The sequence below is a fragment of the Methylophilus sp. 'Pure River' genome, assembly GCF_046765995.1.
In the GTDB taxonomy this organism is placed as follows: Bacteria; Pseudomonadota; Gammaproteobacteria; order Burkholderiales; family Methylophilaceae; genus Methylophilus.
This window is the reverse complement of the sequence record NZ_JBKOUE010000004.1, coordinates 1-113,315: the sequence shown is the minus strand read 5'-3', so window position 1 is coordinate 113,315 and position 113,315 is coordinate 1. Positions and strand designations below refer to the sequence as shown.

121 protein-coding genes, 1 tRNA gene and 1 pseudogene (1 of these 123 running past the window's edge) are annotated in these 113,315 nt (G+C 51.0%); 38 read left to right on the top strand and 85 right to left on the bottom strand.

Features of this window, described 5'->3' with window-relative positions; translation table 11 throughout:
- Positions 1–1,642, top strand: partial view of a sodium-translocating pyrophosphatase gene (locus tag ACIDE9_RS05940; RefSeq protein WP_411993458.1) — the 3' portion only. 389 nt of this gene lie to the left of the window's left edge; the window shows 1,642 of its 2,031 coding nt (coding positions 390–2,031); its start codon lies beyond the left edge, outside the window; its stop codon occupies positions 1,640–1,642.
- A gap of 75 nt (positions 1,643–1,717) precedes the next feature.
- Here ACIDE9_RS05940 and ppa read toward each other — a convergent pair whose 3' ends face one another.
- The 4 genes from ppa to gap (ACIDE9_RS05920) form a co-directional block, all read right to left on the bottom strand.
- Positions 1,718–2,266 (bottom strand): inorganic diphosphatase, encoded by a 549-nt coding sequence (gene ppa, locus ACIDE9_RS05935; RefSeq protein ID WP_194740449.1) that lies wholly within the window; start codon positions 2,264–2,266, stop codon positions 1,718–1,720.
- A 71-nt stretch (positions 2,267–2,337) separates the two neighbouring features.
- Positions 2,338–2,634: a YkvA family protein gene (locus ACIDE9_RS05930; RefSeq protein WP_194752862.1), complete on the bottom strand. Its 297-nt coding sequence runs from the start codon at positions 2,632–2,634 to the stop codon at positions 2,338–2,340.
- 6 nt (positions 2,635–2,640) lie between these two features.
- Positions 2,641–3,540 carry a phosphoribosylaminoimidazolesuccinocarboxamide synthase gene (locus ACIDE9_RS05925; RefSeq protein WP_194752861.1) on the bottom strand — a complete coding sequence of 300 codons (900 nt, stop codon included), beginning with the start codon at positions 3,538–3,540 and terminating at the stop codon, positions 2,641–2,643.
- A gap of 76 nt (positions 3,541–3,616) precedes the next feature.
- The gene (gene gap, locus ACIDE9_RS05920; protein WP_411993455.1) at positions 3,617–4,678 is read right to left on the bottom strand and encodes a type I glyceraldehyde-3-phosphate dehydrogenase; all 1,062 of its coding nucleotides are present in this window, start codon (positions 4,676–4,678) and stop codon (positions 3,617–3,619) included.
- Positions 4,679–4,824: 146 nt separating this feature from the next.
- On the opposite strand from gap (ACIDE9_RS05920), the gene ACIDE9_RS05915 reads away from it, so the two are divergent.
- Complete coding sequence (locus ACIDE9_RS05915) at positions 4,825–5,814, top strand: GGDEF domain-containing protein (protein WP_411993453.1); 990 nt, start codon at positions 4,825–4,827, stop codon at positions 5,812–5,814.
- A 25-nt stretch (positions 5,815–5,839) separates the two neighbouring features.
- Here ACIDE9_RS05915 and ACIDE9_RS05910 read toward each other — a convergent pair whose 3' ends face one another.
- Positions 5,840–7,033: a phosphoglycerate kinase gene (locus ACIDE9_RS05910; RefSeq protein ID WP_411993451.1), complete on the bottom strand. Its 1,194-nt coding sequence runs from the start codon at positions 7,031–7,033 to the stop codon at positions 5,840–5,842.
- A 99-nt stretch (positions 7,034–7,132) separates the two neighbouring features.
- Positions 7,133–8,134, bottom strand: a complete 1,002-nt coding sequence (gene gap / locus ACIDE9_RS05905) for a type I glyceraldehyde-3-phosphate dehydrogenase (RefSeq protein WP_194752857.1) — start codon at positions 8,132–8,134, stop codon at positions 7,133–7,135.
- Positions 8,135–8,297: 163 nt separating this feature from the next.
- On the opposite strand from gap (ACIDE9_RS05905), the gene msrA reads away from it, so the two are divergent.
- Complete coding sequence (gene msrA / locus ACIDE9_RS05900) at positions 8,298–8,813, top strand: peptide-methionine (S)-S-oxide reductase MsrA (RefSeq protein WP_411993449.1); 516 nt, start codon at positions 8,298–8,300, stop codon at positions 8,811–8,813.
- A 1-nt stretch (position 8,814) separates the two neighbouring features.
- Here the strand turns inward: msrA and ACIDE9_RS05895 are convergent, their stop codons facing one another.
- Positions 8,815–9,363: an RNA pyrophosphohydrolase gene (locus ACIDE9_RS05895; protein ID WP_194740441.1), complete on the bottom strand. Its 549-nt coding sequence runs from the start codon at positions 9,361–9,363 to the stop codon at positions 8,815–8,817.
- A gap of 150 nt (positions 9,364–9,513) precedes the next feature.
- A complete protein-coding gene (locus ACIDE9_RS05890) occupies positions 9,514–10,236 on the bottom strand; it encodes a hypothetical protein (RefSeq protein ID WP_194752855.1) in 723 nt (240 codons plus the stop codon).
- 220 nt (positions 10,237–10,456) lie between these two features.
- Between ACIDE9_RS05890 and ACIDE9_RS05885 the strand changes: the two genes are divergently transcribed.
- From ACIDE9_RS05885 to folE2, 8 genes are all read left to right on the top strand, one after another.
- A complete protein-coding gene (locus tag ACIDE9_RS05885) occupies positions 10,457–11,446 on the top strand; it encodes a beta-propeller fold lactonase family protein (RefSeq protein ID WP_411993446.1) in 990 nt (329 codons plus the stop codon).
- A gap of 159 nt (positions 11,447–11,605) precedes the next feature.
- Complete coding sequence (locus ACIDE9_RS05880; RefSeq protein WP_024929436.1) at positions 11,606–12,151, top strand: SRPBCC family protein; 546 nt, start codon at positions 11,606–11,608, stop codon at positions 12,149–12,151.
- Between the two features lie 453 nt (positions 12,152–12,604).
- Entirely contained in the window at positions 12,605–12,955 is a 351-nt protein-coding gene (locus tag ACIDE9_RS05875) for a pilin (RefSeq protein WP_411993444.1), read from the top strand.
- A gap of 356 nt (positions 12,956–13,311) precedes the next feature.
- Positions 13,312–13,965 (top strand): alpha/beta hydrolase, encoded by a 654-nt coding sequence (locus ACIDE9_RS05870; RefSeq protein ID WP_411993442.1) that lies wholly within the window; start codon positions 13,312–13,314, stop codon positions 13,963–13,965.
- Positions 13,966–14,048: 83 nt separating this feature from the next.
- Entirely contained in the window at positions 14,049–14,294 is a 246-nt protein-coding gene (gene xseB / locus ACIDE9_RS05865) for an exodeoxyribonuclease VII small subunit (protein WP_411993440.1), read from the top strand.
- A gap of 27 nt (positions 14,295–14,321) precedes the next feature.
- Positions 14,322–15,212 (top strand): polyprenyl synthetase family protein, encoded by an 891-nt coding sequence (locus tag ACIDE9_RS05860; protein WP_411993439.1) that lies wholly within the window; start codon positions 14,322–14,324, stop codon positions 15,210–15,212.
- Between the two features lie 2 nt (positions 15,213–15,214).
- Complete coding sequence (gene dxs / locus ACIDE9_RS05855) at positions 15,215–17,059, top strand: 1-deoxy-D-xylulose-5-phosphate synthase (RefSeq protein ID WP_411993437.1); 1,845 nt, start codon at positions 15,215–15,217, stop codon at positions 17,057–17,059.
- Between the two features lie 49 nt (positions 17,060–17,108).
- Positions 17,109–17,915, top strand: a complete 807-nt coding sequence (gene folE2, locus ACIDE9_RS05850) for a GTP cyclohydrolase FolE2 (protein ID WP_194752849.1) — start codon at positions 17,109–17,111, stop codon at positions 17,913–17,915.
- Positions 17,916–17,975: 60 nt separating this feature from the next.
- Here the strand turns inward: folE2 and ACIDE9_RS05845 are convergent, their stop codons facing one another.
- Together ACIDE9_RS05845 and aroC are read right to left on the bottom strand one after the other, a co-directional pair.
- Positions 17,976–19,148 carry an MFS transporter gene (locus ACIDE9_RS05845; protein ID WP_411993434.1) on the bottom strand — a complete coding sequence of 391 codons (1,173 nt, stop codon included), beginning with the start codon at positions 19,146–19,148 and terminating at the stop codon, positions 17,976–17,978.
- A gap of 57 nt (positions 19,149–19,205) precedes the next feature.
- A complete protein-coding gene (aroC, locus tag ACIDE9_RS05840) occupies positions 19,206–20,297 on the bottom strand; it encodes a chorismate synthase (RefSeq protein ID WP_411993433.1) in 1,092 nt (363 codons plus the stop codon).
- 120 nt (positions 20,298–20,417) lie between these two features.
- On the opposite strand from aroC, the gene corA reads away from it, so the two are divergent.
- Positions 20,418–21,509, top strand: a complete 1,092-nt coding sequence (corA, locus tag ACIDE9_RS05835; protein WP_411993431.1) for a magnesium/cobalt transporter CorA — start codon at positions 20,418–20,420, stop codon at positions 21,507–21,509.
- A gap of 4 nt (positions 21,510–21,513) precedes the next feature.
- On the opposite strand, the gene ACIDE9_RS05830 is transcribed toward corA, so the two are convergent.
- The 5 genes from ACIDE9_RS05830 to waaC form a co-directional block, all read right to left on the bottom strand.
- Positions 21,514–22,305, bottom strand: coding sequence for a ParA family protein (locus ACIDE9_RS05830; protein ID WP_411993429.1), 792 nt, complete (start codon positions 22,303–22,305; stop codon positions 21,514–21,516).
- 455 nt (positions 22,306–22,760) lie between these two features.
- Positions 22,761–23,888: a molecular chaperone DnaJ gene (gene dnaJ / locus ACIDE9_RS05825; RefSeq protein WP_194752844.1), complete on the bottom strand. Its 1,128-nt coding sequence runs from the start codon at positions 23,886–23,888 to the stop codon at positions 22,761–22,763.
- A 116-nt stretch (positions 23,889–24,004) separates the two neighbouring features.
- Entirely contained in the window at positions 24,005–25,927 is a 1,923-nt protein-coding gene (gene dnaK, locus ACIDE9_RS05820; RefSeq protein WP_411993426.1) for a molecular chaperone DnaK, read from the bottom strand.
- 93 nt (positions 25,928–26,020) lie between these two features.
- Positions 26,021–26,554 carry a nucleotide exchange factor GrpE gene (gene grpE / locus ACIDE9_RS05815; RefSeq protein ID WP_411993424.1) on the bottom strand — a complete coding sequence of 178 codons (534 nt, stop codon included), beginning with the start codon at positions 26,552–26,554 and terminating at the stop codon, positions 26,021–26,023.
- Positions 26,555–26,682: 128 nt separating this feature from the next.
- On the bottom strand, positions 26,683–27,675 hold the full coding sequence (gene waaC, locus ACIDE9_RS05810) for a lipopolysaccharide heptosyltransferase I (protein WP_411993423.1): 993 nt from the start codon (positions 27,673–27,675) through the stop codon (positions 26,683–26,685).
- A 3-nt stretch (positions 27,676–27,678) separates the two neighbouring features.
- On the opposite strand from waaC, the gene ACIDE9_RS05805 reads away from it, so the two are divergent.
- Entirely contained in the window at positions 27,679–28,812 is a 1,134-nt protein-coding gene (locus ACIDE9_RS05805; protein ID WP_411993422.1) for a glycosyltransferase family 4 protein, read from the top strand.
- On the opposite strand, the gene ACIDE9_RS05800 is transcribed toward ACIDE9_RS05805, so the two are convergent.
- The 6 genes from ACIDE9_RS05800 to bioB are packed head-to-tail and all read right to left on the bottom strand — an operon-like array spanning position 28,809 to position 34,384.
- On the bottom strand, positions 28,809–29,861 hold the full coding sequence (locus tag ACIDE9_RS05800) for a rhomboid family intramembrane serine protease (RefSeq protein WP_411993420.1): 1,053 nt from the start codon (positions 29,859–29,861) through the stop codon (positions 28,809–28,811). The genes ACIDE9_RS05805 and ACIDE9_RS05800 overlap by 4 nt on opposite strands.
- Positions 29,861–30,505, bottom strand: a complete 645-nt coding sequence (bioD, locus tag ACIDE9_RS05795; RefSeq protein WP_411993418.1) for a dethiobiotin synthase — start codon at positions 30,503–30,505, stop codon at positions 29,861–29,863. Before bioD ends, ACIDE9_RS05800 begins: the two co-directional genes overlap by 1 nt.
- A gap of 9 nt (positions 30,506–30,514) precedes the next feature.
- On the bottom strand, positions 30,515–31,381 hold the full coding sequence (gene bioC, locus ACIDE9_RS05790; protein ID WP_411993417.1) for a malonyl-ACP O-methyltransferase BioC: 867 nt from the start codon (positions 31,379–31,381) through the stop codon (positions 30,515–30,517).
- Complete coding sequence (gene bioH, locus ACIDE9_RS05785) at positions 31,381–32,172, bottom strand: pimeloyl-ACP methyl ester esterase BioH (protein WP_194752836.1); 792 nt, start codon at positions 32,170–32,172, stop codon at positions 31,381–31,383. Before bioH ends, bioC begins: the two co-directional genes overlap by 1 nt.
- On the bottom strand, positions 32,169–33,353 hold the full coding sequence (gene bioF, locus ACIDE9_RS05780) for an 8-amino-7-oxononanoate synthase (RefSeq protein ID WP_411993414.1): 1,185 nt from the start codon (positions 33,351–33,353) through the stop codon (positions 32,169–32,171). The genes bioH and bioF overlap by 4 nt, the downstream gene beginning before the upstream one ends.
- Entirely contained in the window at positions 33,353–34,384 is a 1,032-nt protein-coding gene (gene bioB, locus ACIDE9_RS05775; RefSeq protein WP_194740419.1) for a biotin synthase BioB, read from the bottom strand. The genes bioF and bioB overlap by 1 nt, the downstream gene beginning before the upstream one ends.
- Before the next feature lie 150 nt (positions 34,385–34,534).
- On the opposite strand from bioB, the gene ACIDE9_RS05770 reads away from it, so the two are divergent.
- Entirely contained in the window at positions 34,535–35,200 is a 666-nt protein-coding gene (locus ACIDE9_RS05770; RefSeq protein ID WP_411993412.1) for a ComF family protein, read from the top strand.
- Between the two features lie 2 nt (positions 35,201–35,202).
- On the opposite strand, the gene ACIDE9_RS05765 is transcribed toward ACIDE9_RS05770, so the two are convergent.
- The 15 genes from ACIDE9_RS05765 to ACIDE9_RS05695 form a co-directional block, all read right to left on the bottom strand.
- Complete coding sequence (locus tag ACIDE9_RS05765) at positions 35,203–36,396, bottom strand: tetratricopeptide repeat protein (RefSeq protein WP_411993410.1); 1,194 nt, start codon at positions 36,394–36,396, stop codon at positions 35,203–35,205.
- Between the two features lie 20 nt (positions 36,397–36,416).
- A complete protein-coding gene (locus ACIDE9_RS05760) occupies positions 36,417–37,307 on the bottom strand; it encodes an ExeA family protein (RefSeq protein WP_411993408.1) in 891 nt (296 codons plus the stop codon).
- 8 nt (positions 37,308–37,315) lie between these two features.
- Entirely contained in the window at positions 37,316–39,085 is a 1,770-nt protein-coding gene (gene mshL, locus ACIDE9_RS05755; RefSeq protein ID WP_411993407.1) for a pilus (MSHA type) biogenesis protein MshL, read from the bottom strand.
- A gap of 64 nt (positions 39,086–39,149) precedes the next feature.
- On the bottom strand, positions 39,150–39,533 hold the full coding sequence (locus ACIDE9_RS05750) for a hypothetical protein (protein WP_411993405.1): 384 nt from the start codon (positions 39,531–39,533) through the stop codon (positions 39,150–39,152).
- A 13-nt stretch (positions 39,534–39,546) separates the two neighbouring features.
- Positions 39,547–40,266, bottom strand: a complete 720-nt coding sequence (gene gspM / locus ACIDE9_RS05745) for a type II secretion system protein GspM (protein ID WP_411993403.1) — start codon at positions 40,264–40,266, stop codon at positions 39,547–39,549.
- A gap of 3 nt (positions 40,267–40,269) precedes the next feature.
- Entirely contained in the window at positions 40,270–41,121 is an 852-nt protein-coding gene (locus ACIDE9_RS05740; RefSeq protein WP_411993401.1) for a PilN domain-containing protein, read from the bottom strand.
- Positions 41,118–42,056, bottom strand: coding sequence for a hypothetical protein (locus ACIDE9_RS05735; protein ID WP_411993399.1), 939 nt, complete (start codon positions 42,054–42,056; stop codon positions 41,118–41,120). The genes ACIDE9_RS05740 and ACIDE9_RS05735 overlap by 4 nt, the downstream gene beginning before the upstream one ends.
- 276 nt (positions 42,057–42,332) lie before the next feature.
- Positions 42,333–45,347: a DUF6701 domain-containing protein gene (locus ACIDE9_RS05730; RefSeq protein WP_411993397.1), complete on the bottom strand. Its 3,015-nt coding sequence runs from the start codon at positions 45,345–45,347 to the stop codon at positions 42,333–42,335.
- A 12-nt stretch (positions 45,348–45,359) separates the two neighbouring features.
- A complete protein-coding gene (locus tag ACIDE9_RS05725) occupies positions 45,360–45,830 on the bottom strand; it encodes a hypothetical protein (protein WP_194752825.1) in 471 nt (156 codons plus the stop codon).
- Complete coding sequence (locus ACIDE9_RS05720) at positions 45,827–46,603, bottom strand: prepilin-type N-terminal cleavage/methylation domain-containing protein (protein ID WP_411993395.1); 777 nt, start codon at positions 46,601–46,603, stop codon at positions 45,827–45,829. Before ACIDE9_RS05720 ends, ACIDE9_RS05725 begins: the two co-directional genes overlap by 4 nt.
- The gene (locus tag ACIDE9_RS05715) at positions 46,587–47,207 is read right to left on the bottom strand and encodes a type II secretion system protein (RefSeq protein WP_411993393.1); all 621 of its coding nucleotides are present in this window, start codon (positions 47,205–47,207) and stop codon (positions 46,587–46,589) included. Before ACIDE9_RS05715 ends, ACIDE9_RS05720 begins: the two co-directional genes overlap by 17 nt.
- Before the next feature lie 33 nt (positions 47,208–47,240).
- On the bottom strand, positions 47,241–47,690 hold the full coding sequence (locus tag ACIDE9_RS05710; protein ID WP_411993391.1) for a Tfp pilus assembly protein FimT/FimU: 450 nt from the start codon (positions 47,688–47,690) through the stop codon (positions 47,241–47,243).
- Positions 47,691–47,719: 29 nt separating this feature from the next.
- Positions 47,720–48,136: a Tfp pilus assembly protein FimT/FimU gene (locus tag ACIDE9_RS05705; RefSeq protein WP_411993389.1), complete on the bottom strand. Its 417-nt coding sequence runs from the start codon at positions 48,134–48,136 to the stop codon at positions 47,720–47,722.
- A gap of 205 nt (positions 48,137–48,341) precedes the next feature.
- Positions 48,342–49,556 (bottom strand): type II secretion system F family protein, encoded by a 1,215-nt coding sequence (locus ACIDE9_RS05700; RefSeq protein ID WP_411993387.1) that lies wholly within the window; start codon positions 49,554–49,556, stop codon positions 48,342–48,344.
- Between the two features lie 20 nt (positions 49,557–49,576).
- Positions 49,577–51,229 (bottom strand): GspE/PulE family protein, encoded by a 1,653-nt coding sequence (locus ACIDE9_RS05695; RefSeq protein ID WP_411993385.1) that lies wholly within the window; start codon positions 51,227–51,229, stop codon positions 49,577–49,579.
- A gap of 142 nt (positions 51,230–51,371) precedes the next feature.
- Here ACIDE9_RS05695 and trmL point away from each other — a divergent pair, with 142 nt between their 5' ends.
- The 3 genes from trmL to ACIDE9_RS05680 all read left to right on the top strand — a co-directional run bounded on the left by trmL (position 51,372) and on the right by ACIDE9_RS05680 (position 56,888).
- Complete coding sequence (gene trmL / locus ACIDE9_RS05690; protein ID WP_411993383.1) at positions 51,372–51,836, top strand: tRNA (uridine(34)/cytosine(34)/5-carboxymethylaminomethyluridine(34)-2'-O)-methyltransferase TrmL; 465 nt, start codon at positions 51,372–51,374, stop codon at positions 51,834–51,836.
- Positions 51,837–52,801: 965 nt separating this feature from the next.
- Positions 52,802–54,982, top strand: a complete 2,181-nt coding sequence (locus ACIDE9_RS05685; RefSeq protein ID WP_411993381.1) for a UvrD-helicase domain-containing protein — start codon at positions 52,802–52,804, stop codon at positions 54,980–54,982.
- Between the two features lie 25 nt (positions 54,983–55,007).
- On the top strand, positions 55,008–56,888 hold the full coding sequence (locus ACIDE9_RS05680; protein WP_411993379.1) for a GGDEF domain-containing protein: 1,881 nt from the start codon (positions 55,008–55,010) through the stop codon (positions 56,886–56,888).
- A gap of 14 nt (positions 56,889–56,902) precedes the next feature.
- On the opposite strand, the gene ACIDE9_RS05675 is transcribed toward ACIDE9_RS05680, so the two are convergent.
- From ACIDE9_RS05675 to ACIDE9_RS05660, 4 genes are all read right to left on the bottom strand, one after another.
- Entirely contained in the window at positions 56,903–57,688 is a 786-nt protein-coding gene (locus tag ACIDE9_RS05675) for a BPSS1780 family membrane protein (protein WP_194740400.1), read from the bottom strand.
- A 32-nt stretch (positions 57,689–57,720) separates the two neighbouring features.
- Positions 57,721–58,647 (bottom strand): homoserine kinase, encoded by a 927-nt coding sequence (locus tag ACIDE9_RS05670; RefSeq protein ID WP_411993377.1) that lies wholly within the window; start codon positions 58,645–58,647, stop codon positions 57,721–57,723.
- 40 nt (positions 58,648–58,687) lie between these two features.
- The gene (locus tag ACIDE9_RS05665) at positions 58,688–59,032 is read right to left on the bottom strand and encodes a DUF2782 domain-containing protein (protein ID WP_411993375.1); all 345 of its coding nucleotides are present in this window, start codon (positions 59,030–59,032) and stop codon (positions 58,688–58,690) included.
- A gap of 123 nt (positions 59,033–59,155) precedes the next feature.
- The gene (locus tag ACIDE9_RS05660; RefSeq protein WP_194752812.1) at positions 59,156–59,881 is read right to left on the bottom strand and encodes a TIGR00730 family Rossman fold protein; all 726 of its coding nucleotides are present in this window, start codon (positions 59,879–59,881) and stop codon (positions 59,156–59,158) included.
- 95 nt (positions 59,882–59,976) lie between these two features.
- On the opposite strand from ACIDE9_RS05660, the gene polA reads away from it, so the two are divergent.
- The 3 genes from polA (at position 59,977) to ACIDE9_RS05645 (ending at position 63,372) form a co-directional block, all read left to right on the top strand.
- The gene (gene polA, locus ACIDE9_RS05655) at positions 59,977–62,742 is read left to right on the top strand and encodes a DNA polymerase I (protein WP_411993372.1); all 2,766 of its coding nucleotides are present in this window, start codon (positions 59,977–59,979) and stop codon (positions 62,740–62,742) included.
- Between the two features lie 53 nt (positions 62,743–62,795).
- Complete coding sequence (locus tag ACIDE9_RS05650; protein ID WP_411993370.1) at positions 62,796–63,014, top strand: hypothetical protein; 219 nt, start codon at positions 62,796–62,798, stop codon at positions 63,012–63,014.
- A 118-nt stretch (positions 63,015–63,132) separates the two neighbouring features.
- A complete protein-coding gene (locus ACIDE9_RS05645; protein WP_411993368.1) occupies positions 63,133–63,372 on the top strand; it encodes a GlsB/YeaQ/YmgE family stress response membrane protein in 240 nt (79 codons plus the stop codon).
- 36 nt (positions 63,373–63,408) lie between these two features.
- On the opposite strand, the gene ACIDE9_RS05640 is transcribed toward ACIDE9_RS05645, so the two are convergent.
- Positions 63,409–65,016: a diguanylate cyclase gene (locus ACIDE9_RS05640; RefSeq protein WP_411993366.1), complete on the bottom strand. Its 1,608-nt coding sequence runs from the start codon at positions 65,014–65,016 to the stop codon at positions 63,409–63,411.
- Between the two features lie 248 nt (positions 65,017–65,264).
- Here ACIDE9_RS05640 and ACIDE9_RS05635 point away from each other — a divergent pair, with 248 nt between their 5' ends.
- The gene (locus ACIDE9_RS05635) at positions 65,265–66,005 is read left to right on the top strand and encodes a competence/damage-inducible protein A (RefSeq protein WP_411993721.1); all 741 of its coding nucleotides are present in this window, start codon (positions 65,265–65,267) and stop codon (positions 66,003–66,005) included.
- A gap of 5 nt (positions 66,006–66,010) precedes the next feature.
- Positions 66,011–66,289, top strand: a complete 279-nt coding sequence (locus ACIDE9_RS05630) for a YkgJ family cysteine cluster protein (RefSeq protein WP_411993364.1) — start codon at positions 66,011–66,013, stop codon at positions 66,287–66,289.
- On the opposite strand, the gene lgt is transcribed toward ACIDE9_RS05630, so the two are convergent.
- The 5 genes from lgt to ACIDE9_RS05605 form a co-directional block, all read right to left on the bottom strand.
- A complete protein-coding gene (gene lgt, locus ACIDE9_RS05625) occupies positions 66,286–67,077 on the bottom strand; it encodes a prolipoprotein diacylglyceryl transferase (protein ID WP_411993362.1) in 792 nt (263 codons plus the stop codon). The genes ACIDE9_RS05630 and lgt overlap by 4 nt on opposite strands.
- 49 nt (positions 67,078–67,126) lie before the next feature.
- Positions 67,127–68,392 (bottom strand): MFS transporter, encoded by a 1,266-nt coding sequence (locus ACIDE9_RS05620; RefSeq protein WP_411993360.1) that lies wholly within the window; start codon positions 68,390–68,392, stop codon positions 67,127–67,129.
- 116 nt (positions 68,393–68,508) lie between these two features.
- Complete coding sequence (locus ACIDE9_RS05615; RefSeq protein ID WP_411993358.1) at positions 68,509–69,972, bottom strand: efflux transporter outer membrane subunit; 1,464 nt, start codon at positions 69,970–69,972, stop codon at positions 68,509–68,511.
- Positions 69,969–73,103 (bottom strand): efflux RND transporter permease subunit, encoded by a 3,135-nt coding sequence (locus ACIDE9_RS05610; protein ID WP_411993356.1) that lies wholly within the window; start codon positions 73,101–73,103, stop codon positions 69,969–69,971. The genes ACIDE9_RS05615 and ACIDE9_RS05610 overlap by 4 nt, the downstream gene beginning before the upstream one ends.
- 74 nt (positions 73,104–73,177) lie before the next feature.
- A complete protein-coding gene (locus tag ACIDE9_RS05605; protein ID WP_194752805.1) occupies positions 73,178–74,365 on the bottom strand; it encodes an efflux RND transporter periplasmic adaptor subunit in 1,188 nt (395 codons plus the stop codon).
- A gap of 194 nt (positions 74,366–74,559) precedes the next feature.
- Here ACIDE9_RS05605 and ACIDE9_RS05600 point away from each other — a divergent pair, with 194 nt between their 5' ends.
- From ACIDE9_RS05600 to ACIDE9_RS05565, 8 genes are all read left to right on the top strand, one after another.
- Entirely contained in the window at positions 74,560–75,186 is a 627-nt protein-coding gene (locus tag ACIDE9_RS05600; protein ID WP_194752804.1) for a TetR family transcriptional regulator, read from the top strand.
- An 86-nt stretch (positions 75,187–75,272) separates the two neighbouring features.
- On the top strand, positions 75,273–76,316 hold the full coding sequence (gene dusB / locus ACIDE9_RS05595; protein WP_194752803.1) for a tRNA dihydrouridine synthase DusB: 1,044 nt from the start codon (positions 75,273–75,275) through the stop codon (positions 76,314–76,316).
- Entirely contained in the window at positions 76,316–76,552 is a 237-nt protein-coding gene (locus ACIDE9_RS05590; RefSeq protein WP_194740384.1) for a helix-turn-helix domain-containing protein, read from the top strand. The genes dusB and ACIDE9_RS05590 overlap by 1 nt, the downstream gene beginning before the upstream one ends.
- Before the next feature lie 76 nt (positions 76,553–76,628).
- Positions 76,629–78,233 carry a bifunctional phosphoribosylaminoimidazolecarboxamide formyltransferase/IMP cyclohydrolase gene (gene purH / locus ACIDE9_RS05585; RefSeq protein ID WP_411993352.1) on the top strand — a complete coding sequence of 535 codons (1,605 nt, stop codon included), beginning with the start codon at positions 76,629–76,631 and terminating at the stop codon, positions 78,231–78,233.
- Positions 78,234–78,340: 107 nt separating this feature from the next.
- A complete protein-coding gene (gene purD, locus ACIDE9_RS05580) occupies positions 78,341–79,609 on the top strand; it encodes a phosphoribosylamine--glycine ligase (RefSeq protein WP_411993351.1) in 1,269 nt (422 codons plus the stop codon).
- Between the two features lie 3 nt (positions 79,610–79,612).
- A complete protein-coding gene (gene hemF, locus ACIDE9_RS05575; RefSeq protein WP_411993349.1) occupies positions 79,613–80,530 on the top strand; it encodes an oxygen-dependent coproporphyrinogen oxidase in 918 nt (305 codons plus the stop codon).
- 2 nt (positions 80,531–80,532) lie between these two features.
- Complete coding sequence (locus tag ACIDE9_RS05570) at positions 80,533–81,837, top strand: M18 family aminopeptidase (RefSeq protein WP_411993348.1); 1,305 nt, start codon at positions 80,533–80,535, stop codon at positions 81,835–81,837.
- A gap of 68 nt (positions 81,838–81,905) precedes the next feature.
- Entirely contained in the window at positions 81,906–83,303 is a 1,398-nt protein-coding gene (locus ACIDE9_RS05565) for an amino acid permease (protein ID WP_411993346.1), read from the top strand.
- Between the two features lie 58 nt (positions 83,304–83,361).
- On the opposite strand, the gene ACIDE9_RS05560 is transcribed toward ACIDE9_RS05565, so the two are convergent.
- From ACIDE9_RS05560 to ACIDE9_RS05540, 5 genes are all read right to left on the bottom strand, one after another.
- Complete coding sequence (locus ACIDE9_RS05560) at positions 83,362–83,685, bottom strand: c-type cytochrome (RefSeq protein WP_194741069.1); 324 nt, start codon at positions 83,683–83,685, stop codon at positions 83,362–83,364.
- Between the two features lie 204 nt (positions 83,686–83,889).
- Positions 83,890–84,825, bottom strand: a complete 936-nt coding sequence (locus tag ACIDE9_RS05555; RefSeq protein WP_194752797.1) for a D-hexose-6-phosphate mutarotase — start codon at positions 84,823–84,825, stop codon at positions 83,890–83,892.
- Positions 84,825–86,681, bottom strand: coding sequence for a dihydroxy-acid dehydratase (ilvD, locus tag ACIDE9_RS05550; RefSeq protein ID WP_411993344.1), 1,857 nt, complete (start codon positions 86,679–86,681; stop codon positions 84,825–84,827). Before ilvD ends, ACIDE9_RS05555 begins: the two co-directional genes overlap by 1 nt.
- A 107-nt stretch (positions 86,682–86,788) precedes the next feature.
- On the bottom strand, positions 86,789–86,983 hold the full coding sequence (locus tag ACIDE9_RS05545) for a YbdD/YjiX family protein (RefSeq protein ID WP_411993342.1): 195 nt from the start codon (positions 86,981–86,983) through the stop codon (positions 86,789–86,791).
- Between the two features lie 10 nt (positions 86,984–86,993).
- A complete protein-coding gene (locus tag ACIDE9_RS05540; RefSeq protein ID WP_411993340.1) occupies positions 86,994–89,045 on the bottom strand; it encodes a carbon starvation CstA family protein in 2,052 nt (683 codons plus the stop codon).
- 281 nt (positions 89,046–89,326) lie between these two features.
- Between ACIDE9_RS05540 and ACIDE9_RS05535 the strand changes: the two genes are divergently transcribed.
- Complete coding sequence (locus ACIDE9_RS05535; protein ID WP_194752792.1) at positions 89,327–89,539, top strand: ANTAR domain-containing protein; 213 nt, start codon at positions 89,327–89,329, stop codon at positions 89,537–89,539.
- Between the two features lie 112 nt (positions 89,540–89,651).
- Positions 89,652–89,727 (top strand) — tRNA-Val (locus ACIDE9_RS05530).
- Positions 89,728–89,745: 18 nt separating this feature from the next.
- Here the strand turns inward: ACIDE9_RS05530 and radC are convergent.
- Positions 89,746–90,420 (bottom strand): RadC family protein, encoded by a 675-nt coding sequence (gene radC / locus ACIDE9_RS05525; protein ID WP_411993337.1) that lies wholly within the window; start codon positions 90,418–90,420, stop codon positions 89,746–89,748.
- Between the two features lie 12 nt (positions 90,421–90,432).
- Positions 90,433–91,200, bottom strand: coding sequence for a hypothetical protein (locus tag ACIDE9_RS05520; RefSeq protein ID WP_411993335.1), 768 nt, complete (start codon positions 91,198–91,200; stop codon positions 90,433–90,435).
- Between the two features lie 100 nt (positions 91,201–91,300).
- On the opposite strand from ACIDE9_RS05520, the gene coaBC reads away from it, so the two are divergent.
- The 5 genes from coaBC to rpmG all read left to right on the top strand — a co-directional run bounded on the left by coaBC (position 91,301) and on the right by rpmG (position 95,845).
- Positions 91,301–92,491: a bifunctional phosphopantothenoylcysteine decarboxylase/phosphopantothenate--cysteine ligase CoaBC gene (coaBC, locus tag ACIDE9_RS05515; protein ID WP_411993333.1), complete on the top strand. Its 1,191-nt coding sequence runs from the start codon at positions 91,301–91,303 to the stop codon at positions 92,489–92,491.
- A 106-nt stretch (positions 92,492–92,597) separates the two neighbouring features.
- The gene (locus tag ACIDE9_RS05510; protein WP_411993331.1) at positions 92,598–94,751 is read left to right on the top strand and encodes a TonB-dependent receptor family protein; all 2,154 of its coding nucleotides are present in this window, start codon (positions 92,598–92,600) and stop codon (positions 94,749–94,751) included.
- Positions 94,752–94,872: 121 nt separating this feature from the next.
- Complete coding sequence (gene dut, locus ACIDE9_RS05505; protein WP_019881252.1) at positions 94,873–95,325, top strand: dUTP diphosphatase; 453 nt, start codon at positions 94,873–94,875, stop codon at positions 95,323–95,325.
- Between the two features lie 95 nt (positions 95,326–95,420).
- Positions 95,421–95,657 carry a 50S ribosomal protein L28 gene (gene rpmB, locus ACIDE9_RS05500; protein WP_018986249.1) on the top strand — a complete coding sequence of 79 codons (237 nt, stop codon included), beginning with the start codon at positions 95,421–95,423 and terminating at the stop codon, positions 95,655–95,657.
- Positions 95,658–95,689: 32 nt separating this feature from the next.
- Positions 95,690–95,845, top strand: a complete 156-nt coding sequence (gene rpmG / locus ACIDE9_RS05495) for a 50S ribosomal protein L33 (protein WP_013441158.1) — start codon at positions 95,690–95,692, stop codon at positions 95,843–95,845.
- 75 nt (positions 95,846–95,920) lie between these two features.
- Here rpmG and ACIDE9_RS05490 read toward each other — a convergent pair whose 3' ends face one another.
- Together ACIDE9_RS05490 and mgtE are read right to left on the bottom strand one after the other, a co-directional pair.
- Positions 95,921–97,219 carry a mechanosensitive ion channel family protein gene (locus ACIDE9_RS05490; protein WP_194752786.1) on the bottom strand — a complete coding sequence of 433 codons (1,299 nt, stop codon included), beginning with the start codon at positions 97,217–97,219 and terminating at the stop codon, positions 95,921–95,923.
- A 7-nt stretch (positions 97,220–97,226) separates the two neighbouring features.
- Positions 97,227–98,684, bottom strand: a complete 1,458-nt coding sequence (gene mgtE / locus ACIDE9_RS05485) for a magnesium transporter (protein ID WP_194752785.1) — start codon at positions 98,682–98,684, stop codon at positions 97,227–97,229.
- A gap of 77 nt (positions 98,685–98,761) precedes the next feature.
- Between mgtE and ACIDE9_RS05480 the strand changes: the two genes are divergently transcribed.
- Complete coding sequence (locus ACIDE9_RS05480) at positions 98,762–99,001, top strand: glutaredoxin family protein (protein WP_411993327.1); 240 nt, start codon at positions 98,762–98,764, stop codon at positions 98,999–99,001.
- Between the two features lie 61 nt (positions 99,002–99,062).
- Here the strand turns inward: ACIDE9_RS05480 and rplQ are convergent, their stop codons facing one another.
- From rplQ to ACIDE9_RS05330, 30 genes and pseudogenes are all read right to left on the bottom strand, one after another.
- A complete protein-coding gene (gene rplQ, locus ACIDE9_RS05475) occupies positions 99,063–99,449 on the bottom strand; it encodes a 50S ribosomal protein L17 (RefSeq protein ID WP_019881247.1) in 387 nt (128 codons plus the stop codon).
- A gap of 33 nt (positions 99,450–99,482) precedes the next feature.
- Positions 99,483–100,469 carry a DNA-directed RNA polymerase subunit alpha gene (locus tag ACIDE9_RS05470; protein ID WP_018986254.1) on the bottom strand — a complete coding sequence of 329 codons (987 nt, stop codon included), beginning with the start codon at positions 100,467–100,469 and terminating at the stop codon, positions 99,483–99,485.
- Between the two features lie 56 nt (positions 100,470–100,525).
- Positions 100,526–101,155 carry a 30S ribosomal protein S4 gene (gene rpsD, locus ACIDE9_RS05465; protein ID WP_019881243.1) on the bottom strand — a complete coding sequence of 210 codons (630 nt, stop codon included), beginning with the start codon at positions 101,153–101,155 and terminating at the stop codon, positions 100,526–100,528.
- 47 nt (positions 101,156–101,202) lie between these two features.
- Positions 101,203–101,592, bottom strand: coding sequence for a 30S ribosomal protein S11 (gene rpsK / locus ACIDE9_RS05460; RefSeq protein WP_018986256.1), 390 nt, complete (start codon positions 101,590–101,592; stop codon positions 101,203–101,205).
- Positions 101,593–101,632: 40 nt separating this feature from the next.
- Entirely contained in the window at positions 101,633–101,995 is a 363-nt protein-coding gene (gene rpsM, locus ACIDE9_RS05455; protein WP_194740364.1) for a 30S ribosomal protein S13, read from the bottom strand.
- A gap of 109 nt (positions 101,996–102,104) precedes the next feature.
- Positions 102,105–102,218, bottom strand: a complete 114-nt coding sequence (rpmJ, locus tag ACIDE9_RS05450; RefSeq protein ID WP_081620790.1) for a 50S ribosomal protein L36 — start codon at positions 102,216–102,218, stop codon at positions 102,105–102,107.
- Positions 102,219–102,242: 24 nt separating this feature from the next.
- Positions 102,243–102,461 carry a translation initiation factor IF-1 gene (infA, locus tag ACIDE9_RS05445; RefSeq protein WP_019881241.1) on the bottom strand — a complete coding sequence of 73 codons (219 nt, stop codon included), beginning with the start codon at positions 102,459–102,461 and terminating at the stop codon, positions 102,243–102,245.
- A 2-nt stretch (positions 102,462–102,463) separates the two neighbouring features.
- Positions 102,464–103,777: a preprotein translocase subunit SecY gene (gene secY, locus ACIDE9_RS05440; protein ID WP_411993322.1), complete on the bottom strand. Its 1,314-nt coding sequence runs from the start codon at positions 103,775–103,777 to the stop codon at positions 102,464–102,466.
- Between the two features lie 25 nt (positions 103,778–103,802).
- The gene (gene rplO, locus ACIDE9_RS05435; RefSeq protein WP_024929372.1) at positions 103,803–104,240 is read right to left on the bottom strand and encodes a 50S ribosomal protein L15; all 438 of its coding nucleotides are present in this window, start codon (positions 104,238–104,240) and stop codon (positions 103,803–103,805) included.
- Between the two features lie 2 nt (positions 104,241–104,242).
- On the bottom strand, positions 104,243–104,437 hold the full coding sequence (rpmD, locus tag ACIDE9_RS05430; protein WP_019881237.1) for a 50S ribosomal protein L30: 195 nt from the start codon (positions 104,435–104,437) through the stop codon (positions 104,243–104,245).
- A 2-nt stretch (positions 104,438–104,439) separates the two neighbouring features.
- Positions 104,440–104,946, bottom strand: coding sequence for a 30S ribosomal protein S5 (rpsE, locus tag ACIDE9_RS05425; protein WP_019881236.1), 507 nt, complete (start codon positions 104,944–104,946; stop codon positions 104,440–104,442).
- Positions 104,947–104,960: 14 nt separating this feature from the next.
- Positions 104,961–105,314, bottom strand: coding sequence for a 50S ribosomal protein L18 (gene rplR, locus ACIDE9_RS05420; RefSeq protein ID WP_019881235.1), 354 nt, complete (start codon positions 105,312–105,314; stop codon positions 104,961–104,963).
- A 75-nt stretch (positions 105,315–105,389) separates the two neighbouring features.
- Positions 105,390–105,923, bottom strand: a complete 534-nt coding sequence (gene rplF, locus ACIDE9_RS05415) for a 50S ribosomal protein L6 (RefSeq protein ID WP_411993319.1) — start codon at positions 105,921–105,923, stop codon at positions 105,390–105,392.
- An 11-nt stretch (positions 105,924–105,934) separates the two neighbouring features.
- Entirely contained in the window at positions 105,935–106,330 is a 396-nt protein-coding gene (rpsH, locus tag ACIDE9_RS05410; protein ID WP_019881233.1) for a 30S ribosomal protein S8, read from the bottom strand.
- A 14-nt stretch (positions 106,331–106,344) separates the two neighbouring features.
- Positions 106,345–106,650, bottom strand: a complete 306-nt coding sequence (rpsN, locus tag ACIDE9_RS05405) for a 30S ribosomal protein S14 (RefSeq protein ID WP_024929371.1) — start codon at positions 106,648–106,650, stop codon at positions 106,345–106,347.
- Positions 106,651–106,653: 3 nt separating this feature from the next.
- Entirely contained in the window at positions 106,654–107,193 is a 540-nt protein-coding gene (gene rplE, locus ACIDE9_RS05400) for a 50S ribosomal protein L5 (protein ID WP_019881231.1), read from the bottom strand.
- Positions 107,194–107,201: 8 nt separating this feature from the next.
- The gene (gene rplX / locus ACIDE9_RS05395; protein WP_019881230.1) at positions 107,202–107,519 is read right to left on the bottom strand and encodes a 50S ribosomal protein L24; all 318 of its coding nucleotides are present in this window, start codon (positions 107,517–107,519) and stop codon (positions 107,202–107,204) included.
- Between the two features lie 19 nt (positions 107,520–107,538).
- Positions 107,539–107,907 carry a 50S ribosomal protein L14 gene (rplN, locus tag ACIDE9_RS05390; protein WP_019881229.1) on the bottom strand — a complete coding sequence of 123 codons (369 nt, stop codon included), beginning with the start codon at positions 107,905–107,907 and terminating at the stop codon, positions 107,539–107,541.
- Positions 107,908–108,098: 191 nt separating this feature from the next.
- On the bottom strand, positions 108,099–108,356 hold the full coding sequence (gene rpsQ, locus ACIDE9_RS05385) for a 30S ribosomal protein S17 (protein WP_305076193.1): 258 nt from the start codon (positions 108,354–108,356) through the stop codon (positions 108,099–108,101).
- Positions 108,353–108,547, bottom strand: coding sequence for a 50S ribosomal protein L29 (gene rpmC, locus ACIDE9_RS05380; RefSeq protein ID WP_019881226.1), 195 nt, complete (start codon positions 108,545–108,547; stop codon positions 108,353–108,355). Before rpmC ends, rpsQ begins: the two co-directional genes overlap by 4 nt.
- A 12-nt stretch (positions 108,548–108,559) precedes the next feature.
- Positions 108,560–108,976, bottom strand: coding sequence for a 50S ribosomal protein L16 (gene rplP / locus ACIDE9_RS05375; RefSeq protein ID WP_018986272.1), 417 nt, complete (start codon positions 108,974–108,976; stop codon positions 108,560–108,562).
- A complete protein-coding gene (gene rpsC / locus ACIDE9_RS05370; protein WP_019881224.1) occupies positions 108,960–109,673 on the bottom strand; it encodes a 30S ribosomal protein S3 in 714 nt (237 codons plus the stop codon). The genes rplP and rpsC overlap by 17 nt, the downstream gene beginning before the upstream one ends.
- 1 nt (position 109,674) lies before the next feature.
- Positions 109,675–110,013: a 50S ribosomal protein L22 gene (rplV, locus tag ACIDE9_RS05365; RefSeq protein ID WP_018986274.1), complete on the bottom strand. Its 339-nt coding sequence runs from the start codon at positions 110,011–110,013 to the stop codon at positions 109,675–109,677.
- A gap of 10 nt (positions 110,014–110,023) precedes the next feature.
- Entirely contained in the window at positions 110,024–110,299 is a 276-nt protein-coding gene (gene rpsS, locus ACIDE9_RS05360; RefSeq protein ID WP_019881223.1) for a 30S ribosomal protein S19, read from the bottom strand.
- A gap of 5 nt (positions 110,300–110,304) precedes the next feature.
- Entirely contained in the window at positions 110,305–111,138 is an 834-nt protein-coding gene (gene rplB, locus ACIDE9_RS05355; RefSeq protein ID WP_019881222.1) for a 50S ribosomal protein L2, read from the bottom strand.
- A gap of 11 nt (positions 111,139–111,149) precedes the next feature.
- Positions 111,150–111,464, bottom strand: coding sequence for a 50S ribosomal protein L23 (gene rplW / locus ACIDE9_RS05350; protein ID WP_019881221.1), 315 nt, complete (start codon positions 111,462–111,464; stop codon positions 111,150–111,152).
- A complete protein-coding gene (rplD, locus tag ACIDE9_RS05345) occupies positions 111,461–112,087 on the bottom strand; it encodes a 50S ribosomal protein L4 (protein ID WP_194740361.1) in 627 nt (208 codons plus the stop codon). The genes rplW and rplD overlap by 4 nt, the downstream gene beginning before the upstream one ends.
- On the bottom strand, positions 112,087–112,737 hold the full coding sequence (gene rplC / locus ACIDE9_RS05340; RefSeq protein WP_019881219.1) for a 50S ribosomal protein L3: 651 nt from the start codon (positions 112,735–112,737) through the stop codon (positions 112,087–112,089). The genes rplD and rplC overlap by 1 nt, the downstream gene beginning before the upstream one ends.
- 136 nt (positions 112,738–112,873) lie before the next feature.
- Positions 112,874–113,182, bottom strand: a complete 309-nt coding sequence (gene rpsJ / locus ACIDE9_RS05335) for a 30S ribosomal protein S10 (protein WP_018986280.1) — start codon at positions 113,180–113,182, stop codon at positions 112,874–112,876.
- Between the two features lie 57 nt (positions 113,183–113,239).
- Positions 113,240–113,315: pseudogene (locus ACIDE9_RS05330) on the bottom strand (elongation factor Tu); the annotation flags it as partial.

Below are 113,315 nucleotides of genomic sequence, written 5' to 3'. Positions count from 1 at the left end.
GCTGGTGGTGGGCCTGGGCCTATTAGGCGTGGCTGGCTTTTATGCCTATCTCGGCGCCGAGCAGGCGACAGACCTGAATCCATTGATTGGCCTGGCATTCGGCTCTTCATTGATTTCCATCTTCGCCCGGCTGGGTGGCGGCATTTTCACCAAAGGCGCCGATGTTGGTGCTGACCTGGTCGGCAAAGTCGAAGCAGGCATCCCGGAAGATGACCCGCGCAATCCTGCCGTGATTGCTGATAACGTCGGTGACAATGTGGGCGACTGTGCTGGCATGGCCGCCGACCTGTTTGAAACCTATGCCGTGACATTGATCGCCACCATGGTGCTCGGCGGGCTGATGGCTGCAGAAGCAGGTGCCAATGGTGTGATTTACCCCTTATTGCTGGGCGCAGTTTCAATCGTCGCATCAATTATTGGCTGTTTCTTCGTCAAGGCCTCGCCTGGCATGAAAAACGTCATGCCAGCACTGTACAAGGGCCTGGCCGTCGCAGGCACACTCTCCCTGATTGCATTCTATTTCGTGACGCAGTATGTGTTTCCGCAAGGCTACACGCATGGTGAAATCACCGTCACCAGCCAGGCATTATTCGGCGCTTGTGCAGTGGGCCTGGTATTAACCGCAGCGCTCGTATGGATCACCGAATACTATACCGGCACTGATTACGCACCAGTGAAACACGTGGCACAAGCCTCGACCACCGGCCATGCGACCAACATTATTGCCGGTATAGGCGTGTCCATGAAGTCGACCGCGTTGCCGGTGATTTCGGTCTGTATCGCCATCTACGTCGCCTTTCACCTGGCGGGCCTCTATGGCGTGGCGATTGCCGCCATGGCCATGTTAAGCATGGCAGGTATTGTGGTTGCGCTGGATGCCTACGGCCCGATTACCGATAACGCAGGCGGTATCGCTGAGATGGCCGAGTTACCCAGTAGCGTGCGCGACGTCACCGACCCGCTGGATGCCGTGGGCAACACCACCAAAGCGGTCACCAAAGGCTACGCCATTGGCTCAGCAGGGCTGGCATCACTGGTGCTGTTTGCAGACTACACGCACAAACTGGAAGGCGCGGGCATCACCGCCAGCTTTGATTTAAGTGACCCGAAAGTGATTATCGGCCTGTTTATTGGCGGCCTGATTCCGTTCCTGTTTGCCGCCATGGCGATGGAAGCTGTTGGCCGCGCCGCGGGCAGCGTAGTGGAAGAAGTGCGCCGCCAGTTCCGCGAAATCAAAGGCATTATGGAAGGTACTGCCAAACCGGAATATGGCAAAGCAGTGGACATGCTCACCAGCGCAGCCATCAAGGAAATGATGTTGCCATCATTATTGCCGGTTGCCGTGCCAATCCTGGTCGGATTATTCTTGGGCCCGGTCGCATTGGGCGGCTTGCTCATGGGGACGATTGTCACCGGCCTGTTTGTGGCGATCTCCATGTGTACGGGCGGCGGCGCCTGGGATAATGCCAAGAAATACATTGAAGACGGCCATCACGGCGGCAAGGGCTCAGATGCACACAAAGCCGCAGTCACAGGCGACACCGTCGGCGATCCTTACAAGGATACAGCTGGCCCGGCAGTAAACCCCTTAATCAAGATCATCAACATTGTGGCGCTGCTGATCGTCCCGCTATTACATTAACAAGCCATTCACAAACAAAAAGCCGGGTAAATTACCCGGCTTTTTATGCATCATATTTAAGTGTCAAACGTCCGATTAAAACGCTGGCTTCACTTCTGCTTCGTTGTAACGCACAACGCCATCAGTGATTTCCTTATGCGCAGATTCAATGCCTTCCCAACCTTCGATTTTCACCCATTTTCCTTTATCCAGGTCTTTGTAGTGCTCAAAGAAGTGGGCAATCATGTCCAAACGCCAAGGTGACACATCGCTCAATGTTTTCTGATAAGCATACAGGCCACAGACTTTTTCGATAGGCACGGCCAGTACTTTGGCATCACCACCGGCTTCGTCGGTCATTTTCAGCATACCCAATGCGCGGCAACGTACCACGACACCCGGCAATAATGGCACTGGTGTGATTACCAACACATCCACCGGGTCTCCATCGTCGCCCAGGGTGTGTGGAATATAACCGTAGTTACATGGATATTGCATGGATGTACCCATGAAGCGATCCACAAACAGCGCGCCACTCTCTTTATCTACTTCGTATTTCACCGGGTCGCCGTTGGCCGGAATTTCGATAATAACGTTAAAGTCGTGAGGCAAATCTTTGCCGCTTGGCACCAAATTCAAAGACATCTTCTCAAACCCATTTCAACAAAAAAGCGCCATTATAGGCGAATAATATGAACATTTGCTGGCAAACAGCACTATTTTTGATCCGGCACAAGCGGCACAGAATCGCGACACGCCTGCCGCACCGCGACTGGCGTCAACTTGAGTGCCAAGTAAAGCAATAATGGAATAATGACCAACTCATCCAACTGGCCGATGACTGGAATAAAATCCGGAATCAGATCAAACGGCAAGACTAAATATCCTAGCGCCAACCATAACAAGGCCTTGGCCAGCCAAGGCGTTTGCGGGTGCGCATGCAAGGCACGATAAAAGGCCACCTCTTGCTTAAAGCGGCTGGCCAGTGTTGCCAGTTGCGCACGCAAACCCATGAAAGATTAATCCACCTGCAAAGTACGCCCGGTCAACTTGGCAAACGCCTCCATATATTTATCCGAGGTACGTTGCGCCACGTCGACTGGTAATTCAGGCCCTGGCGCGACCTTGTTCCAGCCACAGCTTTCCAGCCAGTCACGCACATATTGCTTGTCATAACTGGGCGGGTTGCTACCAATTTGGTACAGGTCTGCGGGCCAGAAACGGGAAGAGTCCGGCGTCAAAGCTTCATCCATCACATGCAACACACCATGCTCGTCGACACCGAATTCAAATTTGGTGTCAGCAATGATAATACCCTTGGTGCGCGCATATTCTGCTGCACGGGTGTACAAGGCAATCGCCGCTTTTTCAACTTGCGCGGTCAGGTCTTTACCGATCAGCGCCTCTACTTGGGCGACGCTGATGTTTTCATCATGCTCGCCAACTGCGGCCTTGCTAGAAGGCGTGAATAACGGTTTAGGTAATTGTTGCGCCAGCTGCAGACCGGCTGGCAAAGGAATGTCGCAGACCGTGCCCTTGGCTTGGTACTCTTTCCAGCCACTGCCGACCAGGTAACCGCGTACAATCGCCTCCAGCGGCAGGGCTTTGAGCTTTTTAACCACTACGGCACGGCCTTTGACCTGTTCGACTTCATCCGGCGCAACCACAGACTCAGGCGCAATGCCGGTCAAATGATTAGGCACCACGTCCTGCAACTGCTCAAACCAGAAGTTAGCCATTTGCGTCAGCATTGCACCCTTGTGCTGAATGCCGGTGGGCAAAATCACATCAAAAGCACTTAAACGATCCGTACTCACCAGCAGCATGGTGTGGGCATCGATATCGTAAATATCACGCACCTTGCCCTGGTGCAATTTTTTCAGGCTTTTGATGGAGGTTTCGAGCAAAGGCGCACGCATAATGTCTATCACACAAGTAAAAGCAGCATTATAAATGCGGACGCGATTGCTGGCGAATAAATTGATACCCAAGCACTCAAGCGGCTACGGCAACATCCTCTTCAACCTCAGGCAAATCTGTCATCGACAATTTGGCATATGCAACATAGCGCGTTAAGCGTAACAAGTTACAGGTATAGCCATATTCGTTGTCATACCAACCTATCAGTTTGACAAAGGTCGGGTCCAGCATAATGCCGGCACCGGCATCAAACACACTGGCCGCCGGAAACCCACGGAAATCGCTGGAAACCACAGCTTCTTCGGTATAGCCGAGCACGCCTTTCAGGTCGCGTTCCGCGGCGTATTTCATCACGGCACAAATATCTTCGTAAGTGGTTTTTTGCTGCAACTCTACGGTTAAATCGACCACAGACACATCCGCTGAAGGAATGCGCATGGACATGCCCGTGAGTTTTTTATTGAGCGCCGGGATCACCTTCCCCACTGCCTTGGCAGCCCCGGTACTGGAAGGAATGATGTTTTCAAACACGCCGCGCCCACCGCGCCAGTCTTTGTTGGAGGTACCATCAACCGTTTTCTGGGTAGCGGTCGCCGCATGAATGGTGGTCATCAAGCCACGCTTGACACCAAAATGGTCATGCAGCACCTTGACGATCGGCGCCAGGCCATTGGTGGTGCAAGAGGCGGCCGAGACAATATCTTCACCATGATAATGGTAGTGATTGACGCCATAGACATACATAGGCGTATCGTCTTTGCCGGGGGCAGACTGCACCACAATGCGCGCGCCACCGGCAATATGTGCGGCACAGGTTTCCTGGGTCAGGAACACGCCGGTACATTCGATCACCACGTCCACCGCTTCAGCATTCCAGTCGATATCTGCCGGTTTGGCATGCGCCGTCAAACGAATTTTTTTGCCATTGACGACCAGGAAGTCGCCCTCTAAATGTGCATCCTGTGCCAGCCTGCCGTGCACGGAGTCATATTTGAGCATATACAACATATGGTCAGGTTCCTCGATGCCGTTGATGGCAACCACCTCCATATCCTTGAACTCAGCCTGATTTAATGCGGCGCGCAGCACCATACGGCCAATGCGGCCAAAACCGTTAATCCCTACCCGAATACCCATTTTTGACTCCTTCGTCATTGGATACGGTAAAAACAAGCAATTTTGATGCTAATTTTCAACAATTAGCATTAGACAGCCGCGAAAGCCGCGAATAGAATAGAGTTGAATCTTTTGAATGTTGCAAGCAACTGGCCATCGGATATTTTGTGAACATCGCAGAACAATTACTGAGTGGTATCCTGGACACATTACCGCTGCAAATCGCAGTGATTGATGAGACCAGCAGCATTATTTACGTGAACCAGGCCTGGCGGAAATTCGGGCTACTTTACGGCCTGGCGCTGGAAACAGACTGGTTTGGCATCGCCTACCTGGATCTTTGCCGCGCCAATGAAGACACCAACCAGCCAGTGTTGCTAGATGGTATAGAACGTGTCCTGAGTGGCTCAATGCCGCACTTCACAACTGACTATTTGTGTCACACGCCAACACAGGAACCCACCTGGCTGACACTCAACTTGCAGCCCATGCAAACCACCCTGGCAGATGGCAAGTTATTTTTACTGTCACTGACCAATATCACCCACCACAAACAGACTGAAGATCGCATCTCGGCGCTCACTCTGACCGACCCGCTCACCGGGCTGGCCAATCGCCGTCGCCTGGAACAATTCATGCGCGATGAATGGTCACGTGCCATCCGCCATCAGTCCAGCCTGAGCGTGATGATGGTCGATGCCGACCATTTCAAACAGTTGAATGACAGCATGGGGCATGGTGCGGGAGACGAGTGCCTACGCCAATTGGCAGGCATATTGAAACGTTACAGCAATCGCCCGGGCGACTTGGCAGCACGTTATGGCGGAGAGGAGTTTGTCTTGGTGCTGGGGCAGACCACACAACAGGAAGCGGCTAAAATCGCCGAACGCATCCGCCAGAAAGTCATGGCGCTGGATATCCGTTTTGCTGGTCACCGACTGATGACCGTCAGCATCGGCGTTGCCTCACTAGGCCTACAACAATCGCAGTCACACAAAGAGCAGCACGCCCGCAACCAATGGTTAAACTTCAGTGAAGACGGCAACTTGCTGATTGAACAGGCGGACAAGGCCTTGTATGTAGCCAAGAAACAAGGCAGAAATCGCGTCGAAGTCTACGACAAACATCACAGGCTGACGGTGCCGCTTTCCGTGTAGCGACAACCCTCAGCCCGCGTGTATTTTAAGCTGCTCGCTCTTCCAGAATGGCCACCGCGGGTAAGGTTTTACCCTCTAAAAACTCTAAAAATGCGCCGCCTGCGGTAGAAATATAAGACACCTTGTCGTAAATATCATATTTCTGGATCGCCGCAATCGTGTCGCCACCACCCGCCAGCGTAAAGGCTTTGGTTTCGGCAATGGCCTTGGCAATGGTTTTGGTGCCATCACCAAACTGGTCAAATTCAAACACGCCAACCGGGCCGTTCCAGACCACGGTGCCAGCTTTCATGATGATCTCCACTAGCTCAGCAGCTGATTGCGTGCCGATATCAAAAATCATCTCATCTGCAGCCACATCCGTTGCCGACTTTTTCACCGCAGGTTCATTGGCATCAAATTGCTTGCCCACCACCACATCTTTGGCAATTGGCACGCAGGCGCCACGCGCAGACATTTTGTCCATCAGGCATTTCGCGGTGCCAATCAAGTCATCCTCACACAAAGACTTGCCGACTTCCTGGCCAGAAGCTTTGAGGAAGGTGTTGGCGATACCACCGCCAACCACCAACTGGTCGACCTTATCAGACAAGCTTTCCAAGACGGTCAACTTGGTTGACACTTTGGAACCACCCACAATCGCCACCAGCGGACGCGCAGGTGCCAGCAAGGCCTTGCTTAATGCATCCAGCTCTTGTGTCAGCAGAATACCTGCACAGGCGACTGGCGCAAACTTGGCAATCCCATGCGTGGAAGCTTCAGCGCGGTGTGCAGTGCCAAAGGCGTCCATTACAAATACATCGCACAAAGCGGCGTATTTCTTCGCCAGCTCATCGTTGTTTTTCTTTTCACCAACATTAAAGCGGCAGTTTTCCAGCAAAATCAGCTGACCGTCTTGCGTGGTCAAACTGTCTTCTGGCGCATTAGGCGCCAGCCAGTTCTTGACCAGGCGCACCGGCTGCCCCAGCAACTTACTCATCACGTCAGCCACTGGCTGCAACGAGTTCTCTTCACTGTACACGCCCTCTTCCGGGCGGCCCAAATGTGAAGTCACCATCACTTTGGCGCCTGCTTTTAATGCATATTCAATCGTCGGCATGCTGGCCACAATTCTGGCATCACTGGTCACCACGCCGTCTTTCACCGGCACATTGAGGTCGGCACGGATAAACACACGCTTGCCACGCAAGTCGAGGTCGGTCATTTTGATGAATTTCATGAAGGTCTCCCTTGAGCGGTCGCCGCCGCTTGAATATAAACTGGTAAGGATAAAAATCTCAGTGACAAAAGCAAACGGGGCATAAAGCCCCGTGCATGATTAAGCAATGTGTTGAACCAGGCGCAGCAGGTTACAGGTGTAGCCGTATTCGTTGTCGTACCAGCCGACGACTTTAACAAAGGTCGGGTCCAGCATAATGCCTGCATCGGCATCAAACACGCTGGCGGCTGCACTGCTGCGGAAATCGCTGGAAACCACTTTTTCATTGGTAAACTCCAGCACACCTTTTAATTCACCGTCGGCCGCTTTTTGCATAGCGGCACAAATCGCTTCATACGTAGTTTCGCTATTCAGTTCTACGGTCAGATCCACCACAGACACATCGGCCGATGGCACACGCATGGCCATACCTGTCAGCTTCTTGTTGAGGGATGGAATCACTTTACCTACCGCCTTGGCAGCACCGGTGCTGGAAGGAATAATGTTTTCAAACACACTGCGGCCACCGCGCCAGTCTTTCTTGGAAGTGCCATCTACGGTCAGCTGTGAGGCTGTTGCCGCATGAATAGTGGTCATCAAGCCACGTTTGATACCAAAGGTGTCATGCAATACTTTTGCCAGCGGCGCCAGGCCATTGGTGGTACAGGAGGCAGCAGAAATAATCGCCTGGCCTGCATATTCAGTATGATTTACACCGTACACAAACATCGGCGTATCATCTTTACCCGGTGCAGATTGCACCACTTTAACAGCTCCGCCGTTCACGTGTGACTGGCAGGTTTCCTGAGTCAAAAAAGCGCCGGTAGATTCAATCACCACCTCAGCGCCACCTTTACGCCAGTCAATATTGTTAGGATCACGTTCAGCAGTCAGGTGAATGCGCTTGCCATTGACCACCAGCGCGCCATTGTCGGCCTCAACCTTGGCATTAAAACGGCCATGCACAGAGTCATACTTGAGCAAATACATCATGTATTCAACATCATATGAACTATTAATTGCCACGACTTCGATATTGCTGAACTCTGGTTGCTCAATCGCCGCACGCAACGCCATACGGCCAATTCGCCCAAACCCGTTAATGCCTACCTTGACTGCCATATGCTCCCCAACATTGCTTAGAACTAAAACTCAGTATTTTAACCTAAACCACCTATACTGGACAGATTGTAAGTATTTGATTTGATACACGACAAAGCATAAAAATCATTCAAACACGGCTTCATGCCTACATGAAGCATCCAACTGATAGAAAGAGGACCTGATGCAAGACACCATTATTCTCGCTGGCGGCTGTTTTTGGGGCATGCAAGACCTGTTCCGACGCCTGCCCGGCGTCATTTCCACACGCGTCGGCTATACCGGCGGCGAAGTTACCCATGCCACCTACCGCAACCATGGCAACCATGCAGAGGCGATAGAGGTGGAGTTTGATGCATCACAGATCAGCCTCAGGCAATTGCTGGTGTTCTTTTTCCAGATTCACGACCCGACCACTTTGAACCGCCAGGGCAATGATTTGGGGCCATCTTACCGTTCGGCCATTTATTATGCCAATGCCGCACAAAAAGCGGAGGCAGAACAACTGATCGCCGACATGAATGCCACGCAGATCTGGCCCGGGAAGGTCGTCACAGAAGTCACACCTGCCAGCGATTTTTGGCTGGCCGAGCCTGAGCACCAGGATTATTTAGTGAAATATCCGACCGGCTATACCTGCCATGGCTTGCGGCTGGATTGGATTTTGCCACAAGACCGCGCAGCGGCCATGTGGCTATAGATTATTCAGGAGTGACGGCGGGTGGCAGCTTGCTTGCAGGCGCAGGCTTGCGCGGCTTGCCGCCAGTCCGTCGACCAGAATGATGTAGAAATGTCGCCAGCTCGTTGAGCGCCAATTGGTAAACCTCGCGCTTGAACTCAATCACATCTTCGAGTGGCACCCAGTATTCACTCCAGCGCCATGCATCAAACTCAGGATGCTCAGTCGCACGCAGCGACACATCAGAATCGCGGCCGGTCAGGCGCAACAAAAACCAGATTTGCTTTTGGCCCTTGTAACTACCGCGCCATTCACGTTTAATCCAACTGGTAGGCACTTCATAGCGCAACCAGTCGCGCGTACGGCCCAGAATCTTGACGTGCTCAGGCTTGAGGCCCACCTCTTCCATCAGCTCACGATACATAGCTTGCTCCGGCGTTTCACCATATTTGATGCCGCCTTGCGGAAACTGCCACGCATGCTCTCTGATACGCTTGCCCCAAAACACCTGGTTATGTGCATTGCAAAGCACAATCCCAACGTTCGGACGGTATCCATCACGATCTAACATAAAAAACTGCCTTCAATATTTGCTGCAATTTTTTCACACTTTGCCCTTTAATGAAAGGACAACCATCATGCGACTGCCATAAAAGTATGCGTGTTTTGCTCAAAAAAAAAGCTCACATCTGTGAGCTTTTTTACTGATGTCCTGAAAAGATCAGGATTTCATACGACGTGCAGCCAAACCACCAACGACCAACAGGCCAGCAAACATCATGGCAGACTTATCTGCTTCTGGCACTGGAATCACGGTCATGTTGACAAAAGTGTAATCAGACTGGTTATCACATTTTTTGCAATGTGAATCAGGATAGCCTTTGACTGCAGTGAACACAATGCTGTCTACAGAGCGGAAACCAAACGGATTATTCAACTGCCACGCACCTGTACCGCCATCAACAGCACCACTACCGATGGACACGACTGAGCCTTCGCCAGTCCAGGCCGCTGTGTGCACGCCAGTGGCTGTCAGGTAGTAAACACCTGTACCACCGTCAGCAAAGCTCACCAGCATTTTTGCTACTTCTTTAACATCTTTATATTCTGGGCCGTCAAACAACAACGCCAGGTTAATAGAAGAAACAATCACTTCTTTAGAAAAAGTACCGGTCAATGTTTCACCAATATCAATTTCGTCATTTGTTCTGCCACCGGCGATACCCACACCTGTGATCCCAGCCTGGGTTTTTTTCTGAAAAGTGTTACTACCAACAAAAGTAGCGGTCGTACCATCAGCAAAGCTAGTGGAATAGCTGGTTTGGCCATTCACAAAATTGCTACCAACCACGGTACCTGTGGTCAAGGCAAAGGCAGACTGCGCCGTTGCCAGCATCGAAAACGACAGCAGCAACTTAAGGCCAGCATCAAATATTTTTTTCATTGTGACTCCCTTGGTTTCAATTAAAGTTTAATAAAGTTAAATTTTCATGCAGATTTTAAGTCAAACGGCTACCCGTATAAAATAGTCCATTAGGGCCACAGGGAAATATCCCGTTTCTTTTCATACATTTACAAACAAACCGCGAAACCCCCATAATAAATTTATGGTTATATAATTAACAATGCTGTCAACCTTACACACTCACAATCGTTTGTCGGTCATGCGCCTGCTTTTCACCTCTGCCATCAAATTACGCAAACAAGCTTCGGCATCGTTTCTTTGGCTAGCATTATTGGTATGGATCCCCCAATCATATGCTGGCAGCCTGGCTTACATCACCAACCAGGGCAATGACACGGTCTCCGTTCTGGATACGCAAAAAAAACAGGTCACACACACGATTGAGGTCGGCAAAGCACCCGTAGGTGTCGCCATTGCCACCAAACAACAGCGCGTCTATATCAGCAATGCCAATAGCCAGACGGTTTCAGTCATCAACAGCGCAACCCAGCAAAAAGTGTATGACATCCCCGTACACGTGCAAGCCGTCGGCATCGCCCTCAGTCGCGACGAAAACACCTTATATGTAGCCGATTGGGGTGGCGAGCAAGTGATTGCGATAGACACCGCACACCCTGACAAACAAAAAGCCTTCAAGGCAGGCAAAACGCCCTCGGGGCTGCTGGTGAGTGCAGATGACAAAAAACTGTTTATTGCCAATCGCGATAGCAATGATGTCACCGTGGTAGACACCAAGACACTCAAAACCATCGCGCAAATTCCAGTTGGGCTACACCCCTTTGCACTGACACTCAGCCCGGACGCGCGCACCTTATTCGTCGTGAATGTTGTCAGCAACACACTCACTGTGTTAAACGTAGATACTTATCAGTCCAGCACAGTCAAAACCGGGCAACATCCTTATGGTGTGGCCATCAGCCCCGATAGCCGCTGGGCTTACGTCAGCAACAATCATGCAGAAAGCGTTTCAGTGATTGACCTGAGCAATGGCAAAACCGTGAAAACGATCGCTGTAGGCGAGTTTCCGGAAGGCATTGAGTATGACAAAACAACCAATCAAGTCGTCGTCGCCAACTGGGGCTCGGACAACGTTTCGCTGATTGATGCACACACCAACACCGTCACGCACACCATTGCCAGCCCCAAACTGTGCCGGTCATTTGGGCAATTTATACTTCAGGCTAAATAAAATTTGTTTTTTTCACAGGATGCCCCATGAATTAGTCGCAAAGAAGCCTTTTTTTAGGTAAAGTCTCGGGTTGTTTTTAAAACTCCAAGACCGCCTACTTTTATCAAGTACCGCTTATCTTTTTAGTTTTGAAAGTCTGTAAATATCAGGAGAAATGTAATGAAAAAAATTCTAGGCATTATTGCTGTTTCTTTATTGCCGTTGATCCCTCTGACTGCTGGCGCACACGGTGCGGCTGCGTTACGTTTTGAGAAAACCGTCACCATCAAGGCAGCACCGGCAAAAGTCTGGGCATTGCTCAAAGACTTTGGCAATGTACAAGCTTGGCACGCAGGCGTTGAATCGACTACTGTAGAGCAGAAAAAAGATGAAAACGGTGATGACGCAACTTACCGCACCGTTAAACTGAAAAACGGCGGCGTCATGTATGAAAAACTGCGCTCTGCCGATGACGCAGGCATGCGCTTGAAATATGAATACGTGATTGAAAAAAGCACCTTGCAAGTGTCTAACTTTTACCCAAGCATCACTGTGACCGGCAGCGGCAACGAAGCAGTGGTAACGGTTAAAGGCAGCTACACCCGTGCTGACTCCTCAAACATCCCAAAACCTGAACAAAATGACGACGCTGCCACCAAAGCAGTCAACGACTATTTTGACGCTGGTCTGGAAAGCCTGAAAAAGGTTGCCGAATCGGGAAAGTAATTAGCCAGGGTTCTGGTAAGCGCACGCAAGGCAACAGTAAACCCTGGTGGAAGTTCTGGTAAGTCTTACGTTGTAAACAACAGTTTTTTGCAAATGCAGTGCTTGGTCAAAAGCTAAACACTGACACCAAATAAAGGGATTGTGTACCACACAATCCCTTTTTTGCATCTGAAGCACTCGCTCTGCCCCTGACCAAAAACATCACTTGCATTGCCAAAGATTGGCGATCGCTGTCACTTTACGTCATCTTTCATTTTGCCAACCTAACCAAAAATTCTCGAATTCAATTCGAAGAAATAAAGCATAAAAACCCTTTAATTCATATTTTTCAACAAGTTATGGAATACAACAAAGAGCTGGCACACCTGTTGCTTTAGGGTTTAGCGAACACTGTTGGAAAAGCAGTGAATGAAACAGTAGATGTTCACTTTAAACTTGACTCAAAAGGAAAACATGATGAAAAAACACGTACAACAAGGTTTTACCCTGATTGAATTGATGATCGTTGTTGCCATTATTGGTATTTTGGCTTCTGTAGCGATTCCGGCTTATCAAGATTACACACGCGAAGCGGCAGACTCGGCATGTTTGGCCGAAGCCAGTGCATATGCAAAAAGTTCGCTGGCTGCCCTCACTGTCGGTCGCCAAGTAAACGATCACAGACCATCAGCATGCAATGCGATTACGACGCCAACAGCTGCAACCACAACATTTAACCCTGTTCCAGCTAGAAATGCTGGTACAGGCAGAGTAATTACATGTGATATGTCTCAAGGTGCAACATGCACCAGAGCTGCGTCTTAACCAATCTAAAGAAATAAACGAAAGCCCGCAAATCGGTGCTTTCGTTTATTCAGGCTCAGCAAGAATCGAGCATAAGCTCAAAATATACCTTCAAAACAGTTCGCGCTTATTCTGGCTTATTTAAGCTAGCAGTTCTTGCGCGTTAATTACTAATCGCTGAGCAAAGTTGAACTTAAACTCTCAGCGTTTGCCAGCCCCCCCCAATATCGACATCACCATCTATACTGTACTCCTGTAATGTTAGTGAGTAGAGGCTTAAGTAACGTTATAAAAACTTGCAGGTATAGCTAAGTTAATTCTTAAATATTAATTAAAATAAGCACTTTATTATTCAATTGAAAATTTAAGCCCAAGCCATGTTAAGTAACGTTGTTATTAATTCAGAAAGCCATAACAAGGCATGCATCATCTGGCTACACGGTCTAGGCGCTGATGGCCATGACTTTGAGCCTGTGGTGCAAATGCTCAACCTGCAGCATATTAAATTTATCCTGCCACATGCGCCGTATCGCCCCGTTACATTGAATAACGGTTACGAGATGCGTGCCTGGTATGACATTTTTGGGTTGCAGTCAGAAAGCACTCAAGATGAAGTTGGCATCAACAATATGCAGGTAACAATAAATGCCATGATTGAAGCAGAGATTGCACGGGGCATTCCGTCGCAACGTATTTTGTTGGCGGGCTTTTCACAGGGTGGCGCAATGGCCTTGCACACAGCAACGCGCTTTGATCAACCCTTGGCTGGCGTATTGGCGCTCTCCACTTACTTGCCTTTGACGAATCAGCTCACAGAAAAACAGCATCCTGCCAATCAGCAATTACCGATCTGGATGGCACATGGACGTCAAGACAGTGTCATTACCCTGGCGACCGCGCAATCGTCGCGACAAACACTAGAAGCAGCAGGTTACGCAGTGGAGTGGCACGAATACGATATGCCGCACAGTGTGTGTGAAGCCGAAATTGACGATATCCGCCAGTTCCTGCTGCGTGCTTTACCCGTCTGAGCCATCCTTCGCACACATGAGAATAATCCCGCAAGCAGGGGGAGTTTTGTTAAAATAGCTGGCGTTTTCACAGGCTAATTTTCATGAGTGCTTCCAAAAAGTCACCGACCACGGTGAATGACCAACAAACCTTTGCTGAGCGACTGGCAGCGCTGGAGTCCATCGTTAAAAACATGGAGTCAGGTGAACTGCCACTGGAGGCCGCATTAACGGCTTACACCGAAGGCATGCAACTGTTGCAGGTTTGCCAGGAATCACTGCAACAAGCCGAACAAACCGTGATGATCTTGAACCAGCAGCAACAGCTGACTCCTTTTGAGGCCAATTAACGCGCCTGCTTTCTTTTGTCTTTCGTCATGACTCAGCCTCCATTTGTTTTTGATCATTGGGCCAGCGCACATCAGCAACGCGTTGAAGAGGTATTGTCACGTACGCTGCCAACTGAGGGCACGTTGCCTGGCCGCCTGCATGAGGCCATGCGTTATGCAGTGCTGGGCGGCGGCAAGCGCGTGCGCGCATTGTTAAGTTATGCCGCAGCAGAACTGGCGGGTGCAAGCCCTGTCGCGGCGGATGCGTCAGCAGCGGCAGTGGAACTGATCCACGCTTTTTCACTGGTGCATGATGATATGCCGTGCATGGACGACGACGACCTGCGCCGAGGCAAACCAAGTTGCCATAAACAATATGACGATGCGACTGCCTTGCTAGTGGGCGATGCACTGCAAAGCCAGGCCTTTGAATGCCTGGCCAGCACCAGCGCACCGCAAGCGTTAAAACAAGTGCAGGTATTGGCAAAAGCGACGGGCTCACGCGGCATGTGTGGCGGCCAGAGCATAGACTTGCAAAGCACAGGCAAACTGCTGTCACGTGAGGCATTGGAAACCATGCACCAGTACAAAACAGGCGCCTTGATTGAAGCGGCAGCCTTACTGGGTGCCTATGCTGCGGATTACACGAAGCAGCCACTCATTACCACCTTAGAACAATATAGCCAGCATATGGGGCTGGCTTTCCAGGTGGTCGACGATATTTTGGACGCCACCGCAGATACACAAACCCTGGGCAAAACTGCTGGCAAAGATGCCTTGCAGGAGAAATCGACCTACGTCAGCCTGCTTGGTTTGGAAGAAGCGAAAGCACTGGTCAACAGCTTGCATGCGCAAACATTGCAGTTATTGGCGGACTTTGGCCCGCAGGCAGACCCGCTACGCGGCATTGCCAAATTTATTTGTGAGCGCCCATTTTAATCATGACTTCGCTGCTGTCCCGCATTGACTCCCCTACCGACCTCCGCACTCTGGAGCGCTCGCAGCTCAAAGTGCTGGCCGCAGAACTACGCGCATTCCTGATTCAAAGCGTATCGCAAACAGGCGGCCATCTGTCGTCTAACCTGGGGGTAGTAGAACTCACCATCGCGCTGCATTACATCTACAACACGCCGGACGACCGTTTGGTATGGGATGTCGGCCACCAAACCTACCCGCACAAAATCCTGACTGGCCGCCGCGAAGCCATGTCCGGCTTGCGCAAAGCCGGTGGCATTGCCGGCTTTCCCAAACGCGATGAGAGCGAATACGACACATTTGGCACTGGCCACTCCAGCACCTCGATTTCAGCCGCGTTAGGCATGGCGGTTGCCGCCAAAGCACAAGGCTCTGATCGCCGTAGCGTAGCCATTATTGGCGATGGCGCCATGACGGCGGGCATGGCATTTGAAGCCCTGAACAATGCGGGTGACATGGACACCAATATCCTGGTGATCCTCAATGATAACGACATGAGCATCTCCAACAATGTGGGCGCGCTCAACAATTACCTTGCCCGTTTAATGTCCGGCAAGCTTTATGACAGCGTGCGCCGCAGCGGCAAAAAAGTGCTGGATATCATGCCGCCGGTCAAAGAATTCGCACGGCGTGCCGAAGAACATGCCAAAGGCATGGTGACGCCAGGGACGCTATTTGAAGAATTCGGTTTTAACTATATTGGCCCGATTGACGGTCACGATATCGACACCCTGGTCGATACGCTGGGCAATATCCGCCAGTTGCAAGGCCCACAGTTTTTGCACGTTGTGACGCAAAAAGGCAAAGGCTACAGCCCGGCCGAAGACAACCCAAATAAATATCATGGCGTCAGCAAGTTTGACCCACAAAATGGCCATAGCCTGAGCCACAACGAGCGCCCGACTTATACGCAAATCTTTGGTGACTGGTTGGTCGATATGGCCGCCACAGATGACAAACTGGTCGGTATCACGCCCGCCATGTGCGATGGCTCCGGCCTTAACCGGTTTGCTGAGGCGTATCCGCAACGCTATTTTGACGTCGGCATTGCCGAGCAGCATGCACTCACCTTTGCTGCGGGCATGGCCTGTGATGGCCTGAAGCCTGTGGTGGCGATTTATTCGACCTTTTTGCAACGCGCGTATGACCAGTTGGTGCATGATATTGCCTTGCAAGATTTGGACGTTTTGCTGGCAATAGACCGTGCAGGCCTGGTCGGTGCCGATGGCCCAACACACGCCGGCAGCTTTGATTTAAGCTTTTTGCGCTGTATCCCTAACGTGGTGATTATGGCGCCTAGCGATGAAAACGAATGCCGCCAGATGCTAACCACCGGCTACCATTATCCTGGCACGGCTGCAGTACGTTATCCGCGTGGCAGCGGCATTGGCGCCAGTATTTCGCTAACACTAGAATCACTGCCTATCGGCAAAGCCCAGTTGGTGCGCCAGGGCAAGAAAATCGCCATCCTAGCCTTTGGCAGCATGTTGCAACCAGCGTTGCAAGCCGCAGAAACCTGTGATGCCACCGTAATCAATATGCGTTTTATCAAACCACTGGATGAAGCCATGGTGCTGGACATGGCGCGTACGCACGATTACCTGCTCACCGTGGAAGAAAATGCTGTCATGGGTGGCGCTGGTGCGGCGGTGATGGAGTGCTTGCAGGCACATCATCTGGTGAAACCCGTGCGCTGCCTGGGTTTGCCTGACCAGTTTATTGAGCACGGCAGCCACGAAACTATGCTGGCCGAATGTGGTCTAGACAAAAACGGAATCATCTCTGCTATTGAGAAATTAATTTCCGAGTAGTAAACTCAACTATTAATTAACAGGCGGGAAACCCCGCGATGGAACCCTGATGAATCAACCCGTGATCCCAACAACGATTGAAGATGTACAGAATACGCCGGACGTGCGTAGACTGGATATCAACAAAGTCGGTATCAAATCCATACGTCACCCAGTGATTGTCAAAGACAAAACGGGTGGCGAACAGCATACCGTTGCCATGTTTGATATGTATGTGCATTTGCCGCACAACTTCAAAGGCACGCACATGTCTCGTTTTGTCGAGATTTTAAACATGAACGAGCACGCGATTTCTATCGACTCATTCGAAACCATTTTGCGCCAGATGGTCGAGCGCCTGGAAGCAGAGTCCGGCTATGTGGAAATGCGCTTCCCTTACTTTATCAACAAGGCAGCGCCTGTTTCCGGCGTCAAAAGCCTGCTGGATTACGAAGTAACCTTTATTGGCGAAATCAAAAACGGCAAGTTTGAAATCACTGTGCAGGTGATGGTGCCGGTGACCAGCCTGTGCCCATGCAGCAAGAAGATTTCAGACTACGGCGCGCACAACCAGCGCTCACATGTCACTGTGACAGCCCTGCTCAATGAATTCATGTGGCTGGAAGACCTGATCACCCTGATTGAAGACCAGGCCTCTTGTCAGTTGTATGGCTTGCTCAAGCGCCCGGACGAGAAGTTTGTCACCGAGCGTGCCTATGACAATCCAAAATTTGTGGAAGACATGGTGCGCGATGTGGCGGCACAACTCAACGATGAAAAACGTATTGTGAAATATGTGGTCGAGTCAGAAAACTTTGAATCTATCCATAACCACAGCGCCTATGCATTGATTGAGCGTGATAAACGCGTCAATTAATTCAGCGATGTAATCCAAATAAAAATAGCCCGCATGCGGGCTATTTTTATTGATGCTGCATTAATGACTAAACATCCCCTGACGCGCATATGGTTGCGATAGGCGTAATCCTGCCGCCACGACAATGGCGCCCAATAACGGAAACAACGCTGCCAGCGTAAACGTTAACTGCCCGCCTAAATATTCCAACGCAAATCCCCCCAGCAAGCCGCCCAATGCGCCGCCAACGCCATACGCCACACTGTTATAAATGGCCTGCCCTTTAGCCTGGTGGCGGCCATTAAAGTATTGCGTGACCACCTCGACCGAAGCCGCATGGAAACTGCCAAAGGTAAACGCATGCATGGTTTGCGCCAGCAATAACAGCCAGAGCTGATCCGGCACCTGCCCCATCATGGTGAAACGCACCACGCCTATGAGTAAACTTGTAAGTAAAATAGTTTTGAGCTTAAAGCGTGCCATGATCCACGGCATTTTCATAAAAATGCCGATCTCACAAATCACGCCCAGCCCCCACAACCAGCCTATCATGCCCTTGCTGTAGCCATGCTCAGCCAGGTAGATAGAGTAGAAGTTATACATCAGGCCATGTGCCGTCACCATCATGGCGCAGCCTATCAGCAGCGATAGCACTGCAGGTTGCTTTAAGATTTGCCAGACCGAAAAATCATCATGTGCATGTGGTGGCACGTGCGCCTCTGGCAGCTTCCACGTCAACCCGAACAGCGTGCATTGCACCAGTAAAATAAACCAGAGCAGGCTGCCGATACCAAACCAGTCGGTTAAGTATCCCAATAACACCGAAGCCACAATAAACCCCCATGAACCCCACAAACGGATTTTGCTGTAATGGCCATTGGTGCTGGCCAGATGTGCGAGGACCAAAGACTCGGAGAGCGGCAAGGTCGAGCTGGTAAATAGGCTGAGAGCAATCATCACCACAAACATGGTGGTAAAGTCATGCGCCCAGAAGATGGCGACAAAGCCTAGCAAGCCGAGAAAAGCCGTGGTACGTATCCAGCGCACGCGTTGCCGCGTGTGGTCTGCCAGCCAGCCCCACAAATTAGGCGCAATAATACGGCTGAGCTGGAACAGCGACATGAGAATGCCGATGTCTGCCGGGGAGAAGGATTCTGATGTCAGGTACAAGCCCCAGTAAGGGACAAACGCGCCGACAAAGAAGTAATAGATAAAATAGAAGCGCGAGAGATTAAAGTGTAAAGCGTGACTCATAACATACTCGCGCGTTGGTAAATATCGCCCAAGCCTGTGCCTGAGCGTTGAAAGACATTACAGCGTCGGCACCTTGGAATGCACGTCTGCATTCTGGCCACGGTTACGCAAGGCATGATCCATCAATACCAGTGCCAGCATGGCTTCCACGATTGGCGTTGCACGGATGCCTACACATGGGTCGTGGCGACCAGTGGTTTGCATCATCACAGCCTCACCTGCCTGGTTGATAGAATGACGCTGTTGCGGGATGCTGGACGTTGGCTTGAACGCGACGTTGACGACAATGTCCTGGCCACTGGAAATACCGCCCAAAATGCCGCCGGCATGGTTGGTGGCAAAGCCTTCTGGCGTCAACTCATCACTGTGTACGCTGCCGCGCTGCGCAATCGCATCGAACCCAGCGCCGATTTCTACGCCTTTGACGGCGTTAATACCCATCATGGCATGCGCAATATCGGCATCCAGGCGGTCAAATACAGGCTCACCCAAGCCGACCGGTACTTTCTCGGCCACGACAGTAATCTGTGCACCTACCGAGTCACGCTCACTGCGGATCTGGTCCATATAAGCTTCGAGTTGAGGCAAGATGTCGACATTGGGCGAGAAGAAGGCATTACCTTCTTGCGCCAGTGCATCCCAGCTCACAAACGGAATCTTGATTTCGCCAATCTGGCTTAAATAACCGCGAATCTGCACGCCATATTGCTGCTTGAGCCATTTTTTGGCAATCGCACCCGCCGCCACGCGCACAGCGGTTTCACGCGCACTAGAGCGGCCACCACCACGATAATCACGAATGCCGTACTTTTGCGTATAGGTATAATCTGCATGGCCGGGGCGGAACGTATCCATGATTTTGCTGTAATCTTGCGAACGCTGGTCAGTGTTGCGAATCAACAAGCCAATCGGCGTGCCGGTCGTTTTACCTTCAAATACACCAGACAAAATTTCCACTTCGTCAGCTTCTGCGCGCTGTGTGACATGGCGCGACGTCCCCGGTTTGCGGCGGTCGAGATCGACTTGCAAATCAGCCGCACTTAACTCTAGGCCCGGTGGGCAACCATCGACAATGCCGCCAATGCCAGGGCCGTGTGACTCGCCAAACGAGGTCAAGGTAAACAAGGTGCCGATGGTATTGCCAGACATGCGATTTTCCCACTGAATAATTTTCTTTATTTTAGCATAGACTGGCCAGCCACCTGTTCGCAGGTTGATTTCCAGCCGGTGAACGCTTATGCTGGAACGGCATTTTTACCTGGGATGACAATGGCAAAACGTAAACATACGCACCGTAAGCACAGACTGCTGGGCGCCGACAATCCGGCACTCATCGAGAACCCTGCAGGTCCGCCCTTGCCTGCTGCCTGTATCCATAAAATTTGCTACAACGCGCAAGACATCCTCTCAGCGCAGTTGAACATGCAGGAGATCGTGAATTGGCAAGCACCCGCCGGGCATGTCGCCTGGATTAATGTGCATGGCGTCCTTGATATTCCCTTATTGCAAGCCGTTGCCCGTCGTTTCAAATTGCACCCGCTGGTACTGGATGATATTTTAAATACCGAGCAGCGGCCTAAACTCGACACCTACCCGGACTACCTGTTTCTCGAAACACGCCTGTTTTACTACGATGCAGAAAACCTCAGCGTCAGCTCAGAACAAATCAGTATGGCTTTGGGACGTGAGTGGCTGCTTACTTTCCAGGAAAGGCCTTCTGGCAGCTTTGAGCCAGTGCGCGAACGCTTACGCCAGGGCCAGGCCTTACTGCGCCAGAGCGGCCCTGACTATTTATGCTACGCCCTGCTAGATAGCCTGATGGAACGTTATTTCCAGGTGCTGGAAGCCATTAATGAAGATGCCGAACAACTTGAAAACCAATTACTGGATCGCCCCAGCCCGGAAGACTTGCAGAATATCCACCGCCTCAAACATGTGACCATACAACTGCGGCGCGCGGTGTGGCCGTTGCGTGAAGTACTCAATAGCCTGATTCGTAATGAACACGGATTCTTCAGCCCGCAAACGGTACCTTATTTGCGCGACCTTTATGACCATACCGTGCACTTTACAGAATCACTGGAAGCGATTCGCGACACCTTAAGTGGCCTGATGGATATATACATGACCAGCCTGAGCCAGCGCGTGAACCTAGAGGTGCGTGCGCTGACCGTTGTCGCCATGCTGTTTATGCCTGCGACGCTGATTGCCGGGATTTTTGGCATGAACTTTGACCAGATGCCGTGGTTAAAAGACCCTGATGGCTTTTGGTGGGCCATAGGTATGATGTTGCTGATTGCCTTGGCCATGCTACTGGTATTCTGGCGGCGGCAATGGCTGAGCAGCCGCCGGGATTCTTAGTAGCTTAAGCGGCCAGCAGCTCAGGACGCGGCAGTTGCTTGATCACATCTTGCAACTCGTAATACAAGGCCATGTAATCCTGCGCGGCCGCACTTTCAGCATCATATTCAAACACATGCTCGCCCATGCGTGCACTCTCGGCCAGGGCGGCATGTTCATAAACCTTGCTGAGTAACACCTCGCTACCAAACAGGCGACGCATTTCCTGCTCCACCTCAGTGGTCATCGCCTTGCGTTTATCGGCACGCGTCAGTAAATAGCGGCGCTGTATTTTGCGTTTTAAGACCGGCTGTAAGGCATTCAACGCCTTATCCATTTTGACGGCGGAGTTAATCGACAAGTAATCTGTTGAAACTGGAATCAGCACCAAGTCACTGGCAAACACCGCACTCAGCGAAATCACCCCGACACATGGGCAGCAATCCATGAACACTTCCAGCGCCGGTTGCGTCGCTTCAAGCACCTGCAACCCTTGCCCCAGCCTGCTTAATGTGGCCGGGCCGCGGCCAAACTGTGAATCGACCTTCATTAACTCAGAGCTCGCCGGAATCAATTGCAAGCCATTCCGCAACGGCTGACACAAAGCATCCAGCGGCGTCGCATCCTGGTAAAACTTGAACAAGTGCTGTTGCAGATCGAGACCAGTATGCTTGTACATTTCGGTGAGCCTCGCTTGCGGATCCATATCCAGCAAGGCGACCTGGCGTTTTTTACGTTGACTGGCAGCGGCAAGGTTAAGGGCAGTGGTAGTCGCCCCAACTCCCGCTTTCTGATTAAAAATGGCGATTTTCAACATGATCGAATTTGCTCAGACATGGTTTTCAAGCATCAAATGTTGCAAGCGATGCATGCCATCATAAACGATGTTGCCAGCCTAGACCACCCCGGCCAAAATCATGACTGGTGCAAAAGGTAGCGCTAGAAAAAAAGAAACCCGCTAATGCGGGTTAAAAGGGGGTTTGGATCAGGAGGAAATCAATGCTAGTCGTTGAAAATCAACTAAACCAGCCATCAAACAAAACATTTTGTGTTTCGTTTAAAGATGAGTCCAGTATAGGGAGGAGTTATTGCAGTAATTTGACCAAGCTGTAACTGAATTGTAAAAGACAAAATTCAATTGTTATTAAATTGTAACTTTAATAAAAACAACAACTTGCAGACACCGTTTAACGCAAAACGGTAAAAAAAGAAGTGGTTGATAGTTTAGCAGGGTTTGACCCGCCAGACTATCAGCCACCGTGTGACAAACGATTAACTGAAGAAATCTCGCGCTTTATCTACCCAACTTTTATTCTTGGGGCTGTGTTTGCCCGCATCAGCCTGGGTGCTGCTTTCAAACTCACGCAACAGCTCTTTCTGTTTTTCTGTCAGTCGCACCGGGGTTTCGACCACTACATGTACCATCAGGTCGCCATGCTCGCTGGAGCGCAACGGTTTGATACCTTTGCCTCGCAAGCGGAACACACTACCGGTTTGCGTTTCAGCCGGGATCTTCATCTTGGCTGCACCATCCAGCGTTGGCACTTCAATTTCCCCACCTAAGGCCGCAGTGCTAAAACTGATCGGCATTTCGCAATGCAGGTTTGCGCCTTCGCGTTGGAAAATAGGGTGTTCTTTGAGATGCACGACGACGTACAAATCACCGGTTGGCCCACCATTGACGCCGGCTTCGCCTTCGCCACTGAGGCGGATACGATCGCCTTCGTCGACGCCTGCTGGAATCTTCACATTGAGCGTTTTGTTTTGCTTAACGCGACCGCCACCGTGACAGGTTGGGCAAGGTTCTTTTACCATCTTGCCTGTGCCATGACATTTAGGGCAGGTTTGCTGCACAGAGAAAAAGCCCTGTTGCATGCGCACCTGGCCATGGCCATTACACGTGGTACAAGTAACAGGCGAGGTGCCTGGACGCGCACCCGAACCATGACAAGTTTCGCAACTGGTTTGCACCGGGATGCGAATCTTGGTCTCTGTGCCCTTGGCGGCATCTTCGAGGGAAATTTCCAGGTTGTAACGCAAGTCAGCGCCACGATATACGTTAGAACGCTGATTACGGGCACCGCCGAAAATATCACCAAAAATATCGCCGAATGCATCACTGAAATTGCCGGAGTTAAAGCCGCCAAAGCCGCCACCCCCCATGCTAGGGTCAACGCCAGCATGACCGTATTGATCATAGGCTGCACGTTTCTGGTCGTCGCTCAGAATTTCATAAGCCTCTTTGGCTTCTTTAAAGCTTTCTTCAGCTTTAGGGTTATCCGGGTTACGGTCAGGGTGAAACTTCATGGCCAGCTTCTTAAAGGCTTTTTTAATTTCCTCTTCACTGGCGTCACGGTTTACACCTAACACTTCGTAATAATCTTTTTTTGCGGCTGCCATAGTTTTTCCGTTTAATGCGCTTGCGCCATAAAGACAAACACACCCGCGATCAGCGTAGTGTGTTTGCCGGCATTATTGAAAAAAGGCGAGCATTTTCATACCCGCCACTTTCAAGCTTAGTCTTTCTTCACTTCTTCAAACTCGGCATCCACTACATCGCCTTCAACCGTTTTTTCACCTTCTGGTTGCTGCGCACTCTCGGTGTTAGCCTGCGCCTGTTGCTCGGCGTAGACTTTCTCACCCAGTTTTTGCGAAGCTTCCATCAAGGCATTGGTTTTGGCTTCGATCACGTCTTTGTCATCGCCATCCTTGGCTACCGCTTCCAGGTCTTTAATGGCGTCTTCGATCTTGGCTTTTTCGTCTGCCTCAATCTTGTCACCATGCTCAGCCAGTGATTTTTTCACGCTGTGCAGTACGCTGTCAGCCTGGTTACGAGCATCGACCAGTTCACGCAACTTCTTGTCTTCGTCCGCATATTTAGCGGCATCTTCTTCCATGCGTTGAATTTCTTCTTCAGACAAACCAGAGTTGGCCTTGATAGTGATTTTGTTCTCTTTGCCAGTGGCCTTGTCTTTAGCAGACACGTGCAAAATACCGTTGGCATCAATGTCAAACGTCACTTCAATTTGCGGCATGCCACGTGGTGACGGTGGAATGTCGCTCAGGTTAAACTGGCCCAGACTCTTGTTGCCAGACGCCATTTCACGCTCACCTTGCAGCACGTGAATGGTCACGGCGTTCTGGTTATCTTCTGCGGTTGAAAACACTTGTGATGCCTTGGTAGGAATCGTGGTGTTTTTCTTGATCAGCTTGGTCATCACGCTGCCCAAGGTCTCGATACCCAGAGACAGTGGCGTTACGTCCAGCAGCAACACGTCTTTGACGTCGCCTTTCAATACGCCACCCTGAATCGCAGCACCAACGGCCACGGCTTCGTCCGGGTTCACGTCTTTACGTGGCTCTTTGCCAAAGATCTCTTTCACTTTTTCTTGCACTTTTGGCATACGGCTTTGACCACCAACCAAAATCACGTCAGAAATCTCAGACGGAGACACGCCAGCATCTTTTAAGGCGGTTTTACAAGGCGCAATCGTGCGCTCGATCAACTCTTCAACCAGTGATTCCAGTTTGGCACGAGTGATTTTCACCACCAGGTGCTTAGGACCCGTCGCATCTGCCGTGATGTATGGCAAGTTCACTTCAGTTTGCTGTGCGCCAGACAATTCGATCTTGGCTTTTTCAGCGGCTTCTTTCAAACGCTGTTTAGCCAGCAAGTCATTACGCAGGTCCAAACCGTTTTCTTTTTTGAACTCATCAGCCAAAAAGTCGATGATGCGGTTATCGAAGTCTTCACCACCGAGGAAAGTGTCACCGTTGGTAGACAACACTTCAAACTGGTGTTCGCCATCGATTTCAGTAATTTCGATAATCGAAATATCAAACGTACCGCCACCCAAGTCGTAAACCGCAATCTTGCGGTCGCCTTCTTGTTTGTCCATACCAAATGCCAAAGCTGCTGCGGTTGGCTCGTTGATGATACGCTTCACATCCAGGCCAGCAATACGGCCTGCATCTTTAGTCGCCTGACGTTGGCTGTCGTTAAAGTAAGCCGGTACTGTAATCACAGCTTCAGTGACTTCTTCGCCCAGGTAATCTTCGGCAGTTTTCTTCATTTTGCGCAATACTTCAGCAGAAATTTGCGGTGGCGCCTGTTTGTTGCCACGTACTTCTACCCATGCGTCACCGTTGTCAGCTTTAGCGATGGTATAAGGCATCAGGTCGATGTCTTTTTGTACTTCTTTTTCGTCAAAACGGCGGCCAATCAAACGCTTCACCGCAAACAAAGTGTTTTTAGGGTTGGTCACGGCCTGGCGTTTTGCCGGTGCACCGACCAAAATTTCGCCATCTTCCTGATAAGCGATAATAGAAGGGGTGGTACGTGCGCCTTCTGCATTTTCAATCACGCGTGGTTTGCCGCCTTCCATCACAGCGACGCAGGAGTTGGTTGTCCCCAAGTCAATACCAATAATTTTTGCCATATTGTTTAATCCTTACAATTCGTTGATCTCAATACCGATGTTCTAATAATTGGGATACCTGATCAGATTTCAAGTCCCTATTCTTGCTATGGTTTATTTTGCCTGTATCACGGTCACCAATGCCGGACGCAGCACACGCTCATTCAGGCTGTAGCCTTTTTGCAACACGCTCAATACCGTGTTCGGCTCGCCTTCGGCTGGCACCATGCTGATGGCTTGGTGCTTGTTCGGGTCAAACTTTTCACCCACCGGATTAATCTCGGCAATATTGAATTTCTCAAATACGCTCAATAATTGTTTAGCGGTCAGTTCTACGCCGTTTTTATAACTGGCGACTTCTTCGCTCTCTACAGCCAAAGCGGCATCCAGGCTATCCTTCACCGCCAGCAACTCGCCACTGAATTTTTCCAGCGCAAACTTACGTGCCTTATCAATATCATCAGAAGCACGGCGGCGGATATTTTCACCTTCGGCTTTCACATAGAGCACTTGCGCCTTGGCTTCTTCCAGCGCAGCTTCCAGTTCAGCAATGCGCGCTTCGTTGGTATCTGCTGGAATAGCCTGCGCCGCATCGTTTACGGCCGGTTCGTTGGTGTTCACCTCGGAAGGTGTATTTGGTTCTTGCATGAAGCTCCCCTTCTTATTCAATACTGTTCATCCTGAGACAGTTTCACCGAAACCATTTCAATATTTCTCCAATGTTGGGGATGTCCCTACTGATTTCAAGGGTAAAGCGTGAATTTGTGTATGATTTTTTAAATGCTGACAGCCACGCGCATCGCTGACAACTGCGCGATTACCGTGGCCACCTCAGGCACCTGCGCCTTGCCGCCCAAATTAACTGCAGGCGCTACGCGCCCGCCCGCCACACCCGTCAACGCAGGCTCGGTATCGGTATACAGGGCAACAATTGGAATATCCAGTGCGGCAGCCAGGTGTGACAACCCGGTATCCACCCCCACGGCAAAACGCACTTGCGGCATCTGGCTGGCTAACTGCTGCAGGCCCAACTTGGGCAGCACCAGGGCTTGCGGCACGTGCGCCGCAATGCGTTCAGCACGCGCTTTTTCGCTATCGCTGGCCCAAGGCAACCACATATGCAAGCCTTGCCTGACATAGTGTTGTCCTAAAGCGACCCAGTATTCTTCAGGCCATAATTTGCTATCGCGGCTGGTCGCATGCAGTGCCAGAAAAGCCGCAGCCTGCGCGTGTTGCCCCACACTCGCCAGCCCATAAGCAGGCTTGTTTTGCGGCACGGCATACCCGAGTGCCATTGCCGCCAGTGTGCGCATACGCACCACCGCGTGCTGGCGATAAGGGATGGCATACTGATGCTGGTAAAAACGGCTGGCCAATGGCTCGCGAATGGAGTGCTTGTCGTAACCATGACGTGGTCCACGCGCCCACGTCGCCATGACAGCGCTTTTCAGCAAGCCTTGTAAATCCAGCACGACATCATAGGGCTGAGCGGCAACCGCCTGTTTGACCGCAGCAATTTCGCGCCAGGTCTGGCGTCGCCACCATTGTTTGCGCCAGCGGCGCACGGCCACGGTAAACACCTGCTGCACACGCGGATGCAGGCGTGGAATATCGGCAAAACTTTCTTCTACCAGCCAGTCGACATGCGCATCAGGAAAATGCTGCAGGATATCCTCAACAACTGGCAGGGCATGGATCACGTCGCCCATGGAGGTGGTTTTGACAATCAGGATGCGTTTCATGGCCGCTATTTTCGCATACAATGCCATCGCATGAAGTTTGCGTTTCTCATATTCAAATACTTTCCTTACGGCGGCGTGCAGCGCGATATGCTGCGCATTGCCAGAGACTGCGTCGCCCTCGGTCATGAGGTCACCATCTTCACCGGTGAATGGCGTGGTGACTTGCCACCAGGCATTGATGTCCACTTGTTAAAAGCCCGTGGCTGGCTGAATCATCACCGCCATCAGTCATTGATCCGGCAAATGCAGCAAGCTGTGGCGCAAGGGCATTTTGACCGCGTGGTCGGGTTTAACCGCATGCCGGGGCTGGATGTGTATTTTGCGGCAGACCCCTGCTATGCCAAACGCATGCACCATGAGCCCTGGTATAAAAAGCTGTCCGGTCGCTATCGCTTCTTTTCTGCGATGGAACAAGCTGTGTTTGGCACAGCGTCTGCCACACATATCCTGCTGCTTAACCAGCATGATCAAACCGTCTTTCACCACTGGTATGGTACCGATCACGCCCGCTTCCACCTGATGCCACCCAACATTCCGTTACAGCGGTTTGCCAGCTTGCCAGCACAGGATTATCGCGCCTATGTACGCACGACGTTTAACCTGCCAGCAGACGCCATGGTGTTACTCACGGTTGGCTCAGCCTTTGTACGTAAAGGCGTAGACCGCGCCATAGATGCATTGAGCAGCCTGCCTGAGCCCCTGAAACAGCGCTGCTGGTTACTCGCAGTGGGTGAATTTGAGTCCAGCAGCAATATGCGGGCCTATGCCGAACAACGTGGTGTGGCTGACCGTTGCATAGAAGCCGGTGGCCGTCCGGATATCCCCGCACTGATGCTAGGTTGCGACCTGCTGGTGCATGCAGCACGTTCGGAACTGGCCGGGATCGTGTTGATTGAAGCGATGACGGCAGGCCTGCCATTACTGGTGACCGAAGTCTGTGGTTATGCCAGCTATATCACGGCAGCACAGGCGGGCAAGGTATTAGCTTCACCATTCAGCCAAGACAGCATGAACCACGCCCTGCAAGAGATGCTGGAAAACCTGACGACACAGCCCTGGGCAGCCAATGCCAAAGCCTTCGTGCAACAAATGGCGGCCACACAAGTCAGCTACCCTGAAGCCAGGGTGATTGCAGCCACACCGCCTGGCGGCTCACGCGCTTAGGGCGTCGCAGGCTTACCCGGCATAAACGGCACATTGCGTAACTTGTCTGCGGCCGCTTTGCTGGCTTCACTGCGTTGCAAGGCATAGGCTTTAGCCTGCTCTAACAACGCCGCAGACGGCAAATTAGGATCTTCCGGTAACGCTGATAGCTTTTCAAAGCTTTCTTCATAAGGCGTGGCGACCTGTGCGTCAATCTGCGCCGCCATGTCATCAAAGCTGACACTGCCCTCACGGCCTTCCAGTATGATCTGCCGCCATTTCTGCTGCGCTTTCTGGTCCACCTGATTGAGCTTTTGCACCTGCTTTTGTATCGCGACTTCTTGTTGCCAGCGATATTTGGGCGTAGGCAAATGGGTCACCAAGACAAACAGCGCTACCACCCATGATACGGCCGCCAACCATTGCGTCAGTGTTAATTGTTTACTGGGAACGATGGTGACCGGTAGCAAAAGCGTTGCCATCACCATGCCAGTGACAAAGCCACCAATATGCGCCGAATTATCAATGCCAGGAATGATGTAGCCCATGGCAATGGTCAGGGCAGAAAACAGCAACGCACCCCAGAACAACCAACGGAATTCCTGTGCCTGCATTTGCTTTCTGCCAAACCAGACATACGCCAGCAGCGCGCCATAAATCCCGAAAATAGCCCCGGAAGCGCCACCCGATACAGCATCATTGCCTTGGATGACCAGCGACAGCAGGTTGCCACCGACGCCACTGACCAGGTAAATCACCACAAAACGGACGGCACCAAACATGCGCTCGACCAGCTTGCCGCCATCCCACAAGGCCAGCATATTCATGCCCAGATGCAAGGCGCCAAAGTGCAGAAACATCGCACTTGCCAGTCGCCACCACTGACCATCGGCAGTGGCCGGGGCAAAGTTGGCGCCCCAGGTTAGTTGTACCGTATTCGGTGAATGCCAAAAACCTGCCCCACCAAACAGCATAACCACGAACACCAGCACGTTTAATGTGATCAGCAAGCGCGTCATCGGCGGTACCGGCGCGCGCAACTCAATACGGGTGAGCAGTGACTGGTCCATCAGTGAAGTGACTCCTGAAACGGAACTTGCAGCATAGGGGGCTGTTGCAAGCCGGTGATCAGGCTCTGCAAGTTTTCTTGTGGCACGGACATTTGCGGGTCTATATTGTTCGCCACCCAGCCACAAAAATCGATATTCCGTTGCTTGAGCACCTGCGCCGTGAGCAACGCATGATTAATACAGCCCAGCCGCATGCCCACCACCACCAGCGCAGGCAGACTGAGTGCCTGAATTAAATCAGCAATGGTTTGGGTAGCGTTGAGTGGCACCAGCAAACCGCCAGCCCCCTCCACAATCACCACATCGGCCATGGTCGTGAGTTGCTCATAGGCCGCGCGAATCACGTTAAAGTCGATCTCCACGCCAGCCTGGGCGGCGGCGATATGCGGCGCAATGGCGGGCTCAAAACAATAGGGATTGATCAACTCAGCGGGCGCACTGACATTAGAAGCTGCAGTCAACTGCAATACGTCGTCGTTTTGCCAACGTCCATCCACCCACTCACAACCAGACGCCACCGGCTTCATGCCAATGACGGTCAAGCCTTGCGCCACCAGCTGCTGCATCAAGCGCACGGTGACCGTTGTTTTACCTACACTGGTATCGGTGCCAGTGACAAAAAAATGATGTGGCAGCGCGTGCATACGTTCCCTTTAGCTGCCTTTGCGTGGCATAAACTGGACCGGGCTGGTGCCGGGCGCAGTATAAGGCTGGCTGCCGGTCCAGGCATGTACAAACACGACTTCATAAGTGGCTGGCAGCTTGCCTTCGTGGCGGAACGCTTCATAGCCTTGTCGCAGCTGCTGTAAAAATCCTTTTCCGCTCAGACCCTTGGCACGGCCAGCGGTGGCGTTATGTGCGCCGATGGCCTTGAGGTCACGCATCAGTGATTCCACTGTGTCATACGTTAAGGTGTAATGCATCACGTCCAGCACTGGCGCACTGAAACCAGCGCGGGTGAGGGCATCACCAATATCATGCATATCAATAAATCGGCTAACATGGGTATGGTCGGCGCCAGACGCAGCGCGCAATTCTTTAAGCGTATCCGGCCCTAGCGTGGCAAACATAAGCAGGCCATTCGGGCGCAATACGCGGCGCCATTCCTGCAAGGCAGCATCCAGATCATTACACCACTGCACCGCCAGGTTAGACCATACCATATCGACACTGGCGGTCGCCAAGGGCAGTGACTCAATATCAGCACAGACAAAGCGTGGTTTCGCCCGCCAGAACTGATACCAGGGAAATAAGGCACGGCTGCGTGCCAGCATGCCTTCGGCAATATCCAGCGCAATGCCCTGGGCTTGTTTAAACTGCTTGAGCAAGGCATGCAAGCCGTGGCCGGTGCCACAGCCGGCATCCAGGATGACTTCAGGCTGGAGTTTCACCACGTCCAGGCGACTCAGCATTTCCTCGCGCACCTGGCGCTGTAAAATGGCAGCAGCATCATACTGTTTGGCGGCACGGTGAAACGACTGCCGCATACGCGACTTGTCGATCTGGTAAACATCCTGCATTAGTGACTCACTTGCTGTTCGGACGGGTCATCGGCCATAAATGCTTCGACGGATTCGCAGAACGCATCTGCATGTGACAAGAATGGCGCATGCGCCGCCCCGGCAATCACGCGCAACTGCGCGCGCTGCAAATGCATGGCCAGCCAATGTGCAGCGGCCACCGGCGCCAGCGTGTCGCGGTCACCGTGTATCAGCAAGGTCGGCTGGAATATCCGGCCCACCTCTTCACGCAAATCAGTTTGCAACAAAATATCCAGCGCCTGGTTCAAGTTGTCCTGCGTCGGTGTTGGCTTAGCTGCGAACGCCGTGCGTAACTGACGCACGGTCGCGCGGGCATCTTTGGCGTGCATGCATTGCAGGGTCAAAAAGTTCAGCAAAGTGGCATTAAAGTCTTGCTCAAACCGCTGGTTAAACTGCTCAAAGTGGCGCGCTGCAATGCCTTGCGGCCACTCTGGCTTACTGACAAAACAAGGGTTAGTCCCGACCAGAATTAACTTCTCGACACGGTCCGGCTGGTTAAGCGCAATTTGTTGCGCTACCAGGCCACCCAGTGACCAGCCCAGAATCGTAGACACGCCAGGAATCTCTTCGGCCACGGCTTCGGCCAGGCTGTGTAAATGATAGGGGTAGACGGCCCGGCTTTGGCCCATGCCCGGCAAATCGACCAGAAACAAGCGGTAGCTGGCTGACAGGCGCTTGACTACGCGTTCCCAGACGGCGCTATTCATGGCCCAGCCATGCAGCAACACCAATGGTTTACCTTGGCCCATGATTTCGATAAAACAACTCATGCCTGTGCCCCGGGCGGAATGTCGCGCTCGGCGGCATGCAAAGCGGCAATCAGTGCCCGTACATTGTCCTCACTGTGCGCAGCCGAGAGTGAAATACGCAAACGTGAGGTATTTGCTGGCACGGTGGGCGGACGAATGGCAGGCACCAGAATGCCACGTGCCTGCAGGTATTGGCTCAATGCCAGCGCCTCATGGGTATCGCCGACGACCAAGGGCTGAATCGCCGTTTCAGAAGGCAGCAGGTGCCAGCGTGAGAGTGACAGCTCACTTTTGAGCAAGGCAATCATGTCAAACAATTGTTTTCTACGCGCGTCGCCGTGTTCGATTTCCTTGACCGAAGCCAGCAAGGCGGCTGACAACGGTGGCGGTGCCGGGGTGGTATAGATATAGCTATTGGCGTATTGAATCAGGTAGTCGATGACAATTTTCTCGCCAGCGACAAATGCCCCTGCCACGCCCGCGGCCTTGCCTAGCGTCCCCATCATGATTAAACGTGGCGACTGCAAGCCCAGGTGTTTGAGCGAACCGCGGCCTTGCGGGCCTAGCACACCAAAACCGTGCGCATCATCCACATACAGATAGGCATCGTAGCGTTCACAAAGTTCAAGGTAAGCAGCCAGCGGTGCAATATCGCCGTCCATACTGAACACCGCATCAGCCGTCACCAGTTTGTGGCGCGCCGTGCTTGCTTGTAACAGCTTTTCCAGCGCAGCCACATCGTTGTGCGCAAAGCGGTGATGCGTGGCACGTGACAAAAAGGCACCATCATTAAGGCAGGCATGGTTGAGCTTATCGGAAAATACGGCATCATCACGGCCCATCAAGGCACTGACGACGCCGATATTGGCCATATACCCCGTCGAAAACAGCAAGGCAGCCGGTTGGCCGACAAACGTTGCCAATGCCTGCTCTAACTGGTCATGGTAACGGTGGTGGCCAGTGATTAAATTGGAGGCACCACTGCCCACGCCCGCCTCTGCCGCCGCGGCTTGCAGCGCAGTGACCAGTGCGGCATCGTTGGCCAGGCCCAGGTAATCATTGCTGCAAAACGACAAAAATGGCTGACCGTTGGCCGTAATATGCTCGGCCTGCGGCGAATCCAGCAAACGACGCTGGCGCATCAGGCCCAGTGTTTGCCGCTTGTCGAGGTCGGCGCGTAAGGATTCCAGCAAATCGCTCATTAGATTTTCTTCAGGCCCAGTTTGGCAAACAAGGCATTATCTGACTCGACTTCAGGATTGCCGGTCGTGAGTAATTTCTCACCGTAGAAAATACTGTTAGCGCCGGCATGGAAGCATAGCGCCTGCACGGCCTCACCCATGCTCTGACGGCCTGCAGACAAACGCACAAAGCTGGTTGGCATGGTGATACGCGCAATCGCGATGGTACGCACAAACTCCAGCGGATCCAGTGGGTCCGTACCATGCAATGGCGTGCCTTCCACTTGGGTCAGCAAGTTAATCGGTACGCTCTCTGGCGGATGCTCCATATTGGCCAGTTGCGCAACCAGGCCCGCACGTTGGGCACGGGTTTCACCCATGCCGATAATGCCGCCGCTACACACATTGATATTCATGCTGCGCACACGGTCCAGGGTATCCAGGCGATCCTGGTAAGTACGGGTAGTAATCACGTCACCGTAAAACTCTGGTGCGGTGTCCAGGTTATGGTTGTAATAATCCAGCCCGGCCTCTTTCAATTGCTCGGCCTGGCCATCTTTGAGCATACCCAGCGTGGCACAGGTTTGCAGCCCCATCGCCTTCACTTCAGAAATCATCTTTAGCACAGGTTCAAGATCGCGCTGCTTGGGACCACGCCAGGCGGCACCCATGCAGAAACGGCTGGCGCCACTGTCTTTAGCCGCTTTGGCCGCGGCCAACACGTCGTCCAGTTTCATCAACGGCTCATTTTCCACCTCGGTGTGGTAGCGCGCAGCCTGTGGGCAATAGCCACAATCCTCTGAACAGCCGCCGGTTTTAATCGACAGCAAGGTACTCACTTGCACCGCATTCGGGTCGAAGTGTTCTCTGTGCACGGTGTGTGCCCGATCTAGCAAGTCATTGAATGGCAACTCAAACAGTGCCATGATGTCTGCTACCTGCCAACGCTCCACCGTAGGGTGGCAGGCAGACGACGGTTTCAAGCCATCGAGGTTAATAACAGAGGTTTGTATTTCGCTGCTACAACCGGCAGCAGAAGTGTGTTGTTCCATAAGTACCACGCAATAAAATTGTATGAATAATCCGGGCGAATTATATGTTGTTTAAAATATAACGTGAAAAAATTTTACAATAGATTAAAATTTAATCAAACTCACTTCTATCGACAGTGTCAGCGCTGGCTAGGATCCGCCCTGCCCTGTGTGCTGTGTGATGCACCAGCCAATGCGCACAGCCCCACCTCGCTCCCGCTTTGCAGCCATTGCTTTGATTTATTACCCTGGTACCACTCGCCACATTGCCCGCAATGCGCACTGCCCAATATATCGGGGGCATTGTGTGGTGTTTGCCTGCAACATGCGCCAGCGTTCGACCATACCTTCGCGCCGTTCCGCTATGCTTACCCCTTAGACCGGCTATTACATCAATTCAAATACCATCAACAACTCCCCCTGGGGCACTTGCTAGCTAATGCCCTGCTGGCGCAATTACCGCGCTTGCCAATACCAGCACCACAAGTCGTGATCGCCATGCCCATGCATCTCAACCGCGTGAAAGAACGTGGGTTTAACCATGCGTTGGAGCTGGCAAAGCAAGTGCAGCAACAATGGAAAGTCCCGCTGGATAATGAAGGATGCATGCGCATACTGGATACCCCGACCCAGGCCGGTATGGATATGAAAACCAGAACCCGCAGCCTGCGTGACGCATTTGCCACGCGGCAATCATGGCAAGGTCAACATGTGGTGATTGTGGATGATGTGATGACGACGGGCGCCAGCATGCACGCGGTGGCCAAGGTATTAAAACAGGCGGGAGCGACGCGGGTGACCGCCGTGGTGCTGGCGCGCACCCTAAAGCATGAATAACCTTATTCGCTACGCACGACGGCCGTGCCGCCCAGTTGGCGGATACGTTGCCCGACAAACTCTGACAGCCGATCGCTTAAAGGCAAGTTATACGCCTGTTGCAGTTGTTGTAAGGCTTGCGCAGGCTGGCCTGCCGCTTGCAGGGAAATAGCATACGCCACAATCCACGGTGCATGCCCAGGCCGTAGCGTGATCGCACGCTCAAAGTGAGGCAAGGCGGCCGCGTGCTGGCCAGTTTGCTGATAGGCCATGGCCAGCATCCATTGCACTTCGGCATCTTGTATGAACAGGTTGGCGGCAGGTTTCAGTGTTTGCAATACCGCCTCTGACTGACCGCGTGCCATCTGCCACTTGGCCAGCGACTTGGACAAACCGATTTGCCCGGGGAATTGTTTAATCCCGCTTTGCAAGACCGCCACCGCTTCCTGTTCTTGCTTAGACTCGAACAAATAGGCGGCCAAGAGTTGCCGCGCATCCTCGGATTGTGGCGAAGTATTCAATACCTGGCGCAATATCCCCAGTGCCTCGTTCAGGCGCCCTTTCTGCTCCTGGTCTACCGCGCGCTGAATCTGTACATTCACTTCCTGTTCCGGGCGTATCTGCTTGTTGACGATACCTTTCGGGCCAGACTCGTCCTCGGCTCTAGCGGGCTTGAGCGCATTGGCCACGTCCAAAGGCGGCTCAATGGCAGACACCACAGGATTGGCACCTGCCTGGGCGGCAGGCTTGATCGTAAACTCGCCTTCTATTTGCGGCGCGACGCCGGTTTTAGCAGGCACCGGCTGGGCAGGCGTGACTGGTTTGGCACGCGTAGTCACAGGGCTGGCAGTTTCAGATTGCCATGCACTAAATAATGACTTGGTGAGTTGCGGTGGCGTCCAGGCAGGATGCACATCCGGCGTAGCAGCATCCCGCACAGGCACCGCAGGTGTGACAGCAGCAACAACAACCGTCGGTTGCTGGGACGAAACTGTCTGTTGGCCAGTATGAAGTCGGGCAGCCAGCATAGGCCAATTCATTGTCAACAACCAGCCAGCCAACGCCAGCAATACCAGGCCCCACACTAAGCGCTTCACCCAGCCACCAGAAGTCGCCTGATGCGACAACACAGGCTTGACCTGCCCGGCCCAGCCATCCGTGGCTGCGCCGCCCTGACGGGCCTCAACGTTTTGTAATACCTGATTAATTAAGCTCAAGGGCTTCCCCAATATTCAGACTAACGACCCAGACCTGCCAGAGCCGTATGCAGCGTCAGCCACCATTTAAAACCATGCCCCAGCCAACGGTGCTGTGCCTTGACACTGGCTTGCGTATCCATGATGGCCGCCCGCACATCCTCTGCAGACACCCCTTGCTGGCCACGACCAAACGCTGACAACAAGGACTTATGCGCCAGGATATTCAGTAAGCGTGGAATGCCATTGGCATAGCGGTAGAGCAAACGCATGCTGGCAGGCGTAAAAATCATGCCGCCCTGATAACCGGCAATATGCATGCGGTGATTCAGGTAAAAACCCAACTCGGACCATTGCAAGCCCTTGAGGTGATATTCAAAGCCTATGCGCTGGCGTAACTGACGGATAGAAGGATGATTGATACGCTCTTCGAGTTCGGGCTGGCCAAAAATCACCACCTGGATCAACTTGCGCTTTTCAGTTTCGAGATTACTCAACAAGCGCAAGGCTTCCAGCGTTTCCAATGGCATGGCCTGCACTTCATCCAGGCACACCACCACATGTCGCCCTTCGTCCGCAAAAGTGAGTAATTTGCGGTTCAGCGCGTCTATCATATCGTGGTGGGTAAAATCAGGCTTGAACGCCACACCAAACTCGTTGGCCAGCGTCATTAACAAGGCGTGCGGATCCAGGTAAGGGTTGGGAATAAAAGCCACCATGCAACTAGGCTCAAGCGCCTTGAGCAGGCGCCTGCACAGCAGCGTTTTGCCGGTGCCGACTTCGCCAGTGATTTTCACGAAGCCTTCACCAGACTGAATCGCAATCAATAGCGTATTCAGCGCCTCTTGCAGGCTACGTGTAGCGTAGTAAAAGCTGGTATCCGGGGTGATGGTAAACGGATACTCCTTCAAGCCAAAATGCTGCAGGTACATGCCCGCTCCTAAAAAGTCGTGTCACTTTTCAGTTTATCAACGCGTTCCTGACTTTCAAGCATATCTTGCGCCCAGTTTTCACCACTGCGTACCACGGTAGACTTCAGCAGAATCACCAGTTCGGTTTTGGTGCTGGCTTGATCCTTCTGGCGGAACAAGTTACCCAGGAATTTCACATCCCCCAGGCCAGGCACCTTGGTACGTGTATTGTCGACTGTCTCAGACATCAGACCACCAATGGCAATCACGCTGCCATCTTTGGTGCGCACAATACTGTCGGTCTCATTAATATTAGAGGATGCAGTTGGGATTGTATAGGTCCCACCGTTAGCACTAGACAAGGTTACCGTCCGGTTTACCTGTGTCACATCACTGATAAAGGGATGCACGTGCAGGATAATATTGTCGTCCCTATCGATTTGCGGTGTCACATCCAGTGAAATACCAGAGAAATAAGGTTGCAGCTGAATATCCGGTGTCACAATCGCACCACCCGTGGTGGTAGTCACATTGGTTTTCACGTTCGTCACGTAGAAGGCATCGTTACCCACTTTGAGCACGGCTTTCTGGTTGTTAATCGTGGCTATACGTGGGCTGGACAGCACCTCTACATTACCTTGTGTCTCCAGGAAATTCAGCAGCGCTGAAAACCCTTTGCCCTGCACGGCCAGCGCAAACATCGAGCCACCCAGCGAAGTCACAGAGTTATTACTTAATGCGCCTGGTTCTGTCGTGGTGACAACCCCATTGGTCAGGTCACCGGTTTCACTTAATGAAGCATTACCATTGATGTTACCAAAAGTCACATCACGGCCACGGGTATGTCTGGCAGCGGCCCAGTTGATGCCTTGTTGCGAGTTGCGGTTTAACTGCACTTTAATGATTTTTGCTTCCAGAATCACCTGACGATCTACCGTCACCTGCATTAGGCTCAAGAACTTCTCAACCTGTCGGATTTCTTTAGGCATGGCTTTCACCATGATCAGGCCAGATTGCGCGTTAATCACTACTTTACGGCCGTTCTCTTCACCAATCAGGCTGCTCAGGGAGCCCGCGATTTCATCCCAGAAATCATTATTGGTACGCATGCTCACATCGGAAGCATACACTTGCAGGTTAGAAGCACCTGAAGTCCCACTGCCCGCTGTGGTACCAGTACCACTACCTGTCCCTGAGCCGGTCATAGCGGCCGCCTGACCAGCCACGCCTGCCGCACCACCGGCACCAGAACCACTCGCAGTCCCTGAGGTCACGCGCGTCGCTGATGTGCCTCTACGCGCACCGGTAATGTAGTTGACCTGAAACACGCGAGTCTGCAACGTTTGAGGTTCAACAAAAATCTGCTTGCCATTCATTTTGTACTCATAGCCATACAAATCACGCAGAGCATTGAGCGCTTCAAACAGGGTGACATCACGCAGGTTGATAGAAATCTCGCCTTTGAGCTCTGGACTCAATGCAATGCTGTATGGGCTGCCGGAGACAATGCCCATGAGCACCTGCGCCGCTGGCGCCTTGTTCACCACCAGGTCAAACCTGGGTTCGACCCGCTTGGCCAGTGCTTTGGGAGGTTCAATTTTGAGCGGCTCAAACAACTCATCAGTGATCTCCTTAGGAGGAGGCGATACCTGTGCTTGCGCCTTGGCTGCAGAGGCCGCCAATTCGTTCTGAATTTTAGGATTAATCGATGGATTGGTCGGCGCAAACGGGTTGCTGGTACAACCGACCAACCCGGTACCGATGATCATTAACCCCAAGGTATTCACTAAAGTTTTCATAGCAGTCTCTCTATTGATTTTCCCTTGCTGCCTCACGAGGTGAAGTCGGCAAGTGTTTGTCACTTTATTTTTCAATCTTTGTTTTTTTAATCTTTTTGGCCGTTTTCTTCACAATGTCGGCCTGCGGTGATGTTTTTACCATGAAACTGGATAAGCCCATCCTGAGTACTTTTTTCTCACCTTGCTTGCTGATAAACACCGCTTGCTGATTCTTGATCGATGACAATTTAAAGCCTTCGTAACTCGCACCGACTTGTACCATCTGGCCATTTACCACGGCAAAACCACTCTTACCGTTTTCCTGTATCGCCGTCAGCTCCCAGGGCTTTTCTGCCTCAGTTTGCGTATTAGGCAAATATTCCATGACGGATGCCGGCGGCTTGGTTGGGTCAACCATGCCATCGGCCATTGCAGCCTGTGCCAGGCCTATCATCACAACCATTGTCATTAACAAGCGCATGCTAAATCCCCAACCATGCATTTTCACCACTCAGGGTATACACCTGGACCGTCAACTCACTGTCCGGATACTCGGCCTTGAGCTCAGCGTTTTCCCAGGCCAGTTTTTGGCCAATGGCTTTTAAAGACTGCGCATAGGCCATCAGGTCAAAATATTTGCCTTTCAAGCGCATCTTCACCGCATGCTGATACACATGTGGCACGTTCTTCCACACTTCTTCAGCATTGGCCTGAACCGTATCGCCCGCTGGCGTATCGGCTTGTGCCTGCAATTGCTTTCTCTGCTTTTCAATAAAATCAACCACAGGCAATGATTGCATCTCCAGCACTTGCACATCAGCATGCTGTTGCAGCAATTTTTTCAGCAACGCCACCATGTCTTGTGGCGGCACCATATAAGAAGACACTTTGACCAAATCATCTGACTGGCTATTAATCTTCTGATGCGCTGCATCAATCTCATGCTGCAAGCCATTGCTGGCGGGCGCTGGCGCGGCCTGCGTAGCAATCGTCGTCATCTGCTCGGTCAGGCTGGTCGTATCAGTCTGAATCTTGCTAATTTCCTGCTGCGTATTCGCCAGCTGCACGCGTTGCGGTTCCAGCAAAAATGTATCCATCAGGCCCACCACGGCAAACAAGCCGGCGCCAAAAATCATCCAGCGCTCGCGTTGCGAAAGCGCCAGCCATTTATTACTCACTGTTTGTAATTGCTCAAATCGCATCGGTTATTTCCCTGCTTTCGGCTGGGCTTGGGTGGTCTGACGCACAAAGTCATCCCAACTCATGGTGCTCTCGCGTTTTGCCTTGCTTTGCAAATCGCGCCCTTTGACCTCGAAGGCATACACCTTCAGTTTTGCCTCCTCCGTATGCGCAGCCTGGGGAGCAACTGGAGCCACCACTGGTGCTGGGCTTGCACTACTGGCCGCGTCTGGCGCACCTTTGCCCGCAGTGGTGGATTCAACTGCAGTGACAGGCGCAGGTGGCGGAATGGTAGCAGAGGTCGCAGTTGCTTGCGACTGTGGCCGCTGTAACTCCACCTGCTTGAACTGGATGCCAGAAAATTGTGTGCCCTCAAAAATACGCTGTGCAGACAGCAAATCCAGATACTGCGGAATCGCCTCAGACTGCAATGCCTGCCCGCTCAGCGAAATATGCTGGGCACCCGGCTCGATCCTGAAACCTGTCAGCCATAATCCAGGCTGTTGTTGCGCAGTAAACGCACGCATATAATCAATCAGCTGATTGGCGGCATCAGAAATCGACTGCTGGAAGATCACCAGTATCTGTGACTGCATATCAAAGCGGCCGTTAAGACTCTTCAACTCGGCCTCCAGTTTGCTGTTATCCACCGGCGTCACTTGCTGGGCAAACGCATCCACTTTTTTCTGCATAGTTTCATATTGCGCTACAGCCTGATTGCGTTGCGTTTGCAATGCGGCGTTCTCTGCTTCAAGGCCGGTAAACAGGTAAAACATCACACCAGCAGCCAACGCATAGACCAAGGCGACCACAGGCAGCGTGAACCAGTCTTTGGACTTAACCAGCCCGCCTTCAAACAGGTTAATCTGCTGACTCATGCCGCCATCTCCTGGCGCAAGGCCGCGCCCAAGGCTGGCAACAACATGGCTTGTTTCTCAAGGCTGGAGAAATCCTGATCCGCAGGCAGCTCGACAATATCTTCCAGGTTAAACACATTCACCGGCACATAGAGGCTGGAACTCAAACCGCTGACCAGGTAATCGCGATTCGCCACCGGTGCCACCACCAGGCGATTGAGGCTCAAGTAAGGAAACTGACGGTCGAAACTGTCCAGCGAACGCTGTAACTCAAGCACCAGTTTGTCAAAGTTACTTTTAAATAGCTCACCACGGTCATTGAGAAAATCACGGTCCAGCTCAATCAGGCGTGCATGATACAACTCACCTTTGGCAGTGAACGTCAGCAAGCAGCCGCGCGGCAAAATGCTGAGCATCACCAGCGCACGGTCTTCATGCTCCAGCAAATGGGCAATATTGCGCTGCACCAGCGCATGGACATCCACTGACCTCACGTTAAAACCCGCTTCGGACAATTGGTTACCCACCGCAGAGACAATCGCTTTTTTAGCACAAATGGCCAGCATGGATGGCTGGCGATTCGCATAAGCAGGATCTACTGGCACATCAATGCCATCCACCACCGCTTGCTCGACAGAATAATCCAGCAAACCTTTCAACTTCCAGCGCAAGGCAGGTTTTACCTCGGCATCTGGCATATTCGGCTTATCAATCTGCACGATGTTATATTGGTCCACATTGAGGACCAGATTGCATGGCAAGGCTTTGAGGTCATTTTTGGTCACAAAGTGACGCAATGTGGACGTCGCATGCAAGGGCACCTGCTCAACTGCGGCCAATGAAACGACCGGCTTTGCGCCTTCGGGTGACGGCGTCAAGGCGACAGTACTCACATGCATATCAGTGTAACTGACACCCACTTGCTGTTTGTTCTTTTGTCGTTTAAACCATTCCATAGCGACGCATCTGTCTTTCTAAATAATTTTTTTATTTAAAATCAAAGTATAACAAAGACAACTTCAAGCTTTATCATAAATTAGTATACACAAAAAACCAACCATCCAAGACATCATGATGTGCGCACAATGACTGATGCTTTATCAAGCGCTGGCAGCCCGCAGTATGAACGATAGATTTTCGATATTATTACCAGCAACTTTAGTGCCTGCCTTGCTGGTTTAAAGCGAGGATAAAAAGAACAAAACCACCTGATTTAGGTGGTTTTGTTATCGCTAGAAGTTTTCTCGCATATAGATAATCGGGGCCTTGTAGATGCCGAAGGTGGCTCGGCCAATAGGATCCGTGGCACCGAACCACGGAATTGAACCACCGGTCGCGGCTGATTGAGACGCGCTATTACATGTCATCTCGCCGCCGCCAGCCGCCCTCAGATTTACCTCTAAGTCCACACTCCCAGTATTGGGAGTCGTTCCAGTAACTCCAGGCGCGCTTAAACGCATATAGAGCACACCTTGGTTTATAGAAGACGCACCAGTGAGTTGAGTCTCACAGGCATTCAAATTACCTCTGTAATTGGTCATGACAATACTTGAGAGCGGGATCGTTGTACAACTGTCATTGATATTTCGTTTAAACCCAGTTCCATTCCAGTATTGTGCCTCAATGGGCACTGACAACGGCAGCAACTCTGACCCATGCGCAGAGGTCACAGCCAAGCGACCAAACCTAAATGCTGGATAAGTAGGTTTAGAAGCTGAGAGAGTGAATACATCTACTCTGGTTGCACTACTTACCGTGACCCCCCCATCAACACCGCTTGGCTGCGCAGAAATCCTAATCATCTCTGGCGGTACAGCACTCGCAGGGCGAGTGACTTTATGCCCTGCTTGCACATTTGCAATGCCAGCCCCCCAGGTGCCCGATGGGCTCACACTACTGGCAGCAATCGTCGCGCCACTCGTTATCGGTGTACCCGCATCAGTTTTCATCTGAAACGAATAATTATTCCAGTTGTTCAGGCCAAATACGGCATAGTTGCCAGTGTAATATTGAGTAGTAACGTCAGCCGCATTTTTAGCCTCCAGAACGAATGGCGTGACCAAGCCAGGATCTTGATCATAGTAAGTAAAAGTTCCGCAGCCATCTGTATAACTAGTGCCCGCAGTTACTTTAAAATGATCTGGAATAAAACGGCCGATATAATTACTTACAGTCTTATTACCGAACTTACAACCCAATTTCTTGGGTGTTCTAGTATCATCGGTATCTGCAAAAGAGTTCTCGCAATCGCCATTTGCACTATCAACGGCCGCATAAGTATCATCGTAAATACCCTCTACTTTGAACCTGAAATGACCAACCTCAGAATAAGTAAAGGTTGACCCTGAACTAACGCCCAAATTCGCGGCACCAAAGGTACCATTCACTTGCCCGACAGAGGTCACCCCTGCCACATGGGTCTCCAACTTTCCGCTATCCACTTTTGGCGTCCCAGTATAAGTTAACTCATTGGTTGAAACCGTCACACTAAAAGTATCAGTTCCAGCTCTACGAACAGGGGCAGATGTATGACTCGGTGACAGTTGTTGCGGACTCACACTAGTCACGGATAAAGATGTTGGACGTATCGCAAAGTTATCAGACGAACATCCCGTTTTAGCCAACCCTGCATCAGTAACCTTGCATCGTAAGTTAGGGTGCGGCCTTAATATATCACTGGCACTGAAAGTAACCTTTTTACGGCCGCCATCAGAAGCTGCGAAAGTCAGAGCCTTGGTTGCAACGACGGTAGCACCACATGCACCCGCATTATCACTCACCAACTGCACAGTTAAACCTGTGGTTGAGTTATATGCTGATTGATTGCCGTTTGCCAGCAACGCGACCACATCAATATCAAAATCAGCTCCGATTACCTTAGTATAAAGCGGATTGCGCAAGGAGCTATTGGTCGTGCGATTGTTATACGTCAGCGAGTTCTCTATACACTCAAACGTGTTTACGCAAGGCGTGTTGGTAAAGGTAAAACTGCAGCTCTGTGAACTGGTGGTCGTGTTCCAGCACTTCACGCCACTCAGTGGCGTTTTAGTCAGCCCACTCACACCCAAGGTATAGGTGGCTGCGGCACTGCCTTGCATCGTGACAGTTCCAATGGACTGATTCGACCCCAATGTGAACGGATCAGGTGTATCAGTCACTGTTGGTGTCGTTGGTGACACTGTCAGACTACCTTTTAATTCACCCGAACTCACCAGTTGATCGTCCGGACAAGGCACAGTGGAGGATAGGCATGCCAGCACTTTTACTTCGGTTGGGCAGAGTGTCGCAGTCCCCGCATGACGAATCTCGAAATGGTCGTAATTAGGCACAAAAGTGGAGCCAACGACAAAGTCGTAACTAAACGTGTAGATTCCAGGCGCAGTAAAATCAAACTCAATCGCAGCACCGGTATCTTGATAAGTCGTGGTGATGGAGTCACCAAGGCTACCGCTTTTACTAATTGAACACGCGGGCGGGTTTGACGTTGCAGTACTCCAGAAATCACTCCAGTAGCCAACACAATGATGGTCAAACTTACCGTTACGTTCACGGAATGATTCAACCACATCCAAATTGGCAGGAAGTGAAGTACTGGAAGGGCATGTACCATTAGTTAAAGGGTAGGTACCCACTACTAGTTTGCCATTAGTATCGGTATACCGAACGCCACACCCATTATCGTTACCCCCTAAATAGGTATCCACCGCATGATAATAGCGGATTGGATTACCGGTACTGACTGTTGCTGTTGCTGGGATGGTGACGGTCACTTCTGCAGTGATGTAGTCAAGGGGATACGTATACTTCCAGACAATACTCACCGTTGGACTACTTAAGATTGAAGAGGTGAGCGACAGACTGGAGGTCGTCGATTGTGTCACGCCTTGCGAAGTGCTCCCTGGCTGCACTGATGAGATGCTAAAACTGTTGTACATTGTTGCGGCACTATAGGCAAAATGGTTAGCGCCATATATTCGATTGTTATATCGAATATACACGCCATTATCTAATAATGAATTGTAGGGATAGGATCCACTTGGATAAGTACCTGGTTGATACAATTGCCCAGAACCAAGCCGTTTAATTTGCATTTGCGTTGAATCCGCAATAGTGACCTCTAACGCATTACTGGCGTTAGTACCTCCACCATTGTTAAGCACTCTCACAGTTGCGTGCACGCTCCCGGTAAAGGCAAATACCACAACATACAATAAATTGATTAATACATATTTAATCAATCTGTTCATAATCAATTCCTGTTAATTACACTCTTCTGCCACCGTGCCTGGAGGAGCGCCAGGATCTAGGTATAAGCATCGACTAAGTGTGACAGCGATTTGTCGCTCTATACGATCTTGTGCTCCTACCGCCCCTATCGAGGCAGTGGAGGTGATGGCATACATGCCAATATCCTGTGTATTGCCTTTGTCTTTTGGTACGGTTCGGCTGCATGTTAACAACACAGTAAAATTATTAATTGTCAAAGTTGTTGGAGAAGCAATACAGGATTTCATGGCATTTGTACCCGGCCCCAACACCTGATAAGCCGCCCACTCCACCCCTGCCCTGGCGGCCAAATAAGCATTGGCACCTTGCACGTCCTGAATGGTGCCCATTTGCGCCAGCAACGACAACCGCATGGAATACCCAACCAGTGCTGCAAGAGTCACCAGTAAAAATATTGCCACAGGCAACATAAAACCCTTTGCGCGATAAGCAATGCTTTTCATGGCGAATTCACCACATTAATCAAATTAACCAATCTGGCCACGCCGCCGTTTTTGGCGAGCGTCAATTGCGCAGTGAGCACGCTGGAATGCTGCATCACGCCTTCCGTATAGGTAAAACTACACTCAGTCACATCCTCAGCAACAACATTGGCCGTCAGTCCATTAAAGTTAGCCACACGCCCGGCGGCGATAGGGATATTTGAATACATCACCAAACGGCGATTAGGAAGATCGCAGGCATAGATAATGGCGCCATTTACCACGTAAAATCGGCTGCCCGGTGACGCAAATGGAAACAGTGCGCCCACAAACGTAACTGAGCTTGCATTGGCATTCACTGGCCGGATATTGTTGCCCTCATACACATCGGCCCCCGCAATACCCATGTTATAAATCACCAACTGGTCACCAGCATCTACATTCACCATCGGCCCTAATACACCAAGTGTCAGGCTGCCCGCATCGAAATCATCTTGCCGATAACGGCCACCCGCTTTAATCGGCACAAACTGCACATAACTACCGGAGCCACCCGGCACCCACACGCTGTTAGGCAACGCATTACGAATATCGCGCGACATGCGGCGCAATGAAATATCGGCACGGTCAGCCAGCTCGTAATAAGCTTCAGAATTCACATAGGCCAAGACAGAGTTTTTAATAAAGCTGACTGAAATCCCACCCAAAATGGCCATGACGACAATGACGATCACCAGCTCCACCAGTGTGAAGCCAGACATCTTCAGACTAGGCGGCTTAAATGCGTGGCGCATAGCGCACCTTAAAACCGGTGAGGCGGATCGTTGTGTTGGCAGGACCAGTCACTGTGACCACGATTTGCAACACAGCATCAGCCGCCATCCCGGCAAAAGCACCAGCGCCGCCAGCCTGCGCAATAGCGACCGTCGCGACATACCCATTTAACCCGTTAATTGCCGTCGCGTCGCCAATACGGCAAATACCGGCACAACCACCGCCAGGCATGGTAAAGCCGCCATAATCAGCGACATTATCAAAAGGGTTTGCTGCACCGTAGCGACTCTCACCTGCAGGGGAAGGACCACCTAAGTTAGCTTGTGAAGTGGTGCAATCAGCAGTGCCATTGGCGGTAGAGGCATTTGGATCATCCGGGTCGCAAAAGGTAAAAGGCATTTGCTGGATTTCTTGCATGAGTGATTCAGCGATCGCGATCGCCTGCTTACGTGCAAGCGGGTCGGCGGAGTGCCCACTCATGAAAGCCAGGGCACCAATCACACCAGCAATGGCAGTTGTCACAATCACAATAAACACAACCATCTCAACCAGCGAAAAACCATAATGGTTTCTGATGCTGGGCGGCATGTGTTTATTATTTTTGTGGTTACCTGTTTTAGTCATATGCATCACCCGGTCACTTACCAGATGGTTTATTTAACGGATGTAGCCCGTATTTTTCTCGATATTAATGGTCACCGTCTGGTTAGTATTTTTTCTATTAATGACACTATAACTTGCAGCCTCATCTGGCACGGCACGCCCAAGCCCATCAAACCCCAAACCTGCATTGGATGAACCAATGTCCACATTTTTAGAGCTTGTGAATACATAGGCACCAGTTTCAGGATTTACAACAGGTTGAGTACATGCCGCGTCAAAACACAGCTTAACCACATCGGGGATAGAGTTGGTATGCATCACAAACACCTGCTTGCGCTGGGCAATTGCCGTTTTTTGCGCATATCTAAGCGTAGATGAAAGTAAACCCGCGTCACCGCGGGTTTCGAAGATATCACCATTTGCGAATCTGGGGGCGGCAATCGCGACCATAATACCCAATAAAGCAATCACCACCACCAATTCAACTAGGGTAAATCCCTTCATACTTCAACCACTAAACCTGATAGAAGGCATTAAACACAACCAGTACCTGTGACAGTCGCTTTACCAGTACCCTCATTGTAAGTAACAGTACATGGTGAACCTGTCTTAGTGTAAGGAATTTCACTATTCGCAGCAGTTCCAGCACTATAGCCACCAACATCTTGCATCGCACTTGCAATGCCTGCGGTTGTTGGCCACCCATTTGCACCAACCGCAACAGGCGTATTATCCATCTGCACCTGATTGCCTGTCGAGCCACCAGCAATCCACGCAGCTCTAGCCAAGTTAGCCGCAGAGGTCATTGAAGCTGCCAAGCCATTTGCGGCAGCCTTATTAGCATTTGTTTGAACATTTACAAATCGTGGCAGCGCTGTTGCCGCCAAAATCCCCAGTACCGCGATAACTACTACCAACTCAACTAATGTAAAACCAGCCTGTTTTTTCATTACATAGACTCCTAATCAAATTTCCCTGCCGTTATTATCACAGTGGCAGTCAAAAACTGCGTTAATTAACCTTCAGCAAAAACCATGCCAGACAATTTTGGTCCACTTTTCATATTAAAAATACAAACACACAACTCAAACTGAACAACACTTTTAGATAGCTGATTGAAAAACCAAGTACGATCTCAACTATAAAATAAAGGAACTAACCACCCTTCATCATAATTGAGCTCATATCCCAAATTGGCAGGAATACGCCTAATGCCAATACCAACACTAACGCCCCCAAGAAGACAATCAAAATGGGTTCAATCTGCGCACCTAATGTTTTAACGTCATATTCCACGTCAGCTTGATACATATCAGCAACTTCTTGCATTAAATCATCCAGCGAACCGGACTCTTCACCCACGGCTATCATCTGCAACACCAGCGGATTAAATACGCCAGTTTGCGTGGCCGTTCTTAAAATGGTCTCACCGCGCTCAATGCCAGCAGACATACTAAGAATTTTGGCGCCGAGGTAATCATTCTCGACCGTCTGTGAAACCAGACGCAAAGCTGAAAGAATCGGCAAACCGCTACGTGTAGATAAAGCAAAGGTACGCGCAAACCTGGCCATGGTGCCTTTAAAAATAATTTTGCCCGCAATCGGGATGCGCATTTTGTAGCGATCCCATTGAGTACGTCCGGTGTCTGTACTTGTGTACGATTTGAACATCCAGACCGCCATCACAATCATGCCAATCAGCACAAACCAGTAATTACGCATAAAGTTTGAGAATCCAATCAGTATTTTGGTAATTAACGGTAAGTCTGTATGCAAACTAGCAAATACTTTTTCAAACTGCGGAATCACCATCACGTTAATCACAACAATAGCAATCGCCATTGCGATGAGGACAAATGTTGGATATTGCAACGCAGATTTGATTTGCCCGCGCATAAAGCGCTCAAACTCGATGTGCTCGGCCAAACGTAAAAAGATATTGTCGAGGTTACCCGTGCCTTCACCAACACGAATCATGCTGATATAAAAACTATCAAATACTTTAGGGTGTTCGCTCATAGCGACAGACAATTCTCGGCCTGAGTCCAAGCTCACGCGAAGTTGGCCGACCACTTGTGCCAGTGTGGCATTCCCCACCGAACTTTGAATACCCGCCAAGGCGCGCATAATCGGGATACCGGCCTTGAGCAAGGTATACATCTGCTTGCTGAACAGCATGACATCCAGGCTGGTGACTTTTTCTTCAAATAAATGGAAAGCGACGGCACCTGCGGCTTTTTGCTTAATTTCAATCGGAGTGATTTTGGAGAGGATGAGCGCAGCGCCCAATGCGTCGAGATCAGCCGCTTCTTGTACGCCGCTGACCATCATGCCATCGTCGGTACGTCCTTTATATTCAAACATTGGCATAGGCGTGGCTTTTTAAAGGTTTACTCTTCAAACTGATTGTCGACACGCATGATTTCATCGAGCGTGGTCTTGCCATCTATCGCCAGTTGCAATGACTGGTCGCGCAGGGTTTTTCCCTTGAGTCGCTCGCGCGCTTTTTTGATGAAGACATTGGTATCCGGCATATTCGCGGCCATCGCCAGTTCATCGGTCATTTCCAAAAATTCGTATAAACCAACGCGCCCCAAATAACCGGTGCGGTTACAGTGCTGGCAGCCTTTGCCATGACGGAAATTAGTCACCACATCAGGTTGCTGTATCACCTGGTTTAACCAGACAGACTCAGATTCGGTCGGGGTGTGCTCGACGGCACAATGCGGACAAATGAGCCGCACCAGCCGCTGCGCCAACACGCCTAACAGCGACATGGCCACCATAAAGCGCGGCACACCCATATCAATCAAGCGCACAGGGGCAGTAGAAGCATCATTGGTATGCAATGTTGATAGCACCAAGTGACCAGTCATGGAGGCACGCAAGCCGGTTTGGGCAGTTTCCTCGTCACGCATCTCACCCACCAGCACAATGTCCGGGTCCTGACGCAAAATAGCGCGCAACAACTTGGGAAAGTCCAGCTCAATCTTTTCGTTGACCTGGGTTTGAATAATGCCCGGTAAGCGATACTCCACCGGGTCTTCCACAGTGATCACTTTGGTTTCCGGCGTATTCAACTCACTCAAGGCCGAATACAAGGTGGTGGTTTTACCACTACCGGTCGGACCAGTCACCAGCACCATGCCACTTGGACGGCCAATCATTTTGCGGAAACGCGCCAGCAAGTCTGGCGGCATGCCTAATTTATCGAGTTGGAAATGTCCGGTGTTCTGGATCAGCAAACGCATCACCACCGTCTCGCCATACTGTGTTGGCATGGTGGAGATACGCATATCTACCGCACGGCCTTTGACCGTAAAACCAAAGCGGCCATCCTGCGGCAAACGTTTTTCAGAAATATCCAGGCCCGCCATGATCTTGAGACGCATCACCAGCGCAGTGGCAATCTTGATATCCGCCTGCGTCTGAAAGTGCATCACACCATCAATCCTGAATCGGATTAACAGCTTGTTGTCTTGTGGTTCAATATGTACGTCCGAGGCACGCACTTGTACCGCATCTTCAAAAATGGTCTGCAGCAACTTGACCACGGGCGCATCGTCAATGCCCAAGTCAACACCCATCAGGCTAGCAAGATCGGCATTGCTCGCGGCCAGATCCTCTTGCAACTCTAAGGCTAATGATGAGATTTGCTCAGTCTGACGGTAAGAGCGGTCAATCGTCTGCATGAGCAGACTTTCCTGCACGACGACAATATCAATCTCGCGCTTAAGTAACCGCACCAACTCGTCATACGCATACACATCCGATGGATCAACCATCGCGATCAAGAAACTGTTGGGGCGCTCTTCGAGCAGGATGGCGCGGAAACGGCGCGATTGAACTTCAGGGAGTTTTTGAATCTGTTTGACGTCCAGCTCATACTGGCCCAGGTCCAAAAATGGGATATTCAACTGAGAAGCCACCGCCTCGGCAATCTGCCGCTCATTGGCGTAGCCTTTTTCAGCAATCACGCGGCCCAGGCGTCGACCTGTCTTGCGCTGTTCTTCCAGCGCCTGATCAAGCTGAGCTTGGGTCATGAAATTCTGTCTGACCAGAATTTCACCTAATCTAATTTTCTCGGGACGAGCCATGGCGTTGTAATTATTTATCTATATAGACTTTTCTCGTCTATCATATCACCAACATTCTAACCTTACGTTTGTAAACAAGCTGCAAAAAATGTTTCATATTGTGCTTTTCGAACCCGAAATTCCACCGAATACGGGAAATATCATACGGTTATGCGCCAATGCAGGGGCAAAACTGCATTTAGTCCAACCCTTAGGCTTCGAGCTATCCGACAAACACCTCAAACGTGCCGGGCTGGATTACCACGAATACGCCGAACTCACAGTGTATGAAAACTGGGCCCAATGCCAACAAGCACTGCATGACAAACGCATGTTTGCGCTCACTACCAAAGGCAGTACACGGCATACCGACTTACAATTTAAAGATGAAGATGTGTTTGTATTTGGCCCAGAGTCCCGCGGCCTGCCAGAAGACATTCGTGCCCACTTTGCGCCAGAACACCGCGTCAGGCTACCCATGCTGCCACACAGCCGTAGCCTCAACTTATCAAACTCCGCGGCCATTCTGCTCTATGAAGCCTGGCGCCAAACAGGGTTCCCCGGCGGCGTGTAATCAAAAACGATAGGCAAAAAAAGCCCCGATTAAGGGGTAAATCGGGGCAACAGGCCTCATCGTAAAGGCTTCCGCTCAGGGAGGAAAGAAGCGGAAAGATGATTCATCATCATCGTGCTGATATGAGTCATATGCGTTTTGAAAAGTTCCGATAATTTATTACCATAAATTTAATTGAGTGCAGATCGGCATAGTTATCTGCACTCCGAGTAAGCTAAAAAATCATTCTTTAGTCATCCAGCATTTGCTCATAAACGCTGATTTTTTCGCCTGGATGGCGAGTTACTTTTTTTGCTTGCCCCAAAAAAGTAACCAAAAAGAGGGCACCCAGCCATCACGGCCTAAAGGCTCCCTTGCGTTGCTCAGCTTAGGACTTTCGTCCGATGCTTTGCTGGACTTAGCATAAGCCGGTCACGAAACTCAACCTAGCGGGCTGCACACTACGCAGCCCACCGCGGGACTCGGACAGTCGCTCCCTCTACTCTTATTTTGTCTCCGCTACTCAGCGTGATGGGATGGGATTTATCTCGCCAAACGAACGTCGCATAAATACGGACGGTTCAAAAAAACAGATTGGTTTGTTAAAAGCACTAACGGTGGCGCTCATTAGGTTTTCGGGGTCCCCATCTGCCGCGCCGAGCAACGCAGGATTGACGGGAGTCTTCGGCCATCGGCTGTTTGAGCTCCGCAACAAGCCACGAAGTGTGTGGCTTGTCAGGGCGAGTTTCGATGGACGCCCGCCAAGCCGAGTAGCGCAGGAATCAAGCGGAAGCTGGGGTGCACTTTCTTTTGGTTACTTGTTCTTTGTGCAAGCAAAGAAAAGTAACTCGCCGAGAGGGCGAAAAGAAACCTCTAAACCTAAAGAACAATCTTTTCCGACAATCCCCCCAGCCAACGCCGTAGCGACACAGTATCTGACCAAACAATCCATCAAATTCCCCTGCACATCATGCGATAATAATCACATGCAATCTGAAACCAATCTCCTCCAGGGCCTCAACGATAAACAATTGCAAGCGGTCACCCTGCCGCATGTCTCGGCACTGATTCTGGCAGGCGCTGGCAGCGGCAAAACCCGGGTGCTGACAACCCGTATCGCCTGGCTGATTCAAACTGGCCAAACCTCGCCCATGGGCCTGATGGCAGTGACGTTTACCAACAAAGCGGCCAAAGAAATGCTGACACGTTTGACCAGCATGTTGCCGATTAACACCCGCGGCATGTGGGCAGGCACTTTTCACGGTTTGTGTAACCGCATGTTGCGCGCGCATTACCGTGAAGCAAGATTACCAAGTACTTTTCAGATTCTGGATACGTCAGACCAGTTGTCTGCGATCAAGCGCGTGATGAAGGCGATGAACGTGGATGATGAGAAATATCCACCCAAGCAGGTGATGGGTTATATCAACAGCTGCAAAGAGGAAGGCTTACGCGCCGAAGCGGTAGACGCTTATGACGGCCACAGCCAGAAATTGCGTGAGATTTATGCGGCCTATGACCAGCAATGCAACCGTGACGGCGTGGCCGACTTTGCTGAGCTATTGCTGCGCTGCTACGAGTTGCTGGAGCGCGAGCCACATATCCGCGCGCATTATCAGCAGCGTTTTCAATATATTTTGGTGGACGAGTTTCAGGATACCAACCGCCTGCAATACTTATGGTTAAAGCTGCTAGGTGGCGCGCATAACAGCATTTTTGCCGTGGGCGACGACGACCAGAGTATTTATGCCTTCCGTGGCGCGCGCGTCGGTAATATGAACGACTTTCAACGCGACTTTAATGTACAAAACATCGTCAAGTTGGAAGAAAACTACCGTTCGCACAGCAACATTCTCGACGCGGCCAACGCCATCATCACCAATAACCGTAACCGCATGGGCAAGAACCTGTGGACCTCGGCGGGCAAAGGCGAGCCGATTCGTATTTATGAAGCCTATAACGATACCGACGAGGCGCAGTTTATTGTCGATGAAGTGAACATGCTGCAAAAAGAAGGCGTGCCGCTAGGCGACATGGCGCTGCTCTACCGCAGCAATGCGCAGTCACGTATTCTTGAGCACACGTTATTTTCAGCCAATATTCCCTATCGCGTATATGGCGGCCTGCGCTTTTTTGAGCGCGCCGAGATCAAGCATGCACTGGCTTATTTGCGCCTGATTGCCAATGCGAACGACGACACTGCCTTGTTGCGCATTGTGAATTTTCCGCCACGCGGCATCGGTGCGCGTGGGCTGGAACAGCTGCAAGCAGCTGCTATCCAAAACGAGTGCAGTTTATGGCAAGCCGCCACCAATAAAGTTGGCGAAGGCAAGCTGGGCAGCAAAGGGCTGGATGGCTTTGTCGCCCTGATTCGCCAAATGGTAGATCAGGGCTACGGTATCACCTTGGGTGAAATGGCAGAAATGGTCATCAACTTGAGTGGCCTGATGGCGCACTACCAGAATGACAAAGAAGGCGAAGACCGCATTGAGAACTTGCAGGAACTGGTCACCGCTGCGGTAGCGTTTAGCAACCGGGATCTGGGCAACCATCACAATATGGAGGAAGATGCCGACCTGCTGACACAGTTTTTAAACCACGCCAGCCTGGAAGCAGGCGACCACCAGGCAGATGTCGGCCACGAGGCTTTGCAACTGATGACGGTGCACGCGGCCAAGGGCCTGGAGTTTCATAGTGTGTTTATCGGTGGCGTAGAAGAAGGCTTGTTTCCGCATGAGCAGGCCGCTTATGAAAATGGCGGCCTGGAAGAAGAGCGCCGCCTGATGTACGTCGCCGTCACACGTGCACGGCAGCGCCTCTACCTCACCTATGCCCAAAGCCGCATGCTGCATGGTCAAGTGCGTTACGGCATTGCCTCGCGTTTTATTGATGAAATCCCGACCGAGCTGACCAAGCGCCTAAATAGTAAACCTGTGGCCAAGCCTTATGCCGCAGGCGGTCAATACCACGCACCAGCGGCACAAGCCAGCAGCGCGCAATCCAATTACCCGTTCAAGATTGGCCAGAGTGTGCGCCATGGTAAATTTGGTGAGGGCGTGGTCGTGAGCTACGAAGGCAACAACAGCGACCTGACCATTAAAGTAAATTTTGGCAGTGCAGGGCTAAAAACATTGATGCTGGAATACGCCAAGCTGGAAAAACTCTAATCCACACTGTCAGCCTCTGGGTCCCATGCCAACGATGATTGGCATGGGACTGTCACAAATATTTCATCCACCATTTGCACAACTTAATCAAGAAGCAGTTAAAACAGTCGATACTGCTGGCATGATATATGCCCCTCCACAGCTAGAGGTTGAAGCCATTTTGGCGCAGCGCAATTTGTTGCCGCTGTTTCAACCTATCGTCGATATCAAACAGGCGCGCGTGTTCTCGCATGAGGCGCTGATCCGTGGCCCGGTGGAATCCAGGTTGCATTCGCCAATTGCGCTGTTTAATGCCGCCAGCCTGTGTGGCCTGAATATCGAGATGGAGTACGCGGCGCGTGAAGTGATTTTTACCGAATATAGCCGCACAGACCGTTCACACCCACTGTTTGTGAATTTCAGCCCGGACTGCCTGCTATTAAACGAAGGGCACTTGTCGTTTGGCTTAACGCAGCTTGAAAAATGCGGACTGCGAGCCAGTGATATCGTGATTGAAATCACCGAAAGCTCGACCATCCGCGATTATGCCGAACTCCGCGATGCGATTCTGCGCTTTAAAGCACTGGGGTTCAAAATCGCACTGGATGACCTGGGTGAAGGGACGTCCAGCTTGCGGTTGTGGTCTGAGCTGTCGCCGGAATATGTCAAAATCGACAAACATTTTATTGCCAACATACACAACGACCCCATGAAGCTGGAGTTTGTGCGCGGCATCCAGAAAATCGCGGTTGAATCGAATACGCTGACCATTGCTGAAGGCATTGAAACCAAAGAAGAACTGGCAGTCATCAAAGACTTGAAAATAGACTTTGCCCAAGGCTATCTGTTTGGACGGCCGTTCCCCAAGTTCCAATACGCCCTCACCGAGGAAGTCCATAATCTGCTAAATAAAAACATCGTCCGCCTGTTTGCTGACCAGCAAAGTCATGCGTCTAAGCAGGCCACAGTGGTTGGTTTAACCAGCTACCAACCGGCCGCCTTCCCGGAAATGAGTAATGAAGAGGTCTACAACTGGTTTAACAGTGACATCACGCTCAACTCGATTCCGGTGATCAATCAGCAAGGCATCCCCTTGGGGCTGATCAGCCGCTACGACACCATAGACCGGTTTGCGCGCCGCTACCAGAAAGAGCTGCATGGCAAAAAGTCATGCACAACATTTATGGACACTCACTGCCTGATGGTGCAAAAAGACATGACCATTTTGGCATTGAGCGAACTGATTCTGGCAGCAGACCCCAAATACTTACTGAATGGGTTCATGATTGTCGATGGTGAGCGCTATGTTGGTATGGGCAGCGGACATGCCTTGCTACGCGAAGTCACCAATATGCAAATTCACGCCGCGCGCTACGCTAACCCGCTCACTTTGCTGCCGGGCAATGTGCCCATTAATGCCCATATTGATAAATTACTGGAACGCCGCATCCCGTTTGTGGCGTGCTATTGTGATTTGGACCACTTCAAACCATTTAACGACGCCTATGGCTATCGCCGTGGTGACGAAGTCATTCAGTTTGTCGGTCGCTTATTGAGCAGTATGGTCAACAACGAACATGATTTTGTCGGCCATATTGGTGGCGATGACTTTGTGCTGATTTTTCAAAGTGATGACTGGGAAACTATTTGCCATGACATTTTGGAGACCATTGCCAAAGTGATGCCAGACTTTTATGACTTGAAAGACGTACAACTCGGCGGCATACGTATAGAAGACCGTTTGGGTAACGAACACTTTTACCCGTTTGGCAGTTTGTCTATTGGCGCCGTGCGGGCTTGCTCGGACACTTTTGCCAGCCATCACGAAGTGGCTGGCGCCATGAGCAACGCCAAGAAACAGGCCAAAAAGACCATAGGCAACAGCCTGTTTACCGAGCGTCGCAACAAGCAATCGGCAAGCGCTTAACGTGTGAATCGGGCCTAGACTTGTGGCGCAGCCCTGAATACATCCTTGTAGCTGATGTACTGGAAAGCAAACATCAGGGCATTAATCACCAGCAAGGCGGCAAATACCAGCAGTGGCATCAGCAATTGTGCCAGCATGGGGATTAACGCGCCCAGGATCCCAATGACCAGTCCCAGCCCCAGCATCACCACCAGCATCCCCACAGTCATCACCAGCCAGGAAACGCTCATTGGCACCGTATATTGCAGCATGCCGGCAATACTGGATTTAATCGCCTTAAGCAAAGGGTAGCCATTCAAGGCAATCAGCATGGGGGAAAACCAGGTCGCAATAAACAACGGCAGTAACAGCAGCAATACCTTGACGATAAAAGACAGTGTGTTCTCCAGGAACAGTGTCATTTGCGACTCCGTCATGCCAGCTTTGGTCGGCGCATGCGAAATCAGGGATGCCAACTCGCTACTGAGTAAATAGGTCGCCAGCACGGCATACACCAGGCAGCTTGCGCCGAGCAGCACCAAGGGCTTGAAATTCTGTTGTAATTGCTGCCAGACGGCTGGCGGTGACATGCTGCCCTGCAAATCCACTTGTCGATATAACATCACAATCAAGGCCATGCACACCGGCCAGATCACCACCGACACCAGGCCCAGAAAACCGAGCATGGGCAATGAAGGCAGCACCATGAAAATCACGATATAGGCCAGCGAGCACAGCATCCAGACATGTGGCTGTGTGCGGAACAAGGCCAGACTTTCTTTCACCCAGCGTACACCGCGCTGGCTCCCTGTTTCTGTCATGAGTATCCCTTTTTTATGTTTCTACTACTTATTTAAGTCAACACTTTACGATTCAGCAATACCCGCTCGAAATGCGCAGGATCTTTGGCATGCGTCAGTTCGCCGGTCACCGGATAATAAAAATCATACAGGCGCGATAACCAGAAACGCAAGGCCGCACGGCGCAGCAAGGCAGGCCAGTGGGTTTTCTCTGCTACGGTAAACGGGCGCTCGGACTGGTAAGCATTCATAAATGCTGCCAGCTTGTCATCGACAAAATTTCCGGTGGCATCTACGCACCACTCATTGGCAGCAATCGCGACATCATAGGCAAGCACATCGTGGCAGGCGTAGTAAAAATCAATAAAGCCACCCAGCACATCGCCATCGAACAATACGTTGTCACGGAACAGGTCGCCATGAATCACGCCATGTGGCAACCGTGACAAATCCAGGCCATGCTGGAACTCTAATTCTTCTTGCAGCAGATGTTGCTGCACCGGTGCCAATTTAGGCATCACTTGTTGTGCCGTCATCACGCGCCAGCCCTGCCCGCGCTGATTGTGTGACTGCTCATGAAAATCCAACCCAGCCACATGCATGCGCGCCAACGTTCTCGCCACGGCCTCAATCTGTTTGACATTAGGTTGACTGACATCGCTGCCTTTCAGGCAACTGACCATTAAGGCGGGCTTGCCATGAATGCGGTGCAAGGCAATGTTATTCTGGTCAGTGATGGGCTTGGGACAAGGAATATCGTGCCGCGACAAATGCGTCATCAAATGCACGAAATACGGCAACTCATCAAAGTCGTTCTTCTCAAACACAGTGAGCACAAAACGCGACTGACTGGTTTCAACGAAATAATTGGTATTGGTGATGCCGGCAGCAATGCCGCGCAGGGTGTGCAATTCGCCAACATTAAAAGGCGCCAGCCACTGGCGCACTTCATCCAAACTCAGGGTGGTAAAAACAGACATAATTATTGGCTAGCCTGCCAGTCAAGACAGGCGATCAGGATTAGAATCGGAACAGAATCCATTTAGGAACAGACAGTGGACGAGTCGGGCCATCATGCACCCAGTCACCATTACGGTCTTCACGGTGAAGATAGTAGGATTTGCCACTCGGTGGCGTCACCTTGACCATATAGACCTCACCATTCAGGCTGTATTCCTCAATGTCATTTTCGCCATCTTTGCGCTTGTTCACGCTAGGCTGGTCAATCGGCTGGCCTTCAATCACCTTGGGTGGTGGTGGCACCTCTTCTAGCAACTCGGCATCTTTGGGGGCCGCAGCCCACACCGGCATCGCAATCGCAGCAATGCAGATACCTGCCAGCAATAAACGGGAAAAATCACGCATGGAAGACTCCTTAGTCATTAGCGACTATTCTAGCAAAAACCCACGCGCTGGCGGTCACTGCACACATAATAAACTTCTAAAATCGCGCCCGACACACTGCGCCGGACACGCCAAACCACACAATTACAGATAGAGCTGCATCTTGCGCTCGGCCGGGGTAAGCTCAAAGCCGGTAGTTTCATAATGCTTGAAGATCGCATCCACAATCTGTTGCGGCTCATCAATAATCTGGATCAGGTCCATATCCTCAGGCGAAGCCATGCCTTCTGCCACCAGTGTATTGCGCAACCAGTCGAGCAATCCGGCCCAGAACTGGCTACCAACCAGGATAATCGGGATTTTGCGGCTCTTGCCAGTCTGGACCAGCGTAATCGCTTCCATGACTTCGTCCAGCGTACCGAATCCGCCAGGCATCACCACAAACGCGCTGGCATATTTAACAAACATCACCTTGCGCATAAAAAAGTATTTAAAGCTGATGCCGATGTCCTGGTAAGGATTGCCATGCTGCTCAAACGGCAGTTTGATATTGAGGCCGACGCTGGCACCACGGCCAGGGAATGCGCCTTTGTTGGCCGCCTCCATAATACCGGGACCGCCACCGGAAATGACGCTGAACCCGGAATCAGACAATAAGCGCGCAATTTCTTCGGTGAGCAGGTAATAAGGATGGTCGGGCTTGGTACGCGCACTGCCAAAAATAGACACCGCCGGCATAATGGCTTTGAGATTCTCGGTGGCGCCAACAAACTCGGCCATAATCTCAAACGCTCGCCAGGATTCATGAGTGACATCATCGCCATCCAACAATTCAGGCTCTACCATGCTTGGTAGCTTTCTGCTATTCATACATCTATCTTTCAAATGACACAGCAAATTAGTGTACATGAAGTCGCTTTGAAATGCGTAAAATACGCCATTGATTTGATTCACGAGAACGCACAATGAAAACCTTGCTTCTGGTCGACGGTTCCAGTTACCTTTATCGCGCCTTTCACGCCATGCCGGATTTGCGCAATTCGGCCAATGAGCCGGTCGGCGCGATTCAGGGCGTGCTCAACATGCTGCGCCGTCTGCACAAAGACTACCCGTCCGACTACAGCGCCTGTGTGTTTGATGCCAAGGGCAAAACCTTCCGTGACGATTTGTACCCTGAATACAAGGCCAACCGCGCCAGCATGCCGGACGACCTGCGTGCGCAAATCGAGCCGCTGTATGAAACCATACGCGCCATGGGCTGGCCGCTGATTATTGAAGAAGGCGTGGAAGCCGATGATGTCATTGGCGCACTGGCCAAGCAAGCCGAAAAAGAAGGCATCAGAACTATTATCTCCACCGGTGACAAAGACATCACACAGTTGGTGAACGAGCATATCACCGTGGTGAATACCATGCGCGATGCCTTCCGCAAAACCGATGATGTGCTGGATATCACTGGCGTAGAAAACAAGTTTGGCATTCCGCCCAGCAAAATGATTGATTACCTGATCCTGGTCGGCGACACCGCAGACAACGTCCCCGGCGTAGAAAAAGTGGGGCCGAAAACTGCGGTCAAATGGCTGACCGAATACGGCACGCTGGATAACATTATTGCCAATGCTGACAATATCAAAGGCGTGGTTGGCGAAAACCTGCGCAAGGCCCTGCCCTGGCTGCCAACGGCACGCGAACTGATTACCATCCGCTGCGATATTGGCTTATGTGAAAGCTTTGACCAACTGACGACGCAAACGCCTGATAAGGAAAAACTGCTGGCCTTGTTTGACCACTTTGAGTTTCGTAGTTGGAAACGTGAATTGGACAAACTACCAGATGGTGCAACGGCGCCTGTGGTTGAAAATCCGGCCGCGCCTAGCGTCGATTCACTCAGTACGACACCCTCAACGACGTATACCGCAGACACGCGCCGCCAGTACCAGACGATTCTCAATGACGCTGACCTGGATAGCTGGATCGCCAAACTGCAACACGCCGAACTGATATGTTTTGATACCGAAACCACCTCACTCGATGCCATGCAGGCAAAAATTGTCGGCGTGTCGTTTAGTGTGACGCCGGGCGAAGCCGCTTACGTGCCGCTCACGCACGATTATTTTGATGCGCCCGAGCAACTCCCTTTGCAAGCCACATTACACAAATTGCAGCCCATCCTGGAAAATCCTGCGATTAAAAAAGTCGGCCAGAACCTCAAGTACGACATGCATGTGTTGGCCAATCATGGCATCCACTTACAAGGCGTAGCGCATGATACCTTGCTCGAATCGTATGTCTTCGAGAGCCACAAAGGCCATGGCATGGATGAGCTCAGCGAGCGCCATTTAGGCATCACGCCTATCAGCTACGAAACGGTGGCGGGCAAAGGTGCCAAGCAAGTCGGATTTAGCCAGGTGACAGTGGAGCAAGCAGCAGAATATGCCGCTGAGGATGCTGACATCACACTGCAATTACACCAAGCACTGCACCCACAGGTCACCGCGTCTGACAAACTCAACTTCATTTATGAAAAAATTGAATTACCCAGCATGCTGGTGCTGCAACGCATGGAGCGTAATGGTGTGCTCATTGACAGCCACATGCTTAACCGCCAGAGCAATGAAATCGGCCTGCGCCTGATGGAGATTGAAAAACTGGCATTCGAGCTGGCCGGGCAACCGTTCAACCTCGGCAGCCCCAAGCAATTGCAAGAGATTCTATTTGGCAAACTCGGTATCAAGCCATTGAAAAAAACGCCGTCAGGCGCGCCATCGACCGACGAAGATGTGTTGCAGGAGCTGGCGTTGGATTACCCTTTGCCGAAAGTGATTTTGGAGCACAGAAGCCTGGCCAAACTGAAGTCGACCTACACTGACAAACTGCCAAAAATGATTAATACGCAAACCGGGCGCGTGCATACCAATTACAACCAGGCCGTGGCCATCACCGGCCGCCTGGCGAGCTCTGACCCCAACCTGCAAAACATCCCGGTACGTACAGCAGAAGGCCGCCGCATCCGCGAAGCTTTTGTCGCGCCACCTGGCTCGCACATTGTCTCTGCTGACTACTCGCAAATTGAATTACGTATCATGGCGCATCTGTCGCAAGATGCTGGCATGCTGAGCGCGTTTGCCAACAATGAGGACATTCACCGCGCCACTGCTGCAGAGATTTTTGGTGTTGAACGCGCCGCGGTCGACAGCGAGCAGCGCCGCTACGCCAAGGTGATTAACTTTGGCCTGATTTACGGCATGAGCGCGTTTGGCCTGGCACAAAACCTCAATATCGAACGTAGCGCCGCTGCCAATTACATCGAGCGCTATTTTGCCCGCTACCCTGGTGTACGCCAATATATGAACGACACACGCGAACTGGCCAAACAGCAAGGCTATGTTGAAACCATTTTTGGCCGCCGCCTGTGGGTGCCCGAGATCAACAGCGCCAATGTGCAACGCCGCAACGGCGCCGAACGTGCCGCCATTAACGCCCCCATGCAAGGCACCGCCGCTGACTTGATCAAATTGGCCATGATTGCGGTCGACCAATGGCTAACTGCTGAAAAACTGCAGACCAAACTCATCATGCAGGTACACGATGAACTGGTACTGGAAGTGCCGGATGCAGAGTTAGCGCTGATCCAGGAACACCTGCCCAGGCTCATGCAAAGTGTCGCGACGCTGGATGTACCGTTGCTGGCAGAAGTGGGCAGTGGCAACAACTGGGAAAGCGCGCATTAGCGTCTGGGTATGTTAAGGTAATACATCAGTGATAACCCACAGGAGCATGTGCAATGAAGTCTTCACTCGTCATCGGTATTATTTTGATAGCACTCGGCGCAGCCGGGCTGGTGTTTAAAGGCTTTAGTTACGAGAGCAAGGAAACCGTGGCTAAAATCGGCTCGCTGGAAGCCAGTGCAGAAATCACCAAAGATGTCGAGGTTCCACAGGCACTGAGCATCATTGTGCTGGCCGCTGGTGTCGCCATGGTATTGGTCGGCCTGAAAAAATAGCATACGCCGCCCAAGATTTGCCAGTCTATTCTGACAGGGATTTCCTACACTCACTGACAGATAGCCTCACCCGTTCTGGTTAGCATACGGTTTCATCACAACAACAAGGGAGATTCACATGCTTTGGACGATTGTAGTGGGCATTATTGCAGGTTGGTTGGCCGGTTTGATTATGAAGGGTGATGGCTTCGGCCTGATCTGGGACCTGATTCTGGGTATTGCAGGCGCGGTCGTCGGTGGCTGGCTATTTGGCTTGCTGGGCCTGAGTGCCAGCGGCGGCATGGTTGGCAGCATTATCGTCGCCACGATTGGTGCGGTGTTCCTGATTTTTATTTCGCGCTTACTCAGAAAAGCCTAAACACATTACCCTAAGCACGTTACTAAGGTGTAATCACTATATGCTGGAAAAGACGACTTTTCCAGCATCGCCTTTTTTGGCCTGATACATGGCAGCATCTGCTTTTTCCAGCAAGGCTTCAATCTCTTCTTTCTTTTTCGGCCAGGCGAATGCCACGCCTATGCTGCAACCGACGGTGATTTCCTGCCCCGATTGCAAGCGGATGGTTTGCTGGATCGTTTCAATCAACTTCTCTGCGATCTTGCTGGCAAGCACTCTTGGATGATCGGTAAAGGTGAGTAGAATCACGAATTCATCGCCACCAAACCGGCACACCATATCGTCCTCACGCAACACTTTAGGGATACGCTGCGAAATGGTGATCAGCACCTCATCGCCAGCGTGATGCCCCAGCGTGTCATTCACTGCTTTGAAGCCATCCAAATCCAGAAACAGTAAAATCATGCCACGGTTGACGCTGTGCGTATGGGCACTGCTGGCGATACCGCGCATCAGGCTTAACAAACCGCGCCGATTAAACAGCCCGGTCAGCGGGTCTTCGGTGAGCAGTTTTTCCAGTGCATTTTGCTGCGTGTGAAACGCCGTCATATCCATCAAAAAGCTGATGCAAAAGTTGGACTCGCTTTCGACCACGCGCGTGAGTGCAATCCTGAGCGGGATTTCATGACCGTCAGCATGAAAGCCGCTACGCTCCGCCACAATTTTTTCAGAGGTATCCTGCTGCCTGCGTTTTCTGGCATAGGCATTGAGCTGTTTCCAGTCAGGAATCATTTTCGAGACTTGCGTGCCGACAATCAACTGTGCCTGGTAGCCAAACATGCCTTCAAAGGCGCGGTTGACCATCTTGATCAAGCCTTTGGCATCGGTAATCACAATGGCATCGATCGCATTTTGAAAGATGACCCGCATCTGGTGTTCCTTGAACTGCAAATCACGGGCAAGCTGGCGCTGCCTGGCAAGCATATTTTGCGCAATGGCGGCGCCGATCAGGATCAAGGTACCCAATGTCACCAGCGTCGACAAATACCAGCGATCCACCGTCGGCACCGGATGGGCAAACTCGGCGATCCCCACGAACACTGCGGCTGCCATACCGATATAATGCATAATCGTAATGGCAGCACCCATCACCAGCCCGCTAACCACATGGCGCCAGACACGCAATCGCTGCATGCGCTCACATTGCTGGCCAAACCATAAGGCAAGCACCGCAAGCAGTACAGCCACCACCACAGAAATCAGGACCCACCACGGTTTGAAGGTCATGACCGCAGCAGTGCGTATGGCCAGCATGCCGCTGTAATGCATGACCCCAATGCCAAGGCCAATAATCATGCCGCTCAACCATAAATGACTCGCCCCCTGGTCTGCGTGCGAGATCCAGCGCATGGCGGCCCAGGATGCGACAAAAGCCGGCCAGATCGAGAGCAACGTGATGAGCGGGTCATACTTCACGGTCACGCACAGCTCAAATGCCAGCATGCCCAGGAAGTGCATGCTCCAGACGGCCGCGCCTAATGCAATGGCGCCACTCAGTAGCGCAAATTTCTGATCTCTTCTTAACTGGAATTGTTGGGCCAGGTCAGCCAGGTACATGGCCAGGATAGAGGCCACTGCGGCAATCAAATACGACAATACAACCATCCCGCCCTCATAACGGGAGACGAGGATGGAACCTGCTGGACTCACAAGATCAAACAAAAAGTTTGTCAATTGCTGGTATCCAATCACGCATGGTGACGTTCAGGGTGTGGCGTGCGTATGCACTACTCACAACTGGCGCTGAGTGAATTTTGTTGTGCATGCATCACAGCAAAACAAATTTAAAAGCGCTCACTGGTATTATGATGACCTTGAAAAACACTTTCAAAACACATTTACGCAAATTAACCATGAACCAGTTTGGCATTTATATCATTGGCGACGAAATCCTGTCTGGCAAACGTCAGGATGCCCACCTGAGCAAAGTGATTTCGCTGCTGTCAGCCCGCGGTTTGCAACTGAGTTGGGCGCATTTTATTGGTGATATTCCCGAGCAGATTACCGGCCACCTCAAAGCCAGTATGGATCGCGGCGATGTCGTGTTTAGTTTTGGCGGCATAGGCGCCACGCCAGATGACCACACACGGCAATGTGCCGCGGCAGCAGCGGGAGTGCCGATTGAACGCCATGCCGGAGCAGTCGCGAATATTGAAGCGCGCTATGGCGAAAGCGCTTATCCCAAACGCGTATTGATGGCTGACTTTCCCCAGGGCTGTGACCTGATTCCCAACCCGGTCAACCAGGTTGCCGGGTTTAGCATGCATGAGCATTATTTTGTGCCCGGGTTTCCAGAAATGGCACACCCCATGATTGAGTGGGTACTGGATACCTACTACAGCCACCTGTTTCATACCGCAGACTATCTGGAGCAGGCCATTGTGGTCACCGAGGCAGGTGAAAGTGACCTTATTGATTTAATGAATCATATGCTGAGCCACTATCCCATGCTGAAACTGTTCAGCTTGCCACGGACCAATCAACGCAGGACGACCGAAGTGGGCATGAAAGGCCAGAGTGCGCTGGTCAAACAGGCCATGCAGGATTTAAAAGCCGGGGTATCGGCCCTCGGTTACCCTTGGGTAGATGTATAAACGCGATGGATTGCCGTCCGCAATGTGGTGCTTGTTGTATTGCACCTTCGATTACCAGCGCCATTCCGGGCATGCCGGAGGGTAAGCCCGCCGGGGTTGCTTGTATTCAATTAGACGAATTACTCAGGTGCAAACTGTTTGGCAAACCCGAGCGGCCGGACTTTTGTGGCGGCTTGCAGCCTAGCCTGGAGATGTGCGGCGACGCAAAACAACCGCGTGAATATGCCATACGCTGGCTGAGCGCACTGGAATTAGCGACCCAGCCAGATACGCCTGACCATTAGGGTTTACGGTAGGCCCAGCGCATCATGCCCAGCCCAATCAGGATCATGGGCACACACAACCACTGCCCCATACTCAAACCCAGCGACAACAGGCCTAAAAAGCTATCCGGCTCACGGGTAAACTCCACAATAAAACGGAAGCTGCCATAACACAGCAGGAACATCGCCGAGATAGCGCCTATCGGGCGCTTTTTACCAGCGAATGTCCATAACACCAGAAACAACACAATGCCTTCCAGTGCAAATTCATACAATTGCGACGGATGGCGCGCCACCTGATCGACTGCCGGGAAAATCATGCCCCAATCGGCGTTGGTCGGACGGCCCCACAACTCGGCATTGATAAAATTACCCAGGCGGCCTGCACCCAAGCCAATCGGCACCAGGGGCGCCACAAAATCCATCAGTTGCAACCAAATCACGCCACGTTTGCGCGCAAACAGCGCCATAGCCACCATCACGCCAATAAAGCCGCCATGGAACGACATGCCGCCCTGCCACAAGGCAAAAATTTCCAGCGGATGTTGCAGAAAATAAGCTGGTTGGTAAAACAGCACATAGCCCAAACGACCACCAAACACCACGCCCAGCGCAATGTAAAACAGCATATCGTCCGGGTCGCGTTCCTGCCAGGGGGAGGCCGGATCCAGTTTGCGCAAGCGCTTGACCTGGTATTGCCCCAGCCACAAGCCGCCAAAAAAGCCGACCAGGTACATCAGGCCATACCAATGGATGCCGAAACTGCCGATTTGCAATGCGATGGGGTTAAATCCCGGATGGGTAAACATGCCTAATCACCGTGAAGAAAACTGCATTATACCTGCTGCGCGAGATGCGTCAGTCATACTGCGCCGCACTGGCTGGCATTTTCCAGACGGCCAGTACACTCACCAACGCCATCAGTGACATATAGCCACCCACCCAGGCCAGTCCGCCCTGCTGTACCAGAAACTGCGCAACCGCAGGCGCAAACGATGCGCCCAATATACCGCCAAACTGGTAACTCAGCCCTGCGCCGGTATAACGCACAGCCACCGGAAACTGCGCCGGTAAAAACGCCCCCATAGGTGCAAATGTGATGCCCATCAAAAACAGCGCAAGAAATAAAAAGAGTGCGATCAGCCATAATTGACCACTACCGATGAGTGGTGCCAGCATGAATCCCAGTAACAAGGCCAGGATTTGACCGGTCATTAACACTGGCCTGCTACCGTAACGATCTGCCAGCGCTGCCGCGAACGGTGTCGCCAACGCCATGCCGATAACCGCAATACACAACATGGCCAGAAACTGTGGCTGTGCGATGTGCAGGGTTTGCGTACCATAGCTCAGGCAAAACACAGTGGCAGTATAAAACAGGTGATAGCACACGCCCATGGCGAGGGCGCCCAGTAAAATCGCGCGGCCATGCTGACACAGGACCGCTTTCAGCGGCCAGCGATGCAAATGCTGTTGCGAGCGCGCTTGCGAAAAAGCCGGTGTTTCTGCCAGCTTGAACCTGACGTACAAGCCGACCATGACCAGGGCCGCACTGATAACAAACGGCACCCGCCAACCCCACAACGCAAACTGTGCCTCGCTCAGGCCCAGGCTCAAGCCCAGGAATGTCAGTGTCGCCAGTAAAAATCCGATGGATGGCCCGAGTTGTGGAAACATGCCGTACCAGCCACGTTTGTGGGCAGGCGCATATTCGGTTGCCAGCAAGGCCGCACCGGCCCACTCGCCTCCCAGGCCGATGCCTTGGCCAAACCGTAACAGGCACAACAATAGCGGCGCCCAGCTGCCCCAACTAGCATAGCCAGGTAACAACCCAATCAGGAAGGTAGACGCGCCCATCACCAGCAATGAGGCCGCCAGCGTCGACTTGCGGCCAATGCGGTCGCCAAAATGGCCAAACAGCAATGCGCCCAAGGGCCGCGCAATAAACGCCAGGCCAAAGGTGAGCAACGCATTCAGGGATTGCATGGCCGGATCACTGGCCGGGAAAAACACCTGCCCGATCACCAGCGCAGCGGCCATGGCGTAAATGTAAAAATCGTAGAACTCGATGGCGGTGCCAATGAAGCTGGCAAAGGCGATATGTTTCAGGGAGGGTGTGGTCATGCCCGCATCTTACATGCACACCGTTTAAAAGTGCTATCTACGGTTGTTACGCCAATAAAAAAACCGGGGCAACGACTCCTCGTTACCCCGGCTAGCTCACACTCACATGCAAAGAATTACTTTTTAGCTTGTGCCTCAGCCGCAACACTTTCCGGCTTCCAGCCACCGCCGAGTGCCTTGAACAAATCAACCGATGCGGTCAATGTATTCTGGCGGCTCTGAACCACGGCCTGTGTGGCTTCATTATGGTTACGCTGCGCATCCAGCACTTCCAGGTAGCTGGTATAGCCTGCCTCGTAGCGGTTTTTCGCCACGCGCAGAATATTGCCAGTGGTTTTCTCCTTGGACACGGCCAGGGCTTCTTGCTCACGGTATTGTTGCGCGTTGACCAGCGCATCGCTGACTTCGGTAAACGCGGTTTGCAAGGTATTCTGGTAAGTTGCCAGCACTTGTTTTTGCTGCGCTGTCGCCTGATCCAGACGTGCATTCAGGCGGCCGCCGTTGAAAATCGGCATGCTGATATCCAAACCAAGTGACCAGACGCGTGCAGGCGATTTCAGCAGGTTATTCAGCGCAATACTCTCGCCACCATAAGTGGTAGAAAGCGAGATACTTGGGTAAAACGCCGCGCGTGCTACCGCAATATTGGCATTGGCTGACACCATATCCTGCTCTGCCTGGCGCACATCCGGCCGGGCTTCCATCAGGGCAGATGGCAAGCCAGTTGGCGCGACTGGTGGGGTTGGCATGGCCATCAGGTCACCGGCAGCGATTTTCAAGCCCAGGTCATTGGTCAGCAAACCGATCTGATGCTCACTCAAAGCGCGCAAGCGCTTCAATTCCAGCGTCTGCGTTTGCAGGGTAGTCACCACCAGCTCTGCCTGGTGTGCGTCCAGAATGGTAGACACGCCACCTTCCACCCGGCGTTTGGCCAGGTCCAGGCTATCCTGTGCAGTTTTCAGGTTTTGCGTATTGACCAGCAATTGCGCATCCAGGCTGCGTATCATCAGGTAATGATTGGCCACCAGGCTGGATAATGACCAGGTCACGGCCTCTTTGGCATAACGCGTTGCCAGCAGCTGCGCACGCGCAGCTTCATTGGCACGGCGCAGTTTGCCCCACAGATCCAGCTCATAACTACCGTTCAAACCCACTTTATAGGTTTTACGCGGGTTGTTACCAAACACCGGGAACACACCGGACTCGGTGACGCGGTTACGTAAACCGGAACCGGTTGCGGTCACGGTCGGCAACAGGTTGGCACCGATTTCACGCATTTGCGCATCAGCCTCTTCAATCCGTGCCACAGCCAGTTGCACGTTATTGTTTTTGGCCAGCGCAGTGTCTACCAACTGGTTTAACTGGCTGTCATTAAACAGCGTCCACCATTGCTGCAACGCCAGTTGCTGCTCTGCGCTGAGCGCGTTGGCACCCGCAGCGCCATATTCGGCTGGCAACTGTGGGGCAGGACGTGAATACAAATCACCCAGCATCTGGCAACCCGTCATGGACAAGGTCAGCAAGCCCAGCAGCAGTGACTGCTGTAATGGTTTTAATGCAAACTTCATTGTCGGTTTCATACCGATTCCTCTTCTACAATATGCCCATGGTGACGCACTTTTTTCTCATTGGTCAGCCAGGTAAAGAACAACGGGATAAAGATGGTGGCAATAAACGTTGCCAGCAACATACCGCCGAACACGCCGGTACCCATGGACTGGCGCGCTGCCGCACCGGCCCCGGTGGCAAATACCAGGGGGATGATCCCCAGTACGAACGCCATCGACGTCATCACAATCGGTCTGAAGCGCAGACGTGCTGCTTCCAGTGCGGCTTCAACCAACGGCATGCCTTCTTCCATTTTCTGTGAAGCAAATTCCACGATCAGAATCGCGTTCTTCGCCGCCAGGCCAATCAGCGTAATCAAGCCGATCTGGAAGTAAATGTCATTGTTCATGCCGCGTGTCAGCACTGCAATCAAGGCACCGGTCATGGCAAACGGAATCGCCATAATCACCGCCAGTGGCAACGCCCAGGTTTCAAACTGTGCCGCCAGGATCAGGAACACCATAATAGTGGCGAAGCCAAATGCCACCAATGCAGCGGAACCAGTACGCTTCTCCTGGTAAGCCTGGCCAGTCCAGGCAATCTGGTAACCATCAGGCATGTTTTCTTTGGCAATTTTTTCCACCAGTTTAATCGCGTCACCGGAGCTCACACCTGGCGCACCACTACCAAATACCTTGGCAGACAACAGGCCGTTATAACGCTCCAGTTGCTCGGCACCAACGATATTGCTCACTTTAGCCAGCGCAGACATCGGGATCATATTGCCATCCGGATTGTCCGCTGTTGGCTGGCTGCGCACATACACTTTACCCAAGTCTTCAGGTTTCATGCGGTACTCGGCCTCAGCCTGCAACTGCACGCGGTAGGTACGGCCGCTACGGTTAAAGTCGTTCACGTACAGTGAGCCCATGGTGCTTTGCAGCGTGGCATAAATGTCTGAAATTTTGACATTCTGTGACAGCGCTTTGGCTTCATCCACCTCGATAAACAACTGAGGCACAGTGGGACGGAAGAAGCTGTTTATCTGGGTCAGTTGCGGATTAGCACGCATTGCATCCATAAAGTTATTCATGACTTGTGCGAGTTTAGCTGCATCAGTATCGCCCTGGCTTTGTACGTACACCTCAAAACCACCGGCAGAGCCCAGGCCACGAATCGCTGGCGGGTTCACTGCAAAGCTCAAGCCGTCTGGCTGGCTCATGCCGATGCCAATCAGTTTGCCCACCATCTGGTCAGCATTGGTGGTCCGTTTATCCCAGTCCGTCATACGCACAAACATGGTCGCCGCATTGGTTTTGTTGGCGCCGGTCAGCAACTCAAAGCCGTTCACCGCAAACTCATGCGCAGTGGCTGGATCTTTCGCAATCGCTGCACGAATGTTTTCTGTGGTTTGTGAAGTTCGTTTCAAAGTGGCGCCATCCGGCATCACTACGATACTGATCACATAGCCCTGGTCTTCCGGCGGTACAAAGCCACCCGGTACGGTACGGAACAGGAAGATCATCACGATCAACATGCCGCCAAATACCACAGCACCAATGATTTTATGATGCAGCGTCAGGTTCACCGTGCCGGTATACAGCTTGGTTAAACGGTCAAAGCCCTGGTTGAATTTCCTGAAAAAGGCATTCTCATGATGGCCATTCTTCAAAATCATCGCGCACAGTGCAGGTGTCAGCGTCAGCGCCACCACCCCTGAAATCACCACAGAAATCGCCACGGTCACCGCAAACTGACGGTACAACTCACCGGCAATACCGCCCTGGAAAGCCACGGGCACGAACACCGCACACAGCACCAGCACAATCGCCACCACAGCCGCCTGCACCTGGGCGATAGACTTAATCGCCGCATGCAATGGATTGAGGTTTTCTTCCTTCATCAGGCGCTCGGTGTTTTCGAGCACCACAATCGCATCATCCACCACGATACCAATCGCCAGAATCATGGCAAACAGCGTCAACAGGTTGATGGAGAAGCCAAACAGATACAAGCCGGCAAAGGTACCGATAATCGAAATTGGCACCGCAATCATCGGGATCAGGGTCGCGCGCCAGCTTTGCAGGAACAGGAACACCACCAGCACTACCAGCACCAGCGCCTCACCAAAGGTATGGAACACTTCTTTGATGGTCGCTTTCACGAAGTCACTGGTATCGTAAGGAATGTTGTAGTCCATGCCCTCTGGGAACTTGAGTTTCAACTCGTTGACTTTGGCCTTGATGGCTTCGGCAGTTTCCAGCGCATTGGCGCCACTCTGCAAGAAGATAGGCAGCGCTACACCTGGTTGTCCATTCAGCGCAGACGCCACGTTGTAGCTCTGTGCGCCCAACTCAATACGCGCCACATCTTTCAGGCGCAGCACACCGTTAGGGCCTTGCGCACGCACAATGATGTTGCCGAACTCTTCCGGATCAATCAGGCGGCCTTTTGCGGTCACGGTAAATGACAGTTGCTGGCTGGCTGGCGCGGGTTCTGCACCAATCTTACCGGCGGCGTATTGCGCGTTTTGTGCACTGATGGCCGCAGAAATATCGCTGGTAGACACGCCCAGTTGCGCCATACGGTCAGGACGCAACCAGATACGCATGGAGTAATCCTGGCCACCAAAAATAGTGACATCACCCACACCTTTAATGCGCTTAAACTCATCCAGCACATTCAAGGTGGCGTAGTTACTCAGGAACAGACGGTCATGTTCTTTTTTGCTGGAGATCAGCATCACCACCAGCAGGATGTCGTTGGAACGTTTTTGCACCACGACGCCTGTCCGGCGTACATCTTCCGGCAAACGTGGCAAGGCAATATTCACGCGGTTGCTGACGTTAAAAGTAGCCTGGTCAACATTGGTACCAATGTCAAACGTCGCCGTAATGGTCAACGTACCACTACTGTCAGAACTGGAGTTAAAGTACAGCAGGTTTTCCACGCCGCTTAACTGCTCTTCAATCGGGGCAGCCACGGTTTTGGACAGGGTCTCAGCACTGGCACCAGGGTAACTGGCGGTGATAATCACGGTTGGCGGGGCAATTTGCGGATATTGCGCAATCGGCAGCTTGAATGCTGCCGCCAAACCGGACAACACGATGATGATAGACAGCACGCTGGCAAAAATCGGGCGTGTGATAAAAAATCGGGTCATATCGTTTTTCCTGAAATCGGCCTGAAACGACGTTCAGGCCGTGAATCACATAATGTAAACGTTAAGATTGCGAGTTAAGACTTGGCTTTTTCTGGTGCCTGGCCTTGTGGCGCTGCCGGGGCAGCATCTGGCGCATGGGGCGCAACCGGGGCACCTGGACGTACCTTAATCAGGTTGTCGGTAATCACCTGGTCACCGGCTTTCAAGCCCTCCAATACGCTCCAGCGCTCACCGAACCAGCCACCCACAGTGATCGGTCTGACGGCAGCCACGGTTTTGCCTTCTTTGTCCTTATCCGCCACAAACACAAACTTGCCTTGCTGGCCAGTTAATACCGCCGTTTGCGGAATCAGGAACACGCCATCACGCTTGCCTGTGGTCAGGCGTACACGTACGAACTGGCCTGGCAACAAAGCGCTGTCCGGATTCTGGAACTCGGCACGCAGCTGCTGTGTGCCCAATGCCGGGTCAATCTGGCTGGCAGAGAAGTTGATTTTGCCTGACAGTGGATACTCACTACCATCGGCCAGCACCAAACGCACATCTTGCACTTTGCCGGGACGTAGATGCCCGCCCAATGCCTGCAACTCAGACTCGGACAAGCTGAAACGTACCCAGATAGGCGACACCTGTACAATGGTGCTCAACAGTGTGCTATTGGCCGTGGCCAATGCACCTTCAGATAAGACAAAACGGCCGCCAATACCACCTTCAGGCGCCTTGACGTGGGTATAAGACAGGTTCAATTCAGCTTCACGCAATTGCGCCTGGTATTGCAGCAAAGTAGCGGCGGCGACTGAGTTATCAGAAGCGGCATTGTCATATTCACGCTGGCTGATGGATTTGGTTTCCAGCAAGCCTTTCAAGCGTTGCGCTTCACGTGCAGTTTGCTCAATGCGGGCTTTTTGCTGTGCAATCAGTGCTCTCGATTGCTCCACTTGCAACTGGAAAGGCACCGGGTCAATCAGGAACATATCCTGACCGGCCTTCACTGTCTCGCCTTCCTGATAGAGGCGTTTGAGCACAATCCCACCCACGCGTGGACGGACTTCAATCTGTTTGGCACCTTCTGTTTGTGCAACCACTTCTGTTTGAATCGGAACCGTCTCCGCTGCCACTGCCTGCACGGTCACCGGCATGGCTGGCATGCCGCCCGCGCCCGGGTTTTGCCCTTCAGGAGATTTTCCGCAAGCGGCTAACACTGAAGCTAAAGCAAGTAAAACCAGTGTACGACGAGGTTGGATAGTCTGTGAAATCAACATGTTATCCTCAAAAAATTTTATAAATAGACTTGATTACATACATTCTTGGATGTATATTATATACAAACACGAATGTATGTAAATGGGTTTTGCAAAAAATTTGCCGAACGACTTACCAGTGGCAGCCAAGCACAACTGGTAAAATACCCGACATTCAAGAAACTTTAATGAAACCTTAAAGAGCGATAGAGACGATGGTACGTAAAACCAAAGAAGATGCCGCAATTACCCGCCAGCGCATTATTGATGCCGCGCGAGAAATGTTCCTGCAAAAAGGCGTCAGCCGCACCAGCCTGGAGCAAATTGCCACCCACGCCAGCGTCACGCGTGGCGCCGTCTATTGGCACTTTCAAAACAAGGCTGAACTGTTTCATGCCATGCGCGAAGAGGTCTACCTGCCCCTGATTGACCGCATGGATGACACTCTGCTCGGCAACGCCGACGAGCCCGCCCCCGACCCGTTGGGCCGCATTCGCAAACATCTGGAAAGCACCATCCAGATCCTGGATGACGACCAGACCACGCGCGCCACTTACGAAGTCATGATGACTAAATGCGAATATGTCGATGAGTTTGCCGATGTATTGAAATCAATTTTAAGTAACTGTAGCGGACTCGTGCACAAAATGGAACAGGCCTATGCAAAAGCACAGGAAATTGGCCAGGTCGGCACCCAGCTCACCGCCGCCGAGTTAGCCCTGGATACCCACCTGTTTTTCTCCGGCCTGCTTCATATGTGGGTCAAAGACACCGAAGGCTCTTTGTTCCGCGACCGCGCCATGCAACTCATCGATGCACACATCAAGTTGCGTAAAAAATAAGCAAAAAAGCAGTTTACGCATTCCCTGATCGACGATTTGCAGTTAAAATAGTCAGTCTTTTCACTGACTTAATCCATCGCAAGCCCATGCAAATCGGATCCCATCAATTAAAAAACAACCTGGTTGTCGCCCCTATGGCAGGTGTGACCGACAGGCCTTTCCGTATGCTGTGCAAGAAGATGGGGGCTGGGCTGGCCGTGTCAGAAATGGTGACCTCCAACTCATTGTTGTACGGTAGCGAAAAAACCAAACGCCGCGCCAACCACGAAGGTGAAGTCAGCCCGATTTCGGTACAAATTGCCGGCGCCGAACCCGCCATGATGGCAGAAGCCGCCAGACACAATGTGGACAATGGTGCGCAAATCATTGATATCAACATGGGCTGTCCGGCCAAGAAGATCTGTAATGTGATGGCGGGCTCTGCCCTGCTGCGCGACGAACCCTTGGTGTCACAGATTCTCAAGGCGGTGGTCAATGCGGTGGATGTGCCCGTCACGCTTAAAATCCGTACTGGCTGGGACAGGCAAAACAAAAACGCTATCCAGATTGCCAAAATGGCAGAAGATATTGGCGTACAAGCGCTGACTATTCATGGCCGTACACGTAACGACCTTTACCATGGTGACGCAGAGTACGACACCATTGCCGCGGTAAAACAGGCAATCAACATCCCATTGATCGCCAACGGCGACATTACCACCCCGGAAAAAGCCAAGTTCGTGCTCGACTACACCAAAGCCGATGCGGTGATGATTGGCCGCGCCGCACAAGGCCGCCCATGGATTTTCCGTGAAACCGAGCATTTCCTGAACACTGGCGAGCATATGCTGCCTCCCACCGTGGATGAAATTCACCAGGTCATGCTGGAGCACTTGCATGATTTATACGATTTCTACGGCGACCTCACCGGCATGCGTGTGGCACGCAAGCATATCTCCTGGTACACCAAAGGCCTGTCAGGCTCGGCCGCGTTCCGCCACAACATGAATACGCTGCAAACCATAGAATTGCAATTACAGGCCATCAATGACTTTTTTGCCGAACTCCGTGCCAAAAATGACCGCCTGGTGTATGCGGATGATGCTGACTCAGATAACGAAAACAATGGCGGCGAGGAGTTGGCAGCATAATGCAAAACGATAGTAAATTAAGCCTCGCCGTGCGCGAGTCACTGGACGACTATTTCACGCATCTGGATGGGCAACCACCACATGCGATTTACGACATGGTACTCAGCTGCGTCGAAAAGCCCATGCTGGAGTACGTCCTCAACAAAGTCGGCGGCAATCAAAGCAAAGCCGCAGACATGATGGGCATTAACCGCAATACCCTGAGAAAAAAGATGGCCGCCTACGGCCTGGAATAAATTACACCGGGCCTGATGGCACTTCATCATCAGGCCTTTTTCATTTTCTTTATCACGCAACTCCACTCAATTCATTATGACGATTAAACGCGCGCTTATCAGTGTTTCCGATAAAACCGGTGTGCTCGAACTGGCACAATCCCTGCACCAGCTTGGTGTAGAAATCCTTTCTACTGGCGGTACCGCCAAACTGTTCCGCGACAACCAAATTCCAGTCAAGGAAGTCAGTGACTTTACCGGCTTCCCGGAAATGTTGGACGGCCGCGTCAAAACCCTGCACCCGAAAGTGCATGGCGGCCTACTGGGCCGCCGTGATTTGCCTGAACACGTTGCTGCCATGCAGCAATATGGCATTGAAAACATCGACCTGCTGGCGGTGAACCTGTATCCGTTTGAAGCAACCGTCGCCAAAGCCAACTGCACGCTGGAAGATGCAATTGAAAACATCGATATCGGCGGCCCGGCCATGGTGCGCTCTGCGGCTAAAAACTGGAATGATGTCGCGGTGTTGACCGACGCGGCACAATACGCCGACGTGGTGAGTGAGCTGCAAGCCAACAACGGCAGCATATCCAAGGCGACCCGTTTCAAACTGTCCGTGGCAGCGTTTAACCGCATTGCACAGTATGATGCAGCCATCAGCAACTACCTGTCTGCGATTGACTTCGCCGAAACTGAATCTGCTGGCAAGCCAGTGCTGAGCCAATTCCCAGGCCAAATGAACAGCAACTTTGTCAAAGTACAAGACCTGCGCTACGGTGAAAACAGCCACCAGCAAGCCGCTTTTTACCGCGACCTCTACCCTGCCCCCGGCAGCCTGGCTACCGCGCAACAACTGCAAGGCAAAGAACTCAGCTATAACAACATTGCTGACGCCGATGCGGCTTGGGAAGCAGTGAAATCCTTCACTGGCCCGGCCTGTGTGATCGTCAAACACGCCAACCCATGCGGCGTAGCGGTTGGCATCAATGCACTTGAGTCATACAGCAAGGCCTTTAAAACCGACCCGACCTCAGCCTTTGGCGGCATTATCGCCTTTAACAGCACGCTGGATGGTGCAGCCGCCGAAGCGGTGTCCAAGCAATTTGTAGAAGTATTGATTGCACCTGACTTTACGCCAGAAGCGCTGGCCATTTTCAGTGCCAAAGCCAATGTGCGCGTATTGAAGATTGCCTTGCCACAAGGCGGCAACACCGCCTGGGAGCAAGGCCGCAACGCGGTAGATTCCAAGCGTGTAGGTTCCGGCATTTTGCTGCAATCGGCCGACAACCATGAAATGCAACTGGCCGACCTCAAGATCGTGACCAAACTGCATCCAACACCAGCACAAATGCAAGACCTGCTGTTTGCCTGGAACGTGGCTAAATACGTGAAATCCAATGCCATCGTCTTCTGTGGCAATGGCATGACCCTGGGCGTGGGCGCTGGCCAGATGAGCCGTGTCGACAGCACCAAAATCGCCGCCATCAAGGCACAAAATGCTGGCCTGAGCCTGCAAGGCTCTGTGGTCGCTTCTGATGCATTCTTCCCGTTCCGCGACGGCGTGGATGTATTAGCAGACGCCGGTGCCAGCTGTGTTATCCATCCGGGTGGCAGCATGCGCGACGAAGAGGTGATTGCGGCGGCCGACGAACGTGGCTTGGCCATGGTGGTGACAGGCATTCGTCACTTTAGACATTAATTCTATTTGCCACAGAGGGCACCGAGACCACAGAGAATATCTTTAATTATGTTTTCCTCTGTAGCCTCGGTGCCCTCTGTGGCTCAAACTCAATTAGGTAATACAAAATGAAAATTTTAGTGATTGGTTCTGGCGGTCGTGAGCACGCACTGGCATGGAAAGTGACACAAAACAAAGAAGTCAGCCGCGTCTATGTCGCGCCTGGTAACGCTGGCACAGCCACCAACCCGGACATGGTCAACGTGCCTATCACCAAAATTGATGAACTGGTGAAATTTGCTGAAGACGAGCAAATCGCCTTGACCATCGTTGGCCCGGAAGCACCACTGTCACAAGGCGTGGTCGATGCTTTCCGCGCGGCCGATTTAAAAATCTTTGGCCCTACCAAGGCAGCGGCACAGTTGGAAAGCTCCAAAGACTTCGCCAAGGCGTTTATGGTGCGTCATAACATCCCAACGGCTAAATACCAGACCTTTAGCGATGCCACAGAAGCCCACGCCTATATTGATGCCAACGGCGCGCCGATTGTGATCAAAGCCGATGGCCTAGCTGCGGGTAAAGGCGTGGTGGTTGCCATGTCACTGGAAGAAGCGCATACCGCCGTCGACGCCATGTTGTCCGACAACAAGCTTGGCGATGCAGGCGCTCGCGTGGTGATTGAAGAGTTTTTAACCGGCGAAGAAGCCAGCTTTATGGTGATGGTCGATGGTAAAAACATCTTGCCGCTGGCCACCAGCCAGGACCACAAACGCCTGCTGGATGCCGACCAGGGCCCGAACACCGGTGGCATGGGTGCTTACTCACCTGCACCAGTGGTGACGCCAGACATCCACGCCAAAGCCATGCGCGAAATCATCGTGCCTACGGTAGAAGGCATGGCCAAAGACGGCATTCCTTATACCGGCTTTTTGTATGCCGGTTTGATGATTAGCCCAAGTGGCGAAGTCAAAACTCTGGAATTCAATTGCCGCATGGGCGACCCGGAAACCCAACCTATCATGATGCGCTTGAAATCAGACCTGGTTGAGCTGGCAGAGCACGCCGTGGATGGCACATTGGACCAGGCCAAGGCCGAATGGGACTGGCGTTTTGCGCTGGGCGTGGTCATGGCGAGTGCCAACTACCCGGAAACACCTAAATTGGGCGATGAAATTACCGGGCTGCCAAAAGACGTACAAGACGGTCATGTGTTTCATGCAGGCACCACACTCAAAGATGGCAAAGTGGTGACTAGCGGTGGCCGCGTATTATGTGTGACTGCGCTAGGCGAAACCGTTAAATCTGCGCAACAACAAGCCTACAAAGTACTCGAGCAGATCAAGTTCGACGGCGCGCAATACCGTAAAGACATTGGCTATCGCGCCATCAAGAACTAAATCATGACGACAGACCAAATCCAGCCCGCTGCCGTTTACGACTACCTGCAAGGCTTGCAAGCACGCATCGTCGAAGCCATAGAACTGGTCGACGGTAAAACCTTCTTGCAAGACAGCTGGCAACGGCCTGAGGGTGGTGGTGGCAACTCTTGCCTACTGGAAGGCGGTAATGTGTTTGAGCGCGCTGGCGTTGGTTTTTCGCACGTACTCGGCAATAAATTGCCGCCGGCAGCCAGTGTCGCCCACCCTGAAGCGGCTGGCAGGCCGTGGGAAGCCATGGGTGTCTCGCTGGTGTTTCACCCGCACAACCCTTATGTGCCCACGGTGCATATGAATGTGCGCTTTTTTGTTGCCAAAGCGCAGCAACCAGGCGAACAGGATATCTGGTGGTTTGGCGGCGGCATGGACCTCACGCCTTATTATGGGTTTGAGGATGACTGCATCCACTTTCATCGCGTGAACAAAGAGGTATTGGCACCGTTTGGCGCCGACTACTACCGCAGTTTTAAAAAGCACTGCGACGAATACTTCTTCCTCAAGCACCGTAAAGAGCCACGCGGCATTGGCGGCGTGTTTTTTGACGACTTTAGCGAATTAGGCTTTGAGAAAAGTTTTGCCTTGCAGCGTGCCGTCGGCGATGCCTTTATCAATGCTTATTTGCCGATTGTACAGCGTCGCAAAGACACCGTTTACGGCGAACGCGAGCGTGACTTCCAGGCCTACCGCCGTGGCCGTTATGTCGAATTCAACCTGATTTTTGACCGCGGTACCATTTTTGGCCTGCAATCAAATGGCCGTACCGAATCGATATTACTCTCCATGCCGCCGATTGTGAAATGGCGCTACGACTGGAAGCCGGAAACCAACAGCGCAGAAGCCAAACTCTATAGCGACTTTTTGATTGAGAAAGACTGGGTATAAACATGCAAGTTTCAATAGAAGCCAGACAACAAGCGCAAGCACTGCTGGAGTTTATTGATCGCAGCCCTAGCCCCTGGCATGCCGTAGACACGGTAGCCAATCAACTCAAAGCGCATGGCTTTACACCGCTGCAAGAGAGCGAATCCTGGCAATTTCAGGCCGGTGGAAAATATTTTGTCATACGTGATGGCGGCTCCATCATTGCCTTTACGCTCGGCCAACAAGCGATTGCAGACAGCGGCTTTCGCATCGTTGGCGCGCATACTGACTCCCCCGGCTTGCGCCTCAAACCGCAGGCAGCTTATAGCACCGAAGGCGCGGCACAATTAGGGGTAGAGGTCTATGGCGGGCCTATTTTGGCCACGTTTACCGACCGTGATTTAAGCCTGGCCGGGCGCGTCGTGATACGTACCGCTGAAGGCCTGGACACCCGATTGGTCAGGCTGGACCAACCGCTCGCACGCCTGCCTAACCTGGCGATACACATGAACCGCGAAGTCAATGAAAAAGGTCTGGCGCTTAACAAACAAACCGGCCTGCCGTTGATCTTTGGCCATGCGGCAAATACTGCCGCAGCAAAACAATTACTGACTGAAACCCTCGCGGGCAAACTGGCCATACCAGCAGAGGCCATCGCCGGGTGGGACCTCGCACTCTATGATACGCAGCGCGGCAGTTTCTGGGGCATAGAACAAGAGTTTATCGCCAATAGTCAACTGGATAACCTGGCCTCCTGCCACGCCGCACTTGAGGCGCTGATTAGCAACGAAACACCAGAGTCCACGACGATTTGCGCCCTGTTCGACCACGAAGAGGTTGGCTCAGAAAGCGCCACTGGCGCCGGTGGCAGCTTTTTGCTGGATGTGATCAACCGTATTTGTTTATCCTCAGGCCTGACGCAAGAAGACCAGCTGCGCAGTTTTGCCAATAGTTTCTTCATCAGTGCCGATATGGCGCATGCGTTTCACCCAAATCATGCTGGCAGCTACGAGCCTTGCCATCATGTACACATCAATCAAGGGCCGGTGATCAAAACCAACGCCAACCAGCGCTACAGCACCAATGCCGTCACTGCCGCGCGCTTTATCCAGCTATGTGAACAAGCACAGGTGCCGCACCAGCAATATGCACACCGCACTGACTTGGGTTGCGGCAGCACCATAGGCCCCATCATGGCCGCGCAATTAGGCATCGCCACGGTAGATGTCGGCAACCCGATGTGGGCCATGCACAGCATCCGCGAAAGCGCGGGTGTGCTTGACCATAGCTATATGATTGCCACATTGCAGCAACATTACGCCAGCTAATTTCTCTCCAGCATTGACGCTGGTACAACGATTGCTTTACCCTAGGCGGATAAGGGGAGAATCAATCAATGTTAGAGCAATTATTGCGCAAAAAACCAATTCAACCACATGCGCACACTGGCCTCAAAAAATGTTTAACCGCCTTTGACCTGGCCTTATTAGGCATAGGCGGCGCCATCGGTACTGGTATCTTTGTACTCACAGGCATCGCCGCCGCCACGCAATCTGGCCCTGCCGTCGTACTTTCATTCATTATTGCTGCCGTCGCTGCGGGATTTGCCGCGCTGTCTTATGCAGAGCTCTCGTCATCCATTGGCGGCTCCGGCAGCGCATACGGTTACAGCTACGTTGCGTTTGGTGAGTTTGCCGCCTGGATGATGGGCTGGATGCTGTTGCTGGAATACGGCGTAGGCGCCGCCGCTGTAGCCAATGGCTGGGCAGGTTACTTTGTGAATACCTTGCATAATCTTGGCTGGCATCTACCCGAACATCTGACCAAAGCACCAGTGCTTGGCGGCACCATCAACCTGCCCGCCTTCGCCATTATCTGGATACTGACATTACTACTGATGGTCGGCGTCAAGGAAAGTGCGCGCGCCAACAACATCATGGTGATCATCAAACTCTCCACCATTGCCATCTTTCTGGCCCTGTCTGTGGGCCATATCAGCACCGCCAACTGGCAACCGTTTATGCCTTTCGGCTGGTTTGAAACGCTGGATAATGGTAAGAATATTGGCGTACTGGCAGGTGCTTCACTGGTATTTTTTGCTTATTTTGGTTTTGATGCGGTCTCTACTGCGGCGGAAGAATGCCAGCAACCGCAACGCGACCTGCCCATCGGCTTGATTGCATCGCTGGCCTTTTGCACCATTATTTATATCATTGTGTCTGGCACACTGACTGGCGTAATTCCTTATACGGAGCTCAATACGTCGTCCCCGGTGGCCTATGCCCTGACCAAGCTGGGTTACACCTGGTCATCCACACTGGTCGCGACTGGCGTATTGGCCGGGCTGATTACGGTGTTACTGGTACTGCTCTATGGCCTGACGCGTATTTTATTCGCCATGAGCCGCGACGGTTTGATTTCGCCCATTTTTTCAGCAGTCAATCCTGAGCGCCAAACCCCAAGTAAAATCATCCTGATGTGCGGCATCGTCGTGTCTATCGTAGCAGGCTTTATCCCCCTGGGGGAGCTGGCCGAAACCGTCAATATTGGCACGCTGGCCAGCTTTATCATGGTGTGCTTTGGCGTTATGCGCTTACGCAAAACCCACCCTGAGCTCGCGCGGCCATTCAAGAATCCGTTTAACCCACTGATCCCGGTTGGCGGCATCGTTTCATGCGCGGCACTGATTTCGTTTTTGCCCGCAGAAACCTGGCACCGTTTTATCACCTGGGCAATCGTAGGCGTCATCTTTTACTTTGCCTACTCATTGCGACACAGCAAATTACGCGCATAAGTGACAATAAAAAAGCCGACTAACAAGTCGGCTTTTTCGAATCACAGCGAAGCTGAAATTACAGAGACAATACCCACTCAACGATGGTTTTGATGTCTTCGTCTTTCACTTGTGGGCTGTTTGCAGGCATAGGGATATTACCCCAAACACCAGCGCCACCTTTTTTCACTTTTTCAATCAATTTAGCTTCAGCAGTTTTGTCGCCTTTGTATTTAGCAGCAACATCTTTGTATGCTGGGCCCAATACTTTTGCATCAACACTGTGACATGCCAAACAACCACTCTTTTGAGCCAATGCTTTAGCCGCTGCTGCGTCTGCAGCTTGTGCTGAACCAGCCATCAACAAAGTCGCTGCTGCGATTGCGGATAATAAAACTTTCATGCGATCTCCTTGAATATCCTCTAAACAAATAGAACCCCGTAATGCAATTCTCATGCATGTGGCATATTACCTGACCAGTCAAAATCTACAATAGAAAAACCGTTAAAACCAACGGTGATTCACATAATTTCAACCGGTTTGGCGTTTTGCCAACAAGCTAAAAACGCACGTGCAACGCTACGGTTGACACGCGTCACAATAACGTTACAAGGTCTCGATCGAGTATTCCGCACTGAGGACATGCTTACGTCCCGGGTTAATCACCACCATGTTGTCCATGGCGTTGGTGGTTTCCACACAAATAGTTTTGCGCCATTCATCGCCCACGCCCATATCGCCCATGGCACCGGCTTTTTCAGCACCCGGGTTCCACACGACGGTGGTATCACTGCCAGACTTGGAGACATGGATAATACGGTTAAAGCCGCTATCATGAATGGCACAATCAGAGCTGTGATGCACATAGACACGGTCATACTCTTTACCGTCAAATGTCAGCGCGTTGTGCTCCACGTTGCGCTCGTACTTGAGTAGCTTATCCAGGTAGACCAGGTCTTGCATGCCAGTGATTTTAACGTTCGATAAATCGCTGACATTAAAGTAGGTGTGGAAGGCTTCACTGATCACAAACGGATGCTCAGCCAGGTTGGTGGTGGCCAAATCGATGCGCAAACGGCGACCAATGGTAATGGTCAGCGTCAGTTCATACGGATAAGATAGTTGGCGCTGCGCTTCTGGGGTTTGCTGCATTTCGAGAATAATGCGCGTGGCACCGGTAGGCGTCGCATCAATATCCATCACTCGCCAAGGGATGACACGCGCAAAACCGTGCGGACATAGCGTGCTGTCAGTAGGATGTGCACCAAACCATGGCCAGCAGATAGGCGTACCGCCACGGATGGAACGACCTTTGACATAACGCGCATTGCTGGAGAGCCACAATACCGGATTGGCCAGGAACTTGGGTTGCCATTGCATGACGTGCGCGCCTTGCAAGGCAATCTTGCCAGTCGCCAATGGGTTATCAATTTCCAGGTACTGCAAACCATTTTCGTCCTGCCACTGGGTGACATGCGCGTGCAATGTCATGCGCTTGGTCATTTCCATGCTTTTGGCCAGGAGACTACATTCGTCGCTCATTACTTCCCTCTCTCAATCTGCGCTACATCACGCACCGCACCTTTAGCAGCACTCGTACTCATGGCAGCGTAGGCGCGCAAGGCTGGCGAAACCACACGTTCGCGGTTCAATGGCTTCCAGGCATCCCTGCCTTTAGCATCCATCTGACCACGGCGATGTGCCATTTCCTCGTCACTAATGACCAGGTGTATCGTCCGGTTCGGGATATCAATCTCAATCGCATCGCCTTCTTGCACCAGGCCAATCGCACCACCCTCAGCCGCTTCCGGCGACGCATGGCCAATACTCAAACCCGAGGTACCGCCCGAAAAACGGCCATCCGTGAGCAAGGCACACGCTTTGCCCAAGCCTTTAGACTTCAGGTACGAAGTGGGGTACAGCATCTCTTGCATGCCAGGACCGCCGCGTGGACCTTCATAACGAATCACCACCACATCACCTGCCACAATTTCATCATTCAAAATGCTTTCTACTGCGGCATCCTGACTCTCGAACACACGGGCACGACCGTTAAACTTCAGAATGCTGTCATCCACGCCTGCCGTTTTGACAATACAGCCATCCAGTGCAATATTGCCGTAGAGCACTGCCAAACCACCATCCTGTGAGTAAGCATGTGCTTTGTTACGGATGCAACCATTTTCGCGGTCATCATCCAGCTCAGGCCATAACATACTCTGACTAAAGGCAATCGTGGTCGCAACGCCACCAGGCGCGGCACGGAAAAACTTTTTCACTTCTTCATCTTGCGTGGTGATGATGTCCCATTTTGCCAGTGCATCGCCCATACTAGGACTATGAACGGTTGGCACATCAGTATGGATGACACCGGCACGATTGAGTTCCGCCAAAATGCCCATCACACCACCGGCACGATGCACATCTTCCATATGATATTTGCTGGTTGCCGGGGCAACTTTAGACACACAAGGCACCTGGCGTGAAATACGGTCTATGTCTTTCATGGTGAAATCCACACCCGCTTCATGCGCAGCGGCCAGCAAATGCAGCACGGTATTGGTTGAACCGCCCATGGCCACATCCAGACTCATGGCATTTTCAAATGCCTGCATGGTCGCAATGCTACGCGGCAATACGCTGTAATCATCTTGCTCATAATGGCGCTTGGCCAGCTCCACAATCAGGCGGCCTGCCTGCAAAAACAACTGCTTACGCGCAGCATGCGTCGCCAGCGTAGAACCGTTACCTGGCAAGCTTAAGCCCAGCGCCTCGGTCAGGCAGTTCATGGAGTTAGCGGTAAACATACCTGAACAGGAACCACAGGTAGGACAGGCGGAGCGCTCGATCTCAGCCACTTCAGCATCGCTGACATGGCTATCAGCCGCTTCTACCATGGCATCCACCAGGTCCAGCTTGCGCACATTGCCTTGCCAGTTCACTTTACCGGCTTCCATCGGGCCGCCAGACACGAACACCACAGGAATATTCAGGCGCAAGGCGGCCATCAGCATACCCGGGGTAATTTTGTCACAGTTGGAAATACACACCAGCGCATCGGCACAGTGGGCATTGACCATGTATTCCACGCTGTCTGCAATCAGGTCACGGCTCGGCAAGCTATACAGCATGCCGCTATGGCCCATGGCAATACCGTCATCCACGGCAATGGTATTAAACTCTTTAGCAACCCCGCCCGCCTTCTCAATTTCACGGGCGACCAGTTGGCCCATATCCTTCAAATGGACATGACCCGGCACAAATTGCGTAAAGGAGTTAGCCACCGCAATAATCGGTTTGGAGAAGTCTTCATCTTTCATACCGGTGGCACGCCACAACGCGCGAGCACCAGCCATGTTACGACCTTGCGTGGTCGTGTGAGAACGGTATTTAGGCATGAGAAATACTAGGATTGTCGTTAAAATATTATTTTAACTGAATCCGCAGCCGCATGCGCGCCTGAAACAGGTTTGTTACATTCAGGCAACCTTTAAGGAGCGATTATCTAACAGCAGCGCTTCACACCCGTCCACTTTTGGTCTTGCCACTGTTTAAAAAAATCGGCGCGTGAAAGCGGCGCGTGTGCTTCTGGCTGCCCGGCGTGCACGTCTGCATAATGCGCCAGGTAACGTTCATAAGCATCATCGCCGGATAGCTGGCGCACCCGCTGCCAGGCCTGCTTTAACCAATAAGCACGCATTTGCCTCTCCTTACACCAAGCGCGAGGCAACATAAGCGGCCTCGCTCGACGGCCTGACTGGCTGCCCGGCAAAATAACGGCAGCTCATTCTGGCCACATCCAGCACCACGACCCACAGCATGGACACGAAAAATAACGTTAACCAGGCATCCAATTGCTGGTTAAAAATTAATTGTGGCGCCACGGCCGCTTTTTCTGGTGGCAATACGCCACTCGCCAATTTTTGCGACAAATCATTGGCGGCGGCAAAAAAGCCTACGCGGATGTCACTACTGAAGACTTTTTCATAGGCCGCCGTCGTGGTGATTGCCAGTAGCCAGATCAATGGCAAACCAGTGATCCATGCCTTGCTTACTTTACCTGATTTAATCAATACACCGGTCGCAACGGAGAGTGCAATCGCAGCCAGCATCTGGTTGGCAATGCCAAACAAGGGCCACAGGATATTGACGCCACCGTTCGGGTCAATCACGCCGATATAAAGGAAATAGCCCCAGCCAGCTACCACCAGTGCACTGGTAAGAATCACAGAAGGCGTGTAAGAGGTCTCACCCAGCTTGGGATGCAGGTTACCCAACATATCCTGCAGCATAAAGCGACCCACACGCGTACCAGCATCCAATGTGGTGAGGATAAAAATCGCTTCGAACATAATGGCAAAGTGATACCACAATGCCAGCAAATGCTCACCAAACACCGTCCCCAGAATACTGGCCATGCCGACGGCAAGGCTGGGTGCGCCACCCGTGCGGGCAAACAAGGTACTTTCGCCCATGGCACTGGCTAAGTGTTGCATCTGTTCCACGGTCACCTGATAACCCCAGCTACTGATGGCATTCACGGCATCCAGCGCTTCTTTACCTACTACCCCGGCCGGACTGTTAATGGCGAAATAGACGCCAGGCTCCAGCACAGTGGCGGCGATCATAGCCATGATCGCGACAAAGCTTTCCAGCAACATGGCGCCATAGCCGATCATACGGATATCACCTTCACTGGTAATCAATTTTGGCGTCGTGCCGCTGGCGATCAAGGCATGAAAACCAGAAATGGCGCCACAGGCAATGGTGATAAACACGAACGGGAAGAGTTTGCCGCCAAAAATCGGGCCGGTGCCATCAATAAAAGGCGTGATAGCAGGCATATGGATTTCCGGGCGCAACCATAAAATCGCAATCGCCAGCATCAATACCGTACCCAGTTTCATGAATGTGGACAAATAATCACGCGGTGCCAGCAACAACCAGACTGGCAAGACCGCCGCGGCAAAACCATAGACGATCACACCAAATGCCAGTGGCAAACCTTCATGATCAAACAGTGCACCAAGCACAGGGTGGTGATCTACCCAACCACCAAAGACCACTGATGCCAGCAATAAAATCACACCCAGCAATGAGGCCTCAAGCACGCGACCAGGACGCAGGTAGCGCATATACACGCCGACCAGCATGGCAATCGGAATCGTAGCCGCCACGGTGGAAGTCCCCCACGGACTATGCTTCATGGCATTCACCACGACCAGGCCAAGCACAGCGATCAGGATAATCATGATCAGGAAAGTGCCTATCATGGCCGCCGTGCCACCAATGGCGCCAATTTCGTCACGCGCCATCTGCCCCAGGCTGCGGCCATTGCGGCGGGTAGACAAAAACAATGTGACCATATCTTGCACGGCGCCGCCCAGTACCGCACCGATCAATATCCACAAAGTGCCCGGCAAATAACCAAATTGCGCCGCCAGGGTTGGCCCGACCAATGGCCCGGGCCCGGCAATCGCGGCAAAATGGTGACCAAACACCACCCAGCGATTGGTCGGCACATAATCGCGCCCATTGTTTAAGCGCTCCGCTGGTGTCGCCCGCGTGGCATCAATAGCGAGCACATTGGCGGCAATCCAGGCCGAGTAAAAGCGATAAGCGATCAAATACACACACACCGCGGCTGTAATCAGCCACAGTGCATTTAATGTCTCCCCGCGCGCCATGGCCACATGCGCCAGCGCAGCTGCCCCCAACAAGGCCAAACCGGCCCAGCCTGCACGACTCCAAAAAGCTTTCATAATGATGGAATTCTTTCCTGTTTTTTTAATGATTTGCACTGTAACAAAAAGGCTCTCCGTGCGCAAAAACAGCATTGCCTGCTAACATCTGTTGCTGTGGTGCAATGGCACTGCTGTGGTGCACAAACATCACCAAGTTCACGCGTACACCACCATCCAAATCAGGAGAATTATTGTTTAAAATCATTACATTAACAAAAACTCACCAATTGGCATGCAGATTGCTAAACCGTAATAGGACTTTTTTCCATGATTAAGCAATGAGACCCGCAGCCCCCAACATGTCAGCTTCAGCTTTCCCCAGACCGCACATCATCCTGAGTACAGAAGACCAGAAACTGGTCGACTCTGCCAAAGAGATTTTGATGCACCAGCGCGACCTGAGTGAAGAACAAGCGTATTCTTTATTGTCCGAGATGGCAGACAAGCGTAAAACAGGCATGGCCGACATTTCACTGCAATTAATCAACATCACCAAACGATTGACGGTTTAACAAAAACCATCAGAGCCCGCACGCAAACCACTTCCCGTACACAAACAATTTATTAACAGGCTCTTGCAGGAAAAAAGAGTTTCGGTATAATGCGCCCTTCGTTGCAAGGCACGGGTGCTTAGCTCAGTTGGTAGAGCGTCGCCCTTACAAGGCGAATGTCAGCGGTTCGACCCCGTTAGCACCCACCACCTCCCTGCCTGCACATCTCAAATCAATCCCCGCTCACTAAACGAAAACGTTTCCTGCTTGGCCACAATAATGTGATCCAGCACCTTGATATCCACTAGGTTTAAAGCGTCTTTCAAACTGATGGTCAATTGCTCATCGGCACGACTGGGCACCGCCACGCCTCCAGGATGGTTGTGACTCAAGATCAGGGCCGCGGCGTTTAAGGCCAGCGCGCGCTTCACAACCTCTCGCGGATAGACACTGGTTTGCATCAAACTGCCTTCAAACAAAGTTTCATAAGCAATCAGGCGATTCTGCGCATCCAGAAACATAATGCCAAACACCTCACGTTGCAGGTGCGCCAATTGCAACTGCAAATAGTCTTTGACTTGACCGGGTGAGCGAAAACTATCTTTTTGCTGCAAAGTTTCACCCAGCGCACGCTTGCTCATCTCAAGCACCGCCTGCAGCTGGCAGTATTTGCTCTCGCCCATGCCTGGCACCGCCGTCATCTGCTGAACGTCTGCCGAAAACACACCATTCAGGCTTTGAAAATGCTGTAACAGATCACGCGCCAGGTCCACAGCGGTTTTGCCTGCCATGCCAACACGCAGAAAAATGGCCAGCAACTCTGCATCAGACAGTGCCGCAGCACCCGCACGCAACAGCTTCTCGCGTGGTCGTTCCTGTTCCGGCCAATCGGTGATTGCCATCGCGCCTCCCGTTTACTTTGACCAGCCAATTTCACGCGCGGTTGGCCTACCAATCACCACGGCGTCCAGGTCTTTGGCCATGCTCGCTTTTTGTGCGGTTTGCGGCACCTTGCCTGCCATCACTTCGGCCATAGCCTGAGGATAAAGCGGTTGTGCATAAGGCTCGGCATATCCTTGCGGGAACACAGGCAGGCTTGTGCTCAAGTCATATTTATCAGAAGCGCTCAGGGTATGCAGCAATTCATGGCTGATAATGACGGCATTGGTGGCATGCTGACTGTTTTCAGCAAACAGATTCACACGGCCAATCCGGCCTTTGTGCAAAGCGGTGGAATGTAATAAACGGCGATGTTGGGATGGGTCGTGATACAACAGATACAGCTTGATATCAACAGGCACACCGACCTCCGGCTGATGACCCCAGCTAAACCACCTGAACTTGAGGCTCCACAGGATAATATCCAGTAACTGGCCATTGACCGCTGGCGGCGCAGGCGGGATATCGTGAACTTCAGGGCCCAAGTAAATTGTCACCGGGCGACGCAAAGGCAGATGGTATTTCAAGGCTTCGCGCGAGAAAAACTGCGCAATCATGTCGAAATCCTGCTCACGCAAACTGGCAATATAGGCATCCACCACAGGCGTACCATCGGCATTGATCGGGTACACCGCCACATTCAAGGGCTTGCGCCATTGCAGGGTTTGATACTCTTGCCACAGCTGCATCAATGCAGTCAGCACCACAACCACCCAGAAAAGAATCCTGACTAACTTTATCATGCGCCCCACCTCATTGATGACTCAATGTTAACATTTTTAAAGAAAATGCCACATAGCCGAGAAATGGCAATTGCAGACGCTTTACAGTTAAAATGCAGCCATGATTCCAACGCACTCACATTCTCGTCATCTACTGCTAGGCGTGACTGGCGGCATTGCCGCCTACAAGACGGCAGAACTGGTTCGCTTACTGGTCAAACAAGGCCATAGCGTACAAGTGGTGATGACAGAAGCCGCGACCCACTTCATCACCCCCACAACATTACAGGCGCTGTCCGGCAACCCGGTGTTTGTCGATAGCTGGGATCAGCGTATTCCCAACGGCATGCCACACATAGAGCTCAGCCGCAAAGCGGATGCGATTTTAGTGGCGCCTGCCAGTGCAGACTTTATCGCCAAACTGGCACATGGTTTTGCCAACGACTTGCTCTCCACATTATGCCTTGCACGTGAGTGCCCACTACTGGTCGCACCAGCAATGAACCGGCAAATGTGGGAGAACCCGGCGACACAGCGTAACATCGTGCAATTGCAACAGGACGGCATCACCACATTAGGCCCCGATAGCGGCGAGCAGGCTTGCGGTGAGGTGGGCCAAGGCCGGATGCTGGAACCAGAAGACTTGCTGGAAGCGTTAAACAGCTTTTGTACGCCCAAGCTGTTAGCAGGCAAAAAAATCATGATCACGGCGGGTGCCACACTGGAAAAACTGGACCCGGTACGCGGCCTCACCAACCTGAGCAGCGGAAAAATGGGCTATGCCCTGGCGCAGGTCGCCATGCGCATGGGCGCAGAAGTCACCCTGGTGCACGGCCACGCCAGCGCCACGCGCCCGGCAACCAGCCACGCCTACTTTGCCAGCAGCGCGCAGGACATGTACCAAACAGTGATGCAACATATTGCCAGCCAGGACATATTTATAGGTGTCGCTGCCGTTGCTGACTACAGACCGGATGTTTCTGCTGAGCAAAAGATCAAAAAAAGTGAGGAAACACTTACGGTGAACCTCATAAAGAACAAAGATATTCTGGCGGATGTCGCCTCTTTACCCAACCCACCCTATTGCGTCGGCTTCGCAGCAGAAACAGAACAAGTGCTTGATTATGCCAAGCAAAAAAGACTGGCAAAACGCATCCCCATGATCGTGGCCAATCACGCCAATAGTGCCATGGGCAGTGATCAAAATGCAGTCACCATCATAGACGCATCTGGTGAATATGCATTCGACAGCGACGATAAAATTAACATTGCATTCAAACTCTTAACGCACCTTAAAAGCCAATTTGATTAACGCCAATTAAATCGGTCACTCTCAGTATTTTCATGAAAATACTGAGCCGCCCAAGCTTACACTCAGCTTACAATCGCGCAGTCTATTTTTAGCACTGAGAATTACAATGCGCGCACCTCGTTTTACGCCCTTATACATCGCCCTTTCTGCTGCCTTTGCCAACCCGTCGCAAGCCATGGCGGATGAAGAACAAACACTCACCCTTTCGCCGGTAGTTGTCACCGCGACCCGCCAGGCACAAAACAGCTTCGACTTGCCTGTCGCCATTGATGTGGTTGAGCAAAAAAATATCAAAGACGGCCAACTGCAAATGAACTTGTCCGAAAGCCTGATTCGCGTACCTGGCATCACGGCACAAAACCGTACCCAACAAGCACAGGACCCGCAAATTTCCAGCCGCGGCTTCGGCTCACGCTCATCTTTTGGTGTGCGCGGTGTACGCGTCTATGTCGACGGCATTCCTCTCACCATGCCCGATGGCCAAGGCCAACCGGGCGTTGTCGATTTGTCATCGATTAAAAGCATAGAAGTGATGCGTGGCCCGTTCTCGTCCCTGTACGGCAACTCGTCCGGCGGTGTGATTCAAATGTTCACAAGAAATGCGCCTGCAACACCTACATTAGGGGCGACCACCATGTTTGGCAGTTACGATACTAAACGTGAAATCATGGAAGCTGCTGGTCAATATGAAGGTATGGAATACATGCTCAATATTTCGAACTTCAGCTCGGATGGATACCGCAACCATAGCACTAGCGACAAGCAAATGGCGACGGCAAAATTCAAATTTAATATTACAGAAGACACCAAACTGACCACGCTGGTTAACTGGTTCCAGCAAGACGCTCAAGATCCACTTGGATTACCTCGTGTCGCGACCGCTAATGATCCATCCGTATTCAACAATCCCAAGGCTGTGCCCAACAGTGCATTACGCGCAGACACCAGAGTGAGCCGCAGCCATACCCAAGTTGGCTTTAACTTGGAGCATGCCTTTAATGAAAACAACTCAATTAACTTTGTAAACTACGTAGGCACCAGAGAGAATCTGCAGTACCTCTCGACCAGCGCAACGACTAGTGTAGGCCGTGCTAGCCAAATTTCACGCGAATTCTGGGGCACAGACTTGCGCTGGAACAATCATGGTGAAGTGTTTGGCAAGAAATATAACTTCTACATCGGTGCGAATTACGGAAAGTCAACCGACACCCGCTTGGATATCAATACAGATGGCGGCGTCAAAAGAAGTACTTCGGTTGCAAACAACGCGAACAATGCCTTAAATAGAGATGAAGACAACATCTCAACGAACTATGATCGCTATGTTCAAGGCATGCTTTCAGCTACAGAATCCATTGATATCCACGCGGGCTTGAGACGAACAAAAGTTAATCTGGAGGTTAAAGACCGTTTTCTGACTGGGACTGGTAACAATGGTAACAATAGCGGCAATGTTTCCTACGAAAAAACCAATCCTGTTGCGGGCATTGTATGGAAAGTTACCCCTACCTTTAACTTATATGCGAACTACGGTAAAGGTTTTGAGACACCCACATTTATTGAAGCCGCCTACGACGCAACCACGAATGGCGCGCCTAATCTTAATTTAAAGTCCAGCAAAAGCCAGAACTATGAGGTGGGTGCCAAGGCGTATTTAAATGATGACACTCTGGCAACAATCAGTGTGTTTAAAATTGATACTGATGATGAAATCGTATTGCGCGAAACTAGCGCTGCCAACAGAAGCATCTACGGTAACGCCAAACAAACTAAACGCAAGGGTGTGGAGCTATCACTGAACAGCCAGTTTGATAACAATATTTCAACCTACCTGTCTTACAGCGTCCTGGATGCAGAGTTTGACTCTGACTTTAGTTACATCACCTCCTCCGGCGCAACCAGAACCGTGGAGTCCGGCAATAAAATTCCAGGCACCTATCGCAACCAACTTTATGGTGAAGTTGCTTGGAAGTATGCGCCACTTGGTTTCTATAGCGCTTTGGAAGGCCGTTATAACAGCAAAGTGTATGTTGACGACCTCAACTCTGATAGCGCATCGTCATATACGATATTCAACATGCGTGCAGGCTTTGAGCAAACACTCTCACACTGGTCATTCAGAGAGTATATCCGCATAGAAAATATGTTCGATCGTGAATACATCGGCGCAATCCGCGTCAATGACGCCAATTTGCGCTTCTTCGAACCTGCCGCTGGCCGCAACTATTTGCTTGGCCTGAGCGCGCAATACAAGTTCTAATCTTTGCATTAATAAAAAAGCCAGCCTCCGCTGGCTTTTTTATTATGGCTGCTTATCGCGCGTAGTGATTTTCGGCCATATTTCGTGTTTAATAGCGCAATATTTTTCTGGAGTATGCAGCATGTCGATTACCGTAGACCTCAAGATTCTTGACCCCCGCCTGCATCACATGATGCCTAACTATGCGACACCGGGCTCTGCTGGCCTGGATTTACGTGCCTGTATTGAGCATACACAAACCATACAGCCGGGCGAGACCATCATGATTCCAACCGGCATGGCGATTCATATCGACAATGCTTATTATGCCGCCATGATTCTGCCGCGCTCTGGCTTAGGTCATAAGCACGGCATCGTGCTTGGCAACCTGGTGGGGCTGATTGATTCGGACTATCAGGGACAATTACTCGTTTCTTGCTGGAACCGCAGCAAAGAGCCGTTTATCCTAAACCCGATGGAACGTGTCGCGCAGATGGTGATTGTGCCTGTGGTACAGGCAGATTTTCATATTGTGGATGAATTCACCAGCAGCGAACGGGGCGAAGGTGGCTTTGGCAGCACGGGCAAGCACTAATTGTTTGAAAAATTACAATAATCGCTTGATTTGTGTATCCGATTCAATCTATAATCTCGCTCTTTCTGAAAAGATAAAAGTATTTGGAGATAACCATGGCACGTGTATGTCAGGTAACCGGTAAAAAACCAATGGTGGGCAACAATGTTTCTCACGCACAAAACAAAACAAGACGTCGTTTCTTGCCTAACTTGCAAAACCGTAAGTTTTGGGTTGAGAGCGAAAACCGCTGGGTAAGCCTGCGCATCACTAACGCCGCTTTGCGTACGATCGACAAAAATGGTATCGACGCTGTGTTAGCTGATTTGCGCGCTGCTGGCGAAAAAATCTAACTCGCGACATTAGTCGATAAAAGGACAATATCATGCGTGAAAAAATCAAATTGGAATCCAGTGCTGGTACAGGTCATTTCTATACCACCACAAAAAACAAACGTACTATGCCTGAGAAAATGGAGATCAAGAAATTTGACCCAGTTGCTCGTAAGCATGTGATGTACAAAGAAACTAAATTGAAATAATTTCAGTTTCCAGCATTAATAAAAAAGCCTGCAATCGCAGGCTTTTTTATTTTGGTCGCTACACCAACCTTCTCATTACTCTGAAGCCAGATTTAAAGCTGCCTGACCGGAAATAATACGCACATCCTGCTGTGGGTATGGGATCTGAATATTATTCGCTTTAAAGCGCTGCCAAATCTCGTAATAGACCTCACTCTGCAGCTTGGCGGTCGCCTCCTCTGGATTAAGCACCCCTACCGCCAACTGTAAATCAATGCCATTCTGGCCGAATGATTTAATAATCACCTCCACAGCAGCTTCATCCCTGAGTGTACGCTCATGTGACCGACCAATCTCTTGCAATAGCTTGATGGCCAAATCCAGATCACTTTCATAAGAGATTTGGACTAAAACAGGCACCTTCGCTTTATGGGCTGCAGAAGTATGATTAATCACCACATCCGTGATCATCGTTTCGTTAGGAATGATGAATTCAGTTCCATCCAGCTTGCGTAAAACGATATAACGCGAACGCAACTCTTTGACGATGCCATAGTAACCGCGAATCGTCACAATATCGCCCATATGCAGCGACTTATCCATAAGGATAATAAAACCACTCACATAGTTGCTGGCGATCTTCTGCAAACCAAAGCCAAGCCCTACACCAAGCGCACCACCAAATACCGACAGCATGGTGACATCAATGCCGACAGCGGCCATCGACATCAGCAATGCGATGACAATGGCCACCATGCGCACCAGCTTGACCATAATGACACGCCAGTTACTATTAATATTTTCCGAGGCCATCAGCCGCAGCTCTATCATGCGACTTAACCACAAAGCGACCAACATGGTGATCACAATGGTGAGCCCGCCCTGAATCAGTAATAACAGATTCAACTTTTGCTTGCCAACGCTGAATTGCACATCTTCCAGAATCTGCAGGGCCGGATCGAGGAAGCCGCTGATATGCAACGCCACCACGACCCATACGCACCATGCGATGACGCGCTCAAACGAGTGCAACCAGGCACTGGGCGAGAATACGTAACGCAACACATAGACCAGGCTACGGATAATCACCATGGCCAGCAACATGCGCGCCGCGAGTCGCAACAAACCGACATGCATAAAGCTTTCAAGCGAATAACGTGCAACCACCAGCAACAGAAAAGCGACAAAGGGAAAAAACAGGCGCTCAATCCCTCCCAGCAGCATTTTGTAAACAGTGTTCACTTTGCCTGCTGCAATTTGCTTGCGCAGATGCAGATTCAGCAAACCACTGACACCCAGAATCAAAGCAAATACAAACAGCTGCCACAAGGCAGAGACGGTGCTCAGATCCTGAACAATTTCTTTCCAGAGAATATTAATATCGTTATCCATCATTGATTATTTACAACAAAAAGATTGTGGCCAGTCCAAGGAAAATTAAGAAGCCACCACTATCGGTCATGGCCGTAATCAGCACACTGGAGCCTACCGCCGGATCGCGGTCTAACTTATTCATCACCAATGGGATGGTCACACCAATAATCGCAGCCAATAGCAGATTCAGCGTCATCGCGGCCATCATCACCAGCCCCAATGCAGCACTATGGTATAACCAGAAAGCAATCAACCCCAGTACACTGCCCCACAGCAAGCCATTGAGCAATGCCACACCCATCTCTTTCTGCAACAGAGACTTCATGTGATAGCCAGAGATTTGGCCCAAGGCCAAGCCGCGTACAATCATGGTCGTGGTCTGATTGCCGGAGTTGCCGCCAATACCGGCCACAATCGGCATCAAGGCTGCCAGCGCCACAATCTTCTCGATACTGCCCTCGAATAAACCAATCACACGGGACGCAACCAGCGCGGTGACCAGGTTAATTGCCAGCCAGGCCCAGCGGTTTTGCACAGACTTCCAGATCGAGGCAAAGAAGTCTTCCTCTTCGCGCAGACCGGCCAGAGACAACATGTCAGCCTCGGCCTCTTCACGGATAATATCCATGACGGTATCGACCGTAATCCGCCCCACCAGCTTGCGATTATTATCGACCACCGGCGCAGTCACCAGGTCATACCGCTCAAACGCCATCGCCGCCTGGTCAGCCATATCTTCCGGATGAAACACAACAGCATCTGTCGACATAATATCGCCGACTTTAGTCTCAGGATCGTTGAGGATAATACGCTTGAGTGGCAACACACCTTGCAAAATGTCATCACGGTTAATCACGAACAACTTGTCAGTATGGTCGGGGAATTTAGGCAAACGACGCAAGTAACGCAACACCACTTCCAACGTGATATCGTCACGAATGGTCACAATATCAAAGTCCATAATCGAACCTACGGTATCGTCCGGATAAGACAATGCCGATTGCAAGCGCTCACGATGCTGCGTATCCAGGCTGTATAACAAGTCCTGCAATACATCTTTCGGCAAGTCTGGCGCCAGGTCAGCCAGCTCATCAGTGTCCAATTGCTCGGCAGCGGCCAGCAACTCGTCACTATCCATGTCCGCGATCAGGGTTTGACGAACCGCATCCGACGCTTCCAGCAGAATCTCGCCATCACGATCAGCCTTCACCAGATCCCATACCATTAAACGATCGTCTAATGGCAAGGATTCCAAGATGTAGGCCACGTCCGCCGGGTGTAACTGATCCAGCTTGTGCTGCAGAATACTCAAGTTTTGTTTGTGAACCAGGCTCTCGACCAGGTCATGCTTAGGCATATCCTGCCTATGCACGACATGCTCAACCAGCTTGTGCTTATCCAGCAAGTGGATCACCTGTTGCAAAGTCTCGCTCAGGCTTTCCTTGCCTTCGGTGACTTTCTCATCTTGTTCGTGAATTTCTGTCATGCATTATCCAATGTTGAGCAGGCGTTATTTTTGCAGGTATCATTGTACAAAGCGTTGATGACACTACCTAGAGTTTTATGCAAAACCAATTGATATTATTCGGCACCCAAGGTTGCCATCTCTGTGAGGATGCTGAGCACCTGTTACAGGCGCTGGATCTCCCTTATGAATACCTAGACATCATTGATGACGAAAAATTGCTGCAGCGCTATGAAATCAGTATTCCGGTGCTCATGCAGAAGTCAGCCAGCAACCCAAAAGAGCTGTATTGGCCATTCACCGCGGATACCATTAACCATTGGCTTAAGGACAACTAATAGCCGCTTTAGAAAATAAAAAAGCCAGCTTTCGCTGGCTTTTTTATACATGCGTCATGTCTTATTCTGCTGCTGGCGCTTCTGCTACTTCTGGGCGATCAACCAACTCTACGAACGCCATTGGAGCATTGTCACCTTGACGGAAACCACACTTCAAAATGCGCAGGTAACCGCCATTACGTGCATTGTAACGTGGACCCAGTTCACCGAACAATTTACCGACGATATCACGGTCACGCAGACGGCTGAAAGCCAGACGACGGTTTGCCAAGGTAGGTGTTTTACCCAGGGTGATCAATGGTTCTGCATATTTACGCAGTTCTTTTGCCTTAGGCAAAGTTGTTTTGATCACTTCGTGACGCAGCAAAGAGGTCACCATGTTGCGGAACATGGCTGCGCGGTGGCTGCTGGTTCTGTTCAATTTACGATTGCTATTACCGTGACGCATAGTAATTTCCTTAAGTATTTATCTGATCAGGAATTAAGCTTTTTCCAGACCAACAGGTGGCCAGTTTTCCAGCTTCATTCCCAGTGTCAGGCCTTTAGAGGCCAACACGTCTTTAATTTCGTTCAATGATTTTCTACCCAGGTTAGGCGCTTTCAGCAATTCGTTTTCTGTACGCTGAATCAGATCACCAATGTAGAAAATGTTTTCTGCTTTGAGGCAGTTGGCAGAACGTACTGTCAATTCCAGGTCATCAACCGGACGCAACAGGATAGGATCTACCTGAGGTGCAGCTTTCACTTCCACATCAGCAGAAGCACCTTCCAGATTTGCAAACACGGACAACTGACCAATCAGGATACGCGCAGCATCACGGATCGCCTGCTCAGGCTCAATAATGCCGTTAGTCTCAACATCCATAATCAGTTTGTCGAGGTCAGTACGCTGTTCAACACGTGCGCTCTCAACATGGTAGCTCACTTTGTTGATCGGGCTGAAAGAAGCATCTACCATCATAAAGCCTAATACGCGATCTTCATCGTTAGCTTTTTGACGGGCTGGAACAGGCTGATAACCACGACCCATTTCAACTTTCACTTCCAGGTTCAACTTGCCACCTTTGGTGATGTTCGCAATAATGTGGTTCGGGTTAACGATCTCAGCATCATGGCCAACTTCAAAATCGCCAGCAGTCACAATGCCTTCACCAGATTTGTTCAACACCAAAATGGTTTCGGTTTTGTTGTGCAGCTTTAAGGCAACACCTTTCAGGTTCAGCAAGATGTCAACAACGTCTTCCTGTACGCCTTCAATGGTGGAGTACTCATGTACAACACCATCAATTTTTACTTCAGTAATGGCAAAACCCGGGATGGAAGAAAGCAACACTCTTCTCAACGCATTACCCAAGGTATAGCCAAAGCCACGTTCCATTGGCTCTAAAGTCACTCGTGCACGCAGTGGAGTAATCACTTCAACGTCCACAACACGTGGCTTCAAATAATCTGTAGGGTTATTTTGCATACAACTCCTTGAAGTAATTGGGTAGTAACAAGTAATCCTTAGCCTAAGCTAAGCGATTACTTAGAATACAATTCAACGATCAATGATTCATTGATGGTAGCAGGCAACTCATCACGCTGAGGTTTAGCCTTGAACTTACCAGACAATGCTTTGACGTCGACTTCCAACCACTCAGGGAAACCACGTTGTTCAGCCGCTTCAACCGCAGCTTTAATACGCAATTGTGTTTTAGATTTATCAGCAACAGTCACCACGTCACCAGCCTTCACTTGGTATGAAGGGATATTTACGCGCTTGCCGTTTACCAAAATGCTGTTATGACGCACGACTTGACGCGCTTCAGAACGTGAACCAGCCAGACCCATGCGGTATGCTACGTTGTCCAGACGGGACTCCAGCAATTGCAACAGGTTCTCACCAGTAATGCCTTTTTGACGATCAGCCTCAGCGTAATAAGTACGGAACTGACCTTCCAAAACGCCGTAAATACGACGTACTTTTTGCTTCTCGCGCAATTGCACGCCGTAGTCAGACAGACGTGAGTTGCGGCGCTGACCATGCTGACCTGGTGCGAAGTTGCGCTTTTCAATTGCGCATTTGTCTGTAAAGCATTTTTCTGCTTTCAGAAACAGTTTTTCACCTTCACGACGGCATTGACGGCATTTAGGGTCTAAATTTCTAGCCAAAATAGTTCTCCAGTAATCGATTCGCTAATTTATCGAAGCGAAATGAATTAAATTCTGCGTTTTTTCGGTGGGCGGCAGCCGTTATGCGGCACCGGTGTCACATCAGTAATGCTGGTGATTTTAAAACCGGCAGCATTCAACGCACGCACAGCGGATTCACGACCTGGACCTGGACCCTTGATACGCACTTCCAGATTCTTAACGCCAGATTCCTGAGCAGCTTTACCAGCCACTTCAGAAGCTACCTGTGCAGCAAATGGAGTACTTTTACGTGAACCTTTAAAACCTTGACCACCGGAAGTAGCCCATGACAATGCATTGCCTTGACGATCGGTAATCGTAATAATCGTGTTGTTAAAAGAAGCGTGCACGTGAGCGATACCCTCGGCAATATTCTTTTTAACTTTTTTTCTAACGCGTACATTAGCTTTTGCCATGTTGTACTGTCCTTAATATCTACTGATGTTCAATAAAAGATTATTTAGCTTGCTTGATGGCTTTAACCGGACCTTTGCGTGTACGCGCATTGGTTTTGGTACGCTGACCGCGCACTGGCAAGCCACGACGATGGCGAATACCGCGATAGCAACCCAGATCCATCAAACGCTTGATGTTCATGGTTACTTCACGACGCAAATCACCTTCTACAGTGTATTTAGCCACTTCGTCACGCAGCTTTTCAACTTCTGAGTCGCTCAGGTCTTTTACCTTTGCTGTTGTCAGTACACCAGCCGCAGCACAGATTTTCTGCGCAGTATCGCGACCAATACCGTAAATAGAGGTCAAAGCAATTTCTGCATGTTTGTGGTTTGGGATATTTACCCCGGCAATACGAGCCATACTTAAACTCCAATAATCAATCGTTTTTAACGATCAAACTTGTGCGTAGAAAAGAAAAGCCGCATATTATATCAGCCAATCAATACTCTCACAAGCAAATGTTTTACCATTAACCTTGACGTTGTTTATGACGTGGGTCAGTACAAATAATACGAACAACGCCGCGACGTCTTACTACTTTACAGTTACGGCATAATGTTTTAACTGATGCGCGAACTCTCATCTTACTTTCCTTTATTTAATTCACTTACTTTGCGCGGAATGTAATTCGCGCACGGGTTAAATCATATGGGGTCATTTCTACCGTGACTTTGTCACCAGGTAAAATGCGTATGTAGTGCATGCGCATCTTGCCTGAAATATAACCAAGTACAGTATGACCGTTTTCAAGTTTCACTTTAAAAGTTGCATTCGGCAAGTTTTCCAGAATCTCGCCTTGCATCTCAATGCGATCCTCTCTTGCCATTGCTACTTGCCCGTTCCTTTAAAATTGGCTTTTTTCAGCAATCCCTCATACTGTTGTGACATCAGATGTGATTGCACCTGCGTCATAAAGTCCATCGTCACGACAACGATAATCAACAATGAAGTACCACCAAAATAGAACGGGGTATTAAACTTCAACACTAAAAACTCTGGCAACAAACAAACCAGCGTAATGTACAGCGCACCAATCAGCGTCAAACGTCCCATGATGCGATCAATGTATTTAGCGGTTTGATCACCAGGACGGATCCCCGGCACAAACGCACCACTCTTCTTCAGGTTATCTGCCGTTTCTTTCGGATTGAATACCAATGCCGTGTAGAAGAAGGCAAAAAACAAAATCGCGGCAGCAAACAACAAGATGTACAAAGGCTGGCCCGGGGAGAGTTTTGCACTCACATCCTTCAGCCAGTACATATGTTCACTGCTACCAAACCAGCCAGCCAATGTGGCCGGGAACAAAATAATACTTGAAGCGAAAATCGGCGGAATCACACCTGACATATTCAGCTTCAGTGGCAAGTGCGTAGACTGACCACCATAAATACGGTTACCGACCTGGCGTTTGGCGTAGTTCACGGTAATCTTGCGTTGGCCACGTTCAACGAACACAACCAATGCAGTCACCAGAATCACTGCCACAAACAGGAACATCACCAATGGAATAGAGAATGCTCCGGTTTTTGCCAGATCAAGCGTACTACCAATCGCATGCGGCAAGCCTGCCACAATACCCGCGAAAATAATGATTGAGATGCCGTTACCGATACCACGCTCGGTAATCTGCTCACCCAACCACATCAAAAACATTGTGCCAGCCACCAGTGTGGTCACAGCAGTAATACGGAATGCAAAGCCTGGATCCAATACCAGACCAGCCTGACCTTCCAGCGCAATGGCAATGCCTAACGCCTGGAAAGTTGCCAACAACACCGTACCGTAACGGGTGTATTTGGTAATCTGACGACGACCAGCTTCACCTTCTTTTTTCAGTTGCTCCAGCTGCGGTGAAACCACAGTCAGCAACTGCATAATAATTGAGGCAGAAATGTAAGGCATGATGCCGAGGGCAAACACGGTGAAACGTGATAACGCGCCACCGGAGAACATGTTAAACATGCCCAAAATGCCATCTTTCTGCGTATCAAACAACTGCTTTAACACAGTTGGATCAATGCCTGGCACTGGAATATGCGCACCTAAGCGGTAAATCACCAATGCGCCCAACAAGAACCACAAACGGCTTTTTAATTCGCCAAGTTTGCTTACGGAACTTAAGATATTATCCTGTGCCAAGCTGATACTCTTTTCTTACAACAGATTAGACTTCCAGTACTTTGCCGCCAGCAGATTCGATGGCAGCTTGAGCACCTTTAGTCAACAACAACCCTTGCACCTGTACTTTGGCAGCCACTTCACCAGACAGGTAAACCTTTACTGCTTTTGCAGATACTGGCACCAATTTGGCAGCTTTCAAAGACAAGATGTCGATCACTTCAGCATCCACCAAAGCCAACTCGCTAGTACGGATACGTGCGGTGTCAGCTTGTGTCAGTGAGTTAAAACCACGTTTTGGCAAACGACGTTGCAAAGGCATTTGACCGCCTTCGAAACCGACTTTATGAAAGCCACCAGCACGGGATTTTTGACCTTTATGACCACGGCCACCAGTTTTACCCAAACCAGAGCCAATGCCACGACCTAAACGACGAGGTGCTTTTTTTGCGCCTGCAGCAGGCTTAATCGTGTTTAATTGCATGATTATTCAACCTTCAAAAGATAACTCACTGCATTGATCATGCCGCGAATTTCAGGAGTGTCCTGCACTTCTACAGTATGGTGCATACGACGCAGACCCAGACCACGTACAGTGGCTTTGTGCGCTTCGATACGACCAATCAAACTTCTAACCAACGTTACTTTTAAAGTAGCGCTTTCTTTTTTTGCTTTAGCCATGATTAACCTCTGATTTCTTCTACGGTCTTACCACGTTTAGCGGCGATTTCAGCCGGCGTATTCATGGATGCCAAACCGTTCAAAGTTGCGCGAACCAGGTTGTAAGGATTGGTAGAACCAATACTTTTTGCAACCACGTTAGTCACACCCATTACTTCGAAGATCGCGCGCATTGCACCACCAGCAATAATACCGGTACCTTCAGAAGCTGGCTGAATCAGCACTTTGGCTGCACCGTGAACGCCAGTCACTGCGTGATGCAATGTACCGTTATTCAGGTTTACTTTAACCATGTTACGACGGGCTTCGTCCATGGCTTTTTGTACAGCCACTGGCACTTCACGTGCTTTACCTTTACCCATACCAACGGCACCATCACCATCACCAACTACGGTCAACGCAGCGAAGCTCATGATACGACCGCCCTTAACCGTTTTACTGACACGGTTAACGGTAATCATCTTTTCGCGCAAACCGTCGGTTTGCTGCTGTTCAATATCTTTAGCCATTCTTTATCTCACCCTTAGAATTTGAGACCGGTTTCACGGGCAGCTTCGGCCAAAGCCTTGATACGACCGTGATACTTGTAGCCTGAACGATCAAATGCAACAGTGGTAATACCAGCCTGCGCTGCTTTTTCAGCAATACGCTTACCAATCAGGGTTGCAGCTTCGATGTTGCCGCCATTTTTCAGTTGTTGACGCACTTCAGCCTCAACGGTGGATGCACTCGCCAATACGCGATCGCCAGTTTCAGCAATGATCTGTGCGTAGATATTGGTATTGGTGCGATGTACACTCAAACGTGTCACTTTCAACTCGGCGATTTTGGCACGGGTTTTACGTGCTCTGCGCAAGCGGTTATTTACGTTCTTCATTGAATTTACCTTTAATGTTGATTCACTGTTAAGGCCAGTGTCTAACCTTGCAGCATTACGCTGCAAGTGCCTTAGTTATTTTTTCTTGGTCTCTTTAATCGTGACCACTTCATCTGCATAACGAACGCCTTTGCCTTTATATGGCTCAGGTGCACGGTAAGCACGAATCTGCGCAGCCACTTGACCAACCACTTGCTTGTTAGCGCCAGTCAAAATCACCTCTGTAGGAGTAGGTGTTTGCACAGTCACGCCTTCAGGCATTTTGTGGTTAATCGGGTGAGAGTAGCCTAACTCCAGATTCAGGGTAGAACCTTGAGCATTTGCTTTGTAGCCAACGCCAATCAGTGACAATTTACGGGTAAAGCCAGTAGAAACACCTACGACCATATTGGCCAGCAAAGCGCGTGTCGTACCTGACATCGCTCTTGCATGTTGTGTTTCGCTGGTCGCTTTAACCAACAACTCTTCACCTTCACGGGAAACAGAAATTTCTGAAACCAGTGCTTGGCTTAACTTACCCAGAGGACCGCTAACGGAGATCTCTGAAGGAGAAATTACAACTTCCACTTTCGCAGGAATCGCAATCGGGTTTTTAGCAACACGTGACATATTGATTCTCCTTAGGCCACGATGCACAAAACTTCACCACCGATACCGGCAGCTTGTGCTTTACGATCAGTCATCACGCCTCTAGAAGTGGAAACGATAGTCACACCTAAACCGTTCATCACTTTAGGCAGATTCTGACTACCTTTATAAATACGCAAACCTGGCTTGGATACACGCTCAATCTTCTCAATTACTGGACGACCGGCATAGTACTTCAGGCTAATGTTCAAAACTGGCTTACCGTCATTGTTTTGAACGTTGAAATCATCGATGTAACCTTCATCTTTCAACACGTTTGCAATCGCGCCTTTTACTTTAGAAGCAGGCATTGAAACGGTTGTTTTATTCGTACGTTGCGCGTTACGAATACGGGTCAACATATCGGCAATCGGATCACTCATACTCATGTTCTATTCCTCCGTTACCAGCTGGCCTTGGTGACACCTGGTACGTGACCAGCCATCATCAACTTACGCAACTCGTTACGTGCGATACCAAATTTACTAAACACACCACGTGGACGACCAGTCAAAGCACAACGGTTACGTGTGCGAACAGGACTGGAGTTGCGCGGCAGACTTTGCAACTTCAAACGTGCAGCCATGCGATCTTCGACGCTGGCAGACTGATCGTTGCTAGCAGCAACCAATTCAGCACGTTTAGCTGCATATTTTTTAACGGTTTCGCGACGCTTTTGTTCGCGCTCTGTCATACATACTTTTGCCATGACTTAACCTCTGAAAGGGAAACTGAACGCAGCCAAAAGAGCTTTCGCTTCTTCGTCTGTTTTCGCAGTTGTAGTGATCGTGATGTTCATCCCGCGCAGCGCATCGATTTTATCGTATTCGATTTCTGGGAAAATGATTTGCTCTTTCACGCCCATGTTGTAGTTACCACGGCCGTCAAAAGACTTGCCTGAAATACCACGGAAGTCACGAATACGTGGAATAGCCACAGTGATCAGACGATCCAGGAATTCGTACATACGCTCGCGACGCAGTGTTACTTTGCAACCAACAGGATAGTCGTCACGAATCTTAAATGCAGCGACAGACTTCTTAGCCTTGGTAACGATTGGTTTCTGACCTGCAATTTTTTGCATATCAGCCACAGCGTTTTCCATGACCTTCTTGTCAGCCACAGCCTCGCCCACACCCATGTTCAGGGTAATTTTTTCGATACGTGGAACCTGCATTGCTGAGGTGTAACCAAATTGTTCTGTCAATTTGGCAACCACGCTATCGTTATAATACTGTTTTAAACGTGCCATATATTATCCTATGCGTCGATAGACTCGCCGCTAGATTTGAATACACGAATCTTGCGACCATCTTCCAGTACCTTGAAACCAACACGATCAGCTTTTTGTGTTGCAGCATTGAAGATTGCCACATTGGAGCCGTCTACCGGCATTTCCTTGCTGATGATGCCACCAGTGATACCACGCATCGGGTTTGGGCGAGTGTGTTTTTTAACCACATTCAAACCTTCAACCACTACATGGCCTGTTGGCAAGACGCTTAAAACAGCACCTGTTTTACCTGCATCTTTACCTGTATTCAGAATGACCTGGTCACCTTTGCGAATTTTGCTCATTTGATTGTCTCCAAGCCAATTACAACACTTCAGGCGCCAGTGAAACAATCTTCATGAAGCGCTCACTACGCAATTCACGTGTCACAGGGCCAAAAATACGCGTACCAATAGGCTCCAGCTTGTTATTCAACAAGACTGCGGCATTGGCATCAAATTTAACTAACGAACCATCTGGACGGCGAACACCTTTAGCAGTGCGCACAACCACAGCGTTGTAAATTTCACCTTTTTTGACGCGACCACGTGGCGCAGCATCTTTAATGCTGACCTTGATGATGTCGCCAATGCTGGCATAACGACGCTTGGAACCACCCAAGACTTTGATACACTGAACGGAACGCGCACCAGTGTTGTCGGCTACTTCCAGCCGAGATTGCATTTGAATCATGAGAAATAATCTCCAACTTAATCCGTTATAACCACTACCAGCCGCTTGTTTTCACAATTTCGGCCAATAGACCACGGTCAGTATTGGGGTGCCAGCTACATGCCAACTAAGGCGGGCACCGAAAAGTCCAACATTATACAACCAAAAAAACGCTTGTGACAAGCGTTTTTCCGGTTTTATATTTTGAAGCCTTATTTAGCTTCGATTTTGCTTACAACCCAAGTTTTAGTCTTGGAGTATGGGCGGGTCTCTGTGATGGTCACTACATCGCCTTCGTTACATGCATTTGCTTCATCGTGTGCATGGAACTTGTTCGATTTAACAACCACTTTACCAATCAGAGGATGCTTCACTTTACGCTCGACAAGCACGGTCACGGTTTTATCCATCTTGTTGCTTACCACGCGGCCAGTGAAACTGCGTACTACTTTCGCTTTTTCAGTCATCATGCCTGTTTCGCTTTCTCAGCCAATACAGAGTTCACGCGAGCGATATCTTTGCGCACTTTACCCAGCTGATCTACTTTGTTCAATTGTTGGGTGGCTACCTGCATGCGCAGAGAAAACTGCGCACGGCGCAACTCAACCAACTCGTTATTGAGCTCATCTGCTGACTTTGCTCTCAATTCAGAAGCTTTCATCGTTACTACTCCTTAACTGCCAATTTGACGGGTCATGAATGTAGTTTCAACTGGCAGCTTGGCAGCAGCCAATCTGAAAGCCTCACGTGCCAGCTCTTCGCTCACGCCATCCATTTCGTACAGCATTTTGCCTGGCTGAATCTGGGCGATGTAGTAGTCCACGCTACCTTTACCGTTACCCATACGTACTTCAGCAGGTTTCTTAGAGATCGGTTGATCCGGGAACACACGAATCCAAACGCGGCCACCACGTTTAATGTGACGAGTCATCACACGACGTGCAGCTTCAATCTGGCGTGCTGTCAAACGACCGCGACCGATCGCTTTCAAACCAAATTCACCAAAGCTCACCTTGTTACCAGTAGTCGCAATACCTTTATTGCGACCCTTTTGCATCTTACGGTATTTCTGTCTAGCTGGTTGCAGCATCTTTAGCCCTCGGCTTTCTTACTTTTTTCTCTGGCTCAGCATCAGCAACGGCAGCGTTAGCAGCGTTGTCACCGAAGATCTCGCCTTTGAATACCCAAACTTTAATCCCGATAATACCGTAGGTGGTAGAAGCTTCTGCCACACCGTAGTCGATATCAGCACGCAGTGTATGCAAAGGCACACGGCCTTCACGGTACCACTCGGTACGTGCAATTTCGATACCGTTCAAACGACCGGAACTCATGATCTTGATACCTTGTGCGCCCAAACGCATTGCGTTTTGCATGGCACGCTTCATGGCACGACGGAACATTACGCGCTTTTCCAATTGCTGGGCAATGGATTGTGCGATCAAAGTAGCGTCCAATTCTGGTTTACGCACTTCTTCAATGTTCAGGTGCACTGGAACGCCCATCAGGCCTTGCAGGCTAGAACGCAAAGATTCGATATCTTCGCCTTTCTTACCAATCACAACACCAGGACGTGCACTGTGGATCGTGATTTTTGCGTTCTTAGCAGGACGCTCGATCACGATGCGGCTCACAGCAGCACTCGCCAGTTTCTTGTTCAAGAACTCGCGCACTTTGATGTCGCCTTGCAACATCGCAGGGAAGTTCTGGCTATTAGAGTACCAACGTGAGGCCCAGTTTTTCTGAACGCTCAAACGGAACCCAATTGGATGAATTTTCTGTCCCATATTATTCCTTTGAGTCACCGACTGTCACATGAATATGACAGGTTGGTTTCGTAATACGACCAGCGCGACCTTTTGCACGTGCACGGATACGCTTCATCACCAAGCCTTTATCCACATAGATTGAAGTCACCTTCAATGTGTCGATATCAGCACCATTGTTATGTTCGGCGTTAGCAATTGCAGACAAAACCACTTTTTTGATGATCTCGGCACCACGCTTTGGTGTGAATGCCAGGATGTTCAGTGCTTGATCTACTTTTTTGCCACGGACCAGGTCAGCCACCAGACGCGCTTTTTGCGGAGAAAGGTGTACGCCTTTTAAAACTGCAGTAACTTGCATAATCAGCCCCTTACTTCTTCGCTTTTTTATCAGCCGCGTGACCCTTGAATGTACGTGTCAACGCAAATTCACCGAGTTTGTGACCAACCATGTTTTCAGAAATCAACACAGGCACATGTTGTCTACCGTTGTGCACTGCGATGGTTAAACCAATAAAGTTTGGCAATACAGTCGAACGACGTGACCAAGTTTTAATTGGTTTTCTGTCGCGGTTCGCAGTGGCAGTTTCGACTTTCTTAGCCAAGTGAGCGTCCACAAATGGACCTTTTTTAATAGAACGTGCCATAGCGATTACCTTACATTTCTCGGACGACGACTTACACGCATGTTATCAGTACGCTTATTCTTACGAGTACGATAACCCTTAGTTTTCTGACCCCATGGTGACACAGGGTTCATACCAGCAGCTGTACGGCCTTCACCACCACCGTGCGGGTGATCAACCGGGTTCATCACCACACCGCGAACGGTAGGACGAACACCGCGCCAGCGCATTGCACCAGCTTTACCGATAGAACGCAGTGAGTGCTCTTCGTTACCTACTTCGCCCAATGTGGCTTTGCAGTCAACGTGCACACGGCGCACTTCACCTGAACGCAAACGCAACTGAGCGTAGGAACCTTCACGCGCCAGCAACTGTACTGAAGTACCTGCTGAACGGGCGATTTGCGCACCTTTGCCTGGTTGAATTTCGATGCAGTGAATCGTGCTACCCACTGGAATGTTGCGCAAAGGCAATGCATTACCAGCACGGATAGGCGCTTCAGAGCCGCTGATCAACTGTGCACCGGCAGCAATGCCACGTGGTGCAATGATGTAACGACGCTCACCATCGGCGTAGCACAACAGTGCAATGTTCGCCGTACGGTTTGGATCGTACTCAATACGCTCAACAGTCGCAGGAATACCATCTTTATTGCGACGGAAGTCAACAATACGGTAATGCTGCTTATGACCACCACCTTGGTGACGGGTTGTAATGCGGCCGTTGTTGTTACGACCAGCGTTTTTACTTTGACTTTCCAACAGTGGCGCGTAAGGTTTGCCTTTGTGCAAATCTGGTGTAACGACTTTCAATACACCGCGACGACCGGGGGAAGTTGGTTTGACTTTAACTAATGCCATGTCTTCTCTCCTTATTCGCCAGCTGCAAAGTTAATTTCTTGACCTGGCTTCAAGCTCACATAAGCTTTTTTCCAGTCGTTACGCTTACCAATACGACGGCCAGCACGCTTCACTTTACCTGCGACGTTGATCACAGATACAGAAGCCACTTCGACTTTGAACACCAGTTCAACAGCCGCTTTAATTTCTGGCTTAGTCGCATCAGTGCGTACCTTGAAAGCAATTTGCTGATGTTTGTCAGCAATGAAAGTTGCTTTTTCAGTAATCTGAGGCGCCAAAATCACTTGCAATAAACGATCTTGTGTTTTAGTTGCTGCGGTAATCATGCCAAGATCTCCTCAAGTTTTTTCACAGCATTGGCTGTGACCAAAACGTTAGGGAAACGCACCAGACTTACTGGATCAGCATACTGCGCTTCAACCACCAATACGTTTGGCAGGTTACGGGAAGACAAGTACAAGTTCTCATCAAAACCGTCAGTCAACAGCAATACACCGCCATCGATGCCCAGAGCATTGATTTTTTGTACGAATTGTTTTGTTTTAGGTGTATCAACTGTGAAGTTGTCTACTACCTTCAAACGGTCCTGACGAACCAACTCAGACAAAATAGTCTGCATGCCAGCACGGTAAGCCTTACGGTTTACTTTGTGGCTGTAGTTTTCGTTAGGGCTGTTTGGGAATGCACGACCGCCTCCGCGCCAGATCGGGCTGGATGCCATACCGGCACGGGCGTTACCAGTACCTTTTTGTGCATATGGCTTATGTGTCGTGTGAGCAACAGTAGCACGTGTTTTTTGTGCGCGAGTCGCAGTACGGGCATTTGCCATGTAGGCAACAACCACTTCATGCACCAATGACTCGTTAAACTCACGACCAAAAGTAACGTCAGACGCATCAACGCCTTTTTTAGCTACTTTGCCGTTTTGATCGATTAATTTCAATTCCATTATTTAGCCCCTTTCGCTTTGATGGCTGGACGTACAACGACATTGCCACCTTTGGAGCCAGGTACGGAACCTTTAATCAACAACAGGTTACGCTCCGCGTCTACACGAACGATTTCCAGGTTCTGGGTAGTGACTTTAGCATCACCCAAATGGCCAGGCATGCGCTTACCAGGGAATACTCGACCTGGATCCTGCGCCATACCGATAGAGCCTGGTACGTTGTGCGAACGTGAGTTACCGTGAGAAGCACGGTTAGAGGAGAAGTTATGACGCTTGATCGCACCGGCAAAACCTTTACCGATGGAAGTACCCGTCACATCAACCAACTGACCAACAGAGAAAATATCAACAGTGACATTTCCACCTACTTGGAAGTTAGCCAATACATCTTCAGCCACATTGAATTCTTTGATACCAGCACCAGCAGTTACGCCAGCTTTGGCAAAGTGACCAGTCAACGCTTTGTTGATACGGCTGGCACGACGCTCACCGTAAGCAACCTGCAGGCCTGTATAGCCATCCGTTGCGACTGTCTTAACTTGTGTCACGCGGTTAGGAATCACTTCCAGCACTGTTACAGGAATGCTTGCGCCTTCATCTGTAAAAATGCGGGTCATGCCCACTTTGCGACCAATAAGCCCTAAGCTCATGATCAGTTCCTTATAATAGTTAAAGTGGACGATTACAATTGACCGTCCACCGAAGAGCGCGGATTATACCGAACTATTCTAGATTTGACAATAACCTTTTCTTTCGAAAAGGTTTATTGCAATGTCAGCTTTAAAATTAAAGCTTGATTTCTACATCCACGCCAGCTGGCAGATCCAGTTTCATCAATGCATCAACAGTCTTGTCTGTTGGATCCACGATGTCCATCAGACGCTGATGGGTACGGATTTCAAACTGGTCACGGGAAGTTTTGTTCACGTGTGGTGAACGCAGAATGTCAAAGCGCTCGATACGTGTTGGCAATGGCACTGGACCTTTAACAACTGCACCAGTACGTTTCGCAGTATCTACGATTTCCAAAGCAGATTGGTCGATCAAACGATAGTCAAATGCTTTCAGACGGATACGAATTTTTTGAGCTGCCATGTTTTTTCCTTAAAAAGAGCAAAAGCGGCAGGATAACCCTGCCGCTCATAAAGATAATTACTCGATGATTTTGGCAACGACGCCAGCACCAACGGTACGACCACCTTCACGGATAGCGAAGCGCAAGCCTTCT

Coding starts and splice junctions, on each gene's coding strand:
- ACIDE9_RS05875 (WP_411993444.1), top strand. CDS start 12,605: ATGATGAAAAAACACGTACAACAAGGTTTTACCCTGATTGAATTGATG.
- ACIDE9_RS05735 (WP_411993399.1), bottom strand. CDS start 42,056: ATGGAATGGTTTAAACGACAAAAGAACAAACAGCAAGTGGGTGTCAGT.
- rpsC (WP_019881224.1), bottom strand. CDS start 109,673: ATGGGACAGAAAATTCATCCAATTGGGTTCCGTTTGAGCGTTCAGAAA.
- dusB (WP_194752803.1), top strand. CDS start 75,273: ATGCAAATCGGATCCCATCAATTAAAAAACAACCTGGTTGTCGCCCCT.
- gspM (WP_411993403.1), bottom strand. CDS start 40,266: ATGCGATTTGAGCAATTACAAACAGTGAGTAATAAATGGCTGGCGCTT.
- rplB (WP_019881222.1), bottom strand. CDS start 111,138: ATGGCATTAGTTAAAGTCAAACCAACTTCCCCCGGTCGTCGCGGTGTA.
- grpE (WP_411993424.1), bottom strand. CDS start 26,554: ATGCAAGAACCAAATACACCTTCCGAGGTGAACACCAACGAACCGGCC.
- ACIDE9_RS05635 (WP_411993721.1), top strand. CDS start 65,265: ATGAACCAGTTTGGCATTTATATCATTGGCGACGAAATCCTGTCTGGC.
- purD (WP_411993351.1), top strand. CDS start 78,341: ATGAAAATTTTAGTGATTGGTTCTGGCGGTCGTGAGCACGCACTGGCA.
- rplP (WP_018986272.1), bottom strand. CDS start 108,976: ATGCTGCAACCAGCTAGACAGAAATACCGTAAGATGCAAAAGGGTCGC.
- ACIDE9_RS05630 (WP_411993364.1), top strand. CDS start 66,011: ATGGATTGCCGTCCGCAATGTGGTGCTTGTTGTATTGCACCTTCGATT.
- ACIDE9_RS05665 (WP_411993375.1), bottom strand. CDS start 59,032: ATGCGTGATTTTTCCCGTTTATTGCTGGCAGGTATCTGCATTGCTGCG.
- rplQ (WP_019881247.1), bottom strand. CDS start 99,449: ATGCGTCACGGTAATAGCAATCGTAAATTGAACAGAACCAGCAGCCAC.
- ACIDE9_RS05640 (WP_411993366.1), bottom strand. CDS start 65,016: ATGGTTGTATTGTCGTATTTGATTGCCGCAGTGGCCTCTATCCTGGCC.
- ACIDE9_RS05930 (WP_194752862.1), bottom strand. CDS start 2,634: ATGGGTTTGCGTGCGCAACTGGCAACACTGGCCAGCCGCTTTAAGCAA.
- mshL (WP_411993407.1), bottom strand. CDS start 39,085: ATGAAAACTTTAGTGAATACCTTGGGGTTAATGATCATCGGTACCGGG.
- ACIDE9_RS05660 (WP_194752812.1), bottom strand. CDS start 59,881: ATGAATAGCAGAAAGCTACCAAGCATGGTAGAGCCTGAATTGTTGGAT.
- ACIDE9_RS05610 (WP_411993356.1), bottom strand. CDS start 73,103: ATGACCCGATTTTTTATCACACGCCCGATTTTTGCCAGCGTGCTGTCT.
- xseB (WP_411993440.1), top strand. CDS start 14,049: ATGAGTGCTTCCAAAAAGTCACCGACCACGGTGAATGACCAACAAACC.
- mgtE (WP_194752785.1), bottom strand. CDS start 98,684: ATGACAGAAATTCACGAACAAGATGAGAAAGTCACCGAAGGCAAGGAA.
- polA (WP_411993372.1), top strand. CDS start 59,977: ATGAAAACCTTGCTTCTGGTCGACGGTTCCAGTTACCTTTATCGCGCC.
- rpsN (WP_024929371.1), bottom strand. CDS start 106,650: ATGGCAAAAGTATGTATGACAGAGCGCGAACAAAAGCGTCGCGAAACC.
- rpsM (WP_194740364.1), bottom strand. CDS start 101,995: ATGGCTCGTATTGCCGGGGTAAATATCCCAAACCACAAACATGCAGAA.
- rplO (WP_024929372.1), bottom strand. CDS start 104,240: ATGCAATTAAACACGATTAAGCCTGCTGCAGGCGCAAAAAAAGCACCT.
- dnaJ (WP_194752844.1), bottom strand. CDS start 23,888: ATGGCAGCCGCAAAAAAAGATTATTACGAAGTGTTAGGTGTAAACCGT.
- ACIDE9_RS05880 (WP_024929436.1), top strand. CDS start 11,606: ATGAAAAAAATTCTAGGCATTATTGCTGTTTCTTTATTGCCGTTGATC.
- ACIDE9_RS05705 (WP_411993389.1), bottom strand. CDS start 48,136: ATGAAAAAACAGGCTGGTTTTACATTAGTTGAGTTGGTAGTAGTTATC.
- hemF (WP_411993349.1), top strand. CDS start 79,613: ATGACGACAGACCAAATCCAGCCCGCTGCCGTTTACGACTACCTGCAA.
- ACIDE9_RS05600 (WP_194752804.1), top strand. CDS start 74,560: ATGGTACGTAAAACCAAAGAAGATGCCGCAATTACCCGCCAGCGCATT.
- rplR (WP_019881235.1), bottom strand. CDS start 105,314: ATGAAGAACGTAAATAACCGCTTGCGCAGAGCACGTAAAACCCGTGCC.
- folE2 (WP_194752849.1), top strand. CDS start 17,109: ATGAATCAACCCGTGATCCCAACAACGATTGAAGATGTACAGAATACG.
- rpmJ (WP_081620790.1), bottom strand. CDS start 102,218: ATGAGAGTTCGCGCATCAGTTAAAACATTATGCCGTAACTGTAAAGTA.
- dut (WP_019881252.1), top strand. CDS start 94,873: ATGTCGATTACCGTAGACCTCAAGATTCTTGACCCCCGCCTGCATCAC.
- ACIDE9_RS05700 (WP_411993387.1), bottom strand. CDS start 49,556: ATGCCAATGTTTGAATATAAAGGACGTACCGACGATGGCATGATGGTC.
- ACIDE9_RS05590 (WP_194740384.1), top strand. CDS start 76,316: ATGCAAAACGATAGTAAATTAAGCCTCGCCGTGCGCGAGTCACTGGAC.
- rpsS (WP_019881223.1), bottom strand. CDS start 110,299: ATGGCACGTTCTATTAAAAAAGGTCCATTTGTGGACGCTCACTTGGCT.
- ACIDE9_RS05675 (WP_194740400.1), bottom strand. CDS start 57,688: ATGACAGAAACAGGGAGCCAGCGCGGTGTACGCTGGGTGAAAGAAAGT.
- dnaK (WP_411993426.1), bottom strand. CDS start 25,927: ATGGCAAAAATTATTGGTATTGACTTGGGGACAACCAACTCCTGCGTC.
- ACIDE9_RS05715 (WP_411993393.1), bottom strand. CDS start 47,207: ATGACTAAAACAGGTAACCACAAAAATAATAAACACATGCCGCCCAGC.
- purH (WP_411993352.1), top strand. CDS start 76,629: ATGACGATTAAACGCGCGCTTATCAGTGTTTCCGATAAAACCGGTGTG.
- rplD (WP_194740361.1), bottom strand. CDS start 112,087: ATGGAATTGAAATTAATCGATCAAAACGGCAAAGTAGCTAAAAAAGGC.
- ACIDE9_RS05560 (WP_194741069.1), bottom strand. CDS start 83,685: ATGAAAGTTTTATTATCCGCAATCGCAGCAGCGACTTTGTTGATGGCT.
- ACIDE9_RS05605 (WP_194752805.1), bottom strand. CDS start 74,365: ATGTTGATTTCACAGACTATCCAACCTCGTCGTACACTGGTTTTACTT.
- ACIDE9_RS05895 (WP_194740441.1), bottom strand. CDS start 9,363: ATGTTAGATCGTGATGGATACCGTCCGAACGTTGGGATTGTGCTTTGC.
- ACIDE9_RS05615 (WP_411993358.1), bottom strand. CDS start 69,972: ATGAAACCGACAATGAAGTTTGCATTAAAACCATTACAGCAGTCACTG.
- ACIDE9_RS05860 (WP_411993439.1), top strand. CDS start 14,322: ATGACTCAGCCTCCATTTGTTTTTGATCATTGGGCCAGCGCACATCAG.
- ACIDE9_RS05570 (WP_411993348.1), top strand. CDS start 80,533: ATGCAAGTTTCAATAGAAGCCAGACAACAAGCGCAAGCACTGCTGGAG.
- ilvD (WP_411993344.1), bottom strand. CDS start 86,681: ATGCCTAAATACCGTTCTCACACGACCACGCAAGGTCGTAACATGGCT.
- gap (WP_411993455.1), bottom strand. CDS start 4,678: ATGGGTATTCGGGTAGGGATTAACGGTTTTGGCCGCATTGGCCGTATG.
- coaBC (WP_411993333.1), top strand. CDS start 91,301: ATGATTCCAACGCACTCACATTCTCGTCATCTACTGCTAGGCGTGACT.
- rpsJ (WP_018986280.1), bottom strand. CDS start 113,182: ATGGCAGCTCAAAAAATTCGTATCCGTCTGAAAGCATTTGACTATCGT.
- bioF (WP_411993414.1), bottom strand. CDS start 33,353: ATGAGCGATTTGCTGGAATCCTTACGCGCCGACCTCGACAAGCGGCAA.
- rpsQ (WP_305076193.1), bottom strand. CDS start 108,356: ATGATGACTGAAAAAGCGAAAGTAGTACGCAGTTTCACTGGCCGCGTG.
- ACIDE9_RS05535 (WP_194752792.1), top strand. CDS start 89,327: ATGTCAGCTTCAGCTTTCCCCAGACCGCACATCATCCTGAGTACAGAA.
- ACIDE9_RS05800 (WP_411993420.1), bottom strand. CDS start 29,861: ATGGACCAGTCACTGCTCACCCGTATTGAGTTGCGCGCGCCGGTACCG.
- ACIDE9_RS05540 (WP_411993340.1), bottom strand. CDS start 89,045: ATGAAAGCTTTTTGGAGTCGTGCAGGCTGGGCCGGTTTGGCCTTGTTG.
- ACIDE9_RS05885 (WP_411993446.1), top strand. CDS start 10,457: ATGCGCCTGCTTTTCACCTCTGCCATCAAATTACGCAAACAAGCTTCG.
- msrA (WP_411993449.1), top strand. CDS start 8,298: ATGCAAGACACCATTATTCTCGCTGGCGGCTGTTTTTGGGGCATGCAA.
- rplX (WP_019881230.1), bottom strand. CDS start 107,519: ATGAGCAAAATTCGCAAAGGTGACCAGGTCATTCTGAATACAGGTAAA.
- ACIDE9_RS05750 (WP_411993405.1), bottom strand. CDS start 39,533: ATGACAATGGTTGTGATGATAGGCCTGGCACAGGCTGCAATGGCCGAT.
- ACIDE9_RS05680 (WP_411993379.1), top strand. CDS start 55,008: ATGCCAACGATGATTGGCATGGGACTGTCACAAATATTTCATCCACCA.
- aroC (WP_411993433.1), bottom strand. CDS start 20,297: ATGTCTGGCAATACCATCGGCACCTTGTTTACCTTGACCTCGTTTGGC.
- bioD (WP_411993418.1), bottom strand. CDS start 30,505: ATGCACGCGCTGCCACATCATTTTTTTGTCACTGGCACCGATACCAGT.
- rplF (WP_411993319.1), bottom strand. CDS start 105,923: ATGTCACGTGTTGCTAAAAACCCGATTGCGATTCCTGCGAAAGTGGAA.
- ACIDE9_RS05710 (WP_411993391.1), bottom strand. CDS start 47,690: ATGAAGGGATTTACCCTAGTTGAATTGGTGGTGGTGATTGCTTTATTG.
- ppa (WP_194740449.1), bottom strand. CDS start 2,266: ATGTCTTTGAATTTGGTGCCAAGCGGCAAAGATTTGCCTCACGACTTT.
- ACIDE9_RS05830 (WP_411993429.1), bottom strand. CDS start 22,305: ATGTTGAAAATCGCCATTTTTAATCAGAAAGCGGGAGTTGGGGCGACT.
- trmL (WP_411993383.1), top strand. CDS start 51,372: ATGTTTCATATTGTGCTTTTCGAACCCGAAATTCCACCGAATACGGGA.
- bioB (WP_194740419.1), bottom strand. CDS start 34,384: ATGGAACAACACACTTCTGCTGCCGGTTGTAGCAGCGAAATACAAACC.
- dxs (WP_411993437.1), top strand. CDS start 15,215: ATGACTTCGCTGCTGTCCCGCATTGACTCCCCTACCGACCTCCGCACT.
- ACIDE9_RS05725 (WP_194752825.1), bottom strand. CDS start 45,830: ATGAAAAGCATTGCTTATCGCGCAAAGGGTTTTATGTTGCCTGTGGCA.
- ACIDE9_RS05805 (WP_411993422.1), top strand. CDS start 27,679: ATGAAGTTTGCGTTTCTCATATTCAAATACTTTCCTTACGGCGGCGTG.
- ACIDE9_RS05545 (WP_411993342.1), bottom strand. CDS start 86,983: ATGCGTGCTTATTGGTTAAAGCAGGCCTGGCAGCGGGTGCGCCAGCTA.
- rpsE (WP_019881236.1), bottom strand. CDS start 104,946: ATGGCTAAAGATATTGAACAGCAGCAAACCGACGGTTTGCGCGAAAAG.
- ACIDE9_RS05720 (WP_411993395.1), bottom strand. CDS start 46,603: ATGCGCCACGCATTTAAGCCGCCTAGTCTGAAGATGTCTGGCTTCACA.
- gap (WP_194752857.1), bottom strand. CDS start 8,134: ATGGCAGTCAAGGTAGGCATTAACGGGTTTGGGCGAATTGGCCGTATG.
- ACIDE9_RS05760 (WP_411993408.1), bottom strand. CDS start 37,307: ATGTACCTGCAGCATTTTGGCTTGAAGGAGTATCCGTTTACCATCACC.
- ACIDE9_RS05555 (WP_194752797.1), bottom strand. CDS start 84,825: ATGAGCGACGAATGTAGTCTCCTGGCCAAAAGCATGGAAATGACCAAG.
- lgt (WP_411993362.1), bottom strand. CDS start 67,077: ATGTTTACCCATCCGGGATTTAACCCCATCGCATTGCAAATCGGCAGT.
- rplE (WP_019881231.1), bottom strand. CDS start 107,193: ATGGCACGTTTAAAACAGTATTATAACGATAGCGTGGTTGCCAAATTG.
- ACIDE9_RS05620 (WP_411993360.1), bottom strand. CDS start 68,392: ATGACCACACCCTCCCTGAAACATATCGCCTTTGCCAGCTTCATTGGC.
- ACIDE9_RS05650 (WP_411993370.1), top strand. CDS start 62,796: ATGAAGTCTTCACTCGTCATCGGTATTATTTTGATAGCACTCGGCGCA.
- rplV (WP_018986274.1), bottom strand. CDS start 110,013: ATGCAAGTTACTGCAGTTTTAAAAGGCGTACACCTTTCTCCGCAAAAA.
- rplN (WP_019881229.1), bottom strand. CDS start 107,907: ATGATTCAAATGCAATCTCGGCTGGAAGTAGCCGACAACACTGGTGCG.
- rpsK (WP_018986256.1), bottom strand. CDS start 101,592: ATGGCAAAAGCTAATGTACGCGTTAGAAAAAAAGTTAAAAAGAATATT.
- infA (WP_019881241.1), bottom strand. CDS start 102,461: ATGGCAAGAGAGGATCGCATTGAGATGCAAGGCGAGATTCTGGAAAAC.
- corA (WP_411993431.1), top strand. CDS start 20,418: ATGGCAAAACGTAAACATACGCACCGTAAGCACAGACTGCTGGGCGCC.
- ACIDE9_RS05685 (WP_411993381.1), top strand. CDS start 52,802: ATGCAATCTGAAACCAATCTCCTCCAGGGCCTCAACGATAAACAATTG.
- ACIDE9_RS05470 (WP_018986254.1), bottom strand. CDS start 100,469: ATGCAAAATAACCCTACAGATTATTTGAAGCCACGTGTTGTGGACGTT.
- radC (WP_411993337.1), bottom strand. CDS start 90,420: ATGGCAATCACCGATTGGCCGGAACAGGAACGACCACGCGAGAAGCTG.
- ACIDE9_RS05490 (WP_194752786.1), bottom strand. CDS start 97,219: ATGATGGATAACGATATTAATATTCTCTGGAAAGAAATTGTTCAGGAT.
- rpmD (WP_019881237.1), bottom strand. CDS start 104,437: ATGGCTAAAGCAAAAAAAGAAAGCGCTACTTTAAAAGTAACGTTGGTT.
- rplC (WP_019881219.1), bottom strand. CDS start 112,737: ATGAGCTTAGGGCTTATTGGTCGCAAAGTGGGCATGACCCGCATTTTT.
- ACIDE9_RS05565 (WP_411993346.1), top strand. CDS start 81,906: ATGTTAGAGCAATTATTGCGCAAAAAACCAATTCAACCACATGCGCAC.
- ACIDE9_RS05645 (WP_411993368.1), top strand. CDS start 63,133: ATGCTTTGGACGATTGTAGTGGGCATTATTGCAGGTTGGTTGGCCGGT.
- ACIDE9_RS05670 (WP_411993377.1), bottom strand. CDS start 58,647: ATGTCTGTTTTTACCACCCTGAGTTTGGATGAAGTGCGCCAGTGGCTG.
- bioH (WP_194752836.1), bottom strand. CDS start 32,172: ATGAGTTGTTTTATCGAAATCATGGGCCAAGGTAAACCATTGGTGTTG.
- ACIDE9_RS05845 (WP_411993434.1), bottom strand. CDS start 19,148: ATGAGTCACGCTTTACACTTTAATCTCTCGCGCTTCTATTTTATCTAT.
- ACIDE9_RS05520 (WP_411993335.1), bottom strand. CDS start 91,200: ATGATAAAGTTAGTCAGGATTCTTTTCTGGGTGGTTGTGGTGCTGACT.
- ACIDE9_RS05695 (WP_411993385.1), bottom strand. CDS start 51,229: ATGACCCAAGCTCAGCTTGATCAGGCGCTGGAAGAACAGCGCAAGACA.
- rpsH (WP_019881233.1), bottom strand. CDS start 106,330: ATGAGTATGAGTGATCCGATTGCCGATATGTTGACCCGTATTCGTAAC.
- ACIDE9_RS05910 (WP_411993451.1), bottom strand. CDS start 7,033: ATGAAATTCATCAAAATGACCGACCTCGACTTGCGTGGCAAGCGTGTG.
- ACIDE9_RS05730 (WP_411993397.1), bottom strand. CDS start 45,347: ATGAACAGATTGATTAAATATGTATTAATCAATTTATTGTATGTTGTG.
- rpmC (WP_019881226.1), bottom strand. CDS start 108,547: ATGAAAGCTTCTGAATTGAGAGCAAAGTCAGCAGATGAGCTCAATAAC.
- rplW (WP_019881221.1), bottom strand. CDS start 111,464: ATGATTACCGCAGCAACTAAAACACAAGATCGTTTATTGCAAGTGATT.
- ACIDE9_RS05870 (WP_411993442.1), top strand. CDS start 13,312: ATGTTAAGTAACGTTGTTATTAATTCAGAAAGCCATAACAAGGCATGC.
- bioC (WP_411993417.1), bottom strand. CDS start 31,381: ATGCAGGATGTTTACCAGATCGACAAGTCGCGTATGCGGCAGTCGTTT.
- ACIDE9_RS05925 (WP_194752861.1), bottom strand. CDS start 3,540: ATGCGTGCGCCTTTGCTCGAAACCTCCATCAAAAGCCTGAAAAAATTG.
- ACIDE9_RS05890 (WP_194752855.1), bottom strand. CDS start 10,236: ATGAAAAAAATATTTGATGCTGGCCTTAAGTTGCTGCTGTCGTTTTCG.
- rpmG (WP_013441158.1), top strand. CDS start 95,690: ATGCGTGAAAAAATCAAATTGGAATCCAGTGCTGGTACAGGTCATTTC.
- rpmB (WP_018986249.1), top strand. CDS start 95,421: ATGGCACGTGTATGTCAGGTAACCGGTAAAAAACCAATGGTGGGCAAC.
- ACIDE9_RS05480 (WP_411993327.1), top strand. CDS start 98,762: ATGCAAAACCAATTGATATTATTCGGCACCCAAGGTTGCCATCTCTGT.
- ACIDE9_RS05510 (WP_411993331.1), top strand. CDS start 92,598: ATGCGCGCACCTCGTTTTACGCCCTTATACATCGCCCTTTCTGCTGCC.
- waaC (WP_411993423.1), bottom strand. CDS start 27,675: ATGGCATTGTATGCGAAAATAGCGGCCATGAAACGCATCCTGATTGTC.
- ACIDE9_RS05740 (WP_411993401.1), bottom strand. CDS start 41,121: ATGAGTCAGCAGATTAACCTGTTTGAAGGCGGGCTGGTTAAGTCCAAA.